Origin of the sequence: Burkholderia sp. 567, from assembly GCF_040545115.1 — a bacterium.
Taxonomy (GTDB): Bacteria; Pseudomonadota; Gammaproteobacteria; order Burkholderiales; family Burkholderiaceae; genus Burkholderia; species Burkholderia ambifaria.
Genome location: NZ_JBEPLG010000007.1, coordinates 56,085 through 168,387 on the forward strand (window position 1 = coordinate 56,085; position 112,303 = coordinate 168,387).

Annotated in this window: 103 protein-coding genes (2 of these 103 only partly in view); 53 read left to right on the forward strand and 50 right to left on the reverse strand. The window is 69.0% G+C overall.

Annotation, left to right across the window (positions count from 1 at the left end; genetic code table 11):
* Positions 1-304 carry the 3' end of a 5-(carboxyamino)imidazole ribonucleotide synthase gene (locus ABIC50_RS20605; RefSeq protein WP_354166571.1) on the forward strand. It extends 893 nt beyond the left edge of the window, so 304 of the gene's 1,197 nt are visible here — the last part of the coding sequence; its start codon lies beyond the left edge, outside the window; the stop codon is at positions 302-304.
* Between the two features lie 11 nt (positions 305-315).
* Complete coding sequence (locus ABIC50_RS20610; protein ID WP_175703029.1) at positions 316-1,344, forward strand: L-threonylcarbamoyladenylate synthase; 1,029 nt, start codon at positions 316-318, stop codon at positions 1,342-1,344.
* A gap of 89 nt (positions 1,345-1,433) precedes the next feature.
* Here ABIC50_RS20610 and ABIC50_RS20615 read toward each other — a convergent pair whose 3' ends face one another.
* From ABIC50_RS20615 to dacB, 3 genes are all read right to left on the reverse strand, one after another.
* Positions 1,434-2,570 carry an SGNH/GDSL hydrolase family protein gene (locus ABIC50_RS20615; RefSeq protein WP_354166573.1) on the reverse strand — a complete coding sequence of 379 codons (1,137 nt, stop codon included), beginning with the start codon at positions 2,568-2,570 and terminating at the stop codon, positions 1,434-1,436.
* Positions 2,571-2,665: 95 nt separating this feature from the next.
* Complete coding sequence (locus tag ABIC50_RS20620) at positions 2,666-3,580, reverse strand: sterol desaturase family protein (protein ID WP_175733628.1); 915 nt, start codon at positions 3,578-3,580, stop codon at positions 2,666-2,668.
* Positions 3,581-3,826: 246 nt separating this feature from the next.
* A complete protein-coding gene (gene dacB, locus ABIC50_RS20625) occupies positions 3,827-5,371 on the reverse strand; it encodes a D-alanyl-D-alanine carboxypeptidase/D-alanyl-D-alanine endopeptidase (protein ID WP_354166575.1) in 1,545 nt (514 codons plus the stop codon).
* A gap of 181 nt (positions 5,372-5,552) precedes the next feature.
* Here dacB and ABIC50_RS20630 point away from each other — a divergent pair, with 181 nt between their 5' ends.
* From ABIC50_RS20630 to ABIC50_RS20655, 6 genes are all read left to right on the forward strand, one after another.
* Entirely contained in the window at positions 5,553-6,215 is a 663-nt protein-coding gene (locus ABIC50_RS20630) for a response regulator (RefSeq protein ID WP_011657807.1), read from the forward strand.
* A gap of 3 nt (positions 6,216-6,218) precedes the next feature.
* A complete protein-coding gene (locus ABIC50_RS20635; RefSeq protein WP_138847224.1) occupies positions 6,219-7,556 on the forward strand; it encodes an ATP-binding protein in 1,338 nt (445 codons plus the stop codon).
* Positions 7,557-7,700: 144 nt separating this feature from the next.
* On the forward strand, positions 7,701-9,185 hold the full coding sequence (locus tag ABIC50_RS20640) for a DegQ family serine endoprotease (protein WP_011657805.1): 1,485 nt from the start codon (positions 7,701-7,703) through the stop codon (positions 9,183-9,185).
* Positions 9,186-9,279: 94 nt separating this feature from the next.
* Positions 9,280-9,726, forward strand: coding sequence for a carboxypeptidase-like regulatory domain-containing protein (locus ABIC50_RS20645; protein ID WP_175660347.1), 447 nt, complete (start codon positions 9,280-9,282; stop codon positions 9,724-9,726).
* Positions 9,727-9,862: 136 nt separating this feature from the next.
* Positions 9,863-10,222 carry a DUF427 domain-containing protein gene (locus tag ABIC50_RS20650; RefSeq protein WP_354166578.1) on the forward strand — a complete coding sequence of 120 codons (360 nt, stop codon included), beginning with the start codon at positions 9,863-9,865 and terminating at the stop codon, positions 10,220-10,222.
* A gap of 29 nt (positions 10,223-10,251) precedes the next feature.
* Positions 10,252-10,959 carry an SRPBCC family protein gene (locus ABIC50_RS20655; RefSeq protein WP_175736577.1) on the forward strand — a complete coding sequence of 236 codons (708 nt, stop codon included), beginning with the start codon at positions 10,252-10,254 and terminating at the stop codon, positions 10,957-10,959.
* 56 nt (positions 10,960-11,015) lie between these two features.
* On the opposite strand, the gene ABIC50_RS20660 is transcribed toward ABIC50_RS20655, so the two are convergent.
* The gene (locus ABIC50_RS20660) at positions 11,016-12,017 is read right to left on the reverse strand and encodes a helix-turn-helix domain-containing protein (protein WP_175714714.1); all 1,002 of its coding nucleotides are present in this window, start codon (positions 12,015-12,017) and stop codon (positions 11,016-11,018) included.
* 152 nt (positions 12,018-12,169) lie between these two features.
* On the opposite strand from ABIC50_RS20660, the gene ABIC50_RS20665 reads away from it, so the two are divergent.
* Positions 12,170-12,823, forward strand: coding sequence for a cysteine hydrolase family protein (locus ABIC50_RS20665; RefSeq protein WP_354166580.1), 654 nt, complete (start codon positions 12,170-12,172; stop codon positions 12,821-12,823).
* 124 nt (positions 12,824-12,947) lie between these two features.
* Here ABIC50_RS20665 and ABIC50_RS20670 read toward each other — a convergent pair whose 3' ends face one another.
* Positions 12,948-13,589, reverse strand: a complete 642-nt coding sequence (locus tag ABIC50_RS20670; RefSeq protein WP_175656364.1) for a TetR family transcriptional regulator — start codon at positions 13,587-13,589, stop codon at positions 12,948-12,950.
* Positions 13,590-13,986: 397 nt separating this feature from the next.
* Here ABIC50_RS20670 and ABIC50_RS20675 point away from each other — a divergent pair, with 397 nt between their 5' ends.
* Genes ABIC50_RS20675 through ABIC50_RS20685 form a run of 3 tightly spaced genes read left to right on the forward strand, consistent with a single transcriptional unit; the run spans position 13,987 to position 20,045 of the window.
* A complete protein-coding gene (locus tag ABIC50_RS20675; protein ID WP_175728256.1) occupies positions 13,987-15,306 on the forward strand; it encodes an efflux RND transporter periplasmic adaptor subunit in 1,320 nt (439 codons plus the stop codon).
* Between the two features lie 15 nt (positions 15,307-15,321).
* Entirely contained in the window at positions 15,322-18,522 is a 3,201-nt protein-coding gene (bpeB, locus tag ABIC50_RS20680; RefSeq protein ID WP_175728257.1) for an efflux RND transporter permease BpeB, read from the forward strand.
* Complete coding sequence (locus tag ABIC50_RS20685; protein WP_354166582.1) at positions 18,522-20,045, forward strand: efflux transporter outer membrane subunit; 1,524 nt, start codon at positions 18,522-18,524, stop codon at positions 20,043-20,045. The genes bpeB and ABIC50_RS20685 overlap by 1 nt, the downstream gene beginning before the upstream one ends.
* A 229-nt stretch (positions 20,046-20,274) precedes the next feature.
* Here ABIC50_RS20685 and ABIC50_RS20690 read toward each other — a convergent pair whose 3' ends face one another.
* On the reverse strand, positions 20,275-21,651 hold the full coding sequence (locus ABIC50_RS20690) for a nucleobase:cation symporter-2 family protein (RefSeq protein ID WP_175660341.1): 1,377 nt from the start codon (positions 21,649-21,651) through the stop codon (positions 20,275-20,277).
* Between the two features lie 449 nt (positions 21,652-22,100).
* On the opposite strand from ABIC50_RS20690, the gene ABIC50_RS20695 reads away from it, so the two are divergent.
* Positions 22,101-23,582, forward strand: coding sequence for a xylulokinase (locus ABIC50_RS20695; protein WP_354166585.1), 1,482 nt, complete (start codon positions 22,101-22,103; stop codon positions 23,580-23,582).
* A 90-nt stretch (positions 23,583-23,672) separates the two neighbouring features.
* On the opposite strand, the gene ABIC50_RS20700 is transcribed toward ABIC50_RS20695, so the two are convergent.
* On the reverse strand, positions 23,673-23,825 hold the full coding sequence (locus ABIC50_RS20700) for a hypothetical protein (RefSeq protein WP_175728259.1): 153 nt from the start codon (positions 23,823-23,825) through the stop codon (positions 23,673-23,675).
* Between ABIC50_RS20700 and fghA the strand changes: the two genes are divergently transcribed.
* The gene (gene fghA, locus ABIC50_RS20705; RefSeq protein ID WP_011657794.1) at positions 23,824-24,672 is read left to right on the forward strand and encodes an S-formylglutathione hydrolase; all 849 of its coding nucleotides are present in this window, start codon (positions 23,824-23,826) and stop codon (positions 24,670-24,672) included. The two genes, ABIC50_RS20700 and fghA, sit on opposite strands and share 2 nt — an antisense overlap.
* A gap of 100 nt (positions 24,673-24,772) precedes the next feature.
* Here fghA and ABIC50_RS20710 read toward each other — a convergent pair whose 3' ends face one another.
* From ABIC50_RS20710 to ABIC50_RS20725, 4 genes are read right to left on the reverse strand one after another with little or no spacing between them, the layout of a single operon-like run.
* Positions 24,773-25,555 carry a metal ABC transporter permease gene (locus ABIC50_RS20710; RefSeq protein ID WP_354166587.1) on the reverse strand — a complete coding sequence of 261 codons (783 nt, stop codon included), beginning with the start codon at positions 25,553-25,555 and terminating at the stop codon, positions 24,773-24,775.
* Positions 25,548-26,438 (reverse strand): ABC transporter ATP-binding protein, encoded by an 891-nt coding sequence (locus ABIC50_RS20715; protein WP_354166589.1) that lies wholly within the window; start codon positions 26,436-26,438, stop codon positions 25,548-25,550. Before ABIC50_RS20715 ends, ABIC50_RS20710 begins: the two co-directional genes overlap by 8 nt.
* Before the next feature lie 13 nt (positions 26,439-26,451).
* Entirely contained in the window at positions 26,452-27,366 is a 915-nt protein-coding gene (locus tag ABIC50_RS20720; protein ID WP_354166591.1) for a metal ABC transporter solute-binding protein, Zn/Mn family, read from the reverse strand.
* Between the two features lie 51 nt (positions 27,367-27,417).
* Positions 27,418-27,879 carry a Fur family transcriptional regulator gene (locus ABIC50_RS20725; RefSeq protein ID WP_011657790.1) on the reverse strand — a complete coding sequence of 154 codons (462 nt, stop codon included), beginning with the start codon at positions 27,877-27,879 and terminating at the stop codon, positions 27,418-27,420.
* Between the two features lie 329 nt (positions 27,880-28,208).
* Between ABIC50_RS20725 and ABIC50_RS20730 the strand changes: the two genes are divergently transcribed.
* From ABIC50_RS20730 to ABIC50_RS20765, 8 genes are all read left to right on the forward strand, one after another.
* Complete coding sequence (locus ABIC50_RS20730; RefSeq protein WP_175656372.1) at positions 28,209-28,985, forward strand: L-iditol 2-dehydrogenase; 777 nt, start codon at positions 28,209-28,211, stop codon at positions 28,983-28,985.
* Between the two features lie 72 nt (positions 28,986-29,057).
* Complete coding sequence (locus ABIC50_RS20735) at positions 29,058-30,014, forward strand: sugar kinase (RefSeq protein WP_041491391.1); 957 nt, start codon at positions 29,058-29,060, stop codon at positions 30,012-30,014.
* Positions 30,002-31,360, forward strand: a complete 1,359-nt coding sequence (locus ABIC50_RS20740; RefSeq protein ID WP_354166594.1) for a D-tagatose-bisphosphate aldolase, class II, non-catalytic subunit — start codon at positions 30,002-30,004, stop codon at positions 31,358-31,360. The genes ABIC50_RS20735 and ABIC50_RS20740 overlap by 13 nt, the downstream gene beginning before the upstream one ends.
* 111 nt (positions 31,361-31,471) lie before the next feature.
* Positions 31,472-32,797, forward strand: coding sequence for an ABC transporter substrate-binding protein (locus ABIC50_RS20745; RefSeq protein WP_166726421.1), 1,326 nt, complete (start codon positions 31,472-31,474; stop codon positions 32,795-32,797).
* 102 nt (positions 32,798-32,899) lie between these two features.
* Positions 32,900-33,847 (forward strand): carbohydrate ABC transporter permease, encoded by a 948-nt coding sequence (locus ABIC50_RS20750; RefSeq protein WP_006759345.1) that lies wholly within the window; start codon positions 32,900-32,902, stop codon positions 33,845-33,847.
* Positions 33,844-34,695: a carbohydrate ABC transporter permease gene (locus ABIC50_RS20755; RefSeq protein ID WP_011657785.1), complete on the forward strand. Its 852-nt coding sequence runs from the start codon at positions 33,844-33,846 to the stop codon at positions 34,693-34,695. Before ABIC50_RS20750 ends, ABIC50_RS20755 begins: the two co-directional genes overlap by 4 nt.
* A complete protein-coding gene (locus ABIC50_RS20760) occupies positions 34,692-35,420 on the forward strand; it encodes an HAD family hydrolase (RefSeq protein ID WP_175736600.1) in 729 nt (242 codons plus the stop codon). Before ABIC50_RS20755 ends, ABIC50_RS20760 begins: the two co-directional genes overlap by 4 nt.
* Positions 35,421-35,494: 74 nt before the next feature.
* The gene (locus tag ABIC50_RS20765; RefSeq protein ID WP_175669946.1) at positions 35,495-36,604 is read left to right on the forward strand and encodes an ABC transporter ATP-binding protein; all 1,110 of its coding nucleotides are present in this window, start codon (positions 35,495-35,497) and stop codon (positions 36,602-36,604) included.
* 13 nt (positions 36,605-36,617) lie between these two features.
* Here ABIC50_RS20765 and ABIC50_RS20770 read toward each other — a convergent pair whose 3' ends face one another.
* Positions 36,618-37,502, reverse strand: a complete 885-nt coding sequence (locus ABIC50_RS20770) for a LysR family transcriptional regulator (protein WP_175660331.1) — start codon at positions 37,500-37,502, stop codon at positions 36,618-36,620.
* A 113-nt stretch (positions 37,503-37,615) separates the two neighbouring features.
* Between ABIC50_RS20770 and ABIC50_RS20775 the strand changes: the two genes are divergently transcribed.
* Both ABIC50_RS20775 and ABIC50_RS20780 read left to right on the forward strand, forming a co-directional pair.
* On the forward strand, positions 37,616-38,812 hold the full coding sequence (locus ABIC50_RS20775; RefSeq protein ID WP_354166596.1) for a serine hydrolase domain-containing protein: 1,197 nt from the start codon (positions 37,616-37,618) through the stop codon (positions 38,810-38,812).
* A complete protein-coding gene (locus ABIC50_RS20780) occupies positions 38,809-40,035 on the forward strand; it encodes an MFS transporter (RefSeq protein ID WP_354166598.1) in 1,227 nt (408 codons plus the stop codon). Before ABIC50_RS20775 ends, ABIC50_RS20780 begins: the two co-directional genes overlap by 4 nt.
* A gap of 13 nt (positions 40,036-40,048) precedes the next feature.
* Here ABIC50_RS20780 and ABIC50_RS20785 read toward each other — a convergent pair whose 3' ends face one another.
* The 4 genes from ABIC50_RS20785 to ABIC50_RS20800 all read right to left on the reverse strand — a co-directional run bounded on the left by ABIC50_RS20785 (position 40,049) and on the right by ABIC50_RS20800 (position 45,215).
* On the reverse strand, positions 40,049-41,005 hold the full coding sequence (locus tag ABIC50_RS20785; protein WP_269015981.1) for a sugar-binding transcriptional regulator: 957 nt from the start codon (positions 41,003-41,005) through the stop codon (positions 40,049-40,051).
* Positions 41,006-41,116: 111 nt separating this feature from the next.
* Positions 41,117-42,598: a xylulokinase gene (gene xylB / locus ABIC50_RS20790; protein ID WP_354166601.1), complete on the reverse strand. Its 1,482-nt coding sequence runs from the start codon at positions 42,596-42,598 to the stop codon at positions 41,117-41,119.
* A 135-nt stretch (positions 42,599-42,733) separates the two neighbouring features.
* Entirely contained in the window at positions 42,734-44,128 is a 1,395-nt protein-coding gene (dalD, locus tag ABIC50_RS20795) for a D-arabinitol 4-dehydrogenase (RefSeq protein WP_354166603.1), read from the reverse strand.
* Between the two features lie 175 nt (positions 44,129-44,303).
* Entirely contained in the window at positions 44,304-45,215 is a 912-nt protein-coding gene (locus tag ABIC50_RS20800; RefSeq protein ID WP_126228404.1) for a LysR family transcriptional regulator, read from the reverse strand.
* 99 nt (positions 45,216-45,314) lie between these two features.
* Between ABIC50_RS20800 and mdlC the strand changes: the two genes are divergently transcribed.
* The 4 genes from mdlC to ABIC50_RS20820 all read left to right on the forward strand — a co-directional run bounded on the left by mdlC (position 45,315) and on the right by ABIC50_RS20820 (position 51,018).
* Positions 45,315-46,922: a benzoylformate decarboxylase gene (gene mdlC / locus ABIC50_RS20805; protein ID WP_354166605.1), complete on the forward strand. Its 1,608-nt coding sequence runs from the start codon at positions 45,315-45,317 to the stop codon at positions 46,920-46,922.
* Between the two features lie 29 nt (positions 46,923-46,951).
* Positions 46,952-48,403 carry an aldehyde dehydrogenase gene (locus tag ABIC50_RS20810; RefSeq protein WP_354166607.1) on the forward strand — a complete coding sequence of 484 codons (1,452 nt, stop codon included), beginning with the start codon at positions 46,952-46,954 and terminating at the stop codon, positions 48,401-48,403.
* Between the two features lie 13 nt (positions 48,404-48,416).
* A complete protein-coding gene (locus ABIC50_RS20815) occupies positions 48,417-49,361 on the forward strand; it encodes a ketopantoate reductase family protein (protein WP_354166609.1) in 945 nt (314 codons plus the stop codon).
* A gap of 259 nt (positions 49,362-49,620) precedes the next feature.
* Entirely contained in the window at positions 49,621-51,018 is a 1,398-nt protein-coding gene (locus ABIC50_RS20820) for an MFS transporter (RefSeq protein ID WP_354166612.1), read from the forward strand.
* 21 nt (positions 51,019-51,039) lie between these two features.
* On the opposite strand, the gene kynA is transcribed toward ABIC50_RS20820, so the two are convergent.
* The 3 genes from kynA to kynB form a co-directional block, all read right to left on the reverse strand.
* Positions 51,040-51,966 (reverse strand): tryptophan 2,3-dioxygenase, encoded by a 927-nt coding sequence (gene kynA, locus ABIC50_RS20825; protein WP_034177043.1) that lies wholly within the window; start codon positions 51,964-51,966, stop codon positions 51,040-51,042.
* 80 nt (positions 51,967-52,046) lie between these two features.
* On the reverse strand, positions 52,047-53,300 hold the full coding sequence (gene kynU, locus ABIC50_RS20830; RefSeq protein WP_471686018.1) for a kynureninase: 1,254 nt from the start codon (positions 53,298-53,300) through the stop codon (positions 52,047-52,049).
* 25 nt (positions 53,301-53,325) lie between these two features.
* Positions 53,326-53,967 (reverse strand): arylformamidase, encoded by a 642-nt coding sequence (gene kynB, locus ABIC50_RS20835; protein WP_354166614.1) that lies wholly within the window; start codon positions 53,965-53,967, stop codon positions 53,326-53,328.
* A 130-nt stretch (positions 53,968-54,097) separates the two neighbouring features.
* On the opposite strand from kynB, the gene ABIC50_RS20840 reads away from it, so the two are divergent.
* Positions 54,098-54,598 (forward strand): Lrp/AsnC family transcriptional regulator, encoded by a 501-nt coding sequence (locus ABIC50_RS20840; protein ID WP_006477992.1) that lies wholly within the window; start codon positions 54,098-54,100, stop codon positions 54,596-54,598.
* Here the strand turns inward: ABIC50_RS20840 and ABIC50_RS20845 are convergent.
* From ABIC50_RS20845 to ABIC50_RS20855, 3 genes are all read right to left on the reverse strand, one after another.
* Positions 54,585-55,094, reverse strand: coding sequence for a flavin reductase family protein (locus ABIC50_RS20845; protein ID WP_011657768.1), 510 nt, complete (start codon positions 55,092-55,094; stop codon positions 54,585-54,587). The genes ABIC50_RS20840 and ABIC50_RS20845 overlap by 14 nt on opposite strands.
* Positions 55,095-55,378: 284 nt before the next feature.
* Positions 55,379-56,044 (reverse strand): hypothetical protein, encoded by a 666-nt coding sequence (locus tag ABIC50_RS20850; RefSeq protein ID WP_175728275.1) that lies wholly within the window; start codon positions 56,042-56,044, stop codon positions 55,379-55,381.
* Positions 56,041-57,447: a selenium-binding protein SBP56-related protein gene (locus ABIC50_RS20855; RefSeq protein ID WP_012364564.1), complete on the reverse strand. Its 1,407-nt coding sequence runs from the start codon at positions 57,445-57,447 to the stop codon at positions 56,041-56,043. Before ABIC50_RS20855 ends, ABIC50_RS20850 begins: the two co-directional genes overlap by 4 nt.
* A 562-nt stretch (positions 57,448-58,009) precedes the next feature.
* Between ABIC50_RS20855 and msrA the strand changes: the two genes are divergently transcribed.
* Entirely contained in the window at positions 58,010-58,570 is a 561-nt protein-coding gene (gene msrA / locus ABIC50_RS20860; protein ID WP_011657764.1) for a peptide-methionine (S)-S-oxide reductase MsrA, read from the forward strand.
* A gap of 49 nt (positions 58,571-58,619) precedes the next feature.
* Here the strand turns inward: msrA and ABIC50_RS20865 are convergent, their stop codons facing one another.
* The 3 genes from ABIC50_RS20865 to pdxH all read right to left on the reverse strand — a co-directional run bounded on the left by ABIC50_RS20865 (position 58,620) and on the right by pdxH (position 61,958).
* Complete coding sequence (locus tag ABIC50_RS20865) at positions 58,620-59,942, reverse strand: DUF72 domain-containing protein (protein WP_354166616.1); 1,323 nt, start codon at positions 59,940-59,942, stop codon at positions 58,620-58,622.
* 23 nt (positions 59,943-59,965) lie between these two features.
* Entirely contained in the window at positions 59,966-61,186 is a 1,221-nt protein-coding gene (locus ABIC50_RS20870; protein ID WP_011657762.1) for a class I SAM-dependent methyltransferase, read from the reverse strand.
* Positions 61,187-61,313: 127 nt separating this feature from the next.
* Positions 61,314-61,958: a pyridoxamine 5'-phosphate oxidase gene (gene pdxH, locus ABIC50_RS20875; RefSeq protein WP_012364560.1), complete on the reverse strand. Its 645-nt coding sequence runs from the start codon at positions 61,956-61,958 to the stop codon at positions 61,314-61,316.
* Positions 61,959-62,085: 127 nt separating this feature from the next.
* Between pdxH and tcdA the strand changes: the two genes are divergently transcribed.
* On the forward strand, positions 62,086-62,943 hold the full coding sequence (tcdA, locus tag ABIC50_RS20880) for a tRNA cyclic N6-threonylcarbamoyladenosine(37) synthase TcdA (RefSeq protein ID WP_354166618.1): 858 nt from the start codon (positions 62,086-62,088) through the stop codon (positions 62,941-62,943).
* Positions 62,944-63,051: 108 nt separating this feature from the next.
* On the opposite strand, the gene trxA is transcribed toward tcdA, so the two are convergent.
* Together trxA and ABIC50_RS20890 are read right to left on the reverse strand one after the other, a co-directional pair.
* A complete protein-coding gene (gene trxA, locus ABIC50_RS20885; protein WP_006750955.1) occupies positions 63,052-63,900 on the reverse strand; it encodes a thioredoxin in 849 nt (282 codons plus the stop codon).
* A gap of 52 nt (positions 63,901-63,952) precedes the next feature.
* Complete coding sequence (locus ABIC50_RS20890) at positions 63,953-64,834, reverse strand: pirin family protein (RefSeq protein ID WP_354166621.1); 882 nt, start codon at positions 64,832-64,834, stop codon at positions 63,953-63,955.
* Between the two features lie 254 nt (positions 64,835-65,088).
* Here ABIC50_RS20890 and ABIC50_RS20895 point away from each other — a divergent pair, with 254 nt between their 5' ends.
* Positions 65,089-65,967, forward strand: coding sequence for an EamA family transporter (locus ABIC50_RS20895; protein WP_354166873.1), 879 nt, complete (start codon positions 65,089-65,091; stop codon positions 65,965-65,967).
* Positions 65,968-66,019: 52 nt separating this feature from the next.
* Here ABIC50_RS20895 and ABIC50_RS20900 read toward each other — a convergent pair whose 3' ends face one another.
* Together ABIC50_RS20900 and tsaE are read right to left on the reverse strand one after the other, a co-directional pair.
* Positions 66,020-67,549, reverse strand: coding sequence for an N-acetylmuramoyl-L-alanine amidase (locus ABIC50_RS20900; protein ID WP_041491257.1), 1,530 nt, complete (start codon positions 67,547-67,549; stop codon positions 66,020-66,022).
* The gene (gene tsaE, locus ABIC50_RS20905; protein ID WP_041491256.1) at positions 67,531-68,082 is read right to left on the reverse strand and encodes a tRNA (adenosine(37)-N6)-threonylcarbamoyltransferase complex ATPase subunit type 1 TsaE; all 552 of its coding nucleotides are present in this window, start codon (positions 68,080-68,082) and stop codon (positions 67,531-67,533) included. Before tsaE ends, ABIC50_RS20900 begins: the two co-directional genes overlap by 19 nt.
* A 17-nt stretch (positions 68,083-68,099) precedes the next feature.
* Between tsaE and queG the strand changes: the two genes are divergently transcribed.
* The 3 genes from queG (at position 68,100) to xerD (ending at position 70,834) form a co-directional block, all read left to right on the forward strand.
* Positions 68,100-69,335 carry a tRNA epoxyqueuosine(34) reductase QueG gene (queG, locus tag ABIC50_RS20910; protein WP_354166623.1) on the forward strand — a complete coding sequence of 412 codons (1,236 nt, stop codon included), beginning with the start codon at positions 68,100-68,102 and terminating at the stop codon, positions 69,333-69,335.
* 63 nt (positions 69,336-69,398) lie between these two features.
* Entirely contained in the window at positions 69,399-69,869 is a 471-nt protein-coding gene (locus ABIC50_RS20915; protein ID WP_126228390.1) for a methylated-DNA--[protein]-cysteine S-methyltransferase, read from the forward strand.
* The gene (xerD, locus tag ABIC50_RS20920; RefSeq protein WP_354166625.1) at positions 69,866-70,834 is read left to right on the forward strand and encodes a site-specific tyrosine recombinase XerD; all 969 of its coding nucleotides are present in this window, start codon (positions 69,866-69,868) and stop codon (positions 70,832-70,834) included. Before ABIC50_RS20915 ends, xerD begins: the two co-directional genes overlap by 4 nt.
* Positions 70,835-70,889: 55 nt before the next feature.
* Here the strand turns inward: xerD and ABIC50_RS20925 are convergent, their stop codons facing one another.
* Positions 70,890-72,452 carry a class I adenylate-forming enzyme family protein gene (locus ABIC50_RS20925; protein WP_354166628.1) on the reverse strand — a complete coding sequence of 521 codons (1,563 nt, stop codon included), beginning with the start codon at positions 72,450-72,452 and terminating at the stop codon, positions 70,890-70,892.
* A 264-nt stretch (positions 72,453-72,716) separates the two neighbouring features.
* Between ABIC50_RS20925 and ABIC50_RS20930 the strand changes: the two genes are divergently transcribed.
* Together ABIC50_RS20930 and plsY are read left to right on the forward strand one after the other, a co-directional pair.
* Complete coding sequence (locus ABIC50_RS20930) at positions 72,717-73,208, forward strand: aminoacyl-tRNA deacylase (RefSeq protein WP_342612858.1); 492 nt, start codon at positions 72,717-72,719, stop codon at positions 73,206-73,208.
* Between the two features lie 164 nt (positions 73,209-73,372).
* Positions 73,373-74,011 carry a glycerol-3-phosphate 1-O-acyltransferase PlsY gene (gene plsY / locus ABIC50_RS20935; RefSeq protein WP_175723344.1) on the forward strand — a complete coding sequence of 213 codons (639 nt, stop codon included), beginning with the start codon at positions 73,373-73,375 and terminating at the stop codon, positions 74,009-74,011.
* 76 nt (positions 74,012-74,087) lie between these two features.
* Here the strand turns inward: plsY and ABIC50_RS20940 are convergent, their stop codons facing one another.
* On the reverse strand, positions 74,088-74,573 hold the full coding sequence (locus ABIC50_RS20940; RefSeq protein WP_012364548.1) for a YajQ family cyclic di-GMP-binding protein: 486 nt from the start codon (positions 74,571-74,573) through the stop codon (positions 74,088-74,090).
* Positions 74,574-74,708: 135 nt separating this feature from the next.
* Here ABIC50_RS20940 and murB point away from each other — a divergent pair, with 135 nt between their 5' ends.
* The gene (murB, locus tag ABIC50_RS20945; RefSeq protein WP_354166630.1) at positions 74,709-75,758 is read left to right on the forward strand and encodes a UDP-N-acetylmuramate dehydrogenase; all 1,050 of its coding nucleotides are present in this window, start codon (positions 74,709-74,711) and stop codon (positions 75,756-75,758) included.
* A 120-nt stretch (positions 75,759-75,878) separates the two neighbouring features.
* On the opposite strand, the gene argF is transcribed toward murB, so the two are convergent.
* Positions 75,879-76,808 carry an ornithine carbamoyltransferase gene (gene argF, locus ABIC50_RS20950; protein WP_041491254.1) on the reverse strand — a complete coding sequence of 310 codons (930 nt, stop codon included), beginning with the start codon at positions 76,806-76,808 and terminating at the stop codon, positions 75,879-75,881.
* Between the two features lie 411 nt (positions 76,809-77,219).
* Here argF and ABIC50_RS20955 point away from each other — a divergent pair, with 411 nt between their 5' ends.
* Positions 77,220-77,540, forward strand: coding sequence for a DUF3579 domain-containing protein (locus ABIC50_RS20955; protein ID WP_006762342.1), 321 nt, complete (start codon positions 77,220-77,222; stop codon positions 77,538-77,540).
* Positions 77,541-77,684: 144 nt separating this feature from the next.
* Here the strand turns inward: ABIC50_RS20955 and rpsT are convergent, their stop codons facing one another.
* Entirely contained in the window at positions 77,685-77,957 is a 273-nt protein-coding gene (rpsT, locus tag ABIC50_RS20960; protein WP_006482211.1) for a 30S ribosomal protein S20, read from the reverse strand.
* Between the two features lie 259 nt (positions 77,958-78,216).
* Here rpsT and murJ point away from each other — a divergent pair, with 259 nt between their 5' ends.
* Positions 78,217-79,812, forward strand: coding sequence for a murein biosynthesis integral membrane protein MurJ (murJ, locus tag ABIC50_RS20965; protein ID WP_471686049.1), 1,596 nt, complete (start codon positions 78,217-78,219; stop codon positions 79,810-79,812).
* 8 nt (positions 79,813-79,820) lie between these two features.
* A complete protein-coding gene (locus tag ABIC50_RS20970; protein WP_105832521.1) occupies positions 79,821-80,663 on the forward strand; it encodes a SirB1 family protein in 843 nt (280 codons plus the stop codon).
* 82 nt (positions 80,664-80,745) lie between these two features.
* Here the strand turns inward: ABIC50_RS20970 and ABIC50_RS20975 are convergent, their stop codons facing one another.
* The 5 genes from ABIC50_RS20975 to lpxK all read right to left on the reverse strand — a co-directional run bounded on the left by ABIC50_RS20975 (position 80,746) and on the right by lpxK (position 84,679).
* The gene (locus ABIC50_RS20975) at positions 80,746-81,504 is read right to left on the reverse strand and encodes an SDR family NAD(P)-dependent oxidoreductase (RefSeq protein WP_354166632.1); all 759 of its coding nucleotides are present in this window, start codon (positions 81,502-81,504) and stop codon (positions 80,746-80,748) included.
* A gap of 179 nt (positions 81,505-81,683) precedes the next feature.
* On the reverse strand, positions 81,684-82,346 hold the full coding sequence (gene adk / locus ABIC50_RS20980) for an adenylate kinase (protein WP_354166635.1): 663 nt from the start codon (positions 82,344-82,346) through the stop codon (positions 81,684-81,686).
* Between the two features lie 207 nt (positions 82,347-82,553).
* A complete protein-coding gene (gene kdsB, locus ABIC50_RS20985; protein WP_175678033.1) occupies positions 82,554-83,345 on the reverse strand; it encodes a 3-deoxy-manno-octulosonate cytidylyltransferase in 792 nt (263 codons plus the stop codon).
* Positions 83,346-83,466: 121 nt separating this feature from the next.
* Positions 83,467-83,670, reverse strand: coding sequence for a Trm112 family protein (locus ABIC50_RS20990; protein ID WP_006750935.1), 204 nt, complete (start codon positions 83,668-83,670; stop codon positions 83,467-83,469).
* Positions 83,651-84,679 carry a tetraacyldisaccharide 4'-kinase gene (gene lpxK, locus ABIC50_RS20995; protein WP_126228381.1) on the reverse strand — a complete coding sequence of 343 codons (1,029 nt, stop codon included), beginning with the start codon at positions 84,677-84,679 and terminating at the stop codon, positions 83,651-83,653. Before lpxK ends, ABIC50_RS20990 begins: the two co-directional genes overlap by 20 nt.
* A 450-nt stretch (positions 84,680-85,129) precedes the next feature.
* Here lpxK and xseA point away from each other — a divergent pair, with 450 nt between their 5' ends.
* Positions 85,130-86,512, forward strand: a complete 1,383-nt coding sequence (gene xseA, locus ABIC50_RS21000; RefSeq protein ID WP_105832510.1) for an exodeoxyribonuclease VII large subunit — start codon at positions 85,130-85,132, stop codon at positions 86,510-86,512.
* A gap of 242 nt (positions 86,513-86,754) precedes the next feature.
* Positions 86,755-87,333 carry a superoxide dismutase [Fe] gene (gene sodB / locus ABIC50_RS21005; protein ID WP_006750932.1) on the forward strand — a complete coding sequence of 193 codons (579 nt, stop codon included), beginning with the start codon at positions 86,755-86,757 and terminating at the stop codon, positions 87,331-87,333.
* Between the two features lie 110 nt (positions 87,334-87,443).
* Here the strand turns inward: sodB and chrA are convergent, their stop codons facing one another.
* Together chrA and ABIC50_RS21015 are read right to left on the reverse strand one after the other, a co-directional pair.
* Positions 87,444-88,655: a chromate efflux transporter gene (chrA, locus tag ABIC50_RS21010; RefSeq protein ID WP_354166637.1), complete on the reverse strand. Its 1,212-nt coding sequence runs from the start codon at positions 88,653-88,655 to the stop codon at positions 87,444-87,446.
* Positions 88,656-88,772: 117 nt separating this feature from the next.
* Complete coding sequence (locus ABIC50_RS21015; protein WP_354166638.1) at positions 88,773-89,480, reverse strand: Crp/Fnr family transcriptional regulator; 708 nt, start codon at positions 89,478-89,480, stop codon at positions 88,773-88,775.
* Positions 89,481-89,561: 81 nt separating this feature from the next.
* Here ABIC50_RS21015 and ABIC50_RS21020 point away from each other — a divergent pair, with 81 nt between their 5' ends.
* From ABIC50_RS21020 to ABIC50_RS21030, 3 genes are all read left to right on the forward strand, one after another.
* Positions 89,562-90,086, forward strand: coding sequence for an Mpo1 family 2-hydroxy fatty acid dioxygenase (locus tag ABIC50_RS21020; RefSeq protein ID WP_354166640.1), 525 nt, complete (start codon positions 89,562-89,564; stop codon positions 90,084-90,086).
* Positions 90,079-91,134: a 2-dehydropantoate 2-reductase gene (locus tag ABIC50_RS21025; RefSeq protein ID WP_354166643.1), complete on the forward strand. Its 1,056-nt coding sequence runs from the start codon at positions 90,079-90,081 to the stop codon at positions 91,132-91,134. The genes ABIC50_RS21020 and ABIC50_RS21025 overlap by 8 nt, the downstream gene beginning before the upstream one ends.
* Positions 91,135-91,226: 92 nt before the next feature.
* On the forward strand, positions 91,227-91,841 hold the full coding sequence (locus ABIC50_RS21030; RefSeq protein ID WP_354166645.1) for a class I SAM-dependent methyltransferase: 615 nt from the start codon (positions 91,227-91,229) through the stop codon (positions 91,839-91,841).
* A 15-nt stretch (positions 91,842-91,856) separates the two neighbouring features.
* On the opposite strand, the gene ABIC50_RS21035 is transcribed toward ABIC50_RS21030, so the two are convergent.
* Positions 91,857-93,131, reverse strand: a complete 1,275-nt coding sequence (locus tag ABIC50_RS21035; protein ID WP_012364534.1) for an EAL domain-containing protein — start codon at positions 93,129-93,131, stop codon at positions 91,857-91,859.
* Positions 93,132-93,320: 189 nt separating this feature from the next.
* Complete coding sequence (mdtD, locus tag ABIC50_RS21040) at positions 93,321-94,757, reverse strand: multidrug transporter subunit MdtD (RefSeq protein WP_354166647.1); 1,437 nt, start codon at positions 94,755-94,757, stop codon at positions 93,321-93,323.
* A gap of 281 nt (positions 94,758-95,038) precedes the next feature.
* Between mdtD and ABIC50_RS21045 the strand changes: the two genes are divergently transcribed.
* Positions 95,039-95,362, forward strand: a complete 324-nt coding sequence (locus ABIC50_RS21045; RefSeq protein ID WP_354166649.1) for a DUF2917 domain-containing protein — start codon at positions 95,039-95,041, stop codon at positions 95,360-95,362.
* Here the strand turns inward: ABIC50_RS21045 and ABIC50_RS21050 are convergent.
* On the reverse strand, positions 95,335-96,567 hold the full coding sequence (locus ABIC50_RS21050; RefSeq protein ID WP_354166651.1) for a citrate/2-methylcitrate synthase: 1,233 nt from the start codon (positions 96,565-96,567) through the stop codon (positions 95,335-95,337). The two genes, ABIC50_RS21045 and ABIC50_RS21050, sit on opposite strands and share 28 nt — an antisense overlap.
* A gap of 140 nt (positions 96,568-96,707) precedes the next feature.
* Between ABIC50_RS21050 and ABIC50_RS21055 the strand changes: the two genes are divergently transcribed.
* The gene (locus ABIC50_RS21055; protein ID WP_354166653.1) at positions 96,708-98,099 is read left to right on the forward strand and encodes a CoA transferase; all 1,392 of its coding nucleotides are present in this window, start codon (positions 96,708-96,710) and stop codon (positions 98,097-98,099) included.
* A gap of 21 nt (positions 98,100-98,120) precedes the next feature.
* On the opposite strand, the gene ABIC50_RS21060 is transcribed toward ABIC50_RS21055, so the two are convergent.
* A complete protein-coding gene (locus tag ABIC50_RS21060; protein ID WP_034177022.1) occupies positions 98,121-98,867 on the reverse strand; it encodes a GntR family transcriptional regulator in 747 nt (248 codons plus the stop codon).
* A gap of 166 nt (positions 98,868-99,033) precedes the next feature.
* Here ABIC50_RS21060 and ABIC50_RS21065 point away from each other — a divergent pair, with 166 nt between their 5' ends.
* The gene (locus ABIC50_RS21065; protein WP_354166656.1) at positions 99,034-99,879 is read left to right on the forward strand and encodes an aldo/keto reductase; all 846 of its coding nucleotides are present in this window, start codon (positions 99,034-99,036) and stop codon (positions 99,877-99,879) included.
* 34 nt (positions 99,880-99,913) lie between these two features.
* The gene (locus ABIC50_RS21070) at positions 99,914-101,221 is read left to right on the forward strand and encodes a hypothetical protein (protein WP_354166658.1); all 1,308 of its coding nucleotides are present in this window, start codon (positions 99,914-99,916) and stop codon (positions 101,219-101,221) included.
* A 631-nt stretch (positions 101,222-101,852) separates the two neighbouring features.
* On the opposite strand, the gene ABIC50_RS21075 is transcribed toward ABIC50_RS21070, so the two are convergent.
* The 5 genes from ABIC50_RS21075 to ABIC50_RS21095 all read right to left on the reverse strand — a co-directional run bounded on the left by ABIC50_RS21075 (position 101,853) and on the right by ABIC50_RS21095 (position 107,103).
* Entirely contained in the window at positions 101,853-102,863 is a 1,011-nt protein-coding gene (locus tag ABIC50_RS21075) for a HoxN/HupN/NixA family nickel/cobalt transporter (RefSeq protein WP_244100550.1), read from the reverse strand.
* Between the two features lie 173 nt (positions 102,864-103,036).
* Positions 103,037-105,148 (reverse strand): elongation factor G, encoded by a 2,112-nt coding sequence (fusA, locus tag ABIC50_RS21080; protein ID WP_011657726.1) that lies wholly within the window; start codon positions 105,146-105,148, stop codon positions 103,037-103,039.
* A 215-nt stretch (positions 105,149-105,363) separates the two neighbouring features.
* Entirely contained in the window at positions 105,364-105,864 is a 501-nt protein-coding gene (locus tag ABIC50_RS21085) for a DUF192 domain-containing protein (RefSeq protein WP_354166660.1), read from the reverse strand.
* Positions 105,865-106,023: 159 nt separating this feature from the next.
* Positions 106,024-106,236 (reverse strand): hypothetical protein, encoded by a 213-nt coding sequence (locus ABIC50_RS21090; protein ID WP_082089614.1) that lies wholly within the window; start codon positions 106,234-106,236, stop codon positions 106,024-106,026.
* Positions 106,237-106,524: 288 nt separating this feature from the next.
* Positions 106,525-107,103, reverse strand: a complete 579-nt coding sequence (locus tag ABIC50_RS21095) for a pseudouridine synthase (RefSeq protein WP_354166662.1) — start codon at positions 107,101-107,103, stop codon at positions 106,525-106,527.
* Between the two features lie 275 nt (positions 107,104-107,378).
* Here ABIC50_RS21095 and icd point away from each other — a divergent pair, with 275 nt between their 5' ends.
* Positions 107,379-108,635, forward strand: coding sequence for an NADP-dependent isocitrate dehydrogenase (icd, locus tag ABIC50_RS21100; RefSeq protein WP_006754594.1), 1,257 nt, complete (start codon positions 107,379-107,381; stop codon positions 108,633-108,635).
* 281 nt (positions 108,636-108,916) lie between these two features.
* Positions 108,917-111,145 carry an NADP-dependent isocitrate dehydrogenase gene (locus ABIC50_RS21105; protein ID WP_354166665.1) on the forward strand — a complete coding sequence of 743 codons (2,229 nt, stop codon included), beginning with the start codon at positions 108,917-108,919 and terminating at the stop codon, positions 111,143-111,145.
* Positions 111,146-111,262: 117 nt separating this feature from the next.
* On the opposite strand, the gene ABIC50_RS21110 is transcribed toward ABIC50_RS21105, so the two are convergent.
* A complete protein-coding gene (locus ABIC50_RS21110; protein ID WP_011657722.1) occupies positions 111,263-111,487 on the reverse strand; it encodes a hypothetical protein in 225 nt (74 codons plus the stop codon).
* Positions 111,488-112,156: 669 nt separating this feature from the next.
* Here ABIC50_RS21110 and ABIC50_RS21115 point away from each other — a divergent pair.
* Positions 112,157-112,303 carry the start of a multicopper oxidase family protein gene (locus ABIC50_RS21115; RefSeq protein WP_354166667.1) on the forward strand. Its footprint extends 1,452 nt past the window's final position, so 147 of the gene's 1,599 nt are visible here — the first part of the coding sequence; its start codon is at positions 112,157-112,159; its stop codon lies beyond the right edge, outside the window.

Consider the following 112,303-nt stretch of genomic DNA (forward strand, 5'->3'; position numbering starts at 1 on the left):
GTTCGAGCAGCAGGTGCGCGCGATGACGCGCATGCCGCTCGGCAACCCGCGCCAGCATTCGCCGGCCGCGATGCTGAACATCCTCGGCGACGTGTGGTTCCCCAATGGTGCGGCGGCCGGGGCCGTCACGCCGCCGTGGGACACGGTCGCCGCGATGCCGGCCGCGCACCTGCACCTGTACGGCAAGGAAGAAGCGCGCGTCGGCCGCAAGATGGGCCACGTGAACTTCACGGCCGAGACGCGCGACGACGCCGTCGCCGCCGCCACCGCGTGTGCGCAGCTGCTGCGCGTGCCGCTCGACTGAGGCGCCAGCCGATGTCCATCGATCTCCCGAACTCCGTGACGCGCGCGCAGATCGACGCGGCCGCCGCGCTGCTCGACGCGGGGCAGCTCGTCGCGTTCCCGACCGAAACCGTGTACGGGCTCGGCGGCGACGCGGCGAATCCCGAAGCCGTCGCCCGCATCTACGCGGCGAAAGGGCGCCCGGCGAACCATCCGGTGATCGTGCATCTGCCGCCCGGCGGCGATCCGGGCTACTGGGCCGACGACCTGCCGGCCGATGCGCAGGCGCTGATCGATGCATTCTGGCCGGGCCCGCTCACGCTGATCCTGAAGCGCCATGCGCGCATTCCGGACGCCGTGAGCGGCGGGCAGGATTCGGTCGGCCTGCGCTGCCCGTCGCATCCGGTCGCGCAGGCGCTGCTGGCCGCGTTCAGCGCGCGGCGCGGCGGCCACGGCGGCGTCGCCGCGCCGTCCGCGAACCGCTTCGGCCATGTGAGCCCGACGACCGCTCAGCATGTGCGCGACGAATTCGGCGACACCGTGCACGTGCTCGACGGCGGCGCATCCGAAGTCGGCATCGAATCGACGATTCTCGACCTGTCGCGCGGTTTCCCGGCGCTGCTGCGTCCGGGCCACGTGACGCCGCGGCAGATCGCCGACGTGCTCGGCCGCGCGCCGCGCCTGCCCGACGGCGGCGACGCGACCGCGCCGCGCGCGTCCGGCACGCTGAAGGCGCATTACGCGCCGCGCACGCCGCTCGCGCTCATGCCGTTCGACGCGCTCGAGCCGCTGCTCGCGGCCGCGCAGACCGACGGCGAACGCGTCGCGCTCGTCGCACGCGCGTCGCGCGCGGGACGCTGGGCGCAGGCCGACGGCGTGCATTTCGTCGCGGCGCCGGAAGATCCGCAGGCGTATGCGCGCGACCTGTACGGGATGCTGCGCGCGCTCGATCGCGCGCAGGTCGCACGCATCCTCGTCGAGAAGCTGCCCGAGACCGTCGAGTGGATCGCGGTCAACGATCGTCTCGGTCGCGCGGCCGCGGCATTCGAAGCGCGCGACTGACGCGGCGTCGCGCATCCGATCCGGAATAAAAAACGCCCGACCGGCGAAAAACCGGTCGGGCGTTTGCGTTTCAGCGCGTGGCGGGCGGCTTACTTGCCGACGCCCGATGCCGCGATCTGCTTCTCGACGAATTGCGAGAACAGCAGGTGCAGGCGCGTCGTCGGGTGGACCGTGTCGGCGAACATGTAGGTCTGGTCCGCGTTCGCGACCGTGTAGGTCTGCGGCGAGCAGAACAGCGACGAGCCGAATGCGGTCGCGTTCGCGACGCCGTACTGGGTCGCCGCAGCGACCATCGCCTTCAGGTTGCAGCCGGTGTCGGTGTTCGACACCGCGAAGCCGTTCGCCTGGTAGTTGGCCGCGACGCCGTCCTGCCACGTGAACGTGTCGAGCAGCGCGTACTTGGTCTTGTCGACCTTCAGTGCGGCCAGCGTGCCGGCGAGCGTCTGGTTGAACAGCCCCGACAGTTGCGTGAACACGGCCTGCGTGCCGCCTTGCAGCGCGAGCGGCGTGCCGCCGATGTCCGGCACGTTCGACACGAATACGTGCGTCGCGCCTGCCGCGACGATCTGCTGGACGAGGCCGCCGAGCTGCTGCGCGGCCAGGCCGATCGCCTGCGCCGCCGCAAGCTGGGCGGCCGGCGTGTTGCCTTGCGCCTGCGCGACCTGCGCCTGGTAGAAGATGTCGTTCGCGCCGCCGTTGACCAGCACGATCTGCCCTGAGTTGAAGCTGCCGTGCTGCGTCAGGTACTGCTTGACCTGATCGGCGATCGGCGTCGTCGTGGCCTGCGCGTAGTCCGCGTTCGGCACGCTGGCGTCCGCATGGCCGATGCCCGGCTGCAGCGTCACGCGCGAGCCGCCCTGTGCATAGCCGAGGCCGCCGGTCGCCTGCAGCGGGATGCCGAAGCCGCCCTGGTTCGCGGGCTGCAGCGTGTCGCCGTAGTACTGCGCGACGTTCTGCGTCCACACCTGGCCGGGGTTGGTCGTGAAGCGGCCGCCGCCGAAGCCGAGCTTGATCTGCGAGTAGGTGCCGGCATCCGACAGGCTGTCGCCGAACGACACGATCTGCATCTTCACGCCGGACGGCGGCGTGATCGACGCGCTGTTGTTGTTGTCGTCACCGCCGCCGCACGCGGCGAGCAGCGCGAGCGCGGCGCCCGCGATCGCGACCTGCGCGGTGCGCAGCAGGCGTTGACGATGGCGGGAAGGTGCGTGTTGTTGTGATTGCATCGTTCTATCTCCTCGTAGATATGGCCTGATGTGTTTCTCATCTGCCGCGTGCCTGCCCGGTTCCGGGCTGCGCGGCGGCCGTTGGCTGAAACGGTTTATTGGTCACGCGCAGCCGCAAGCGGCACGGCGCGCGGATCCTGGTTCGCGGCCTCTGCAATCTGCGCATGATAAGCGCTCGCCCATTCGGGCGGGCCGAAAATCGCGCGCAGCTTGTTGCGCCAGCCGTCGATGCGCAACGCGTCGGCCGCCATCGACACCCACTCGTGGAACGTCGCGACGAGCGGGTTGTTCGAGCCGAGCGGCTCGACGATTCCATAGCGCGGCGGATCGTCGGGCGACTCCTCGACGTAGCTGCCGAACAGGCGATCCCAGATCACGAGCACACCTGCGTAATTGCGGTCGATGTAACGCGGGTTGCGTGCATGGTGCGCGCGATGGATCGACGGCGTGTTGAACACGTATTCGAGCCAGCCGAGCTTGCCGATCGCCTGCGTGTGCACGAAGAACTGGAACGCGAGGTTGATCAGCACGACGCCGACGATCTGCTGCGGCGGAAAGCCGACGAACGCGAGCGGCAGCCAGAACGCCCACATGCCCGCGACGGGATACATCAGGCTCTGCCGGAACGCGGTCGAGAAATTCATTCGCTCGGACGAGTGGTGCACGACGTGCGCGGCCCACAGCCAGCGCACGCGATGGCTCGCGCGATGGAACACGTAGTAGAGGAAGTCCTGGCCGATGAACAGCACCGCGAACGACAGCCAGCCGTCGTGCCACGTGAACAGCCGGAAATGTGCGTAGCAGTACGCATAAACGGGGATCACGAACAGCCACGCGAGCTTGTCGGTGCCCTGGTGCATCAGCGCGAGCGCCGCGTTGCACAGCGTGTCGCGCCACGCATAGACATGCTCGTGCGCACGCGTGCGGGCGAGGTGCCAGGCCTCCCACGCGATGCAGAGCAGGAAGACGGGCGCCAGCGCGAGCAGAAGCAATTCGACGTCGAATCGCATGGACGTGTCTCCTCCTTTCCCCTGCAAGCCGTGAGGCCGGGCCTTTGGCCCGTTCTAGATATCAGTCAGGCCAACAGCCTACGCAATCGCCACGCGCTAGGCGAGGGGGCAGCGTAGAGGGTTCCCTCTGAGGACAGGGTTTCTACGGAAAACCATGTGCAACGGGGCCGCGCGGTGCGGCCCCGTTTTGTGGCGCGATGCGCCGGCGGTGCGTGGGTGCGCCGCGTCGCGGCGCGCGCCGTGCCGTCAGTGCGCGCCCGCGTAGATCCATTCGAGCAGCGTGTCGTGCGCGGCGCGCGCGGCTTCCGCGTGATCGTCGTTGATGAAACTGACGACGACGTAGCTCTGGCCATCCGCGCCCGCGACGTAGCCCGCGATCGCGCGCACGTCGCGCAGCGTGCCCGTCTTGATGTGCGCATTGCCGAGCACGCCGGCGTTGGTCAGGCGGTTCTTCATCGTGCCGTCGATGCCGGCGACCGGCAGCGAATCGACGAACGCCTGCGCGACCGGGCTCGCGTTCGCGGCCTGCAGCAGCGCGGCGAGCGACAGCGCGCTCACGTGCTCGTCGCGCGACAGGCCCGAGCCGTTCTCGAGCGCGAGGTCGGGCATCGCGATCCCGCTCTTGCGCAGGAATGCCTGAATCGCGCGGCTCGACTGCTCGGGCGTCGCGGGCGGCTTGCCGGCGACCGCGCCGATCGTCAGGAACAGGTTGCGCGCCATCACGTTGTTGCTGAACTTGTTGATGTCGTAGACGATGCTGCCGAGCACCGGGCTGTGATGGACGGCGAGCGGGCGCGCGGTGGTGGGCACCTTGCCTTCGCTGACCGGGCCCGCGATCGTGCCGCCGTCCTGCTGCCACAGCGCGAGGAAGCCGCGCGCGAAGAACGTCGTGTGATCGAGGATCGCCAGATTGGTCGTGCGCGCGCCGCAGCGCAGCGGATAGTCGCCGGCGAACGACGCGGTCATGATCCCGCCGCCGGCCGTCAGCGTCGGACGCGCGGCCGCGGCAGCCGCGCCGCACGATCCGCTGCCTTCGTACAGCTGGTTGTCGATCGACAGATTGGCGAGCGGCGGCAGCACATCGACGGCAATCTTGCCGTCGTCGCCCGGCGTCACCGTAAACGACACGGCCTTGAACGCGTACAGCAGCGGATCGGGGCCGACGTTGTACGGTGCGCTCACGTCGTCGTCGAACGACGGCAGGTCGCGCGTCGACGCGGCGAAATAGCTCTTGTCGAGCACGAGGCCGCCGGCCACGCGCTTGACGCCCGCCTTGCGCAGCTTGTCGACGAGGTCGATCAGCTCCTCGGGCACGAGCTTCGGATCGCCGGTGCCCTTGATGTACAGGTTGCCTTGCAGCGTGCCGTCCGGATCGACCGGGCCGTCCGCATACGCGGTGGTGCGCCAGCGGAAGTCGGGGCCGAGGATCGACAGGCCCGAGAAGGTCGTGACGAGCTTCATCGTCGACGCCGGCAGCATCGGCCGGTTCGCGTTCCATTCGATCAGCGGCTCAGGATCGCCGACGCGCTCGACGACGACGCTCATCGCCGATGCCGGCACCTTCGCGCGCTGCAGCGCGACCAGCACGGACGCCGGCAGGCCGGCCGCGCGCGCGGCGGGCGACACGACGGCGGTCTTGCGCGCTTCCTTGTGAAGCTTCTTGCGGGCCTGCGCGGGAGGTGCGAACGCAAGGGCCGTGCAGGTGGCGACGACGGCGGCCGTACGCAGGCAGACGCGGGCGCAGACGCGGGCGCGGGGGGCGAACCGGGCGGAGAGATCGGAAATCGGCATGGGCGAATACGGGAAATGCAGGGGTTCGGGCAGGGCGCGCGGCGCGCCGGAGCGCACATTGTAGAGACAAGTGCGCACACGCTCCTTGCAATCCGCCTTTCTGTTGCATTGCAGGCGGCGCACGCGATTCGCGGCGCTACAATGGTCGCCATGTTGACTCGCCCCATGGGTTCCGGTTCCGATGCGGATTCTCCTCGTTGAAGACGATCGAATGATTGCCGAAGGCGTACGCAAGGCCTTGCGCGCCGACGGCTTCGCGGTCGACTGGGTGCAGGACGGCGACGCCGCGCTCACGGCGCTCGGCGGCGAGGCGTACGACCTGCTGCTGCTCGATCTCGGCCTGCCGAAGCGCGACGGCATCGACGTGCTGCGCACGCTGCGCGCGCGCGGGCTGTCGCTGCCGGTGCTGATCGTCACCGCGCGCGATGCGGTCGCCGATCGCGTGAAGGGGCTCGACGCGGGCGCCGACGACTACCTCGTCAAGCCGTTCGACCTCGACGAACTGGGCGCGCGGATGCGCGCGCTGATCCGCCGCCAGGCCGGGCGCAGCGAGTCGCTGATCCGCCACGGCGCGCTGACGCTCGATCCCGCGTCGCACCAGGTGACGCTCGACGGCGCGCCCGTCGCGCTGTCCGCGCGCGAGTTCGCGCTGCTCCAGGCGCTGCTGGCGCGGCCCGGCGCGGTGCTGTCGAAGAGCCAGCTCGAGGAGAAGATGTACGGCTGGGGCGAGGAGATCGGCAGCAACACGGTCGAGGTCTACATCCACGCGCTGCGCAAGAAGCTCGGTTCGGACCTGATCCGCAACGTGCGCGGGCTCGGCTACATGGTCGTCAAGGAAAGCTGACGCGTGAGGTCGATTCGTCATCAATTGCTGATCTGGCTGCTCGCGATCGTCGTCGCGGGCGTGGGCCTCGCGGGCTGGCTGATCTACCGGCAGGCGCTCGCCGAAGCGAACGAGCTGTTCGACTACCAGCTGCAGGAAATCGCCGCGGCGCTGCCGTCCGAGCCGTTCTCGCAGGTGTTCGGCTCGCGCACCAACGGCGACGAAGGCATCGTGATCCAGATCTGGAATCGCAACGGCGTGCTGATGTACTTCTCGCATCCGCGCGCGCCGATCGCGCCGCGCGCGGAACTCGGCTTCTCGACCGAGCGCACCGATCGCGGCGAATGGCGCGTGTACGGCGCGATCGTCGGCGACAACGTCGTGCAGCTCGCGCAGCCGCTGTCGGTGCGCAACCGGCTCGCCGCGAACGTCGCGCTGCGCACGCTGTGGCCGCTGATCGTGCTGCTGCCGTTCCTCGGCGCGGCGGTCTGGATGATCGTCGGGCGCGGGCTCGCGCCGCTCGCCCGCGTGACGCGCGCGGTCGAGGCGCGCCGGCCGGAAGCGCTCGATCCCTTGCACGATGCGGGCCTGCCGCTCGAGGTGCAGCCGCTCGTGCGCGCGCTGAACGGGCTGCTCGCGCGGCTGTCGGCGGCGCTCGACACGCAGAAGGCCTTCGTCGCCGATGCCGCGCACGAACTGCGCACGCCGCTCGCGGCCGTGCAGATCCAGGCGCAGCTCGTCGCCCGCGCGAAGGACGATACCTCGCGTCGCGAGGCGATTGCGGATCTCCAGGACGGCGTGTCGCGCGCCACGCGTCTCACCGAGCAACTGCTCGCGCTCGCGCGTGCCGAACCGGACGGCGCGACGATGCGCGAGCCGGTCGATCTGCAGGCGCTGCTCGTCGAATGCGTGGCCGCGCATGCGCCGCTCGCGCAGCGGCATCACATCGATCTCGGCTTCGAGGAGAGTTCCGCGGCGACCGTCGTCGCGGACGTCGGCGCGCTGCGCGTGATGTTCGGCAACCTGCTCGACAACGCGGTCAAGTACACGCCCGACGGCGGCCGCATCGACGTGTCGCTGACGCGCGACGCGGCCGGCCGTGCGTGCGTGCAGATCGGCGACAGCGGGCCCGGCATCCCGGCCGACGAGCGCGAGCGCGTGTTCGACCGCTTCTACCGCGACAGCTCCGCGCGGGCGCGCGCCGACGTGTCGGGCAGCGGGCTCGGGCTCGCGATCGTCAAGCGCGTGGCGGCGCAGCAGGGCGCGACGGTGTCGCTCGGCGACGCGGCCGCGGGCGGCCTGCTCGTGAGCGTCGTGTTCGGCGACGCCGAGATGCCGGCGCAGGCTTCCGAATCCGCATGATGCACGGCGCCGCGCAGGCGCCGGGCCGTGGGCGGCGCCGGCCCGTGGTCGGTGTAAACCGGGTCTAGGCCTCGCTCGAGGTCGATTAAGCCTCCTTTAAGTCAGGGTCGTTACGCTGCGTCCTAACAAAGAGGAGGTCCTACGATGAACACTCGATTCCTTGCGCGCGGCGCCGTCGCGGTCGCCGTGGCGGCTGCCCTGTCCGCCGGCTATGTCGCGGGCACCCGCCACGCCGATCCGCAGATCATCACGCCTGCGCAGGCCGCTGCGCTGATGCCGGCCGAGGCCGCGGCGAAGACAGGCATTCCCGATTTCTCCGGGCTCGTCGAAACCTACGGCCCGGCGGTCGTCAACATCAGCGCGAAGCACGTCGTGAAGCAGGTGTCGCGACGCGTGCAGCAGCCGCAACTGCCGATGGATCCGAGCGATCCGTTCTACCAGTTCTTCAAGCACTTCTACGGCCAGGTGCCGGGCATGGGCGGCGACGCGCAGCCGGACGACCAGCCGAGCGCGAGCCTCGGTTCGGGCTTCATCGTCAGCGCCGACGGGTACATCCTCACGAACGCGCACGTGATCGACGGCGCGAACGTCGTCACGGTCAAGCTGACCGACAAGCGCGAGTACAAGGCGAAGGTCGTCGGCTCCGACAAGCAGTCCGACGTCGCGGTGCTGAAGATCGACGCGAGCGGCCTGCCGACCGTGAAGATCGGCGACCCGGGCCAGAGCAAGGTCGGCCAGTGGGTCGTCGCGATCGGCTCGCCGTACGGCTTCGACAACACGGTCACGTCCGGCATCATCAGCGCGAAATCGCGCGCGCTGCCCGACGAGAACTACACGCCGTTCATCCAGACCGACGTGCCGGTGAACCCCGGCAACTCGGGCGGCCCGCTGTTCAACCTGCAGGGCGAGGTGATCGGCATCAACTCGATGATCTACTCGCAGACGGGCGGCTTCCAGGGCCTGTCGTTCGCGATCCCGATCAACGAGGCGATCAAGGTCAAGGACGAGCTCGTGAAGACGGGCCACGTGAGCCGCGGCCGCCTCGGCGTCGCCGTGCAGGGGCTGAACCAGACGCTCGCGAGCTCGTTCGGACTGCAGAAGCCGGACGGCGCGCTCGTCAGCTCGGTCGACCCGAACGGCCCGGCCGCGAAGGCCGGCCTGCAGCCGGGCGACGTGATCCTGGGGGTGAACGGTTCGCCGGTGGCCGACTCCACGTCGCTGCCCGCGCAGATCGCGAACCTGAAGCCGGGCTCGAAGGCCGACCTGCAGGTGTGGCGCGACAAGTCGAAGAAGACGATCAGCGTGACGCTCGGCGCGATGACCGACGCGAAGCTGGCGTCGAACGACGGCGGCCCGGTCGAGCAAGGGCGCCTCGGCGTCGCGGTGCGGCCGCTCACGCCGCAGGAGCGCAGCGCCACCAACCTGTCGCACGGGCTGATCGTGCAGCAGGCAGGCGGGCCGGCCGCGACCGCGGGCATCCAGCCCGGCGACGTGATTCTCGCGGTCAACGGCCGCCCGGTCACGAGCGCCGAGCAATTGCGCGAGGCGGTCAAGGGAGCGGGCAACAGTCTTGCTCTCCTGATTCAGCGCGATAATGCACAGATCTTCGTGCCGGTCGACCTGAGCTGACCGGCGGCCGTTGCGGGCCGGCTTCGCCGGCCCTCGCGGGCGCTGCCGGCGTTCGGCCCCGTGGTGCTGTGTTCCGACCCGAAAGGAGAGAGCCATGCAATATCTACGCAACGTGTCCCGAATTGCCGCCGCCGCGGCACTGGCCGCCGGCCTCGTCGGCGCCGCGCCCGGCGCCTACGCGCAATCGGAGGCCTCGGACGGCTTGCCCGCAGCGAGCCAGCAGGGCGATGTCAGCTACGTATCGGGCGGCATCGGCAAGGATCAATCGACGGCATTCGAGCGAAGCGAAGCGGCGTGGCCGCTGGCGCTGCGCTTCACCGGCCAGGGCGGCGAATTCCTGGCCGACGTCCATGTGCGGATCGTCGATGCCAAGGGCACCGAAGTGCTGAAGACGGACGCACGCGGGCCGTACATGCTCGTGAAAGTGCCGCCGGGCCGCTACACCGTTCACGCGTCGTACCAGGGCAGCGACGAATCGCGCGCGGTCACGGTCGGGGCGAAGGGCGGCGCGAAGGCCGCGTTCCGGTGGAATACGCAATAGCGGATTGCGCGGGCCCGGTCCGGTCGCGCAATCGGGTGCAGTTTCGCCCATAATGAGAGCCACGGCCCCTGTGCCGTGGCTTTTTCGTTTCCTGCACCCGGCTTGCCCGCCGGGGCCGCCGCCCGGAGAAGAAACGATGTCCGATGCCGCCGACCCTCGCCTAGAAATCGTGCCGAACCGCCATCGCGTGCGCGTGATCCATCGCGGGATCACGTACGCCGACTCGCAGGGCGCACTGACCGTGCGCGAAACGGGCCTGCCGGACATCCATTACCTGCCGCGCGGCGACGTCAACATGCACCGGCTCGTGAAGTCGAACGTCACGACGGCGTGTCCGCTGCGGGGCCAGGCCGTGTATTTCCACCTGCAGACCGAAGACGGCGTGATCGAGAACGCCGCGTGGAGTTACGAGGAACCGGGGGAGGCCGCGTCCGCGCTCGCGCACTACGTCGCCTTCGATGTCGCACGGGTCGACAATCTCATCGAGACGTCCTGAGACGGCGTGGGTTCATCGGGGGAGGCATCATGGAACTGACCGACACGTTACGCGTACCGCTCGCGCCGGCTGTCGTGCGGGAGGCGCTCGAGGATCTCGCGTTGCTGCGGGCGAGCTTCGATCATTGCGAATCGTTCGTGAAGCTCGCGCACGGCGAGTTCGCGCTGACGATCACGGTCCCGCTCGGCCCGCTGCGTGCGCGCTACGACGTGCGTGCGCATTCGGCGAGCGAACAGGGCGACGCGGAAGGGCAGCCGCGCCGCGTGCTGAACTTCAAGGCGCGGGCCGACGGCCTCGGCGCGCTGCGCGGGCAGGTCGAGCTCGTGCTGCTGCCGGACGACGACGAGGCCGCGACGCGCATCGAATACGTGGTGTGGGCGACGGCGAGCGGGCCGCTCGCCGAGCTGCCGGCGCGGCAGATCGAGAATGCGCTGCACGAGTGGACCGACGATTTCTTCCGCGAATTCTGCGCGGTCGTGCAGGCGAAGCACGGCCTCGTGCCGAACCGCGCGCGCTCGAGCCCGGCGCGTCGCCAGCATGTGTTCCTGCGGCCCGCGTCGCTGATGGCCGCGGCGAAGCGTCCGCTGCCGTCGCAGCTCGGCGGCGCGCTGAGCGGCCGCGCGGCGAGCGCCGTTCATCATCGCGAATCCGGCCCGCTGCCCGTCTGGGCGTGGGCGGCGATCATCGTGTTCGTCGCGTTGCTGCTGTATGCGGCGCGCTGGATCAACGGCGCGTGAGCGGCCGCGTCCGCTAGCAAGTTGCCCGGCCGAGCGCCGGCGGCGCGGCGCCCACGCTAGCGCCGCGCGTCGGGCCCGGCGCCGCGAAATTCCCTCCGATAGGCCGACGGCGACGTGCCGAGCGCGCCCGCGAAATGCTGGCGCAGCGACACGCTCGACCCATAGCCGGCAGCCTGCGCGATCGCGTCGATCGATTGTCCGGTGGTTTCCAGCAGATGCTGCGCACGCGTGAGCCGCTCGGCCTGCAGCCACGCGGTGACGGTCATGCCCGTCGCCTGGCGGAAGTGGCGCGTGAACGTGCGCCGGCTCATCAGCACGCGTTCGGCGAGCGAATCCACACTGTGCGCGACGTCGAGATGCGCGCGCACCCAGTCGAGCAGGCCGGCGAGCCGCGCGTCGCGCGGATGCGCGGCGACCGGCTGCGGCACGTACTGCGCCTGCCCGCCCTGGCGGTGCGGCGGGATCACGAGACGGCGCGCGATCTGGTTCGCGGCGTCCGAGCCGAAGCGCCGCCGCACCACGTGCAGGCAGCAGTCGAGCCCCGCGGCCGTGCCGGCCGACGTCATCAGGTTGCCGTCGTCGACGTACAGCACGTCGGGGTCGAGCTTCACACGCGGAAAGCGCTGCGCGAAGTCGTCGGCCCACGCCCAGTGCGTCGTGGCCGGGCGCCCGTCGAGCAGCCCGGCCGCGGCGAGCACGTACGCGCCGAGGCACAGGCCGACGACCTGCGCGCCGCGCGCGGCCGCCGCGCGTACCGCGGCGACCAGCACGTCCGGCGGCGCTTCGGCCGGATCGCGCCACGCCGGCACGATGACGATGTCCGCGTCGTCGAGTGCGTCGAGCCCGTGCGGCGCGGTGATCGTGAAGCCGCCCGTCGTCGACAGCGGGCCGCGCTCGGCCGAGCACACGCGGAACTCGAACGCGGGCGCCGCGGCCGCATCGCGCTCCTTGCCGAACACGACGGACGGCACCGACAGGTGGAACGGGCTGATGCCGTCGTACGCGATCACGGCGACGACGGTCGGGGCGGGGGCAACGGACGACGCAGCGGCGCGCATGACGGGCTCCGGAATGGCGATGGCCCGATTCTATCGAAGAATGGCTATCGGGCCACTGTCGGCAAGCGCGATGCGATCCGACAATGCATCGCATCGCGCTGCTGTCCGCCCCGTTCCGGAGCGGGGCGGCGCGGCCAAACCCGGAGCCTGCCATGTCGAACGCCGTATCGCCTTCCGCTTCCCGCCGTGCCCTGATCGTGATCGATGTCCAGAACGAATACGTGACGGGCAACCTGCCGATCGAGTATCCGCCCATCGACACATCGCTCGCGAACATCGGTCGCGCGATCGACGCCGCGCATGCGGCCGGCGTGCCCGTGATCGTCGTCCAGCACGTCGCGCCGGCAGGGGCGCCGATCTTCGCGCCCGGCACGGACGGCGTCGCGCTGCATCCGGTCGTCGCCGACCGCCCGCATGCGCACCTGATCGTGAAGGCGCAGGCCAGCGCGTTCGCCGGCACCGATCTCGCCGCGTGGCTCGACGCGCACGGCATCGACACGCTGGCGGTCGCCGGCTACATGACGCACAACTGCAACGCGGCGACGGTCTATCACGCGGCGCACGCGGGGCTCGCCGTCGAGTACCTGACGGACGCAACCGGCGCGTTGCCGTACGAGAACGAAGCGGGCGCGGCGAGCGCCGAGGAGATTCACCGCGCGTACACGGTGGTGTTCCAGTCGAATTTCGCGGCCGTGATGTCGACCGATGCATGGATCGCGGGGCTCGGCGGCGCGGCGATGCCGACGCGCGATTCGGTGGCCGCGTCGAACCGGCGGGCCCGCGCGCAACGCGCGAAGGCGGCCTGACCAGAGCGGGGGGAAAGTAGAGGAATCGCTCGGGCGGCGCGGCGCTGACTACCGCGCGCCTGGCCGGATCGCCCGGCCGCTGACGATGAAACGGTGCACGTCGCGCCGTCGGCTGGGGCGCCCGTCAGTCGCCCGTCTTCAGCATCGCCGGGCTGTAGCGCAGCATGTCGAAGCAGCCGTCGACGAGTTTTTCCGCATGCTGCTCGGCGTCGATTTCGTCGGGCAGCATCAGCATGTCGCGCACGAAACCGCTGACGAGCGTGTGCAGCATCAGCGTCGCGCGCCACGTGTCGAGCCGCTCGGGCAGCAGCTTGAGCCCAACGGCGACCGCGAGATCGGCATCGATCGCGTGCAGCGCCTCGCTCATCCCCGCGCGGTTGCGCTGCAGCAGCGGCTCCATGTCCGCGACGTATTCGCACTTCATGAACAGGATGCTGAACACGCGTCGCAACTGCGAGTCGCGCTGCACGCCGAGCAGGCACCAGATCAGAATCTTGCGAATCGTGTCGAGCGGATTGCCGCCGGGTGCGTCGTGCGGCATGCGCTTGAGCTCGTCGATCGGCAGGAACACGCGGTCGAACATCGCGTCGAACAGCTCGCTCTTGTTCGCGAAATGCCAGTAGATCGCGCCGCGCGTCACGCCGGCGTGCTGCGCGATGTCCGCGAGCGACGTGTGCGACACGCCCTTCTCGAAGAACACGTGCTCGGCGGCATCGAGAATGCGGTTGCGCGTCTCGAGCGCCTCCTCCTTGGTACGTCTGACCATGTGCAGGCCTGAATGGAACGATCGTAGGTGAATATAGGGTCTGCAACCCTCGTCGCCGTCTCCGGGAGCCGCTATGCTCTCGATTGGAAATAATTCGTAAGATTAGGCGGGTCGCGACGGGCGATCGGGCTTTTTACATACATTCGTGAATGTATATACAATACCACCCTACGATCGAATGACCCAAGTGGCAATCAGTTAATATCCCACTCTGCTGATTCCCGCCAAAGCACCATCCGCAGTTCGCGGCATCTCGTCGGCATGGAGGTCTCGTGCCGACTTGCTGTATCCAGCAGTCCCGTAATTCAGGTGTTCGATCTGCGCCGCGAGGCGCATCCGTGTTGCGCTCCCGCGGGGCGCTGCACTCATTCCATTGGTTACAAACAGAGGTCGCTCCATGCGCGTCGAACGGGTTCCATACCGCTTGATCACTGTCGCGGCAGCCGCGGTTTTCCTGGCTGCCTGCGGAAAAAAAGAATCGGCACCGCCGCCGCAAACGCCGGAAGTCGGTGTCGTCACCGTCCAGCCGCAAGCCGTGCCGGTCTTCACCGAACTGCCGGGCCGCACCAGCGCCTTCCTCGTCGCGCAAGTGCGCGCACGGGTCGACGGCATCGTGCTGCGCCGTGAATTCACCGAAGGCGGCGACGTCAAGGCCGGCCAGCGCCTCTACAAGATCGACCCGGCACCGTACATCGCTCAACTGAACAGCGCGAAGGCGACGCTCGCGAAGGCGCAGGCGAACCTCGTCACGCAGAACGCGCTCGTCGCGCGCTACAAGGTGCTGGTGGCCGCGAACGCGGTCAGCAAGCAGGAATACGACAACGCGGTGGCCACGCAAGGCCAGGCCGCGGCGGACGTCGCGGCCGGCAAGGCAGCGGTCGATACCGCGCAGATCAACCTCGGCTATACGGACGTCGTGTCGCCGATCACCGGCCGCGTCGGCATTTCGCAAGTCACGCCGGGCGCTTACGTGCAGGCGAGCCAGGCGACGCTGATGTCGACGGTGCAGCAGCTCGATCCGGTCTATGTCGACCTGACGCAGTCGAGCCTCGAGGGGCTGAAGCTGCGCCAGGACGTGCAGAGCGGCCGCCTGAAGACGAGCGGCCCGGGCGCGGCGAAGGTGTCGCTGATCCTGGAAGACGGCAAGACCTATTCCGATGCCGGCAAGCTGCAGTTCTCCGACGTGACGGTCGACCAGACGACGGGCTCGGTGACGATCCGCGCGGTGTTCCCGAACCCGGGCCGCGTGCTGCTGCCGGGGATGTTCGTGCGCGCACGGATCGAGGAAGGCGTGAACGAGAACGCGTTCCTGGTGCCGCAGATCGGCGTCACGCATGACGCGAAGGGCCAGCCGGTCGCATTGGTGGTGAACGCGGGCAACAAGGTCGAGCCGCGTCCGCTGAAGACGACCGGCATGCAAGGTCAGAACTGGATCGTCGAAGGCGGCCTGCAAGCGGGCGACCGCGTGATCGTGCAGGGCGTCGAGAAGGTTCGTCCGGGCGCGACGGTGAAGTCGGTCGCCGCGCAGTTGCCGGCCGCCGACGCCGCATCGGGTGCAGCCGCATCCGCCGCGCCGGCCGCTGCCGCTGCTGCCTCGGGCGCCGCTGCGTCGGGTGCTGGTGCGTCGGGCGCTGCCGCTTCGGGTACCGCCGCGTCGGGTGCCGCCGCCTCGGGCGCAGCGCCGGCGAGCGCCGCCGCCGCTTCGAGCGCGAAATAACAGGGAGCCTGTTTCATGGCAAAGTTTTTTATCGATCGCCCGATCTTCGCGTGGGTGATCGCCATCATCCTGATGCTGGCCGGGGTCGCGGCGATCTTCACGCTGCCGATCTCGCAGTATCCGACGATCGCGCCGCCATCGATCCAGATCACCGCGAACTACCCGGGCGCTTCCGCGAAGACCGTGGAAGACACGGTGACGCAGGTGATCGAGCAGCAGATGAGCGGTCTCGACAACTTCCTGTACATGTCGTCGACGAGTGACGACTCGGGCAACGCGACGATCACGCTGACCTTCGCGCCGGGCACCAACGCCGACATCGCGCAGGTCCAGGTGCAGAACAAGCTGTCGCTCGCGACGCCGGTTCTGCCGCAGGTCGTGCAGCAGCTCGGTCTGTCGGTGACGAAGTCGAGCAGCAGCTTCCTGCTGGTGCTCGCCTTCAACTCCGAAGACGGCAGCATGAACAAGTACGACCTCGCGAACTTCGTGGCGTCGCACGTGAAGGATCCGATCAGCCGGTTGAACGGCGTCGGTACCGTCACGCTGTTCGGCTCGCAGTATGCGATGCGGATCTGGCTCGACCCGACCCGCCTGACGAACTACGGCCTCACGCCGGTCGACGTGTCGAGCGCGATCGCCGCGCAGAACGTGCAGATCGCGGGCGGCCAGATCGGCGGCACGCCGGCCAAGCCGGGCACCGTGCTGCAGGCGACGATCACCGAATCGACGCTGCTGCAGACGCCCGAGCAGTTCGGCAACATCCTGCTGAAGGTCAACCAGGACGGCTCGCAGGTTCGCCTGAAGGACGTCTCGAAGATCGAGCTCGGCGGCGAAAACTACAACTTCGACACGAAGTACAACGGTCAGCCGACCGCGGCACTCGGTATCCAGCTCGCGACCAACGCGAACGCGCTCGCAACCGCGAAGGCCGTGCGCGCGAAGATCGACGAGCTCGCACCGTTCTTCCCGCACGGCCTCGTCGTGAAGTATCCGTACGACACGACGCCGTTCGTGAAGCTGTCGATCGAGGAAGTGGTCAAGACGCTGCTCGAAGGCATCGTGCTCGTGTTCCTCGTGATGTATCTGTTCCTGCAGAACCTGCGGGCGACGATCATCCCGACGATCGCGGTGCCGGTGGTGCTGCTCGGCACGTTCGCGATCATGTCGATGGTGGGCTTCTCGATCAACACGCTGTCGATGTTCGGCCTCGTGCTGGCAATCGGCCTGCTGGTGGACGATGCGATCGTGGTGGTGGAGAACGTCGAGCGCGTGATGGCGGAAGAGGGGCTGTCGCCGAAGGAGGCGACCCGCAAGGCGATGGGCCAGATCACCGGCGCACTCGTCGGCGTGGCGCTCGTGCTGTCCGCGGTGTTCGTGCCGGTCGCGTTCTCCGGCGGTTCGGTCGGCGCGATCTATCGTCAGTTCTCGCTGACGATCGTGTCGGCGATGGTGCTGTCGGTGCTGGTCGCGTTGATTCTGACGCCCGCACTGTGCGCGACGATCCTCAAGCCGATCCCGCAGGGCCATCACGAAGAGAAGAAGGGCTTCTTCGGCTGGTTCAACCGCACGTTCAACAACAGCCGCGAGAAGTACCACGTCGGCGTGCACCACGTGATCAAGCGCTCGGGTCGCTGGCTCATCATCTATCTGGTCGTGATCGTCGCGGTCGGGCTGCTGTTCGTGCGCCTGCCGAAGTCGTTCCTGCCCGATGAAGACCAGGGCCTGATGTTCGTGATCGTGCAGACGCCGTCGGGTTCGACGCAGGAAACGACCGCGCGCACGCTCGCGAACATTTCCGACTACCTGCTGAAGGACGAGAAGGAAATCGTCGAATCGGCGTTCACGGTCAACGGCTTCAGCTTCGCCGGCCGCGGCCAGAACTCCGGTCTGGTGTTCGTGCGACTGAAGGACTACTCGCAGCGTCAGCACGCGAATCAGAAGGTCCAGGCGCTGATCGGCCGGATGTTCGGCCGCTACGCGGGCTACAAGGACGCGATGGTGATCCCGTTCAACCCGCCGTCGATTCCGGAACTCGGCACGGCCGCCGGCTTCGACTTCGAGCTGACGGACAACGCCGGTCTCGGCCACAACGCGCTGATGGCCGCGCGTAACCAGCTGCTCGGGATGGCCGCGAAGGATCCGACGCTGCAGGGCGTGCGTCCGAACGGGCTGAACGATACGCCGCAGTACAAGGTCGACATCGATCGCGAGAAGGCGAACGCGCTCGGCGTCACGGCGGACGCGATCGACCAGACGTTCTCGATCGCGTGGGCGTCGAAGTACGTGAACAACTTCCTCGACACCGACGGGCGGATCAAGAAGGTGTACGTGCAGTCCGACGCGCCGTTCCGGATGACGCCGGAAGACCTGAACGTCTGGTACGTGCGCAACGGGTCGGGCGGGATGGTGCCGTTCGGTGCATTCGCGACCGGTCACTGGACGTACGGTTCGCCGAAGCTCGAGCGCTACAACGGCGTGTCGGCGATGGAAATCCAGGGTCAGGCCGCACCGGGCAAGTCGACCGGTCAGGCGATGACCGCGATGGAAGGGCTCGCGAAGAAGCTGCCGGTCGGTATCGGCTATTCGTGGACCGGCCTGTCGTTCCAGGAAATCCAGTCCGGCTCGCAGGCGCCGGTGCTGTACGCGATCTCGATCCTGGTCGTGTTCCTGTGTCTCGCGGCGCTGTATGAAAGCTGGTCGATCCCGTTCTCGGTGATCATGGTGGTGCCGCTCGGCGTCGTGGGCGCACTGCTTGCGGCGACGATGCGCGGCCTCGAGAACGACGTGTTCTTCCAGGTCGGCCTGTTGACCACGGTGGGCTTGTCCGCGAAGAACGCGATTCTGATCGTCGAGTTCGCGCGCGAACTGCAGATGACGGAGAAGATGGGGCCGATCGAGGCCGCGCTGGAAGCGGCGCGCCTGCGGCTGCGTCCGATCCTGATGACGTCGCTCGCGTTCATTCTCGGTGTGATGCCGCTCGCGATCAGTAACGGCGCGGGTTCGGCGAGCCAGCACGCGATCGGTACCGGCGTGATCGGCGGGATGATCACGGCGACGTTCCTCGCGATCTTCATGATCCCGATGTTCTTCGTGAAGATTCGCGCGATCTTCAGCGGCGAGAAGGAAGACGTCGACGAGGCGCTGCGCCTGGCTCAGGAGCATTCGCACCACGAAGAGAAGCCGGGCAACGGCGACGAAGGCAACAAGGGACAGTGATGATGCAAAAACACGCTTTGACTGCAATCGCGGTCGCGCTCCTTGCCACGGGCTGCACGATGGCGCCGCATTACAAGCGGCCCGACGCCCCCGTCGCGCAGGCGTACCCGGCCGACGGCGTCTATGCGACGCAGCCGGGTGCTGCCGGCGCGCGCAGCGCGAACGGCCAGGCGGCGACCGCCATCGGCTGGCGCGAATTCTTCGTCGATCCGCGCCTGCAGCGGCTGATCGAGATCGCGCTGAAGAACAACCGCGACCTGCGCGTCGCGGTGCTGAACATCGAGGCGGCGCGCGCGCAGTACCAGATCACGCGCGCCGGCCTGTTCCCGACGCTCGACGGCACGGGCACCGGCACTATCCAGCGCGTGCCGCAGGGCCTTTCGCAGACCGGTGCGCCGTACATCTCGCGCGCCTACAACGTCGGCCTGTCCGCGTCGTGGGAGCTCGACCTGTTCGGCCGCGTGCAGAGCCTGAAGGACCAGGCGCTCGCGCAGTACCTGTCGACGTCGTATGCACGGCAGGCCACCGAGATCTCGCTGGTGTCGCAGGTCGCGGATCAGTACCTGACGCTGCTGTCGACCGACGACCTGCTGAAGGTCACGGAAAACACGCTGAAGACCGCGCAGGCGTCGTACGACCTGACCAAGCTGCAGTTCGACAACGGCACGGGCTCCGAGCTCGAGCTGCGTCAGGCGCAGACGGTGGTCGAGCAGGCGCTGTCGAACCAGCAGGCGCAGGCGCGCGCGCGTGCGCAGGCATTGAATGCGCTGGTGCTGCTGATCGGCGAGCCGCTGCCGGACGATCTGCCCGCGGGCATGCTGCTCGACGCGCAGAACCTGCTGACGGACGTGCCGGCCGGCCTGCCGTCGGACCTGCTGACGCGTCGCCCCGACGTGATGCAGGCCGAGCAGACGCTGCTGGCCGCGAACGCGAACATCGGCGCGGCACGCGCGGCGTTCTTCCCGCGCATCTCGCTGACGGGCGCGTTCGGCACCGGGAGCCCCACGCTCGGCGGGCTGTTCAAGGCCGGCACGGCGGCGTGGTCGTTCGCGCCGCAGATCACGATGCCGATCTTCGAAGGTGGACAGAACATCGCGAACCTGAACCTCGCGAACGTGCAGAAGCGCATCGAGATTGCCAACTACGAGAAGGCGATCCAGTCGGCGTTCCGCGAAGTGTCGGACGGGCTGGCGGCACGCGGCACGTACGACCAGCAGATCGCCGCGCTCCAGCGCAACGAGCACGCGCAGCAGCGTCGTTTCGATCTGTCGGACCTGCGCTACAAGAACGGGGTCGACAGCTACCTGTCGGTGCTGACCGCGCAAACCGATCTGTACACCGCGCAGCAGACGCTGATCAACGCGCGTCTGGCCCGCTGGACGAACCTGGTCGACCTGTACCGCGCACTGGGCGGTGGGTGGATCCAGCAAGCCGGCGAGACGCCGCGCGCGCCGGACCAGACGGTCGACTACGACAAGGCGGCCGCACCGGCGCCTGCGTCGGCGGCGGCGACGAACGGGTAAGCACGACGGCGGGAAGGGGCGGGCGACCGCTCCGGTTCGCTGAAGTCGCGGTCCCCGGGATGCGACAACGCCACGGACGAAAGTCCGTGGCGTTTCTTTTTGGGCGGCCGGTTTGTCGCGACTGCGCATCGCCACCCCCGCTGCGGTCCTCCGCCGCAAAGCAAAACGCCACGGCTTGCCGTGGCGTTTTTCGTTTGCCGTGTCGCGCCGTGCGTCCGGCGCGGACCGATCAGTGATGCACGTCGGCCGGGCGCCCGTCGAAGTCATGTCCCGCGCGACGGATCTCGCACTTCGCATCCTTCTCGCCCTTCACGCCGTTGAACACGATGTTCAGGATCACGGCGGAGGCCGAAGCGAGCAGGATGCCGCTATGCAGGATCGGTGCGAGCGCGGGCGGCAGCTTCGAGAAGAAGTGCGGCGACACGACCGGCACGAGGCCCATGCCGACGCTCACCGCGACGATGAACAGGTTGTGCGTGTTGTTCACGAAGTCGACTTTCGACAGCACCTTGATGCCGTTGGCCGCCACCATCCCGAACATCACGATGCCCGCGCCGCCGAGCACGAACGGCGGCACCGACGCGACGACCTGCGCCATCTTCGGGAACAGGCCGAGCAGCACCAGGATCACGCCGCCCGTCGCGCAGACGTACCGGCTCTTCACGCCCGTCACGCCGATCAGGCCGACGTTCTGCGAGAACGACGTGTGCGGGAACGAGTTGAAGATGCCGCCGATCAGCGTGCCGAGGCCATCGACGCGCAGGCCGCGCACGAGGCGGTCCTGGTTGACCGGGCGATCGACCATGTCGCCGACCGCGAGGAACATGCCGGTCGATTCGATGAAGGTGACGAACATCACCGTGACCATCGTCGCGATCGACAGCGGGTCGAAATGCGGCATGCCGAAGTGGAACGGCATCACGAAGCCGACCCAAGGTGCGAGCGCCACGCCGTCGGTATTCACGCGGCCGACCGCAAACGCGATCACGAAGCCGGCGACGATGCCGAGCAGCACCGAGATGTTCGCGAGGAAGCCGCGGCCGAACTTGTTGATCAGCAGGATCAGCGTGAGCACGAGCAGCGACAGGCCGAGGTAGACGGGGCTGCCGTATTCAGGGTTGCCGACGCCGCCGGCGGCCCAGTTGATCCCGACTTCCATCAGCGACAGCCCGATCACCGCGATCACGGTGCCGACCACGACCGGCGGGAAGAACCGCAGCAGCTTGCCGATCGTCGGCGCGAGCACGATGCCGATGATGCCGGCCGCGATGGTCGAGCCGAAGATGTCGAGAATGCCGAGGCCGGGGTTGGTGCCGATCGCGATCATCGGGCCGACCGCGGCGAATGTGCAGCCCATGATGACGGGCAGGCGGATCCCGAAGATCCACAGGCCGAGCGTCTGGATCAGCGTGGCGATGCCGCACGAAAACAGATCGGCGCTGATCAGGAACGCGATCTGGTCTTTCGGCAGCTTCAGCGCGCCGCCGACGATAAGCGGCACGGCGACGGCGCCGGCGTACATGACGAGGACGTGCTGCAGACCAAGCGTTACAAGCTTGCCGGTCGGCAGCACCTCATCGCACGGATGGACCGTGTTCGATTGCATCTGTCTCACTCCATGATCTTGTTTTCGGGGTGGTACGAAGTTATGCGGAATGCACCATCGCAACAAGAGCACTGGGTTCTATTCCGCTCTTTGCAGGTTCGATATGCCGGTTCGGCATGCAACAGGGGGAAGATCATCGGGAAACACCGCTGGAGTGAGGTTCCCCGGTTTTATAGCCCTTCAAAATAGTGCGGGCCCCCATGTCAAATATCGTCGGCTTTATGGTGTGTATCGGCGCGCCGGCATAGTGGCAAAAACGACCCGCGAAAAATCGCGCCGGGTTAACCCGCGAGCGGCTGTTTTCACGCGCAAGATGCAGCCTCGTGAAGCCCGCTGCGCGCGGTCGCGTTTTCGCATTCCCGCAGCGGCAAAAGCGTCGCGCAAATCAGGGCCGCGCGTCGCGATCCCGCTATCATCGACATCCGTTTACTCGACTACGCCACCCAGCCATGCGCCTGCTCGGAATCGACCTCGGTACCGGCTCCGTCAAACTCGTCACGCTCGATGCCAACGGCATCGAGCGCGCGGTTGCGAGCGAACCCTATGCATTGTCTTCGCCGCAGCCCGGCTGGGCCGAAATCGCGCCCGACGTGTGGTGGCAGGCGCTCGTGCGCGCCGCGGCGCGGCTGCCGGCCGCCGAGCGCGAGCAGGTCGCCGCGATCGGCTTCTCCGGCCAGATGCATGGCGTCGTGCTGATCGACGCGGCCGGGCAGGCGGTGCGGCCCGCGTTGTTGTGGCCCGACACGCGCGCGGTGCGTGAAGCGGACGCGGCCGACTGGCCGGGCGCCGGTGTGCCCGTCGCCGGATTGCCCGTCGCCGGTTTGCCCGTCGCACCGAATCCCGTCGCGCCCGGCATGGCGGGCCCGCTGTTGCGCTGGCTGGCCGCACACGAACCGCAGGCGCTGCGGGCCGCGCGCCGGGCCGTGCAGCCGAAGGACTGGCTGCGCATCGCACTGGGCGGCGACGTCGCGGCCGATCCGAGCGATGCATGCGCGACCGCGCTCGCGACGCCGGACGGCGCTTGGGATACGGCGCTGATCGATTCGCTGGGCCTGTCGGCCGACCGCTTCGCACCGGTGCAGCCGTCGAGCGCGCGCTGCGGCGTGCTCGCCGAGACGGCCGCGGCGGCGCTCGGGCTGCCGGCCGGCGTGCCGCTGGCGACCGGGGCGGCCGATACCGCGTGCGCGGCGCTCGGCAGCGGGCTCGTCGCGGCCGGCGACGCGCTGCTGACCACCGGCAGCGGCGGTCAGATCGTCGTGCTCGCCGACCGCTTGCCGCCCGCGCGGCGCGGGCTGCATCGCTATCGCACGGCGGCCGGCGGCGGCTATTACACGATGGCCGCGATGCAGAACGTCGGCATTGCGCTCGAAGCGGTGCGCGGCTGGCTCGGCTATGACGGCTGGCCGGCGGCGTACGACGACGCGTTCGCGCAGCCGCCGTCCGAGCGGCTGTGCTTCCTGCCGTACCTGACGGGCGAGCGCTCGCCGTGGATGAATCCCGATGCGCGCGGCGGCTGGCTCGGACTCGGGCTCGGTGACACGCGCGGCGCGATGATGCGCGCCGCCTTCGAAGGCGTCGCGTTCGCGTTGCGCGCGGGGCTCGATGCGATCCGCGACGCGAACCCGGCCGATCCGGTGACGACGCTGCGCCTGGCCGGCGGCGGCTCGGTCGATCCGCGTTGGCGCCAGTTGCTCGCGGATGCGCTCGGCGCCTCGCTCGACGCGGTCGATTGCCCGAACGCCGCGACGCGGGGCGCCGCGCTGCTCGCGGGCGTCGCGATCGGGCACTGGCGCGAAGACGCGCTGCGCACGCTGGCGCCGGCTGCGTCGCCAGTCGCCGCGCCGCGCGACGATCGCGCGCTGGCCGCCCGCCATGCGCGTTTCGTCGATCTGTATGCGCGAACGGATGCGTGGTTCACGACCGGCGTTTAAACTCGGGCACTTGTCCTGTTGCGACGGCGGTGACGTATCGCGGCAAGCCGGCGACTGTTTCGCGCACGCGACGGGCGGCGGGATCGGGGATCATGCCGGGCACGGCTTCGCCGTGTCGCGCGGCACGGCTTGACCCATCACGCACGCGCTGTCGCCCGCGAAGCTCGACGACGGCTTCGACTCGATGAAGACGGGCGAATCGATTCGCCCGATCGTGCTGTATTGAACGGAAGGGAACCCCATGCTCGAACTCGTTTCTTCGCATGCTTGCCACGGTGGCGAGCAACGCTTCTATCGCCACGATTCGAAGGCCATCGGCCTGCCGATGAAGTTCTCGGTGTACCTGCCGCCGCAGGCGGCGCACGGCCGCGTGCCGGCGCTGTTCTACCTCGCGGGGCTCACGTGCACCGAGGAGACGTTCGCGATCAAGGGCGGCGCGCAGCAGTATGCGGCGCAGCACGGCCTCGCGCTGGTGATGCCCGATACGAGCCCGCGCGGGGCGGACGTGCCGGGCGAGTCCGATGCGTGGGATTTCGGCGTCGGCGCGGGCTTCTATGTCGACGCGACGCAAGCGCCGTGGTCGACGCATTACCGGATGGAGTCGTACGTGACGGGCGAACTGCGCGAACTCGTCGCGGCCGAGCTGCCGATCGACGGTGCGCGGCTCGGGATCTTCGGCCACTCGATGGGCGGGCACGGCGCGCTGACGCTCGCGCTGCGCCATCCCGACCTGTACCGCTCGGTGTCGGCGTTCGCGCCGATCGCCGCGCCGACGCGCTGCCCGTGGGGCGAGAAGGCATTCTCGGGCTACCTCGGCGCCGACCGCGACGCGTGGAAGCAGCATGACGCGAGCGAACTCGTCGCGCGTGCGGATGCGCCGAAGTTCGCGGACGGCATCCTCGTCGACCAGGGCCTCGCCGATCAGTTTCTCGCGAACCAGCTGAACCCCGACGTGTTCGAAGCCGCGTGCGCGAAGGCCGGCCAGCCGCTGACGCTGCGCCGACACGCGGGCTACGACCACGGCTACTACTTCATCTCGACGTTCATCGCCGATCACATCGCGCATCATGCGCGCGTGCTGGCGCGATGAACCGCGTACGAAAGCTGTAATCGCCGCGCGCGGCGCGCTCGCGTGAAGCATGAAAAAACGCCGGCTGCGCCGGCGTTTTTTCATTTGTGTCACTCGACGCTCAATGACGCCGCAACAGGCTCGCGCCGTAAACGAGCGCGGACAGCGCGGTAATCCAGAAGCTCGTCGGCCAGTCGGTGTGATACGCGAGTGTGATCCCGAGCCACGCTTCGAACAGCGCGAACAACGCGGCGAGCAGCACGCCGGTCGACAGCCGCGTCGACACATTCTGCGCAGCCGCGGCCGGCCCGACCAGCAGCGTGAACACCAGCAGCACGCCGACGATCTGCGTCGCCGCGGCCACCGCGAGCGCGCATACCGCGAGGAACAGCATCGACACCGTGCGCAGCGACACGCCCTTGGCTTCGGCCAGCTCGGGCTGCAGCGACGCAAACAGCAGCGGCCGCGCGATCAGTGCGAGCGCGACGAGGCTCACCGCGCCGATGCCGGCCAGCACCGCGAGCGTGTCGGGGCTGACCGCGAGCACGTTGCCGAACAGCAGCGCGGTGACCTGCGTCGCGAACGACGTGTAGAAGTGCAGGAACAGCAGCCCGAAGCCGAGCGCCCCCGACAGCACCACGCCGATCGCGACGTCGCGGCCCGCGAGCCGTTCGCCGAGCGCGCCCATCCCGATGCCGGCCGCGAGCGTGAAGCCGACCATCCCCCACATCGGCGAGATGCCGAGCAGCACCGCGCCGGTCGCGCCGGTGAAGCCGACGTGCGACAGCGCGTGGCCGGCGAAGGTTTGTCCGCGCAGCACCAGGAAGTAGCCGACGATGCCCGCGAGCACAGCGACGATCCCCGACGCGGCGAACGCGTTGATCATGAAGTCGTATTCAAACATCGTGCGAATGCCCGGGATGAGCGTGTCCGTGGTGGTGATGGCCGTGGCCGCCGCCACCGCCGTGCGAGTGGCCGTCGTCGTCCTCGTGTTCGTGATCGTGCTTCTCGACTTCGACGTCGCCCGACATCACGAAGATCTTGCCGTTCACGCGCATCACGTCGATCGGCGAACCGTAGAGTCGCGACAGCACCGGCTTGGTGATCACCTCGTCGACGGTGCCGAGCGCCGCGACGCCGTTGCCGAGATACAGCACGCGATCGAGCGCGTTCAGCAGCGGATTCAGTTCGTGCGCGGAAAACAGCACGGTGATGCCGAGCTCGCGCTGCACGTTGCGCACGAGCTCGACGACGCCGCGCTGATGGTTCGGGTCGAGGCTGATCAGCGGCTCGTCGAGCAGCAGCAGCTTCGGGCTGCCGAGCAGGCACTGCGCGAGCAGCAGCCGCTGGCGCTCGCCGCCCGACAGTTCCGACAGCGGTCGGCGCGCGAGCGCCGCGCCGCCGACGAGCTCGAGCACGCGCTCGACGTCGCGCCGCGTCGCCGCGTTCGGGTGCGGCAGCCCCCAGCGATGGCCGTCGGCGGCCATCGCGACGAAGTCGTAGCCGCGCATCCGGCGATTCGCGAGGCCGCTCCTGATCTGCGGCATGTAGCCGATCGACGCGTTGCCGCGCACGACCGGCACGCCGCCGACCGACAGCGTGCCGCCGGAGACGGGCACGAGACCGAGCACCGCGCGCATCAGCGTCGTCTTGCCCGCGCCGTTCGGCCCGAGCACGCCGACGAATTCGCCGGGTTCGATCGAGAAGCTGACGTCGCGCAGGATCGTGCGGCCGGCCAGTTCGAGCGTGACGCGATCGAGTGCGAGTGCGTGGGGAGTAGGGCTCATGTCGTTGCGTCGATCATTTCTTGCTGGCGGAAAGCGCGGCCGCAAGCGCGTCCAGCTGGCCGGCCATCCATTGCTGGAAGGTCTTGCCGGCCGGCTGCGTCTCGGTGACGCTCACGCTCGGCACGCCGCCGTCGCGCGCGACCTTCAGCAGGCGCTTGGTCATCGGCGCTTCGGCCTGGCTGTTGTAGATCAGCACGCGCACCTGCTTCTTGCGCAGGTCGTTCTCGAACGCGGCGACGTCCTGCGCGCTGGCTTCGGTGTCGTTCATCGTCGCGAGCTGGAAGCGCTGGTTGCGCATGTCGAGGCCGATCGCGTCGGACATGTAGCCGAACACGGGCTCCGTGGCCGTCACCGGCGCGCCCTTGTACTGCGCGCGCAGCGCGGCGACCTTGTCGTCGACCGGTTTCAGCGACGCGACGAACTTCTGCAGGTTCGCGTCGTAGTCGGCCTTGTTCGCCGGATCGGCACGGCCGAGCTCGGCCGCGATCGCGCGCGCGGCGGCCGGCATGGTCGCCGGGTCGTACCAGACGTGCGGATTGTCGCCGGCCTTCTTGCCGACGAGATCCGCGACGACGATCGTCGCGCGCTTCGCCTGCTTCGACGCGCCGAGCAGCTTGCTCATCCACGGATCGTAGTTCGCGCCGTTGTAGATCACGACCTGCGCATGCTGCAGCGCGCGCGCGGTCTTCGGGCTCGCTTCGAACAGGTGCGGATCCTGGTCGGGATTGCTGAGGATGCTGGTCACCGCGACATGGCGGCCGCCGATCTGCGATGCGACGTCGCCATAGAAATTCTCGGCGGCGACGACGTTGACGGTCGCGGCCTGCGCGAAGGCGGGCGCCACAAGCGACAGCGCGGCAGCCGAGGCGGCCAGCAGGCGAACCAGCGGCAGCGCGCGTCGTGGCGCGCGCTTCAGGGCAATGGACATGGAACTCCTCGTTGGAAGGGGGGGCGGCGCCGAGCGCCGCGCGGGGCGGCGTCAGCGGTGCGCGGGCTTGCCCTTGCAGTGCCCGCACAGGCCGTTCAGCTCGACGACCTGGTGATGGACTTCGAACCCGTGCGCGGGCGCGCTCGCGGACAGCTGCTTCGCGAGGTCGCTGCCCGGGATCTCGACGGTCTCGCCGCACGAATCGCAGATCAGGAACTGGCCTTCGTGCGGCACGCCGATCTCGCAGCACGCGAAGAACGCGTTCTTCGATTCGATCCGGTGGATGAAGCCGTGCTCGACGAGGAAATCCAGCGCGCGATAGACGGTCGTGGGCGGCACGCGGCCGCGCTGCGGCTCGAGCTCGGCGAGCAGGTCGTACGCGCCGATCGGCCGCTGCGCGGCCAGCACGCGTTCGTAGACCTGGCGGCGCAGCGGCGTCCACGCGAGCCCGTGCTCGGCGGCGAATGCGTCGGCCCGGGACAGCCGGGCGTCGATGGGCGATGAGGTGGCCATGGCGTGAAGCAGGCATGAAAAACGAAGTATGGCGATGATATAACGTATCTTCCTCCCGTGCAGCCCGAATTCCGTCCCGCGCATCCGCTCCGTCCCCTTCATCACTGTTTCAGCCGCGCCGCACCCGGTGCGCCGCGCCTTGCCGGACGCGGGTAACAAGCCGGTGCGGCGGTGCGCCTTGCCGCAGCGCATCATCGAAAGCCGCCGCGTCGCCTTGACAGCGCGAATCCCGTATCCGATCATTCGATCACTAACAGAGCAATTGATCGGTCGGCGAGCGTTCGCTCACCTCGTGACCTTCGAGCAGCAGAACGAACCGGAGACAACCAGTGAGACTGGAACAGAAGGTCGCGATCCTGACGGGCGCGGCAAGCGGCATCGGCGAGGCGGTCGCGCAACGCTATCTGGACGAAGGCGCGCGCTGCGTGCTGGTCGATGTGAAGCCGGCGAGCGGCTCGCTCGCACGATTGATCGAGGCGAGCCCCGGCCGCGCGGTGGCCGTCACCGCGGACGTCACGCGCCGCGACGACATCGAGCGGATCGTCGCCACCGCGGTCGAGCGCTTCGGCGGCGTCGACATCCTGTTCAACAACGCGGCGCTGTTCGACATGCGCCCGCTCCTCGACGAATCCTGGGACGTGTTCGACCGGCTGTTCTCGGTCAACGTGAAAGGGCTGTTCTTCCTGATGCAGGCCGTGGCGCAGCGGATGGTCGAGCAGGGCCGCGGCGGCAAGATCGTCAACATGTCGTCGCAGGCGGGGCGTCGCGGCGAGGCGCTCGTTTCGCACTACTGCGCGACCAAGGCCGCGGTGATCAGCTACACGCAGTCGGCCGCGCTCGCGCTCGCGCCGCACCGGATCAACGTGAACGGCATCGCGCCGGGCGTGGTCGACACGCCGATGTGGGAGCAGGTCGATGCGCTGTTCGCGCGCTACGAGCATCGTCCGCCCGGCGAGAAGAAGCGGCTCGTCGGCGAGGCCGTGCCGCTCGGCCGGATGGGCGTGCCGGGCGACCTGACGGGCGCCGCGCTGTTCCTCGCGTCGGCCGACGCCGACTACATCACCGCCCAGACGCTGAACGTCGACGGCGGCAACTGGATGAGCTGACGTGGCGATGCTCGCACGCGCAACTCCGGCAGGGTCGCTAAACGCGGCCGCCGCCGCACGAGGGCCCGCATGATGGCGGAGATCGTGGTCGCCGGCGAACTGCTGGCCGAATTCGTCGCCGCCGAGCGCGGCCAGGGTTTCGACACGCCGGGCCTGTTCGCGGGCCCGTTTCCGAGCGGCGCGCCGGCGATCTTCGCCGACCAGGCCGCGCGGCTCGGTGCGCGCGTCGCGTATGCGGGCTGCGTCGGCCGCGATGCGTTCGGCGACGCGATCGTCGCGCGGCTCGAGCGCGACGGCGTCGACGTCGCGCGCATCCGCCGCGTCGCCCGCCCGACCGGCACCGCGTTCGTCGCGTATCGCGACGACGGCTCGCGCAGCTTCGTCTTCAGCCTGTCCACCAGCGCGGCCGCGTGCGTCGACGCATCCGACGTCGACACCGCGATATTCGACGGCTGCCGCTACTTCCACGTGATGGGCTCGTCGCTGACGAGCGAATCGGCGATCGCGGCGGTGCAGCGCGGCGTGATCGAAGCGGCGCGCGTCGGCGCGAAGGTGTCGTTCGACCCGAACGTTCGGCCGGAGATGCTGAGCTTCCGGCCGATGCGCGCGGCACTCGACGCGATGCTCGCCGCGTGTCACCTGTTCCTGCCGAGCGAGGCCGACCTGCCGTTCTTCTGCGGGCCGCAGCCGGCCGAGCGTGCGATCGCCGGGCTGCTCGCGACGCATCCGCTGCTCGAGCGCGTCGTGCTCAAGCGCGGCGCGGCCGGCAGCACCGCATTCGATCGTGCGAGCCGCATCGACGCGCCGGCCTGGCCGGTCGACGAACTCGATCCGACCGGCGCCGGCGACTGCTTCGGCGGCACGCTGGTCGCGAGCCTCGTCGCGGGCCTGCCGATCGACGTCGCGCTGCGCCGCGCGAATGCGGCCGGTGCGATCGCCGTCACGCGGCGCGGTCCGATGGAGGGCAACAGCAGCGCGGCCGAGATCGATGGCTTCCTGACCGAACGAGGTGTCGCATGTCCGGCCTGACCTCCACCGCCGAACGCCCGCGCCACGCGCACGCCGACGCCGTGCTGCGGATGATCTTCGACGCGAATCGCGCGGATGCGCAGCGCGGCATCTATTCGATCTGCAGCGCGCACCGGCTCGTGCTGGAGGCCGCGTGCGAAGCCGCGCGCGCGGACGGCTCGCTGCTCCTGATCGAGGCGACCTGCAACCAGGTGAATCATCTCGGCGGCTACACGGGCATGACACCCGCCGATTTCCGGCGCGACGTCGATGCGATCGCGCAGCGCTGCGGGCTCGCGCCATCGGCGCTCGTGCTCGGCGGCGATCACCTCGGCCCGAACCCGTGGCGGCACCGCCGCGCGGCCGACGCGATGCGCGAAGCGACTGCGATGGTCGCCGCGTATGTCGAAGCCGGGTTCGAGAAGATCCACCTCGATGCGAGCATGGCGTGCGCGGACGATCCGCCGCGACTCGACGACCGGACGATCGCCGCGCGCGCGGCCGAGCTGTGCCGCGCGGCCGAAGACGCAGCGGCGCGCGCCGGCGTCGCGCCCGTCTACGTGATCGGCACCGAAGTGCCGACGCCGGGCGGCGAAGTGGCCGGCGATGCGGATGGCGATGGCGATGCGATCGCGCGAATCGCGGTCACGCGCAGCGACAGCATCGCCGCGACACTCGATGCGCACCGCGGCGCATTCGTGGCGGCCGGGCTCGACGATGCGTGGAACCGCGTGGTCGCGATCGTCGCGCAGCCGGGCGTCGACTTCGACGATCGCCACGTGCTCGACTACGACAGCGCGAAAGCCGCGTCGCTCGGCGCGAGCATCCTGCGCACGCCGCGCCTCGTGTTCGAAGCGCATTCGACCGACTACCAGACCGAAGACGCGCTCGCCGCGCTCGTTCGCGACCACTTCGCGGTGCTGAAGGTCGGCCCCGCGCTGACCTTCGCGCTGCGCGAGGCGCTGTTCGCGCTCACCTTCATCGAGGACGCGCTGATCGGCGACGTCGCGCAGCGCTCGCGCCTGCGCGACGTGGTCGACGCCGCGATGCGCGCGCAGCCCGAGCACTGGGCGCCGTACTACCGCGGCGACGAAACCGAGCAGCGACTCGCGCGCCAGTTCAGCTACAGCGACCGGATCCGCTACTACTGGCTGCAGCCGGCCGTCGCGGCGGCGGTCGAGCAGCTGTTCGACAACCTCGCGCGGCAGCCGGTGCCGGAGACGCTCGTCGCGCAGTGGCTGCCGGACGTGTATGCGGCGTGCCGCGCGGGCGGCCTCGCGAAGGAACCGCGCGCGTGGGTGCGCCACCGGATCCGCGAGGTGATCGCGCACTATGCGCGCGCTTGCGGCATGCAGCGGCCGGCGTGACGGGCGAGAAGGGAACGCAGCAACGCGACACACGCAATACGTAATCAGTAATACGCACGCAACACAATACGCAACACCGACGACAGTTCGAACAATCACAGGAGACATGCCATGCAACGAAAGATGCTCGATGCCGCCGCACGCTGCTTCGCCGGAGCCGCGCTCGCGACGGCCGCGTGCGCGGCGTCCGCCGGCACGCTGACGATCGCGACGCTGAACAACCCGGACATGATCGAGTTGAAGAAGCTGTCGCCGGCGTTCGAGAAGGCGAACCCCGACATCAAGCTGAACTGGGTGATCCTCGAGGAGAACGTGCTGCGCCAGCGCGCGACCACCGACATCACGACCGGCAGCGGCCAGTTCGACGTGATGGCGATCGGCACCTACGAGACGCCGCAGTGGGGCAAGCGCGGCTGGCTCGCGCCGATGACGGGGCTGCCCGCCGACTACGACCTGAACGATATCGTGAAGACCGCGCGCGACAGCCTGTCGTACAACGGCCAGCTGTATGCGCTGCCGTTCTACGTCGAGAGCTCGATGACGTTCTACCGCAAGGACCTGTTCGCGGCGAAGGGGCTCAAGATGCCCGACCAGCCGACCTACGACCAGATCGCCGAGTTCGCGGACAAGCTCACCGACAAGGCGAAGGGCACCTACGGGATCTGCCTGCGCGGCAAGGCCGGGTGGGGCGAGAACATGGCGTACGTGTCGACGGTCGTGAACACGTTCGGCGGGCGCTGGTTCGACGAGAACTGGAACGCGCAACTGACGTCGCCGGAATGGAAGAAGGCGATCGGCTTCTACGTGAACCTGCTGAAGAAGGACGGGCCGCCGGGAGCCAGCTCGAACGGCTTCAACGAGAACCTGACGCTGACCGCATCGGGCAAGTGCGCGATGTGGATCGACGCGACGGTCGCGGCCGGGATGCTCTATAACAAACAGCAGTCGCAGGTCGCCGACAAGATCGGTTTCGCCGCCGCGCCTGTGGCCGCCACGCCGAAGGGCTCGCACTGGCTGTGGGCGTGGGCGCTGGCCGTGCCGAAGACGTCGAAGCAGCAGGACGCCGCGCGCAAGTTCATCGCGTGGGCGACGTCCAGGCAGTACATCGAGATGGCCGGCAAGGACGAAGGCTGGGCGTCGGTGCCGCCGGGCACCCGCACGTCGACCTACCAGCGTCCCGAGTACAAGGCCGCCGCGCCGTTCTCGGATTTCGTGCTGAAGGCGATCGAGACGGCCGATCCGAACGATCCGTCGCTGAAGAAGGTGCCGTACACGGGCGTGCAGTACGTCGGGATTCCTGAATTCCAGTCGTTCGGCACGGTGGTCGGCCAGGCGATCGCGGGGGCGGTTGCCGGCCAGACGACGGTCGACCAGGCGCTCGCCGCCGGGCAGGCCGCCGCCGACCGCGCGGTCCGGCAGGCCGGCTACAAGAAGTAACGCGGCCCGCACCGTGCGCGCCGCCGCGCACGGTGCACGTGGCCGAAGCAATAACGCGGGCCGGCCGTTCGCGCCCGCGCCTCAACCGGAGGGACTCCGATCATGCGTCATTTGCGTCTTCCCCTGAGCCACGCGCCGTCGGTCGGCGATGCGTCGTCGCCGCCCGGCGCGCCGCGCCGCGCGCGCGGCGGCCCGAGCTGGCTCGTGTCGCCGTCCGTCGCCGTGCTGCTGCTGTGGATGTCGATTCCGCTCGCGATGACGATCTGGTATTCGTTCTCGCGCTACAACCTGCTGAACCCGGACGTGAAAGGCTTCGCCGGGCTCGACAACTACCGCTTCCTCGCGACCGATCCGTCGTTCCTGCCCGCAATCTGGCACACGCTCGTGCTGATCGGCGCGGTGCTCGCGATCACGGTGGTCGGCGGCGTGCTGATGGCCGTGCTGTTCGACCGCAAGTTCTACGGGCAGGGCATCGCGCGGCTGCTCGCGATCGCGCCGTTCTTCGTGATGCCGACGGTCGCCGCGCTGATCTGGAAGAACATGATCCTGCATCCGGTGTACGGGCTCGTCGCGAACGCGATGCGCGCGCTCGGGATGACGCCGGTCGACTGGTTCGCCGATTACCCGCTCACCGCCGTGATCATGATCGTCGCGTGGCAGTGGCTACCGTTCGCGTTCCTGATCCTGTTCACCGCGATCCAGTCGCTCGACCAGGAGCAGAAGGAAGCCGCCCGCATCGACGGCGCGGGCCCGATCGCGATGTTCTTCTACATCACGCTGCCGCACCTGAAGCGCGCGATCGCCGTGGTCGTGATGATGGAGACGATCTTCCTGCTGTCGATCTTCGCGGAGATCTACACGACGACGGGCGGCGGCCCAGGCAATGCGACGACCAACCTGTCGTACCTGATCTACGCGCTCGGCCTGCAGCAGTTCGACGTCGGCCTCGCGTCCGCGGGCGGGATCATCGCCGTCGTGGTCGCGAACGTCGTGTCGTTCTTCCTGGTGCGGATGCTCGCGCGCAACCTGAAAGGGGAGTACGAGAAATGAGCGACCTGACTCTGGAAGGCCGGCGCGCGCCGGCCGCATTCGACCTCGTGCGGCGCGCGCTGCCCGGCGCGCTGGCGTGGCTGATCGCGCTGCTGCTGTTCTTCCCGATCTTCTGGATGGCGATCACCGCGTTCAAGACCGAGCAGCAGGCCTACGCGTCGACGCTGTTCTTCGTGCCGACGTTCGACAGCTTCCGCGAGGTGTTCGCGCGCAGCAACTACTTCGGCTTCGCATGGAACTCGGTGCTGATCTCGGCGGGCGTCACGGCGATCTCGCTGCTGCTCGCGGTGCCGGCGGCCTACGCGATGGCGTTCTTCCCGAACCGCCGCACGCAGAAGGTGCTGCTGTGGATGCTGTCGACCAAGATGATGCCGTCGGTCGGCGTGCTCGTGCCGATCTACCTGCTGTGGAAGAACGCGGGGCTGCTCGATACCGTGTCGGGCCTCGTGATCGTGTACACGCTGATCAACCTGCCGATCGCGGTATGGATGACCTTCACGTACTTCAACGAGATTCCGAAGGACATTCTCGAAGCGGGGCGCATCGACGGCGCGTCGACGTGGCAGGAGATCGTCTACCTGCTGATGCCGATGGCGCTGCCGGGCCTCGCGTCCACCGCGCTGCTGCTCGTGATCCTGTCGTGGAACGAGGCGTTCTGGAGCATCAACCTGTCGAGCTCGAACGCCGCGCCGCTCACCGTGTTCATCGCGTCGTACTCGAGCCCCGAGGGCTTGTTCTGGGCGAAGCTGTCCGCGGCGTCCCTGCTCGCGGTCGCGCCGATCCTGATCGTCGGCTGGCTGTCGCAGAAGCAGCTCGTGCGCGGGCTCACGTTCGGGGCGGTCAAATGACGGCGGCCGGCGAAGGTGCGGCCGGCAAAGGCGTGGTCGGCCACGGGTTGAACGTGCTGATCTGCGATTGCGACGGCGTGCTGATCGACAGCGAGGCCGTCGCCGCCGACGTGATCGTGCGCGAGCTCGACGCGCGCTGGCCGGGCGTCGATGCGCGGCCGGCCGTGATGCCGCTGCTGGGGCTGCGCATCGAGCGCGTGCTGGCGGGCGCGAGCGAGGCCGTCGGGCGCACGCTGTCGGCCGACGACGTCGACGCGATCCGCCGCGCGGTCGAGGCGGCGGCCGTCAACGCGCCGGTGGTCGACGGGATCGAGGCGGCGCTCGCGGAGATCAGCCTGACGACAGCGTGCGCGAGCAACAGCTACCGCGCGTATGTCGAGACGGCGCTCGCGCGCACCGGCCTCGCGCGCTTCTTCGGCGACCGGCTGTTCTGCGCGGACGCCGTCGCACGGCCGAAGCCCGCACCCGACGTGTATCTCGCGGCCGCGCGCGCGCTCGGCGCGGTGCCCGCGCAATGCCTCGTCGTCGAGGACAGCGTGACGGGCATCACCGCGGCCGCCGCGGCCGGCATGACCGTGCTCGGCTTCGTCGGCGGCGGGCATGCGTCGGCCGCGCAGATCGACGCGCTGCGCGGGATCGGCGCGCGTCACGTATTCGACGACATGCACGAGCTGCCCGGCTACGTCGCGCGCTGGCAGGCGACGGGCGCGGTGCTGCCGGGTTAGCGCAACAGACCCTCACCACGAACGATTGCGCGCCGCGTCGAACGCGGCGCATCACGAACGAACGGAGACAGACCATGGCAAGCGTGCTCCTGCGCAACATCGCGAAGCGCTACGACGACACCGAAGTGCTGCGCAACGTGAACCTCGACATCGCCGACGGCGAATTCGTCGTGTTCGTCGGCCCGAGCGGGTGCGGCAAATCCACGCTGATGCGGATGATCGCCGGGCTCGAGGACATCTCGAGCGGCGAGCTGCTGATCGACGGCGCGAAGGTCAACGACGTGCCGAGCGCGAAGCGCGGCATCGCGATGGTGTTCCAGTCGTATGCGCTGTATCCGCACATGACGCTGTACGACAACATGGCGTTCGGCCTGAAGCTCGCCGGCGCGAAGAAGCCCGAGATCGACCAGGCGGTGAAGCAGGCCGCGAAGATCCTGCACATCGATCACCTGCTGGAGCGCAAGCCGAAGCAACTGTCGGGCGGCCAGCGGCAGCGCGTCGCGATCGGCCGCGCGATCACGCGCAAGCCGAAGGTGTTCCTGTTCGACGAGCCGTTGTCGAACCTCGATGCGGCGCTGCGCGTGAAGATGCGGCTGGAATTCGCGCGGCTGCACGACGAGCTGAAGACGACGATGATCTACGTGACGCACGACCAGGTCGAGGCGATGACGCTCGCCGACAAGATCGTCGTGCTGTCCGGCGGCGCGGTGCAGCAGGTCGGCACGCCCAACACGCTGTATCACGCGCCGGCGAACCAGTTCGTCGCGGGTTTCATCGGCTCGCCGAAGATGAACTTCCTGAAGGGCACGGCCGAGTCGGCCGATGCGACCGGCGTGCTGGTGCGCTTCGACAGCGGCGAGACGCAGCGCGTGGCGGTCGATGCGGCGGGGCTGCAGCCTGGCGCGGCCGTGACCGTCGGCGTGCGGCCCGAGCATTTACTGGTGGGCGCGGCGGGCACCGGTGTCGCCGCGCGGACGATGGCCGTCGAATCGCTCGGCGATGCCGCGTATCTGTATGCGGAGTCGGCGGTCGCGCCGGACGGGTTGATCGCGCGGATTCCGCCGCTCGACACGTACCGCACCGGCGAGGCGCTGCACGTGCATGCGCAGCCCGAGCATTGCCACCTGTTCGACGAGCAGGGTCAGGCGTTCCGGCGGCTGAGCGCGCACGCGAAGGCGGCGTAACGGCTTGCGCCGGTTACAGGCGCAGGTGCTCGGCCATGTGGTCGACGAATGCACGCAGCTTCGGCGTCGGATGGCGGCCTGATGGCCACAGCACGTAGAACGGCGTGCGGCTCACGATGTGTTCGGCGAGTACCGCACGCAGCGTGCCGTCGTCGAGCGCGTCGCGCACGAAGAATTCGGGCAGGCACGCGATGCCGAGCCCGCGCCGCGCGAAGCACAGACGCGTCTCCGCGCTGTTACTGACCATCGAGACCGGCACCGCCGGTGGCGTGCCCGAGCGCGACGCGCGCAGCGGCCAGATCTCGAGCTTGCCGCTGCTCGGGAAGCGGTAGTGCAGGCAGCGGTGCCGTGCGAGATCGGTCGGCGTGCGCGGCGTGCCGTGCCGTTCGAGATAGTCGGGCGACGCGACGAGGTGCTGGCGAAAATGGCCGAGCAGCCGCGACGACAGCCGCGAATCCGTCGGCTGGCCGGTGCGTAGCACCGCGTCGAAGCCTTCTTCGACGACGTCGACCAGGCGGTCGCTGAAATCGATGTCGAGTTCGATCTCCGGATACGCTGCCATGAAATCGGCGAGCAGCGGCAGCAGCAGCGTGCCGATCGTCGGCAGGCTCACGCGCAGGCGCCCGCGCGGCGCTTCGGCGCTGTGCGTCAGTTCCTGCTCGGCCGCGTCGATCTCGGCGATCACGCGCCGGCATCGCTCCAGGAAACGCGTGCCTTCCGCGGTCAGCGTGATGCTGCGCGTGCTGCGGTGAAACAGCCGCACGTTCAGCCGGGCCTCGAGCCGCGCGATGCGCTTGCCGATCGCGGACGCCGACAGCCCGAGCGCGCGGCCGGCCGCGACGAAACTGCGCGTTTCCGCGACCTGGACGAACACGACGAAGCCGCCAAGATTTTCCATGCAGGTTCCCGATTGCGGACATCGATGTCCGGAGTGTCCGGAACTCTAACCCGGTTTTTCTTCTTGCGCCGGCTCCCTACGATGGGCGTTCCTTCACTGTTCGAGGTCACGCCATGTCATCCCTGCCTGTCACCGCCCACCGCGCAGAACCGGACGCCGCGCTGCCCGAGCGCCTCGACGCGGTGCTCGATCGCACGCTGGCCGACGCGCGCGTGGTCGGCGCGGTCGTGCTGGTCGCCCGCGACGGCGAACTGCGCTATGCGCGCGCGGCCGGCCTCGCCGATCGCGAGGCCGGCACGCCGATGCGGGAGGACACGCTGTTCCGGCTCGCGTCGGTGTCGAAGCCAATCGTGACGGCCGCCGCGATGCGGCTGGTCGCGGCGGGACGCATCGAACTCGACGAGCCGATCGCGCACTGGTTGCCCGCGTTCCGGCCGACGCTGCGTGACGGCACGTCCACCGACATCACGTTGCGTCATCTGCTGTCGCATACGGCCGGGCTCGGCTACCGCTTCCTCGAAGCCGACGCCGACGGCCCGTATGCGCGTGCCGGCGTGTCCGACGGGATGGATCGCGCGGACCTGTCGCTCGCGGAGAACGTGCGGCGCATCGCCGGCGTGCCGCTGCGGTTCGCGCCCGGCACGTCGTGGGACTACTCGCTTGCGATCGACGTGGTCGGCGCGCTGATCGAGGCGGTCGACGGCCGGCCGCTCGGCGAGGCCGTGGCCGCACTCGTCACGACGCCGCTCGGGATGACGGACACCGCGTTCTTCTCGCACGACGCCGCACGCTTCGCGACGCCGTACGTCAGTACGCCGGTCGCGCCGCGCCGGATGGCCGACGACGATCTCGCGCCGGTGTACGACGGCACGGTCGGCATCCGCTTCGCACCGGCGCGCGCGTTCGACGCGGCCGCGTGGCCGTCGGGCGGCGCGGGGATGGTCGGCACCGCACGCGACTGCATGACGCTGCTCGATACGTTGCGCACCGGCCGCGACGGCTGGCTCGAACGCCGCTGGATCGACGAGATGTCCCGCGTGCAGCCGGGGGCGAACGACTTGCCGGACGCGCCGGGATTCGGCTTCGGACTCGGCTTTTCGGTGCTGCGCGATCCGGCGGCCGCGCAGTCGCCGGAGTCGGTCGGCACGTGGCGCTGGGGCGGTGCGTACGGGCATGCGTGGTTCGTCGACCGCGCGGCCGGGCTGACGGTCGTCGCGCTGACCAATACGTTGTACGAAGGGATGCACGGGCGTGTCGTCACCGACGTGCGCGATGCGGTGTACGGCGTCGACGACCGGGGCGCGGCATGAGTGAGTGCGTATCCGTCTCCGACCGGGTTGCGGACCGCGCGTCCGACCCGTCCGCGCCGGTGCGCGAACGCCTGCCGGTCGCGAACCTGCTGGCGCTCGCCACCGCCGGTTTCATCACGATCCTCACCGAGGCGCTGCCGGCCGGCCTGCTGCCGTTGATGAGCGTCGACCTGCGCGTGACCGAGGCGCTGATCGGCCAGCTCGTGACCGTCTATGCACTCGGCTCGATCGTCGCAGCGATTCCACTCGTCGCCGCGACGCGCGCGATGCGCCGGCGCCGGCTGCTGCTCGCGGCGCTGGCCGGGTTCGTCGTGTCGAATGCGTTGACGGCCGCGTCGCCGTACTACGCGCTCACGCTCGCCGCGCGCTTCGTCGCGGGCATGTCGGCCGGGCTGCTGTGGGCGCTGCTGGCCGGCTATGCGAGCCGGATGGTCGACGCATCGCTGCGCGGCCGGGCGATCGCGGTCGCGATGCTCGGCGCGCCGGTCGCGATGTCGATCGGCATTCCGGCCGGCACCGCGCTCGGCGCGATGTTCGGCTGGCGTATTGCGTTCGCGGGCATCACGGTTGCGGCGCTCGCGCTGATCGGCTGGATCCGGCTGCGCGTGCCCGACTATCCCGGGCAGCCGGCCGGCGCGCGCGAGCCCGTGCTCGGCGTATTCGCGCTGCCCGGCGTGCGGCCGGTGCTGGTCGTGATGTTCGCGTACGTGCTCGCGCACAACATGCTGTACACCTACGTCGCGCCGTTCCTCGCGGGCGTGCGGATGGGCGCGCAGGTCGATGCGGTGCTGTTCGTGTTCGGCGTCGCGTCGCTGGTCGGCATCGCGTTGACGGGCGCATGGATCGGCGCCGCGCAGCGGCGGCTGACGCTCGCGAGCATCGCGCTGTTCGCGCTTGCGGCGGCGATGCTCGGCGCCGGGTCCGGGATGGCGATCGTCTATGCAGGCGTCGCGCTGTGGGGGCTCGCGTTCGGCGGCGCGCCGACGCTGTTCCAGACGGCCACCGCGAACGCGGCGGGCGATGCGGCCGATGTCGCGCAGTCGATGCTCGTGACGGTGTGGAACCTCGCGATCGCGGGCGGCGGCATCGTGGGCGGGATGCTGCTCGGCGCGACGGGCGCGGGGGTGATTCCGTGGGTGCTCGTCGCGCTGCTGGCGGCGGCGTGGCTCGGCGCGTGGCGCGCGCGCCGGCACGCGTTTCCGGCGCCGCGCGCGGCCGCGTGAGCGTTCGGCGCCGTCAGGCCGCCTTCGCGTCGAGTGCCGCGCGCGCGCAGGTCTCGTCGGTGACGAGCCCCGACAGCCAGCCGCCGCGCAGCGCGGCGATCACCGCGTCGCGCTTCTTCGGGCCGCCCGCGAACGCGATCGTCGGACGTTTCGGCGGCGCGTCGAGCGCGACGCTCGTCACGCGCGCGCTCGTCGACACGTCGACCAGCCTGCCCCGCGCATCGATCGGCACGCCGAGCAGCTCGGCCACCGCGCCGAGCGCGGTCATCTCGTCGCGTTCCTGTTCGGTGATGAAGCCGTCCTCGTAGAGCGGGCAGTGCGGGCCGATGTTGCCGATCCCGACGAACGCGACGTCGGCCTGCGCCGACAGCGCATCGACGATCCGGTACAGACGGTGATTGCACCATTGCGCGCGCTCGGCGTCGCTGTCGGCGAACAGCGGCGCGGGCAGCAGGAAGTGCTTGCTGCCCGTCTTCTCGGAGATGTACTGCGCGACGTCGTAGCGGTTCGACGAGCCGTCGGCCGCGATCGCGCCGACCATCGACACGAGCCGGTGCTGCGGCCGCTCGATCTGCGCGATCTGCGCGACCGCCGCCTTCAGCGTGCGGCCGCTGCTGACCGCGATCACCATCGGCCGCGTTTCGTTCAGGTAGCGCTCCATCACCTGGGCGCCCGCGACCGCGAGCTTGCGGTCGATCGCTTCGGGCGCGTCGGCATCGACCGGCACGACTTCGCACATCGCGAGCCCGTAGCGTTTCGACAGTTGCGCGCCGAGGTCGAGACAGTCGGCGAGCTGGTGATCGACGCGCACGCGGATCAGGTTCTTCTCGACCGCGAACGCGACGAGGCGCTGCGCGACCGGGCGCGACACCTGCAGCTTCTCGGCGATTTCATTCTGCGTGTCGCCCGCGACGTAGTAGAGCCACGCGGCACGCGTGGCGAGATCGAGTTTTTCTGAGGACTTGGACACGATAGCGGTTCGGTTCGGATCTGGGGGCCGCCCCCGCGGGCCGGCCGTCAGGGGCGCCGACGGCATCCACTGTAACGCATGCCGGGGCGCGGCCGACGGCCGCTGCGGCGCTTACGCGAGCCGCGCGCGCGACGGTTCGTAAAGCGGGCGCACGTGGCGATACAGCGCGCGGAACGCGTCGAGGCGCTCGCGCAGCAGCGCATGGCGCGCGGCGTCGGGCGTGTATTCGGCGCGCATCGGCGGCTTGGTCAGCACCACCTGCGGATCGCCGCCGACGGCGAGCCAGCCCAGCCGCGCCGCGCCGAGCGCCGCACCGGTTTCGCCGCCGCCGTGCTGGCGCGTGTGCACGTTCAGCGCATCGGCGATCAGCTGCGCCCAGAACGCGCTGCGCGCGCCGCCGCCGATCAGCGACAGCCGGTCGGTTTCGACGCCGGCCGTGTGCAGCGCGTCGAGGCCGTCCGCGAGGCCGAGCGTCACGCCTTCGAGCACCGCGTAGCCGAGATGCGCGCGTTCGGTCGCGTGCGTCATCCCGAAGAACACGCCCTGCGCATACGGATCGTTGTGCGGCGTGCGTTCGCCGGACAGGTAGGGCAGGAACAGCGGCGCGGTGGCGAGCGCGTCCGCGTCGAGCGCCTCGATTTCGGCGAGCAGCGCCGGCTCGTCGGTGCCCGTCAGCTTGCAGACCCAGCGCAGGCAGCTCGCGGCCGACAGCACGACGCTCATCAGCTGCCAGCGATCGGGAATCGCGTGACAGAACGCATGCACGGCCGATGCGGGATTCGGCATGAAGCGGTCGCCGACCACGCTCAGCACGCCCGACGTGCCGAGCGACACGAAGCCGTCGCCCGCGTGGATCGCGCCGATACCGAGCGCGCTCGTCGCGTTGTCGCCGCCGCCGCCCGCCACCACGACAGCCTCCGACAGCCCGAGCTCGCGCGCGACGTCCGCACGCAGCGTGCCGGACGGCGCGTTGCCTTCGACGATGCGCGGCATCTGCTCGCGCGTCATGTCGCACGCGGCGAGCAGCGCGTCGGACCAGTCGCGGCGCGCGACGTCGAGCCACAGCGTGCCGGCCGCGTCGGACGGATCGGACACCTTCGCGCCCGTGAGCCGGAAGCGCAGGTAGTCCTTCGGCATCAGCACGCACGCGGTCGCGGCGAACACGTCGGGTTCGTGCTTCGCGACCCACAGCAGTTTCGGCGCGGTGAAGCCGGGCATCGCGAGGTTGCCGGCCAGCGCGTGCAGATCGGGTGCGCGTTCGGTGAGCAGCGCGCATTCGTCGGCGCTGCGCATGTCGTTCCACAGGATCGCGGGGCGCAGCACGCGATCGTCGCGGCCGAGCAGCACCGCGCCGTGCATCTGGCCCGACAGGCCGATCCCGCGCACCTGCGCGAACGCCTGGGGGTGCCGTTCGCGCAGCGCCGCGAGCGCGGCGAGCGTGCCTTGCCACCAGTCGTCCGGATGCTGTTCAGCCCAGCGCGGGTGCGGCCGCGACACGCCGAACGGCGTGCCCGCGGTGCCGACCACGGTGCCGTCCGGGGCCAGCAGCAGCACCTTCACTTCCGAGGTGCCGAGGTCGATGCCGAGATACATGAGCGATCCGTTCCGTCAGTGAGGAGCCGCTACTTTAGCCGCACGCACGCGCGCATGCCAACGCAGGTTCGCCCGGATGCGCGGCAGCGTGCGAGCGCCGGCCGCCGGGAGAGGGCCGGAGGGCCGCGCCGCGCCTCAGCGCTGCGCGAGCCACCCGTCGACGCGCGCGAGCCCGGCGCGCAGCGCGTCGTACAGCGCGGCGTTGCCGGCGAGCGAGCCCCACAGCGCGCGGCTTGCGCACAGCGCGACGACCGGGTCGTCGGCTTCGACGATCGCCCGCGCGGTGCCGTCATCCATTACGCCGTCCTGGTACGCATACGGCAGCAGCCCGCGCGCCCAGCGTTCGAGAAAACGCAGGAACAGCGCCGGCAGCACCGCGGTGGCGACCGGCGCCGCGCCGCGCGCGAACGATTCGACGAGCGTCGGCGCGATGAAGCCGGGAATCTTCGAGAAGCCGTCGGCCGCGACGCGCTGGTTCGTGTCGAGCACGTACGGGTTGCCGAAGCGTTCGAGCACGACGTCGCGATAGCGTTCGAGGTCGAGCGGGCTCGGGCTGAGGCACGGGATCACGTCCTGCGTCACGTAGTCGTGCGCGAAGCGGCGGATCGCCGCGTCGTGCGTGCCCTCGTGGATGTACGTGTGGCCCGCGAGCGTGCCGGCCCACGCGATGCAGCTGTGCGTCGCATTGAGGATGCGGATCTTCGCTTCCTCGTACGGATGCACGTCGTCGACCAGTTCCGCGCCGGCCAGCTCCCAGCGCGGCCGGCCGGCCGCGAAGCGGTCCTCGATCACCCACTGGATGAACGATTCGCCCATCACCGGGCACGCGTCGTCGACGCCGGTGGCCGCGCGCACGCGTTCGCGCACGTCGTCGGTCGGGCGCGGCGTGATGCGGTCGACCATCGCGCTCGGCGTCGCGACGTTCGCATCGAACCACGCGAGCAGGCCGGCCTCGCCGCGCCGTTCGAGGAATTCGCGCATGCCCGCGCGAAAGCGCGCGCCGTTGTTGCGCAGGTTGTCGCAGCTCTGCAGCGTGAGCGGGCCCGCGCCGCGCGCCACGCGTTCGGCGAGCAGCGCCGCGAGCGCGCCGTACAGCGTCGTGCGCGCGCCCTGCAGGTCGGCCGCGAGATCGGCGTTCGCGATATCGAGCCGGTTGTGTTCGTCGAGGTAGTAGCCGCCTTCGGTGACGGTGAACGACACGATGCGGCATGCCGGGTCGGCGCCGGCGTCGATCAGCGCGGCGAGGTCGATCGACCACGGCAGCACGCGCGAGATCGCGCGGATCGTCTCGTACGCGCGCTCGCCTTGCGGCGTGACGGTCTCGAGCGTGTATGCGCCGTGCTGCGCGGCGAGCGCGTCCATCGTCGCGCGCATGTCGTCGCGGATGTTGCCGACGGTCAGCGACCAGCGCTCGCCGGCCGGCACGGCCGCATTCACGCGATGCAGATACCACGCCTGATGCGCGCGGTGAAACGAGCCTGCGCCGATGTGCAGCAGCACGGGCGTGCGGGCGGAGGGCGATTCGGTCATCCGGTGTCTCCTGTCGCGATCGGATCCCGGCCGGCCTGGCGGCAGCACCCGCGATCCGCGTCGTCGAATACGATCATTTGCTCGTCATGTGAGCGAATGATCGTATTCGGGCGAGCGAAAGTCAAGGCGGCGACGCGGCATTTCGATGGTGCGCTGCGGGGCGGCGGACGGGCAGTCAGCGTGCGTCGCGCGTCAGCGCGACGAGTTCGTCGAGCAGCTTGCCGGCCGGCCCCGGCAGGATCCCGTGGCGCCGGCGAAACGCGGTGAGCGTGCGCACCGCGACCACTTCGCGCACCGGCAGCGTATCGATCGTGCCGGCGCGCTGTTCGGCGCCGTACATCGGTTCGGCCATCCAGCTCAGGAAGCCCGCGTGCGCGACGAGACTCTTCAGCGTCGTGACCGAGCGCGTCTCGACCGCGATGTCGGGTAGCGCGAGCCCGTGCGCGTCGAAGGTCGCGCGCATGTGGTCGAACGGCGCGGTGCCGCGCGGCGGACTCGCCCAGCGCGCGTGCAGCGTGTCGGCGAGTGTGGGCGCGCGTCCGAGTGCGCGCAGCGGATGGTGCGGCGCCGCAACGATATGGCTGCGATCCTCCCAGCGGCACTCCGGAATCGCGACGATCTCGTCGGTGTCGGGCCCGTGCGCGGACAGCGCGAGATCGATCTCGTGCTTGTTCAGGCCATCCGCGAGCCGGTCCCACACGCCTTCGAGAATCTCGACGCGCAGGTTCGGCCAGCGGTCGAGCACGCGGCCGACCGCGACCGGCAGCACGAGGCTCGCGATGCTGCCCACCGTGCCGACCTTGATCGTGCCCTTCGCGAACCCGCGCATCGCATCGAGCTCCTCGCGTGCGTGCTCGGCCTCGTGCTGCAGCAGCGTCGCGTGCGGCAGCAGTGCCTCGCCGAACGCGGTCAGCTGCACGCCTTTCGAGTGGCGCTCGAACAGCGGCGCGCCGACCTGGTCCTCGAGCCGCTTCAGGATCCGGCTCAGCGCCGGCTGGGTCACATGCAGCGCGTCGGCCGCGCGGCCGAGGCTGCCGCACGTGACGATGGTCGTGAATGCACGCAATTGCCGGAGATCGAAAGTCATGCCGAATCGTAATGGCTTTTCTCAGAAAATACAGTATCCGAGAATGACTCGCGCTTCGATACTGTGGAAACCGCCAAGCCACCGAGGAGACGCCCGAGCATGTCCGGCACCCCGTCCCAATCCGCCGCCCCGATCACCGTCCGCGACGCGGTCATCGACCTGTTTCGCCAGTTCGGCATCGATCGCGTGTTCGGCAACCCCGGCTCGACCGAGCTGCCGATGTTCCGCGATTTCCCCGCCGACTTCCGCTACGTGCTCGGCCTGCAGGAGGCCGTGGTGGTCGGGATGGCGGACGGTCATGCGCAGGCCACCGGCAATGCGGCGGTGGTCAACCTGCATTCGGCGGCCGGCGTCGGCAACGCGATGGGCAACCTGTTCACCGCGTTCCGGAACCGCACGCCGCTGATCGTCACCGCCGGCCAGCAGGCCCGCGCGATCCTGCCGTTCGATCCGTTCCTCGGCGCGACCCAGGCCGCCGAGATGCCGAAGCCGTACGTGAAGTGGAGCATCGAGCCCGCGCGTGCGCAGGACGTGCCGGCCGCGATCGCGCGCGCGTACCGGATCGCGATGCAGGAGCCGCGCGGGCCGGTGTTCGTGTCGATCCCGGTGGACGACTGGGACCAGCCGGCCGAGCTGCTGCCGCGCCGCGACGTGAGCAGCGTCGTGCGGCCCGATCCCGACGCGCTCGCGCGGCTCGGCGACGCGCTCGATGCCGCGCGGCGTCCCGCGCTCGTGGTCGGCGCGGCCGTCGATCGGGCCGGTGCGTGGGACGACGTGGTGCGGCTGGCCGAGCGGCACCGCGCAAGCGTGTACGCCGCGCCGATGTCGGGGCGCTGCAGCTTCCCCGAGGACCATCCGCTGTTCGCCGGCTTCCTGCCCGCGATCCGCGAGAAGATCGTCGCGCGGCTCGACGGGCACGACCTCGTGTTCGCGTTCGGCGCGCCCGCGTTCACCTATCACGTCGAAGGTTTCGGCCCGCATGTGCCGCCGGGCGCCGCGCTTGTGCAACTCGTCGACGATCCGGGCATCGCCGCGTGGACGCCGTCGGGCGATGCGGTCGTCGGCAACCTGCGGCTCGCGGCGCGCGACCTGCTGGCCCGGCCGGCGCCGCCCGAGCGGCCGATGCCCGCGCCGCGGCCGCCGCGCCCGCGCGCCGAAGCGCCGGCCGCCGGCGAGCGGATGTCGGTGGCGTTCGCGCTGCAGACGCTCGCCGAGTTGCGCGACGCGCACGACATCGTCGTCGAGGAAGCGCCGAGCGCGCGGCCGGTGATGCAGACGCACCTGCCGTTCACGCGCAGCGGCACCTTCTACACGATGGACAGCGGCGGGCTCGGCTACGGGATGCCGGCCGCGGTCGGCGTCGCGCTCGCGCGGCCGGGGCGGCGCGTGATCGCGCTGATCGGCGACGGGTCGAGCCTCTATTCGATCCAGGCGTTGTGGAGCGCCGCGCAGCAGAAGCTGCCGATCACGTTCGTGATCCTGAACAATCGCCGCTACGCGGCGCTGCAGGAATTCGCGTCCGTGTTCGGTTTCGGTCCCGACGATCCGGTGCAGGGCACCGATCTGCCCGACCTGGATTTCGTCGCGCTCGCGCAAGGGATGGGATGCCGCGGCATCCGCGTCACCGATGCCGCACGCCTGCGCGACACGCTGACGGATGCGCTGCGGGCCGGTACGCCCGTCGTCGTCGACGTCGAGGTTGCCTGACGCGCAGCGCGCGTCGTTCCGGAGAATTCATGCAAACCGTATCGATGCTGATCGGCGGCCAACGCCGCCATTCGTCCAGCGGCGCGACCTTCGTGCGCCACAACCCGCTCGACGGCGAAGTCGCGTCGGCCGCGCCGGCGTGCACGGTCGACGATGCACGCGCGGCGGCCGACGCGGCCGCGCGCGCGTTTCCCGATTGGGCGGCGCTCGGCCCCGGCGCGCGGCGTGCGCTGCTGCTGAAGGCGGCCGCCGCGCTCGAAGCGAAGCACGAGCAGTTCGTCGCCGCGATGGCGGCCGAAACCGGCGCGTCGGCGTTGTGGGCCGGCTTCAACGTGAAGCTTGCCGCGAGCGGGCTCGTCGAGGCCGCGTCGCTGACCACGCAGATCGGCGGCGAGCTGATCCCGTCCGACGTGCCCGGTTCGCTCGCGATGGGCGTGCGGCAGCCGGCCGGCGTCGTGCTCGGCATCGCGCCGTGGAACGCGCCGGTGATCCTCGCGACGCGCGCGCTCGCGCTGCCGCTCGCGTGCGGCAACACGATCGTGCTCAAGGGCTCCGAATTGTGCCCGGTCACGCACGGGCTGGTGGTCGAGGCGCTGCAGGAGGCCGGGCTGCCGGCGGGTGTCGTGAACTTCGTGACGAACGCGCCGGAGGACGCGGGCGCGGTGGTCGACGCACTGATCGCGCATCCGGCCGTGCGCCGCGTGAATTTCACCGGATCGACACGCGTCGGGCGGATCATCGCCGAAGCGTGCGCGCGTCATCTGAAACCGTCGGTGCTCGAGCTCGGCGGCAAGGCGCCGTTCGTCGTACTCGACGATGCGGATCTCGACGCGGCGGTCGCGGCGGCCGCGTTCGGCGCGTTCGCGAATTCCGGGCAGATCTGCATGTCGACCGAGCGGATCATCGTCGACGCATCGATCGCCGACGCGTTCGTCGCGAAGCTCGCCGCCCGGGCCGCGTCGCTGCCGCTCGGCGACCCGCGCCACGGGCCCGTCGTGCTCGGCTCGCTGATCGACATGAAGGCCGTCGAGCGCTGCAACACGCTGATCGACGATGCGCTCGCGCACGGCGCGACGCTGCTGTGCGGCGGCCGGTCCGACACCACGCTGTTCCCGGCGACGCTGCTCGATCGCGTGACGCCCGCGATGCGGATCTACGCGGAGGAGTCGTTCGGGCCGGTGAAGGGCATCGTGCGGGTCGACGGCGAGGCGGCCGCGATCGACTGCGCAAACGACAACGCGTTCGGGCTGTCGTCGGCCGTGTTCAGCCGCGACGTCGCGCGCGCGATGCGCGTCGCGGCGCGCATCGAGTCGGGCATTTGCCACGTGAACGGCCCGACCGTGCACGACGAGGCGCAGATGCCGTTCGGCGGCGTGAAGGACAGCGGCTTCGGGCATTTCGGCGGCAAGGCCGGCATCGCCGCGTTCACGGACCTGCGCTGGATCACCGTGCAGACCACGCCGCGCCACTATCCGTTCTGAGAGGCGATCGACGATGAGGATTGCGATTCTGGGTGCCGGCGCGATGGGTTCGCTGTTCGGCGCGCGGCTGGCCGAGCACGGCGAAGCCGTGACGCTGATCGACGTGAACGACGCGCATCTCGATGCGATCCGCCGCGACGGGCTGCGCATCGACGACGATCGCGGCGAACGCCGCATCCGCACGCTGCAGGCCGTGCGGCCGGAAGCGGCGAATGCAGCGGCAGGCGCCGCGCCCGATGCCCCGTTCGACTTGCTGATCGTGTTCACGAAATCGCTGCACACATGCGCGGCACTCGAAGGCGTGCACGCATTGCTGACACCGCGGACATCCGTGCTGACGCTGCAGAACGGTCTCGGCAACGTCGAGACGCTGAACGCGTTCGTGCCGCTCGAGCGCATTCTGGTCGGCGTCACGACGTGGCCGGCCGACTTCGCGGGCGCCGGACACGTGCGCTCGCACGGTGCCGGCACGATCCGCATGATGACGGCGGACGGCGCGTCGCGCCCGTTCGCGGCGGCCGTGGCCGACACGCTGTCGCGCGCCGGGCTCGCGTGTTCGCTCGATCCGGACGTCTGGGCCGCGATCTGGGAGAAGGTCGCGTTCAATGCGGCGCTCAACACGCTGTGCGCGGCGACGGGCTGCACGGTCGACCAGCTCGGCCGCGATCCCGAAGGGCCGCGGCTCGCGCTCGCAATCGCCGCGGAGACGGCGGCCGTCGCGCGCGCGAAAGGCGTCGCCGTGGATGGCGAGCGGATCGCGCGCAATGTCGAGCATGCGATTGGCGAGCATCGCGGCCATCGGCCGTCGATGCTGCAGGACGTGCTCGCGGGCCGCCGCACGGAGATCGGCGCGATCAACGGTCAGGTCGTCGCGGCCGCGCGCGAGACGGGCGTCGCGGTGCCGCACGTCGAGACGCTGCTCGCGCTGGTCCGGTTGATCGACGCGCAGCTCGACTGAGCATCGGGCCGGCGGCCGGCTGGCGCCGCACGACGATACGCGCGCGCCGCGTGACGCGATGCCGCCGGACCGGCGCAGATTGAACAGGATGCCGGCGCCGATGCATCGACATCGACCGGCCGCGCAGCACGAGATCCGGGGCACGCGCAGCCGCGTCAGCCCGGGCAACAGGAGACGCCATGAAATTCATCGAATACCGTTGTGTTGCCGCGCGCCGTTCGCGCATCTTGCCGCCGCTGCGCGGCAGCCGGGAGGCCGCATGAGCACGCACGACGGAGTGCAGCCGCCGGCCGTCGACATCGGCGCGACGCTCGACGACGGGCCGTTCACGACGATGCAGCGTTGCGTGGTGCTGCTCGCCGCGCTCGCGATCGTGCTCGACGGCTTCGACGGCCAGTTGATCGGCTTCGCGATTCCGGTGCTGATCCGCGAATGGGGGATCACGCGCGGCGCATTCGCGCCGGCGGTGGCCGCCGGGCTGATCGGCATGGGCATCGGCAGCGCGTGCGCGGGGATCGTCGCGGATCGTTTCGGCCGCCGCCAGGCCGTGATCGGCAGCGTGTTCCTGTTCGGCGTCGCGACCTGCGCGATCGGCTTCGCGCCGGATGTCGCGACGATCGCGCTGCTGCGCTTCTGCGCGGGGCTCGGGATCGGCGGCGCGCTGCCGACCGCCACGACGATGACGGCCGAATACACGCCCGCGCGGCGCCGCACGATGATGGTGACGGCGACGATCGTCTGCGTGCCGCTCGGCGGCATGCTGGCCGGACTGTTCGCGCACGAGGTGCTGCCGCGCTATGGCTGGCGCGGACTGTTCTTCGCCGGCGGCGCGCTGCCGCTCGTGCTCGGTTTCGTGCTGATGCGCGCGCTGCCCGAATCGCCGCGCTATCTGGCGCGCCGCCCCGCGCGCTGGCCGGAACTCGGCGCGCTGCTCGCGCGCATGCAGCGGCCGGTCGCGCCGGGCACCGCGTTCACCGATCTGCGCGATGCGCGCGCACCCGGCGCGCGCGGCGGGTTCGGCGCCTTGTTCGCCGACAACCAGGCGCGCGACACGATCGCGCTGTGGTGCGCATTCTTCATGTGCCTGCTCGCCGTGTATGCGGCATTCAGCTGGCTGCCGACGATGCTGGCCGCGAGCGGGCTGAGCGTGTCGGTCGCGGGCTCGGGGTTGACCGCGTACAACCTCGGCGGCGTGATCGGCGCGCTGCTGTGCGCATGGGCGATCACGCATGCCGGTTCACGCTGGCCGCTCGCGCTGTGCAGCATCGGCGGCGTGGCGAGTGCGATATGGCTGATGGGTATCGATGCGGGACGCCACACGGGCTGGCTGATCGTCGGGCTCGGCCTGCACGGTTTGTTCGTCAACGCGGTGCAGTCGACGATGTATGCGCTCTGCGCGTACATCTATCCGACGGCGGTGCGTGCGACCGGCACCGCGAGCGCGCTCGCATTCGGCCGGCTCGGCGCGATCCTCAGCGCGTTCGCGGGCGCGATCGTGATCAGCGCGGGCGGCGCGACGGCGTACCTGACGATGCTGGCCATCGCGATGGGCGTGGTGTGCGTCGCACTGCTCGCGATGCGGCGTCACATTCCGCGGTTCGCGCGCGAACGGGCGTTGCCGCGCGACGGGGAGGAGCTGGCCCGCACGTCGTCGTGACGCGCGGGCGCATGCCGTGCGTTACAGCGTGGTGCGCACGTGCCAGAGCTCGGGGAACAGCACGACGTCGAGCATCTTGCGCAGATACGGCGCGCCGCTCGTGCCGCCGGTGCCCTGCTTGAAGCCGATGATGCGCTCGACGGTCGTCACGTGGCGGAAACGCCACTGGCGGAACGCATCCTCGAGATCGACGAGTTCCTCGGCCATCTCGTACAGCTCCCAGTGCTGCTGCGGGTGACGGTAGACCTCGAGCCACGCGGCCTCGACCGTTTCGTCGTGACGCATCGGCTGCGTCCAGTCGCGCTCGAGCCGCTCGGGCGCGATCGGGAAACCGCGCCGCGCGAGCAGGCGCACGACCTCGTCGTAGAACGACGGCGCCTCGAGCGTCGCGCGCACCTGTTCGAGGATGTCGGGCCGGTGCGCGTGCGGCTGCAGCATCTGCACGTTCTTGTTGCCGAGCAGGAATTCGAGCTGCCGGTACTGGTACGACTGGAAGCCCGACGACTGGCCGAGATACGGCCGCATCGCCGAATACTCGGACGGCGTCATCGTCGACAGCACGTTCCACGCCTGCACGAGCTGCTCGAGGATCCGCGACACGCGCGCGAGCATCTTGAACGCGGGCGGCAGCGCGTCGCCGCGCACCGCGTCGAGCGCGCCGCGCAGCTCGAACAGCGCGAGCTTCATCCACAGCTCGCTCGTCTGATGCTGGATGATGAACAGCATCTCGTTGTGATCGGGCGACAGCGGATGCTGCGCGTCGAGGATCGAATTCAGCGACAGATAGTCGCCGTAGCTCATCGACTTCGAGAAATCGAGCTGCGCGTCGTGCCAGCCGGCTTCGCCTGCCGCGTCGCCCGGCACGTGCGGCGCTTCATGAGCGGGTTGGGCCGCGCGTGCGCCCGAGAACGGGCAGCCCGCCGGCGCATTGTCGCCGGGTGGCTGCATATGACCAGAATTCACGACTCTCTCCAGATTTGAATGACGGGGGGCGCGGCGCGCGGCCTGCGCGCGCCGGTCGACGCCGATCAGGTCACCGCGCCGCGCTCGGCGAACTCGGGTGCCTTCCACGCATCGGTGGCCAGGATGTCGCGCAGCGTCTCGACGGCATCCCACACGTCGACGAAGCGCGTATAGAGCGGCGTGAAGCCGAAGCGCAGCACGTACGGCTCGCGGTAGTCGCCGATCACGCCGCGCGCGATCAGCGCCTGCATCACCTCGTAGCCGTGCGGATGCTCGAAGCTCGCCTGCGAGCCGCGCTGGTGATGCGCGCGCGGCGTGACGAGCTTCAGCGACAGGCCCGCGCAGCGCGCTTCGACGAGTGCGATGAACGCATCGGTGAGCGCGAGCGACTTGCGGCGGATCGCGTGCATGTCGGTCTGCAGGAACACGTCGAGCCCGCATTCGACCATCGACATCGACACGATCGGCTGCGTGCCGCACAGGAAGCGCGCGATGCCCGGATCGGGCGCGAAGCCCGGCTGCATCGCGAACGGTGCGCGGTGGCCCCACCAGCCCGACAGCGGCTGTGAGAAATGCGCGTGATGGCGCTGCGGCACCCACACGAACGCCGGCGAACCGGGGCCGCCGTTCAGGTACTTGTACGTGCAGCCGACCGCGCCATCCGCATGCGCGCCGTTCAGGTCGACCGGCACCGCGCCGGCCGAGTGCGCGAGATCCCACAGCATCAGCGCGCCCGCGTCGTGCACGAGCTGAGTGACGGCCGGCATGTCGTGCATGTAGCCGGTGCGGTAGTTCACGTGCGTGATCATCGCGACGGCCGTGTCCGCACCGAGCGCGTCGGGCAGGTCTGCCGGATCGTCGATCAGGCGCAGCTCGTAGCCGCCGCCGAGCTGCTCGATCAGCCCTTGCGCGATGTACAGGTCGGTCGGGAAGTTCGAGCGCTCCGACACGATCACACGGCGCTCCGGCGCGCGCGCGGCCTGGTGACGCAGCATCGCCGACAGCAGCTTGAACAGGTTGATCGAGATGGTGTCGGTCACGACGGTCTCGCCCGGTGCGCCGCCGATCAGCGTCGCGAGCTTGTCGCCGAGGCGGCGCGGCAGCGCGAACCACCCGGCGGTGTTCCAGCTGCGGATCAGGCCTTCGCCCCATTCGGCGCCGATCACCTGTTGCGCGCGGGTGGCCGATGCGCGCGGCTGTGCGCCGAGCGAGTTGCCGTCGAGATAGATCACGCCGTCGGGCAGCGCGAACTGGTCGCGCAGCGCGGCGAGCGGGTCGTCGCGGTCGAGGGCGAGCGCGTCTTCACGGGTCTTGATCATGATGTCGGGTCAGTGGGTCGGGTAATCAGGAGGAATGGCCGGGCAGCGCGCGCAGCACCGCACGCACGGGGCTTGCGTCGAGCGTCGTGAACTTCAGCGGCAGCGCGATCAGCTCGTAGTCGCCGGGCGGCACGTCGTCGAGCACGATCCCTTCGAGGATCGCCATCCGGTGTGCACGCACGCGATGATGCGCATCCATGGTCTTGGATTCCTGCGGGTCGAGCGACGGCGTGTCGATGCCGATCAGCTTCACGCCGCACGCGGCGAGCAGGTCGACGGTCTCGGGCGCGACCGCGCAGAAGCCGCTGTCCCATTGCTCGACGCTGGCGCGTGCATAGGTGCGCAGCAGCACGCGCGGCGGCACGCCGTCGAGCGCGGCCTCGATGTCGGCCGGGCGCACGACCGGCGCCGCGCCGATGCAGTGGATCACGCGGCACGGGCCGAGATAGGTATCGAGCGGCACCGCGCCGATCGGCGCGCCGTCGGCGTCATAGTGGAGCGGCGCGTCGCAGTGCGCGCCTGTATGCGGCGACAGCGTCAGGCGCGCGACGTTGACCGGCGAGCCGGCCTCCATCCGCCACACGCGTTCGACGGAAACGGGCGTATCGCCCGGCCACACGGGGGTGGCGGGGCTGACAGGCGGCGAGATGTCCCAGAGTGTGTCCATGGCATGACGAATCGGTGAATCGATCCTTCGAATGATAGGTGGACGCTCGCAGAAAGTGCTTGCGAAATAAACATGGACAATCCGCCGAATTGGCAGATAATTCGAATGAGAGGGAAAAGGGGGACCAAAAATGCATGCGATCACGCTCGATGCCACCGACTGCAGGATTCTGGCGGTACTGCAGGAGGAAGGCAGAATCAGCAATCTCGACCTGGCCGAACGCATCTCGCTTTCGCCGTCGGCTTGCTTACGCCGGATGCGCCTGCTCGAGGAGCAGGGCGTCATCGAACACTATCGCGCGTGCTTGAGCCGCGAGAAGCTCGGCTTCGAGCTCGAGGCGTTCGTGCAGGTGTCGATGCGCAACGAAGAGAATCAATGGCACGAGCGCTTCGCGGAAGCGCTGCGCGAATGGCCGGAGGTGGTCGGCGCGTTCGTCGTGACGGGCGAGAGCCACTATCTGCTGCGCGTGCTCGCGCACAACCTCAAGCACTATTCGGATTTCGTGCTGAACCGGCTCTACAAGGCGCCGGGCGTGATGGACATCCGTTCGAACATCGTGCTGCAGACGCTGAAGGACGAAGCGGGCGCGCCGGTCGGACTGGCGCGCACCGGGGCGATCAAAGCGGTGTGAGGCCGTGGAAGCCGCCGCCGTGGAACACGAGCGGCGGCGCCGCATCCGATACCGCGCGCACGCCGCAGCGTTCCACTTCGCCGACGAAGATCACGTGGTCGCCTTCATCGTAGCGGCTGCGGTTGTGGCATTCGAACCACGCGAGCGCACCGTCGAGCACCGGCATGCCCGAGTTGCCGGCCACGTGCGCGATCCCTTCGAAGCGGTCGCCCTTGTAGGTCGAGAAGCGCTTGCACAGGTCGATCTGCGATGCCGCGAGCACGTTCACCACGTAATGGCTGTTGCTGCGGAACACCGGCGTCGACGCCGATTTGTGCGCGAGGCTCCACAGCACGAGCGGCGGATCGAGCGACACCGAGTTGAACGAGCTTGCGGTGATGCCGATCAACTGCCCGGACGGCGCCTGCGTCGTGATGACGGTGACGCCCGTCGCGAACTGGCCGAGCGCCTGGCGGAATGCGGCCGAATCGAAGTCCGGCGGGTTGGCATGGTTCATCGGGCGGCCATCCGGAACGAAACGGACGGGCGCGGCGCGCGGCGGATGCAACGGGCGCGGCGGACGAAAGGCGACAAGGCCGGGGTGATCGGTTGGGAAGGGGTGCGCATGGTCGGATTTTAGCGGAATCGCGACCGCCGGGCCCGTGCGCACGGCGCATTGCGGCGTGAGCGTGAGGTGAACGTGAGGTAGCGAACACTGTCGCACGGTGCCGCGATCGACAGGGAACGGCCGTTCTGTCGCGTTTTACCGCGCGTGATCTGCGGCCGCGCCGTGCGGCGGTGCTAGCGCGCCGCCGCCAGCCCGAGCGACAGCGCGCCCGTCAGGATCAGGCTCGACGCCCACACCGCGTCGAGGTTGAACCAGCTCCGCGCGACGAACTTCAGCCCGAGATAGCGGTACACGAGCCACGCGAGCACGCCGCCCGCGCCGATCATCGCGGCTGCGTGCACGGCTGCGACCACGAGGGCCATCCCGAGATGCGCATCGACGAGCGTGGCCGCCGCGCGATGGCCGGCATCCCGGTCGAGCCCGCAGAGCCCGAGATAGATCGGCACCAGCATCAGTCCCGCGCCGTGCGCGAGCGCGATCGCGAACGACCACAACCCGAGCCGCGCGGGTGCGATCCGCGCAAGCGCGCGCGGATGGCGCCGCCGGATCAGCAGCACCGCGCCGAAGCCGATCACGAGCGCGCTCGCGCCGATCCGGATCGCCGACTGCCACGCGAGCAACGCGGCGAGCAGCCCGAACGGCAGCATCACCATGAAGACAGCCAGCGCATGGCCGAGCGCGAGATAGCCGAGCGCCGCGAGCAGCGCGCCGCCGCGGCGCGTCATCAGCGCGTTCGACACCGCGAGCGGCCAGCCCATCGCCGGATTGAGTCCGTGATAGACGCCGCTCGCGAGCACGGCCGCCCACAGCGCGAGCGGCGCGGAGAGGCTGGCGTTCAACGCTTGACCGACGGATAGCAGAACGAGTCCGTCGAGCAGTCGCCGCCCTCGAGCCGGATCTGGTGCGCGCGATAGCCGTCGGGGAACTCGACCCAGTAGTCGTCGGCGAGCGTCAGCCCGCCCTCCGGCCCCACATGCGCGAGCACCTGCGCGGCCGGCACGCCGTCCGGATAGAACTGGTCGTCCCACGTCGAGTAGAGCGAGTTGGTCCAGTACACGCGCCGGCCGTCGCGGCTGATCTCGACCATCTGCGGGCCGCCCGCGAACGCGCGGCCGTTCGTGTGCGGCGCGCGGCGCACGATGCCGCCGATGCGCACCGAGCCCGCGAGCACCGGGTGATGCGGATCCGACACGTCGTACTGGCGCATTTCGCCCGTGCCCCAGCACGACACGTACAGGAAGCGGTCGTCGAGCGACAGGTCGATGTCGGTCACGAGCGGCGGCACCGCGCCGAACCCCTGCAGCAGCGGCGGCAGCTCGTCGGCCGCGGCCGGCTCGGGCGGGATCGTCGCGGTCTTCTTCACATGGAACTGGCCGTCCTCGCGCCACCAGGTCCAGATCGACCCTTCCAGGTTGGTCGTATCGACCACGACGCCGACGAACCCGTATTCGCGCACCGGATCGTGCGCGGGCCGCACCTCCAGCGCCATCTGGTGCTGGGCGCCGAGATCGATCGTCTGCACGTTGCGCCGCGCGCGCAGGTCCCAGAAATGCAGCCGGTGCCCGTAGCGGTTCGCGAGCAGGTCTTCCGGCACGATGCCGTTCTCGAACTGCGGCGGCAGCGCCCATTCGCTCGACACCATGTAGTCGCGCGGCAGGTTCCACCAGAAGTCGTAATGCTTGTCCTGCGGGCCGCGGTCGATTTCCCAGCGGCCGAGCACGTCGAAGGTCTCGCAGTCCATGATGAAGATGCCGGGCGCGCCGTCGGTGCCGTCCTTGCCCGCGCCGCCGAGCGTGCTCACGTAGATGCCTTCGGGGCCGCAGTGGACCGTATGCGGTCGCGAATAGCCGGTCTTCGCGAAGATCTCGTCGGGTTCGATGATCTTGTGGATGCGTGCCTGCGTCGGGTGCGGCTTCGTGTCGATCACGTAGATCCGCGACGAGCGCAGGCCGGGGATGATCAGGAAGCGGCGCTCGAGAAACGCGTGGCCGGTCAGCGGCGACAGCGACGACGAACACGCATTCCAGCCGAAGTGGTGAAACTCGTCGCCGGTGTTCGGCATCGTCACCGTGTGCACGATCTTGCCGTAGGTCGAGGAACCGGGCTTCACGTCGATCACGGCGAGCGCGTCGGGTCTGGAAAAATCGGGGCTCAGCAACAATGTATAGGCGAACTCTTCCGCCGGCGCCTGCATCGCGAGTTCCGGCGAAGCGTGAAATGTCGGGTCAGGCCGCATGCTCATCGTAGTGCCTCTCTCGGTTGTATCGGATCACGGGCGCACGGCCGTTCGTTGCGGACGTGCGGGTCGAACAGTTGCGTGATGCGCATGCACCGGCGGCCGCACGCGTGGCAGGACGCACGGTGCGGTGCATCAGATCGGGACAGCGGGGAAACGCGGTGCACCGGCTCGCCGCGCAGGCGGCGCGACGGGCGCATGGCGGCGCAATGGTGCGATGGAAGTGCCGGCGCGCGGGGCACCGGTGGCAGGAACTGCAATCCGGACGACTTCTGTCGGGGCGTGCATAGCGATGTTCCGGCGGATGATGTTGGCATCGGGGCGGGCATGCATCGGACGCTGCGTGCAGCCGGGACGGTGTGCCGTCGCGGGCAAGCGTGCCTAAGTGTAGTCGAGAAACGCACCGCCGGTGGTGCGTGATACGCGCGCGTTTCTGCCTGATTCGCGCGCGAGTGAGATACTTGAACGCGTGCCGCTTCGCGCCGGGCAACCGGGCAGCGGCGATACGGACCGGCGGCGCCGGCGCGCGCTTGCGTGCGGTTGCCGTCATCAACGAGGTGATGATTTCATGGTGAACGAGATGCTTGAAACCGCGACCGTGGGTGGTGGGTGCTTCTGGTGCACGGAGGCCGTGTTTCTCGATGTCGACGGCGTGACGGCCGTCCAGTCGGGCTATGCGGGCGGCCATATGCGCAATCCCGGCTATCGCGACGTGTGCGAAGGCGATACCGGTCACGCGGAGGTCGTGAACGTGACGTTCGATCCGGCACGCATCGGTTATCGCGAGATCCTCGAGATCTTCTTCGCGACGCACGATCCGACCCAGCTGAACCGGCAGGGTAACGACGTCGGCACGCAGTACCGTTCGGTCGTGTTCACGCATTCGGACGAGCAGCGCGACATCGCGCTGGACGTGATCCGCGAACTGGAGCGCGAGCAGGTGTTCGGGCAGCCGATCGTCACGCAGGTCGTGCCGCTCGACGACAACTACTGGCCGGCTGAGGACTATCACCAGAACTATTACGCGCGCAATCCGGGGCAGGGCTACTGCTCGGTCGTGATCGGGCCGAAGCTCGCGAAATTCCGCCAGAAGTTCTCGCACCGGCTGAAGTCGCTGCGCGGCGCGTAATCGGCCGGCAAGCGCGCAGGCGGCGCCGCCAGACGGCCGCCGCCGAACCCTACGCCGCCTCGCTGCGCCACTGCGCGCACGCGGCGGCGATCTCGCGCGCGAGCGCGACGCACGACAGCGGCGCGGAGCCTTCCGCCTTGTTGTTGATCGTGATGATCACCGGCTGTCCGGCCAGCGCGTAGCGCGCGGCCAGCTCGGCGAGCGCCGCGCGCGTGGCCGGATCCTCGTCGACGAGCTTGTCGAACGGCTCGTACTTCGCCTTGGCCTGTTCGTACTTGAATCCGCCGTGCAGGCTCCAGCGCACGATCAGCGGGCCCGGCGCGTCGCCGTCGAGCAGCGCGAGCGCGGCCGCCTGGCGCAGCGGGTCGGGCATCCGCGCATGCAGGCCGACGCAGTAGCGCACGCCGAGCGCCGCGAGCGCGCGGATGAAGCGCGGCGTGAGCAGGCACGCGTCGCGGATCTCGATCGCGTAGCGCGTGCCGTCGGCGTCCGGCGGCAGCGGCGGTAGCGCCGCGAAGAACGCCGACAGCCGGTCGATCAGCGCGGCCGGTTCGACGAGCAGTTGATCGGGCATCGGCGAAAACTGGAACACCAGCACGCCGGCCTTTTTGCCGAGCCCTTCGATGCACGGCTCCACGAATTCCCGGGTGGCGAGCTGCGCGTCGAGAAAGGTCGGGTTCGGGCCGGACGGCTCGCCGCGCCGGCCGCGCACGACCGCGTCGGTGACGGATGCCGGCGCCTTCACGACGAAGCGGAAGTCGTCCGGTACCTGTTGTGCGTAGCGCAGGTAGTCGGCCACCGACAGCGGGCCGTAGAACGAGCGGTCGAGGCTCACGCTCTTCAGCAGCGGATGCGCGCCGTACGCTTCGAGGCCCTCGCGCGACAGCTTCGTCTGCGCGAAATCGCCGTCGTAGACGATGCCGTCCCAGCCGGGGAAATACCACGACGACGTGCCGAGCCGCACATTCGGCGGCAACGCGGCCGCCACGTCGGCGACTTCCGCGGAAACCGGTGCGGGCGGCACGCCGCGCTGGCGCCGGCCCTTCTTCGGCGGCGTGGCTGGCGGCAACGGGTCGTCCCACAGCAGGCCTGAGGCGGGAGGCGGTTCCGGTTCCTGATCGGAGGAAGGGCGGGGCGACGCACGGCCCGCGCGCGCAGGCGACTTTGCCGGTGGCGCGGCATCGTGCTCGCCAGGCGTCACGCGTTCGCCGGCACCGGGCGGGTGGTCATCGTCGAAGGGCGCAGCCGCCGCGCGTGCGTCGTCGGGCGGCGCGCCGAACAGGTCGAACTGCCCGTCGGCGTGCGACCCGTCCGCTTCGTCGCGCTGCTGTCGTTGCGGCGGCGTGTTGCGCCGCGTCCTGCCGTCACCCATGCGTGCCCAGCGTGAAGTGCCGCCTAGCGCGGCAGCGTGTGTTCGTACATATAGCGCCGCGACCACGGCAGCGTTTTCGCGCTGCGTCCGGCCTTGCGGCACACGATCTGGAAGATCGACACGTCGTCGTGCTCGAATGCATACGCGCAACCGGCGAGGTACACGCGCCAGATGCGGAATTTTTCGTCGTCGACGAGCGCGCGCGCTTGTTCCGCCTTCGTCTCGAAATTCTCGGTCCAGATCTCGAGCGTGCGCGCATAGTGCCGCCGCAGGCTTTCGACGTCAACCGCTTCGAGCCCGCCGCGCTGCGCCGCTTCGAGCGCGAGGCTGATGTGCGGCAGCTCGCCGTCCGGGAATACGTAGCGGTCGATGAATTCGCCGCCGCCGAGCGCGGTCTCGCCGCTTTCGGCGTCGGTCGACGTGATCCCGTGGTTCATCGCGATGCCGTCGTCGGTCAGCAGGTCATGCACGCGCGAGAAATAGAGCGGCAGATTCTTGCGGCCGACGTGCTCGAACATCCCGACGCTCGTGATGCGGTCGAACTGCCCGTCGATCTCGCGGTAGTCCTGCAGGCGGATCTCGATCTTGTCCTCGAGCCCGGCGGCCTTCACGCGCGCGGTCGCCAGATCGAACTGGTTCTGCGACAGCGTCACGCCCAGACAGGTCGCGCCGAATTTCTGCGCGGCGCGCAGCACGAGCGCGCCCCAGCCGCAGCCGATGTCGAGCAGCCGCTGGCCGGGCTCGAGCTGGATCTTGGTCAGGATATGGTCGATCTTCTTGATCTGCGCGGTGGCGAGATCCTCGTCGCCGTTCTCGAAGTACGCGCACGAGTACACCATGTTCTCGTCGAGCCACAGCTGGTAGAACTCGTTCGAGACGTCGTAGTGATACTGGATCGCCTTCCTGTCGCTGTTCTTCGTATGATTGAAGTAGCGCTTCACGCGCGCGAGCTTGCTGGCGCTGGTGACCGTGCTGCGCGCGAGCGAGTAGCTGATGTTGATGATGTCCGACAGCCTGCCCTCGATGTCGATCTTGCCCTTCACGTACGCCTCGCCGAGATTGTCGAGGCTCGGTTCGAGCAGCAGCGGCAACGCGGACGCGCTGTTGACCTTCAGCGTGACCTGCGGCGCGCTGAAGGTGCCGAAATCGAGTTGATCGCCGTTCCACAGCACGAGGCGCGCCGGTATGTTCGCCTTCGCCCGTACTTCGTCCGCCCACTGTGCCAGCTTCTTTTCCCAGAACATTTGGATTCTCCGTTTGTTCGTTGAATCGAATACAGCCAAGTATCTTGACCGGCGCCCGCTCCCCGCGAGGCGGGCGCCCTCATGCAACACGAGATACGACCGGCAGGCACCGGCGCCGCTGCCTTGCTTACGGCGACAGGCGCGAGATGGTCCAGCCCGGCGCCGCCGCGGCGTCGCGCGTGTAGAGCAGGCGATCGTGCAGCCGCGACGGGCGGCCCTGCCAGAATTCGATCGCGTCGGGCACGACGCGATAGCCGCCCCACTGCGGCGGGCGCGGCGGATTCTCGCCGTAGCGTTCGGCCACGGCCTTCTCGCGCGCTTCGAGCGTCGCACGGCTGTCGATCACGGCGCTCTGCTCGGACGCCCACGCACCGATGCGCGAGCCGAGCGGGCGCGATGCGAAATAGCGGTCGCTTTCGTCGGTGCTGGTTTTCTCGATCCGGCCTTCGATGCGCACCTGGCGCTCGAGCTCGATCCAGTAGAACAGCAGCGCCGCGTACGGATGGGCGGCGAGATCGCGGCCCTTGCGGCTTTCGTAATTGGTAAAGAAGACAAACCCGCGTTCGTCGACACCCTTGATGAGCACGATTCGGGCCGACGGCCGGCCGTTCTCGCCGACGGTGGCGAGCGTCATCGTGTTCGGCTCGGGAAGCTTGGCGGCGAGCGCCTCCTTGAACCAGCGATCGAACTGGGCGAAAGGGTCGGGGGCGACGTCGGCTTCATCGAGCGAAGCACGCGAATAGTTGATGCGAAGATCGGCGAGAGTTGTCATGTTATGCAAACGCTTCAATCCGGGGCCAGTATAGCGAACGCGCGAGAATCGTGCGTGCACAGTGGCGCGTGTAGGCGGCGAGTTCAGGCAAAATAGAGGGCTGTACGCTTACGTTTTCCTTTCTGCCATGTCCGCCCCCGACACTGCCCCGCCCAGTTCTTCTGATCTTACCCCGAGCCCGATAATCCAGCTTGACGTGGATCGCGAACGCCGTTTCGGCGGCATCGCGCGGTTGTACGGCGCCCCCGCGCTCGCCGCGTTCGAGCGCGCGCACGTCGCCGTGATCGGCATCGGCGGCGTCGGTTCGTGGACGGCCGAGGCGCTCGCACGCAGCGCGATCGGCACGCTGACGCTGATCGATCTCGACAACGTTGCGGAAAGCAACACGAACCGGCAGATCCACGCGCTCGACGGCAATTATGGCAAGCCGAAGGTCGATGCGATGGCCGAGCGGATCGCGCTGATCGATCCCGCGTGCCGCGTGAACCGGATCGAGGATTTCGTCGAACCCGACAACTTCGACGCGCTGCTCGGCGGCGGCTTCGACTACGTGATCGATGCGATCGACAGCGTGCGGACGAAGGTCGCGCTGATCGCGTGGTGCGTCGCGAAAGGGCAGCCGCTCGTCACGGTCGGCGGCGCGGGCGGGCAGCTCGACCCGACGCGCATCCGGATCGACGATCTCGCGCTGACGATCCAGGATCCGCTGCTGTCGAAGGTGCGCGCGCAGTTGCGCAAGCAGCACGGCTTTCCGCGCGGGCCGAAGGCGCGCTTCAAGGTCAGCGCCGTGTATTCGGACGAGCCGCTGATCTATCCGGAAGCAGCGGCTTGCGACATCGAGGATGGCGCGGAGCCGTCCACGGCCGCGCATGTCGCGGGGCTCAACTGTGCGGGATTCGGTTCGAGCGTGTGCGTGACCGCGAGCTTCGGTTTCGCGGCCGCCGCTCATGCGCTGCGGGCGCTCGCGGCGCGGGCCGCGGGCTGATCGGGAAATCGATCGACGCGCAGCAGCATGCTGTGATGCCGCGGCGCGGCAGATCCGCCGCGCGCGATGGCGCGGCAGCCGGGCCATTGCAGCCCGGCCGCCCGTTCGTCAGTTGAGCGCCATGCTCAGCTTGCGCCGCCACGCGGCGACGAGCTCGGGGCTGTCGCCCGCCATCTCGAACACCGACAGCATCGTGCGGCGGCCGAGGTCGTCGCCATACGCGCGGTCGCGCAACACGATTTCCAGCAACTGCTCGAGCGCGCCTTCGTACGCGCGTCGCGCGATCAGGCTCTGCGCAAGGTCGAAGCGTGCGTCGAGATCGGCGGGGTTCGCCGCGATACGCGCTTCGAGCGCGTCGGTCGGCGGCAGGTCGGCGGTCGCGTCGAGCGCATCGAAACGGGTCTTGATCGCCTGGTAGCGCGGATCGGCGCCCTGCACGGTCTGCGGCGACAGGCGCTCGGCCTCGGTGCGCGCGGCATCGACCTGGTTGTTCGCGAGCAGCAGTTCGATCAGGTCGAGCCGTGCATCGTCGAAACCGGGGTTCAGCGCGAGCGCCGCCTCGAGGTGGGTGAGCGCATCGTCGTAGCGTGACTCGGCGATCGCGTATTGCGCGGCGCGGCGTTCGGCTTCCTCGGGCGCCGGCAGCAGCCGGTCGAGGAACGCGCGCAACTGGCCTTCCGGCAGTACGCCGATGAACTGGTCGACCGGGCGCCCGTCGGCGAACGCGATCACGTGCGGGATGCTGCGCGTCTGGAAGTGCGCGGCGAGCTCCTGGTTCTCGTCGACGTTCACCTTCACGAGCTTCCAGCGGCCCTGGTAGTCGGCTTCGAGCTTTTCGAGCAGCGGACCGAGCGTCTTGCAGGGGCCGCACCACGGCGCCCAGAAGTCGACCAGCACGGGGGCGTCGAGCGACGCCTCGATGACGTCTTTCTCGAAAGTGGCAAGCGTGGTGTCCATGTCGTTCTCTTCCAGTCGAATGTCGTCAGGATGGGGGCGGCGCGTGCCTTTTTCAACGCGGCTTCGCTGCGGGCAGCGGAATCCACTCGGTTTCGCCGGGCACCTTGCCCATTTCCTGGTTCGTCCACGCTGCTTTCGCGCGCTCGATCGCGTCGCGGCTGCTGGCGACGAAATTCCATTCGATGAAGCGCTCGCCGTCGATCTTGTCGCCGCCCAGCAACATCGCGCGCGCGCCGTTGCCGCTCGCGAGCGTGACGGTCGCGCCCGGCGTGAGCACGGCCATCTGCTCGGCCGGCACCGGCGTGCCGTCGATCGTCAGGTCGCCGTCGACCACGTAGACCGCGCGCTCCTCGTGCGACGCGTCGAGTTCGAGGCGGCTGCCGGCCGCGAATTCGGCGGCGACGTACAGCGTGCGCGAGAACGTCGTGACGGGCGAGCGCAGGCCGAACGCGTCGCCGGCGATCACCGTCAGCGTCACGCCGTTTTCGTGGTGAGTGGGCAGCGTGTCGGCCGCATGGTGCTCGAACGACGGCTCGGTGGTTTCGTGGGCGAGGGGCAGCGCGACCCAGGTCTGGATCCCGTGCACCGTATGGCCGCTCGCGCGCTGCGCATCGGGCGTGCGCTCCGAGTGGACGATGCCGCGGCCGGCCGTCATCCAGTTCACGTCGCCCGGCACGATCTCCTGCCGCGAGCCGAGGCTGTCGCGGTGCAGGATCGCGCCGTCGAACAGGTAGGTGACGGTGGCGAGCCCGATATGGGGGTGCGGGCGCACGTCGAGCCCGGTGCCGGCCGGCAGCGCCGCCGGCCCCATGTGATCGAAGAAGATGAACGGGCCGACGAGGCGTGCGGCGAGTGCGGGCAGCGTGCGGCGCACCTGCAGGTTGCCGATGTCGCGAATGTGCGGCTTCAGCAAGGCTTTGATCGGTTCGGTCATGACAGGCCTCGTGGCGAACGGCGGGGATGCCGGTCATTGTACTGGCGGCGTGGCCCCGACGCGCGCACCGGGCGTGGCGCTGCGCCGGCCGCCGGTGCCGGCGGCAGTGGGCACGCGCGATGCGGCTTGCCAGGCGATGCGCGGCCACGCCGGCGGCCGATTCCCTGCGCGCGGCGCGGGTATCGGGCCGGGCGGCGAAACCCGGTAGACTGAGCCGCTTCGGAACCACCATTCAAAACGAGGAGACGCCGATGATGGCCCCGAAGGACTTGCTGCTCGCGCTGGTCGTGATCCTGGCGTGGGGCGTGAACTTCGTCGTGATCAAGGTCGGGTTGCACGGCATGCCGCCGATGCTGCTCGGCGCGCTGCGCTTCACGCTCGCGGCCGTGCCCGCGGTGTTCTTCGTCCGCCGGCCGCAGATTCCGTGGCGCATGCTGATCCTGTACGGCGCGACGATCCAGCTCGGCCAGTTCGTGTTCCTGTTCACCGGCATGTACGTCGGCATGCCGGCCGGTCTCGCGTCGCTCGTGCTGCAGTCGCAGGCGTTCTTCACGCTCGTGTTCGCGATGCTGTTCCTCGGCGAGCGGCTGCGCATGGAGAACCTGATCGGGCTCGCGATCGCCGCGGCCGGGCTCGCCGTGATCGCCGCGCAGGGCGGCCGCGCGATGACGCTCGCCGGCTTCCTGCTGACCATCTGCTCGGCCGCGATGTGGGCAATCGGCAATATCGTCACGAAGAAGGTCGGCCGGGCGAACCTCGTGTCGCTCGTCGTGTGGGCGAGCCTCGTGCCGCCCGTGCCGTTCTTCCTGCTGTCGCTGTGGTTCGAGGGGCCGCGGCGGATCGGGGCCGCGCTGGCCGGGCTGGACGGCGCGTCGATCTTCGCGGTCGTCTATCTCGCGTTCGTCGCGACGCTGCTCGGCTACGGCTTGTGGAGCCGCCTGATGTCGCGCTATCCGGCCGCGCAGGTCGCGCAGTTCTCGCTGCTGGTGCCGATCGTCGGGCTCGCGTCGTCGGCGCTGCTGCTCGACGAACACCTGACGCGCGCGCAGCTGGCGGGCGCCGCGCTCGTGATGGGCGGGCTCGCGGTGAACGTATTCGGCGGGAAGCTGGTGCGCCGCTTCGCGGCGTCGTGACGGGCCGGCACGCAGCGCGTGCCGGCGGTGGGGAAGACGAGGCGGCCGTGCGTCAGGCCATCCGGTTCTTCGCGAGCGGTGGGTTCGCGGCGAAGTAACGCTTGATGCCGCGGAAGATCGCGTCGGCCATCTGGTCGCGATAGCTTTCGTCGTTCAGCCGGCTCTCTTCCTCCGGGTTGCTGATGAACGCGGTCTCGACGAGGATCGACGGAATGTCGGGCGCCTTCAGCACCGCGAATCCGGCCTGCTCGACCGAACCCTTGTGCAGCTTGTTGATGCCGCCGACTTCCTTCAGCACGTAGCCGCCGTAGCGCAGCGAATCGCGGATCTGCGCGGTCGTCGACATGTCGAACAGCGCGCGGCTCACGGCCGCGTCCTGCGTCTTGATGTTGATGCCGCCGATCAGGTCCGACGAGTTTTCCTTGTTCGCCATCCAGCGTGCCGCGGCGCTCGTCGCGCCGTGATCGGACAGCGCGAACACCGACGAGCCGCGCGCGGACGGCGTCGTGAACGCATCCGCGTGGATCGACACGAACAGGTCGGCGCCGACGCGGCGCGCCTTCTGCACGCGCACGTTCAGCGGCACGAAGAAGTCGGCGTCGCGCGTCATCATCGCGCGCATGTTCGGCGCGCCGTCGATCTTCGCGCGCAGCTTCTTCGCGATGTCGAGCGCGATGTGCTTCTCGTACGTGCCGCCGCCGCCGATCGCGCCCGGATCCTCGCCGCCGTGGCCGGGATCGATCGCGACCGTCAGCAGGCGCATGGTGCCGCCCTTGCCGGATTTCGGCGCGGTGAACTTGTAGGTGTCGCCGTCGTCGTCGCTGTCGTCGCGGCGCGCGATGACGGGCGGCGGCTTGACGGCCGGCTTCGCGGGCGTGGAAGGCGTCGCGGCGGCCGGCGGCGTGCGCGGCGTGGCCGGCGTGTTCTGCGCGAAGCGCTGGAAGAACGCGTCGGTGTTGTCGCCCGCGGCGGGCGCCGACGGCGCGGCCGGGCCCGCGAGCGAGGTCGGCGGCTGCATCTGCTGCGCGCGCGCGGTGTCGTTGAGCGCCTGTTCCTTGCGTTCCGTCTGCGCGATCAGGTCGGACAGCGGATCGGGCGCGACGGCTGGATACAGGTCGAACACGAGCCGGTACTTGTAGGTGCCGACCGGCGGCAGCGTGAACACCTGCGGCTTCACCGAGCCTTTCAGGTCGAACACCATCCGCACGACGTGCGGCTGGTACTGGCCGACGCGCACCGACTGGATCTGCGGATCGTTCGGCGCGATCTTCGATACGAGGTCGCGCAGGGCCTGATCGAGATCGAGCCCGCTCAGGTCGACGACGAGCCGGTCGGGGCCCTGCAACAGCTGTTGGCTATTCTGCAGCGGCTGGTCCGATTCGATCGTGACGCGCGTGTAATCGCGCGCGGGCCACACGCGCACGCCGAGCACCGACGACGCGTGCGCGAGCCGCGGTGCGGCGAGCCCGAGCACCAGCGTCGACGCGCCCGCGCGCAGGATCTGGCGGCGGCGCCAGTTGTGCGTCGCGGTGGCCGCCGATTCGATCGAGCGGAACGGTTTGATCAACATCTTTCGAGACATGCCTTTCCTGAAGCGCTGAACGCCCTGACGGTGAGGGCGCGACCGTCGCCGTCCACGTCGAGCGAGAAAACCAGATCGGGCACGCCGAGCAGGGTGCCTGCCTGTTGCGGCCATTCGACGAGGCAGATCGCGCTGGAATTGAAATATTCGCGAAAGCCCGCGTCGGACCATTCGGCCGGATCGTTGAATCGATACAGATCGAAGTGATAGACCTCAAGTTCCCCATCGTCGCGTGCGAATGCATACGGTTCGACGAGCGTATAGGTCGGGCTGCGCACGCGTCCCGGGTGGCCGAGGCCGCGCAGGATCGCGCGCACGAGGGTTGTCTTGCCCGCGCCGAGGTCGCCGATCAGCTGGATCTGCAGCCCGTCGAACGCGTGCGCGCGGGCGAGTTCGCCGCGCGCCGCGTCGAGCGCGTGCGCGAAGCGGGTGCCGAAGGCCTCAGTCGCCGCTTCGTCGGCGAGTGCGATCACGCGCTCCGCGAGCGGGGCGGGCAGCGTGTCTGCATGAGGCGTATGGGACGTGGCTGGCATTCTCGTAAAATAGTGCGATGAACCGATTACCGGAACTCGCCGCATCCGACAAGCCTTCGACTCGTACCGAAGGCGCGGCGCCGTGCGCGCTCGATGATGCGACGTTGACTGCGCTCGCCACTCGCATCAAGGCGTGGGGGCGCGAATTGGGTTTCGGGGCGATAGGCATCAGCGATACCGATCTCTCGGATGCCGAAGCAGGCCTCGCCGCCTGGCTGGAAGCCGGGTACCACGGCGAAATGGATTATATGGCGAAACACGGGACGAAACGCGCGCGGCCGGCCGAACTTGTGGCCGGTACGCGACGCGTGATCTCCGCGCGGCTCGCCTATCTGCCGGCCCAGACGCTCGCGCCCGATGCGCCCGATGCATCCTCCGGCGCACTCGTGCCGCACGACTGGCGCGCCCGCGAGCGCGCGCGCCTGGACGATCCGCAGGCGGCCGTCGTGTCGATCTACGCACGCGGGCGCGACTATCACAAGGTGCTGCGCAACCGGCTGCAGACGCTCGCGGAGCGCATCGAGCGCGAGATCGGCGCGTTCGGCTACCGCGTGTTCACCGATTCGGCGCCGGTGCTCGAGGTCGAGCTCGCGCAGAAGGCCGGGGTCGGCTGGCGCGGCAAGCACACGCTGTTGCTGCAGCGCGACGCGGGTTCGCTGTTCTTCCTCGGCGAAATCTACGTCGACATTCCGCTGCCGATCGACGCGCAAACGGCGCCCGACGTCGCGCCCGAGACGCCCGGCGCGCACTGCGGCAGCTGCACGCGCTGCATCGATGCATGTCCGACCGGCGCGATCGTCGAGCCGTATCGCGTCGACGCGCGCCGCTGCATCTCGTATCTGACGATCGAACTGAAAGGCAGCATTCCGGAGCCGCTGAGGCCGATGATCGGCAACCGCGTGTACGGCTGCGACGACTGCCAGCTCGTGTGTCCGTGGAACAAGTTCGCGCAGGCCGCGCCCGTCGCCGATTTCGACGTGCGGCACGGGCTCGACCGCGCGACGCTCGTCGAGCTGTTCGGCTGGGATGCCGACACGTTCGATACGCGGATGCAGGGCAGCGCGATCCGGCGCATCGGCCATGAAAGCTGGCTGCGCAATCTCGCGGTCGGGCTCGGCAACGCATTGCGCGCGCCGGCCGACCGGCTCGCGCCCGAAGCGCGCGACGCGATCATCGCCGCGTTGCGCGCGCGCGCCGACGATCCGTCGCCGATCGTGCGCGAGCATGTCGAATGGGCGCTGCGTGCCGCATGAACGCGGCGTAAAGTAGCGTCGGCGCGCGGCGGCGGCGCGCGTTTCACCGGTGAGGAGAAGCTCATGTTCAACGCAGTCATCGACGCACCGTTCGGCAAGGTCGGCATCCGCACCGACGCCGCGGTGGTGCGCGAGATCGTCTATCTGCCCGAGTCGGTCAAGTCGGTCGAGCCGGACTCGCCGCTCGCGCGGCGCGCGGTCGAACAGATCGAACGCTATTTCGAGCGCGCATCGGCGCGCTTCGACCTGCCGCTCGCCGACGTCGGCAGCGCATTCCAGCATCGCGTATGGAACGTGATCAGCGACATCGCGCCGGGCACGGTGCTGACCTACGGCCAGGTCGCGAAGCGGATCGGCAGCGCGCCGCGCGCGGTCGGCCAGGCGTGCGGCGCGAACTATTTTCCGCTCGTGATTCCGTGCCATCGCGTGGTCGCGGCGGGCGGCCTCGGCGGCTTCGCGAACCACGACGACAATGGCTATTACCAGAAAGTAAAGCGCTGGCTGCTGGCGCACGAGGGCGTGCCGTACCGATGAGTGAACCGTTGCTTTCCCCCGACTCCGCGTCCGACACCGATACCCCTAGCGACGCGGCCGCCGCATCGCCCGCGCTGCTCGCGAGCCGCGCGTCGATCGACGTGTTCTGCGATGCGCTGTGGCTCGAACACGGGCTCGCGCGCAATACGCTCGATGCGTACCGGCGCGATCTGGTGCTGTTTTCGCAATGGCTGGCCGCGACCCACGACGTGCCGCTCGACTCGGCCGACGAAGCGATGTTGATCGGCTACATCGCCGCGCGCAGCGACGGCAAGGCGACGTCGTCGAACCGGCGCTTGTCGGTGTTCCGTCGCTATTACGGCTGGGCCGTGCGCGAGCGCCACGCGAGCGCGGACCCGACGCTGCGGATCACGTCGGCGAAGCAGGCCGTGCGGTTTCCGTCGACGCTGTCCGAGGCACAGGTCGAGGCGCTGCTCGGTGCACCCGACATCGGCACGCCGCTCGGCCTGCGCGATCGCACGATGCTCGAGCTGATGTACGCGAGCGGGCTGCGCGTGAGCGAGCTCGTCACGCTGAAGACCGTCGAGGTCGGGCTCAACGAGGGCGTCGTGCGCGTGATGGGCAAGGGCTCGAAGGAACGGCTCGTGCCGTTCGGCGAAGTCGCGCACGGCTGGATCGAGCGCTACCTGCGCGACGCGCGGCCGGCGCTGCTCGGCGCACGCGCGGCCGACGCGCTGTTCGTGACCGCGCGCGGCGACGGGATGACGCGCCAGCAGTTCTGGAACATCATCAAGCGCCACGCGCAGCAGGCCGATGTGCGCGCGCACCTGTCGCCGCATACGCTGCGGCACGCGTTCGCGACGCACCTGCTGAACCACGGCGCCGACCTGCGCGTCGTGCAGCTGCTGCTCGGCCACAGCGATATCTCGACCACGCAGATCTACACGCACGTCGCGCGCGAGCGGCTCAAGACGCTGCACGCGACGCACCATCCGCGCGGCTAGCGCGGTGCGTGCGCCGGCCGGTGCGCGGCATGCGGCCGGCGCCGCGCGTCAAGCGTCACGCGAGTTCGCGCAGCTTGTGCTTCAGCACCTTGCCCGTCGACGCGGCCGGCAGCGCATCGAGCACGCGAATCCGCGCAGGGCGCTTGTAAGGCGCGAGCCGTTGCGCGCACCACGCGTTGAGCGCGGCCTCGGTCGCGCTCGCGCCGGGCACCAGCTCGACGAACGCGAGCACTTCCTCGTTGCCCTCGACCGCGCGGCCCACGACGGCCGCCTGCACGACGTCCGGGTGCGCGTTCAGCACCTGTTCGACCTCGACCGGATACACGTTGAAGCCCGAGCGGATGATCAATTCCTTGCTGCGGCCCGCGATCGTCACCGAGCCGTCCGCTTCCTGGCGCGCGAGATCGCCGGTGCCGAGCCAGCCGTCGGGCGACACGGCCGCGCGCGTCGCATCCGCGTCGCGGTAGTAGCCGAGCATCACGTTCGGCCCGCGCACGCGGATTTCGCCCACTTCGCCCTGCGGCACGTCGGTGCCGTCCGGTGCGACGATCCGCATCTCCACGCCCGGGATCGGCACGCCGACCGAGCAGTCGGTACGCGGTGCGTCGAGCGGCGTCTGCGTGATCGTCGGGCTGCTCTCGGTCATCCCGTAGCCGTTGTGCAGCGGCACGCCGTACACGCGCTCGACGCGCGCCTTCAGGTCGGCGTCGAGCGGCGAGCCACCCGAATACGCGAAGCGCAGCCGCGGCGCGCGCCACGCGTGCGCGTGCGTGTGCAGATGCTCGAGCAGCTTCGCGTGCATCGCGGGCACGCCCTGGAAGATCGTCACGCCTTCGTCGGCGAGCGCGACGCGCACGGCCTCCGGCGAGAAGCGCGGCGCGAGCCGCAGCGTCGCGCCCGCGTACAGGCTGCCGAGGCAGACCGACGCGAGCCCGTACACGTGCGATACGGGCAGCACCGTATAGACGACGTCGTCGGGCGACACGCGGCGCAGCGTGCTCGACATCGCGGCGATGAACAGCAGGTTGCGATGCGACAGCATCACGCCTTTCGGCGTGCCCGTCGTGCCGGTCGTATAGATCAGCGCCGCGCATTGGGCGGCGCCGTCGGCCGCCACCGGTTCGCTGGGCGCGCTCGGGTCGACGCGGTGCGACCACGCGCCGATGTCGACCGGCAGCGCGTCGGCAGGCGTCGCGTCGTGGCGCGTCGCGTGTGCGCGCGCGTCGGGCGACGCTTCCGTGGCGAACGCGATCAGCTTCGGGCGCGCGTGCGCGGCGATCGCATCGAGCTCGCTGGCCGACAGCCGCGCGTTCGACACGAGCGCCCATGCGTCGACGCGGGCGACCGCGAACAGCAGCACGATCTGCGCGACGCTGTTTTCCGCGACGATCATCACGCGATCGCCGCCGCGCACGCCCAGGCGCGCGAGCCGCGCGGCAGCCGCCTCGACGGCGTGCGACAGCTCACCGTACGACAGGCGGCGCGCGTCCTCGATCAGCGCCGGATGCGCGGGCGCATGCGCGGCCCAGCGGGCAGGCACGTCGGCGATGCGGGCCGGCAACGCAGCGAGCAGTGCCGCGACGTCGGGCGGCGCGGATGAGCGGGCAGGCGAGGACATGGCGTCTCCAGAAGAAGGGCCGGGCGATGGCGCGGCAAGTTTTGCGAACGATCGTGCCATGACGGCGGGCGCGCCACAATCGGCCATTCGGGCAATGGCACTTCGCGAAGTCCGCAATGATGATGGAGGGGCGCGCCCGTCCGGGACTGCCCGTCGGGGACCAAAGGGCCGCGAGTATACCGCCGGCGCGCGGCAACCCGCCGCGAACCGGCCAAGGGGGCGATGGCGCGCGCCCCGCCGGTCGTTCGCCATTAAAATGCCGCGATGAGCAAATCCAGACACGTGTCCGAGACACCCGCGACCCAGCTGCTGCGCCGCCACGGCGTCGCATTCGGCGAGCATCCGTACGATTACGTCGAGCACGGTGGCACCGGCGAGTCGGCGCGCCAGCTCGGCGTCGACGAACACAGCGTCGTGAAGACGCTCGTGATGGAGGACGAGCATGCAAAGCCGCTGATCGTGCTGATGCACGGCGACCGCACGGTATCAACCAAGAACCTCGCGCGGCAGATCGGCGTGAAGCGCGTCGAGCCATGCAAGCCCGACGTCGCGAACCGCCATTCCGGCTACCTGGTCGGCGGCACGTCGCCGTTCGGCACGCGCAAGCCGATGCCCGTGTACGTCGAGTCGACCATCCTCGAATTGCCGACGATCTACCTGAACGGCGGCCGCCGCGGTTATCTCGTCAGCCTCGCGCCGGCGGTGCTCACGACGCTGCTCGGCGCGACGCCCGTGCAGTGCGCGAGCGTCGACTGAGGGTTTCACCTTCGTGGCAGGCCGTGCGCGTTCGGTAGAATGGGCGCCGTTTCGGCCGGTCGGCCCGCACGGCCGGCCGCCACGGCCTGCCAGCGGTTCGCCGCGACGGCGCCTGCCGCGCCCGGCCGCCCCTTCACCGATACGTTGAAAGAAGAGTTCTCCGCATGCAGATCCTGCTCGCCGCACTTGTTGCCTACCTGATCGGTTCGGTGTCGTTCGCCGTCGTCGTCAGCGCCGCGATGGGCCTGGCCGATCCCCGTTCGTACGGGTCGAAGAATCCCGGCGCGACCAACGTGCTGCGCAGCGGCAACAAGAAGGCCGCGATCCTGACGCTCGTCGGCGACGCGTTCAAGGGCTGGCTCGCCGTCTGGCTCGCGCGGCACTTCGGGTTGCCCGACGTCGCCGTGGCGTGGGTCGCGATCGCCGTGTTCCTTGGCCACCTGTATCCGGTGTTCTTCCGCTTCCAGGGCGGCAAGGGCGTCGCCACCGCGGCCGGCGTGCTGCTCGCGGTGCACCCGGTGCTCGGGCTCGCGACCGCGCTGACCTGGCTGATCGTCGCGTTCTTCTTCCGCTATTCGTCGCTCGCGGCGCTGGTGGCGGCCGTGTTCGCGCCGCTGTTCGACGTGTTCCTGTTCGGCACGAGCCACAACCCGGTCGCGTGGGCCGTGCTCGCGATGAGCGTGCTGCTCGTGTGGCGTCACCGCGGCAACATCTCGAAGCTGCTGGCAGGGCAGGAAAGCCGGATCGGCGACAAGAAGAAGGCGGCGGCCGACGGCGGCGCGCAGGACGGCGGGAAGCTCTGAGGAAGGGGTTGCTGCTGTCGCCGCCCGCCGGGGCATCGGGGCCCGGCGGCGCGGCGTGACCGGTCGACGGCGTCGATCAGTCGCGGAAGTTGTTGAAGTCGAGCGGGGTGTCGGTCACGTCCTTGCGCAGCATCGCGATCACGCTCTGCAGATCGTCGCGCTTCGTGCCGGTCACGCGCACCGCGTCGCCCTGGATGCTCGCCTGCACCTTGATCTTGCTGTCTTTCACGAGCCTGACGATTTTCTTCGCGAGGTCGCCCGTCACGCCCTTCTTCACGGTGACGATCTGCTTGACCTTGTCGCCGCCGATCTTCTCGACCTTGCCGTAGTCGAGGAAGCGCACGTCGACGTTGCGCTTCGCGAGCTTGTTGATCAGCACGTCCTTGACCTGGCCGAGCTTGAAATCGTCGTCGGCGAACAGCGTCAGCTCGCGCTCCTTCTGCTCGACACGTGCGTCGGAGCCCTTGAAGTCGAAGCGCGTCGAAATTTCCTTGTTCGACTGCTCGATGGCGTTCTTCACTTCGATCATGTTCGCTTCGGAAACGACGTCGAACGATGGCATGGCATTCTCCCTTGAGATGCAGGCGCCCGGCTTGCGCGCGGGCACTCGCTATAATTGCGGACTGTTTGCCATTTTACCGATGCCCCTGCGTTTGCCCAAGGCCGGCCTTATGCCGCCCGGCGGACGTGACCGCGAATGCCGATGCCACCTGACGATTCCGCCCTGTCGCTGCTCCCCGACCATCCGCTCGCCGCGCACAACACGTTCGGCATCGGCGCGACCGCGCGCTTTGCCGCCCGCGTCACGCATGCGGCGCAATTCGCGGCGCTGCATCGCGATCCGCGCGTCGCGCACCTGCCGCAACTCGTGCTCGGCGGCGGCAGCAACGTCGTGTTCACGCGCGATTTCGACGGCATCGTGCTGCTCGACGAGATCGCCGGGCGCCGCGTCGTGCGCGAGGACGACGACGCGTGGTGCGTCGAGGCCGGCGGCGGCGAGACTTGGCACGCATTCGTCGCGTGGACGCTCGAGCACGGCATGCCGGGCCTCGAGAATCTGGCGCTGATTCCGGGCACCGTCGGCGCCGCGCCGATCCAGAACATCGGCGCGTACGGCCTCGAGATGAAGACGTACTTCGACTCGCTGGTCGCCGTCGAACTCGCGACGGGGCGCAGCGAGCGCTTCGATGCCGCGCGCTGCGCGTTCGGCTATCGCGACAGCTTCTTCAAGCGGGAAGGGCGCGGCCGCTTCGCGATCGTCGCGGTGACGTTCAGGCTGCCCAAGCGCTGGACGCCGCGGCTCGGCTACGCGGATGTCACGCGCGAGCTCGACGCGCGCGGCATCGCGCCCGACGCGGCGACGCCGCGCGACGTGTTCGACGCGGTCGTCGCGATTCGCCGCGCGAAGCTGCCCGATCCGCTCGAGCTCGGCAACGCGGGCAGTTTCTTCAAGAATCCGGTGATCGACGCCGCACGGTTCGATGCGCTGCGCGCGCGCGTGCCGGACGTCGTGTCGTATCCGCAGCCGGGCGGGCAGGTGAAACTCGCGGCCGGCTGGCTGATCGACCGCTGCGGCTGGAAGGGGCGCACGCTCGGCGCGGCGGCCGTGCACGACCGTCAGGCGCTCGTGCTGGTCAATCGCGGCGGTGCGACGGGCGCCGACGTGCTCGCACTGGCGCGCGCGATCCAGGACGACGTGCACAAGCAGTTCGGCGTCGAGCTGGAACCCGAGCCGGTGTGCGTGTAACGCGGGCGTTCGACCCGCACCTTTCATGCGCTTTCGCCCGCGCAAACGAAAAAGCGCCGATCATCGATCGGCGCTTTTCTTTGCATGCCGCCGGATTCTGGCGGCGCGCGAGTGCTGCGTTCAGTGCTTCAGGCGGCCGAGCAGCAGGAACTCCATCAGCGCCTTCTGCACGTGCAGGCGGTTTTCCGCCTCGTCCCACACGACGCTCTGCGGGCCGTCGATCACGCCGGCCGTCACTTCCTCGCCGCGGTGCGCGGGCAGGCAGTGCATGAAGAGCGCGTCCGCGTTCGCGTGGCCCATCATTTCCTCGTCGACGCACCAGTCGGCAAACGCCTGCATGCGCGCTTCGTTCTCGGCCTCGAAGCCCATGCTCGTCCACACGTCGGTCGTCACGAGATCGGCGCCCTTGCATGCTTCGTTCGGATCGTCGAACACTTCGTAGAACGGCGCGCTGTCCGGCGACACGAGCTTCATGTCGAGCGCATAGCCCGGCGGCGTCGACAGGCGCAGCTTGAAGCCGAGGATCTGCGCGGCTTCGATCCACGTGTACAGCATGTTGTTCGCATCGCCCACCCACGCGACCGTCTTGCCGGCGATCGGGCCGCGGTGCTCGTAGTACGTGAAGATGTCGGCGAGCACCTGGCACGGGTGGTAATCGTTGGTCAGGCCGTTGATCACCGGCACGCGGGAGTTCTGCGCGAAGCGCGTGATCACGTCCTGCTCGAACGTGCGGATCATGATGATGTCGACCATTCGCGAGATGACCTGCGCGGAATCCTCGACGGGCTCGCCGCGGCCGAGCTGCGTGTCGCGCGTGCTCATGAACACCGCATGGCCGCCCAGCTGGAAGATGCCGGCTTCGAACGACAGCCGCGTGCGCGTCGAGCTCTTCTCGAAGATCATCGCGAGCGTGCGGTCGTGCAGCGGGTGATAGGTCTCGTAGTTCTTGAACTTGCGCTTCAGGATACCCGTGCGTTCGAGCACGTACTCGTAGTCTTCCAGCGAGAAATCCTTGAACTGCAGGTAGTGACGAATGGTTTTGGCGGTCATGAAACGAAATACGGCGGGTAGGAGCCGGCTGCGGAGCCGGACGCCGCAGCCGTCGGGTGTGGATAACTGCAAAGCAGCATAAAGGATTTTCTGTGCTTTGACGAGCCGCGCCACAAACCGGGGCGGCATCGTCGCGCACGCTGGAGCACGCCGGGAGAGGGGTGGCGAGACGACGCGCGATGGCGCGCTGCGGTATAATCCAAAAGTTTTCTCCAGCCCGGCAGGCAAGGCTTTTCGCGCTCTGCCGGACACAAGCCATGCGCTGCACACATCCGGTGCGGCGCGCCGGCGGCACGCATCGACGGCCTGTTTTCGGGATATCGAAGCGCGTGTGTCGTCCACTCCAGCTTTGTGTTCGCGTATCCAGGCGCCGTCGCCTGGACATCGCCGGGCCGTCACTTGGGTAACCACATGGCTGAAACCCCTCCGACCGAATTCTTCATCCAGGGCATCACGAAAGACGGGAAAAAGTTTCGCCCGAGCGACTGGTCGGAGCGTCTGGCCGGCGTGATGGCCTGCTTCGGGCCCGGCGCGAGCGGCCCGAACGCGCGCCTGAAATATTCGCTGTACGTGCGCCCGACGATGCTCGGCGACCTGAAATGCGTGATCCTCGATTCCCGGCTGCGCGACATCGAGCCGATGGCATTCGATTTCGTGCTGAATTTCGCGAAGGACAACAACCTCGTCGTCACCGAGGCGTGCGAGCTGCCGGACTACAACGAGAAGAAGTGAGATCGACGGGCGGGCGCGCATGGCGCGCGCGCGTCTGGTGGTCGTCCGGCGCGATGCGCGGACGACACGCAAAAAAGCCCGCCTAGGCGGGCTTTTTTGCGATCGCAGGAAACAGGAACGCCCGCCGAAGCGGGCGCACCAAATTTACGCTGCTGCCTGCAGGCCCTTGACGGCCGCGGCGAGGCGGCTCTTGCTGCGAGCGGCCTTGTTCTTGTGAACGATCTTCTTGTCGGCGATCGTGTCGATCGTCTTCACGGCAGCCTTGAACAGCTCGGCGGCCTTTGCCTGGTCGCCGGCTTCAACAGCCTTGCGAACCGACTTGATCGCGGTACGGAATTTCGAGCGCAGCGCCGAGTTGTGCGAATTTGCCTTCGCGGCTTGGCGGGCGCGCTTGCGTGCTTGTGCGGAGTTAGCCATGACGGTTCCTTATCCTGTCCTGTTTCCAGAGCTTGGAGCCTGACGGCCAAGCGCTGCTTTTCGATCCGTCCCCTGAGAACGATTGCCCAGGGGCGCATAAAAAACGGTGAGTTTAACCGAGGCCGAGACATGAAAACGACAGCTGCCGTGCATGTAACAGGCTCAGAAACCGGCAATTATAGCAACAAAATCAAGCGCGTGGCAAGTTCAACGTGACGCCCGCCGGGCGGGGCCGCCGGCGACGCAGGTCCTTTTCGGCATCCGTCCGTGCCGGGACACGCAACGTCCGTATAATAAGCGCCCCATGAATCTATTCCGAGCCCTGCTGACGGTCAGCGGCTTCACGCTGCTGTCGCGCGTGACCGGACTGGCCCGCGAGACGCTGATCGCCCGTGCGTTCGGCGCCAGTCAATACACCGACGCGTTCTACGTCGCCTTCCGTATTCCGAACCTGCTGCGCCGCCTGTCTGCCGAAGGCGCGTTCTCGCAGGCGTTCGTGCCGATCCTGGCCGAGTTCAAGAACCAGCAGGGGCACGATGCGACCAAGGCGCTCGTCGACGCGATGTCGACCGTCCTCGCGTGGGCGCTCGCCGTGCTGTCGGTCGTCGGGATCGCCGGCGCGTCGTGGGTCGTGTTCGCGGTTGCGTCCGGCCTGCGTACCGACGGACAGGCCTTCCCGCTCGCGGTCACGATGACGCAGATCATGTTCCCGTACATCGTGTTCATCTCGCTGACCACGCTCGCGTCCGGCGTGCTCAACACCTACAAGAGCTTCTCGCTGCCCGCGTTCGCGCCGGTGCTGCTCAACGTCGCGTTCATCGCGGCGGCCGTGTTCGTCGCGCCGCATCTGAAGGTGCCGGTGTACGCGCTCGCGTGGGCCGTCATCGTGGGCGGCGTGCTGCAGTTCCTCGTGCAACTGCCGGGGCTGAAGAAGATCGACATGGTGCCGCTGATCGGCATCAACCCGCTGCGCGCGCTGCGCCACCCGGGCGTGAAGCGCGTGCTCGCGAAGATGGTGCCCGCGACGTTCGCGGTGTCGGTCGCGCAGCTGTCGCTGATCATCAACACCAACATCGCGTCGCGGCTCGGGCAGGGCGCGGTGTCGTGGATCAACTACGCCGACCGCCTGATGGAGTTCCCGACGGCGCTGCTCGGCGTCGCGCTCGGCACGATCCTGCTGCCGAGCCTGTCGAAGGCGCACGTCGACGCCGATGCGAACGAGTATTCGTCGCTGCTCGACTGGGGGCTGCGCGTCACGTTCCTGCTCGCGGCGCCGAGCGCGCTCGCGCTGTTCTTCTTCGCGACGCCGCTCACCGCGACGCTGTTCAACTACGGCAAGTTCGACGCGCATACCGTCACGATGGTCGCCCGCGCGCTCGCGACCTACGGGATCGGCCTCGTCGGCATCATCCTGATCAAGATCCTCGCGCCGGGCTTCTATGCGAAGCAGGACATCAAGACGCCGGTGAAGATCGCGGTCGGCGTGCTGATCGTCACGCAGTTGTCGAACTACGTGTTCGTGCCGCTGATTGGTCATGCGGGCCTCACGCTGAGCATCGGCGTCGGCGCGTGCCTGAACTCGCTGCTGCTGTTCCTCGGGCTGCGCAAGCGCGGCATCTATCAGCCGTCGCCGGGCTGGCCGCGCTTCTTCGTGCAGCTCATCGGCGCGGCGCTCGTGCTCGCGGGCCTGATGCATTGGTGCGCGATCAGCTTCGACTGGACCGGCATGCGCGCGCAGCCGCTCGATCGCATTGCGTTAATGGCCGCGTGCCTCGTGCTGTTCGCTGCACTATATTTCGGTATGTTGTGGGTAATGGGCTTCAAATACGCTTACTTCAGAAGGCGCGCCAAGTGACGACCGCAATGACCCGCGTCCTCGACTACTTCAGCACGCTCGTGGCGGACGACGACAGCCTGCCCGTCACGGAGACCGCGCTGTCGCTCGCACAGGACGCCTATCCCGACCTCGACCTGCAGGGCACGCTGGCCGAACTCGACATGCTGGCCGCGCGGCTGCGCCGCCGGCTCGCCGACGATGCGAGCCTGAAGGAGCGCGTCGCGGCGCTCAACGAATTCTTCTTTCGCGAACTTGGCTTCGCGTGCAATCACAACGATTACTACGACCCCGATAACAGCCACCTGAACGCGGTGCTCAAGCGGCGGCGCGGGATTCCGATCTCGCTGTCGGTGCTGTACCTCGAGCTCGCCGAGCAGATCGGCGTGCCGGCGCGCGGCGTGTCATTCCCCGGCCATTTCCTGCTGCGCGTGACGCTGCCGGACGGCGACCTGATCATCGATCCGACCAACGGCCATTCGCTGTCCGAAGCCGAGATGGTCGAAATGCTCGAACCTTACGTCGCGCGGGCGGCGGGCGCGGTCGACAGCGCGTTGCGCGCATTGCTGCAGCCGGCCACGAGCCGCGAGATCATCGCGCGGATGCTGCGCAACCTGAAGACGATCTATCTGCAGACGGAACGCTGGCAGCGGCTGCTCGCGGTGCAGCAGCGGCTCGTGATCCTGCTGCCGGAGCACCTCGACGAGGTGCGCGACCGCGGCTTCGCGTATGCACGGCTCGACTACCTGCGCCCCGCGCTCGAGGACCTCGAGCAGTATCTCGGCGAGCGGCCCGATGCGGACGACGCAACCGTCGTCGAATCGCAGGTGACGGAATTGCGGCAGCGGATGCAGCGCGACGACGAGGACTGAGTCGCTGGCGCGGCCCGGCGTCGGGAGCCTTGAACAACAAAACGCCCGCATTGCGGGCGTTTTTGTTTGCAGTTGTTTGCATTTACTTCGGCTGCATCCGGATCGCGCCGTCGAGGCGGATCACTTCGCCGTTGAGCATCGGGTTCTCGACGATCTGGCGCACCAGCATCGCGTATTCGTCCGGTTTGCCGAGCCGCGGCGGGAACGGAACCATCGCGCCGAGCGCGTCCTGCACGTCCTTCGGCATGCCGAGCAGCATCGGCGTCTCGAACAGCCCCGGCGCGATCGTCATCACGCGGATGCCCTGGCGCGCGAGGTCGCGCGCGATCGGCAGCGTCATGCCCGCGACGCCGGCCTTCGACGCCGCGTACGCGGCCTGGCCGATCTGGCCGTCGTAGGCGGCGACCGACGCGGTGCTGACGATCACGCCGCGCTCGCCGCCGTCGTTCGGCGTGGTCGCGGCCATCGCGGCGGCCGCGAGCCGGATCATGTTGAAGGTGCCGACCAGGTTCACGTTGATCGTCTTCGCGAACACGTCGAGTGGATGCGCGCCGTCCTTGCCGACGGTTTTCGCGGCAGGCGCGATGCCCGCGCAGTTCACGAGGCCGCGCAGCGTGCCCGTGCGCGTCGCGGCGTCGACGGCCGCCTGCGCATCGGCCTCGCTCGACACGTCGCAGCGCACGAATATGCCGCCCAGTTCGTGCGCGAGCGCCGTGCCGCCCGCTTCATTGAGGTCGGCGAGCACGACCTTGCCGCCGGCCTGCGCGAGCATGCGCGCCGTGCCGGCGCCGAGGCCCGATGCGCCGCCCGTGATCAGAAAGACGTTGCCGCGAATCTCCATCACTGTCTCCTTGGTTGGGTCCGATGCCGGTCGGCACCTGCGTCCGGTCGATTGTACGGGGCGCCGCCGGGCGCAGGAGCGACCGGCACGCTCGTGCGAATCCAGGTCAGCCGAAGCGGATCAAGCAGACGAAAAAAAACCGCCCGGAAAGGGCGGCTTGCGGGTGCGCGACGCGGTGCTTACTTCAGTGCGTCAAACGCGCGCTCGCGGATTTCATCGACGGTGCCGAGACCCGAGATCTTGCGATACTGCGGGGCCTTCAGGCCGTTTTCCTCGCCGCGCTGCGCCCAGTCGCCGTAGTACGTGATCAGCGGCTTGGTCTGCGCTTCGTACACTTCGAGACGCTTCTTGACGGTTTCTTCCTTGTCGTCGTCGCGCTGGATCAGCGGTTCGCCCGTCACGTCGTCCTTGCCCTCGACCTTCGGCGGGTTGAACTTCACGTGGTACGTGCGGCCCGATGCCGGGTGCGTGCGGCGGCCGCTCATGCGCTCGACGATTTCCGAGAACGGAACGTCGATTTCGAGCACGTAGTCGATCGCGACGCCGGCGTCCTTCATCGCGTCAGCCTGCGCGATCGTGCGCGGGAAGCCGTCGAACAGGTAGCCGTTCGCGCAGTCGGCGTCCTTCAGGCGCTCCTTCACGAGGCCGATGATCAGCGCGTCCGGCACGAGCTTGCCGGCGTCCATGTAGGCCTTCGCCTCGACGCCGAGCGGCGAGCCGGCCTTGACGGCCGCGCGCAGCATGTCGCCCGTCGAGATTTGCGGGATGCCGAACTTTTCCTTGATGAAGTTTGCCTGGGTGCCCTTTCCCGCGCCGGGCGCGCCCAACAGGATCAAACGCATGGTGATATCTCCAGAATGTAGATTCGTATGGCGAGACGCGAAAGTGTCGGCGACAGCGTGCGCGGCGCTTGCCTGGCGCGCGGCGGACCGGTCTGACGCGGCGCGTCGGCTAAAAGCGACGCGCGGCTGCCGGGACAGGCCGTGGCGGGTCAAGCGAGAACGCGCGGGTCGCGGACGGCTCGCACAATCGCCCGATTATGCCACGGGTTATTTTGAACCCGGACGAAAAAGGGCCTGCACGCGTGCGAGATCGGCCGGCGTGTCGATGCCGGCTTCGGGCGCGTGCTCGGTAATCAGCACGGCGATGCGCTCGCCGTGCCACATCGCGCGAAGCTGTTCGAGCTGCTCCGCCTGCTCGACCGGCGCCTGCGCGAGCGACGGATACGTGCGCAGAAAGCGCGCGCGATACGCGTAGAGGCCGATGTGGCGATGGACCGGAAAGGCCGGTGCAGGCATGGCCGCGACGTCGGGCCAGTGCGGCTGATACGCGTCGCGGCTCCACGGAATCGGCGCGCGCGAGAAGTACATCGCGACGTTGCGCGCGTCGAGCGCGACCTTCACGACGTTCGGGTTGAACACGTCGGCCGCGTCGTGGATCGGGTGCGCGGCGGTCGCGATCGCGCAGTCCGGATGCGCGGCGAGGTGCGACGCTACGTCGCGCACGAGCACCGGGTCGATCAGCGGTTCGTCGCCCTGCACGTTGACGACGACGGTGTCGTCGCTCCATCCGAACGTCGCGGCGACTTCCGCGAGCCGGTCGGTGCCGGACGGATGGTCGGCGCGCGTCAGCACCGCTTCGAAACCGTGATCGCGTGCCGCGTCGAGCACGCTCTGCGCGTCGGACGCGACGAGCACCTGCTGCGCACCCGCTTCGCGCGCGCGCTCGGCGACGCGCACGACCATCGGCTTGCCGCCGAGATCGGCGAGCGGCTTGTTCGGCAGGCGCGTCGATGCGAGCCGGGCAGGAATGACGGCGATGAAGGGCTGCGGATGAGTCATCGGGGCTGGGCGGTGAGAAGGGCTGGGGCGGGCGACGCGTCGAAAGCAGGCCGCCCGGCAGGGTTCGGCATGCGGCCGCGGCGAACCGCGGCGGCCGTGTGCCGGTGCAGCGGTGCGGCGTTCAGCTGCCGGCCGGGCCGGCGGGGTCGACCGGCGTGCCTTCGACGGTCTGGCGTGCTTCGTCGACGAGCATCACGGGGATGCCGTCGCGGATCGGGTAGGCGAGCTTGTCCGCGTTGCAGATCAGCTCCTGCGCGGCGCGGTCATAGTGGAGCGGGCCTTTGCAGATAGGGCACACAAGGATTTCAAGCAGGCGAGCGTCCACGGAGTTTCTCCACAACGAGGGCAATGAGGCGAGGATCGAGCGCGGCTTCGACGGGGACGACCCACAGCCGAGCGTCGCGCCAGGAAGCGCCCAATTTTACTGCATCCTTCTCGGTGATCAGGATGGCGTCGACTGCGTCGTCGACGAACGGATTGTCGGCGAACGCGTAATGGTCGGGCAGCGCGCGCGTCGCCGGCGCGAGGCCGGCCGCGCGCAGCGTCGCGAAGAAGCGTTCCGGCGCGCCGATGCCGGCCGCGGCGAGCACGCGCTCGTGCGCGAACTGCGACAGCGGGCGGCGCAGCGCCGGCTGGTCGAGGTGCCACGCGGCGCCCGGCGTCAGCGCCAGCGCGTAGGTGTCGGGCCACGGCGGCAGCGCGCCGCTGTACGGATCGTTGACGAGCGTCGCGTCGCGGTGGCGCGACAGCGGTTCGCGCAGCGGGCCGGCCGGCAGCAGGAAGCCGTTGCCGCCGAGCCGGTGGTCGAACACGACGAGCTCGACCGTGCGCGCGAGGCGGTAGTGCTGCAGGCCGTCGTCGCTGACGATCACGTCGACGTCCGGATGCGCGGCGCGCAGCGCCTGGGCGGCCGCGACGCGGTCGGGACACACCCACACGGGCGCATCGGTGCGGCGGGCGATCAGCAGCGGTTCGTCGCCGGCGGCGCTCGCGCGCGACGCGGGCGTGACCGCGGTGGGTGTCTTCACGTTCGCGCCGTAGCCGCGCGACACGACGCCCGGCGTGAATCCGGCCGCGCGCAGCGCATCGACGAGCGCGATCACGGTCGGCGTCTTGCCGGTGCCGCCGACGGTCACGTTGCCGACCACGACGACGGGCACGCCGACGTCGACCGGTTGCTTCCAGCCCTGTGCGTAGGCGGTACGGCGCAGCGCCGCGCACAGGCCGAACACGCACGCGAACGGCGTGAGCGCCCACGCGAGCGCGCCGCGTCGCTGCCATTCGCGCGTAAGGCGCGCTTCGAGCCGCGCGAGCGGGCCGCCGGGCGCGCTCATCGGGCCGGGCGCGGCGTGTCGTGCGCCGCGGCGTGGGACGGATTCGTCAAGACGGATTCTCCGTTGCGCGGCGCATGCCGCAAGGTCTTCGGAAGGCGGCACTCTAGCGCGCCGCACGCGGGCGCGGCAAGCGCGGCCAGGCGACGCACCCGACGGGGTCGGATCGTCGCGCGCTGTGGATAACTCTGTGAAGAACTCCCCGCCTGTTCGCGCCAAACGCCCGCCGGGCGGACATCGAATCGGTCGAGAATGGATTCGTAAGGTTTAAAAATATATAAAAATCAACATGTTGCGGGCAATTGTCTGGATTTTTGTGCGGTTTTCAAGTGTTTTTGGCGGACGATTGCCAGCATGTGGACACATTTCGCGCATCGCGGCGCGCACGGTCCGCGCTGGACGTCGGGCGCGTGTCGGACTATCGTGTCGCCGCCAGCATTCATTCGACCGCCCATGCTTTCCGACTCTCCTTTTTCCGTTCCCGGCGCCACCCGCGGCGGCGACGAAGTGATTCCCGTTTCGGCGCTCAATCGCGCGATTTCGACGATGCTCGAGCGCTCGTTTCCGCTCCTGTGGATTTCGGGCGAAGTGTCGAATTTCACGCGCGCCGCGAGCGGTCACTGGTATTTCTCGATCAAGGACGGGCAGGCGCAGATGCGCTGCGTGATGTTTCGCGGTCGCGCGCAGTATGCGGAATTCACGCCGCGCGAGGGCGACCGGATCGAGGTGCGCGCGGTCGTCACGATGTACGAGCCGCGCGGCGAAGTGCAGCTCAATGTCGAGGCCGTGCGGCGCACCGGGCAAGGGCGGCTGTACGAGGCGTTCCTGCGGCTCAAGGCGCAGCTCGAGGCCGAAGGCCTGTTCGCGCCCGAGCGCAAGCGGCCGCTGCCGGCGCACCCGCGCGGGATCGGCATCGTCACGTCGCTGCAGGCCGCCGCGCTGCGCGACGTGCTGACCACGCTCGCGCGCCGCGCGCCGCACATCCCGGTGATCGTCTATCCGGCGCCCGTGCAGGGCGCGGGCTCGGCCGAGAAGCTCGTCGCGGCCGTGCAGGCCGCGAACGCGCGGCGCGAGGTCGACGTGCTGCTGGTCTGTCGCGGCGGCGGGTCGATCGAGGATCTGTGGTCGTTCAACGATGAAGCGCTCGCGCGCGCGATCGCCGCGAGCGAACTGCCGGTCGTCAGCGGCGTCGGCCACGAAACCGATTTCACGATCGCGGACTTCGCGGCCGACCTGCGTGCGCCGACGCCGACCGGCGCCGCCGAGCTCGCGAGTCCGCAGCGCGCGTTGCTGTTGCGCGAGGTCGCCGACCGCCAGCGCGCGCTCGCGCGCTGCCTGGAACGCGGGCTTGAGCAGCGTGCGCAGCAGCTCGACTGGCTCGCACGCCGGCTCGTCAGCCCGGCCGAACGGCTGCGCCGGCAGCGCACCCACGTCGAGCAACTGGCGGTGCGGCTCGCGTCGGCGGCGTCGCGGCCGGTGCGCGACGCGCGTGCGCGTTTCGCGCTCGCGCAGCTGCGCTGGCAGCGCGCGCGGCCCGATCCGACACAGGCGCGCCATGCGCTCGCGGGGCTGTCGCAGCGTCTCACCGTGGCGTTGCAGCGCCGTCACGAGCGCGACACCGCGCGGGTATCGGCCTGCGCGGCGCGGCTCGAGGTGCTGAGCCCGCAGCGCACGCTCGAGCGCGGCTACGCGGCGCTGATCGACGCGCAGACCGGCCGTGCGGTGCGTGCGCCGAGCGCGCTGAAGCCGCAGCGTCGCCTGACCGTGCATCTCGCCGAAGGCTCGGCCGACGTGTCGCTGGCCGACGTGCAGCCGCGGCTGACCGATTCGATCTGACGAGGACGGCGTAAGGGAAGCGAAGCTCGCGCGCCCGGCGTACCGGATCTCCCGGTCGCGCCGCGCGCGGGAACGGATGCTGCGCATCGTCGTCTCGTCCTGCCGGATGAAGCGCCAACGCCGATTTTCGGCATACCGCGGATAAATGCCCGTGAGTTTGCGGGGATATTCGGACTCGCCTACAATCGGACGCTCGGCAGCATCCAATACAGCCCCCCTACATACTCAACGAAGGAATCGCCATGGCTCATACGCTCCCGCCGCTCCCGTACGCTGAAGACGCACTCGCGCCGACCATCTCGAAAGAGACGATCGAGTACCACTACGGCAAGCATCACCAGGCTTATGTGACGAACCTGAACAATCTGATCCCCGGCACGGAATTCGAAAACCTGCCGCTGGAAGAGATCGTGAAGAAGTCGTCGGGCGGCATCTTCAACAACGCCGCGCAAATCTGGAACCACACGTTCTTCTGGAACAGCCTGTCGCCGAACGGCGGCGGCGCACCGTCGGGCGCGCTGGGCGACGCGATCAACGCGAAGTGGGGTTCGTACGACGCGTTCAAGGAAGCGTTCTCGAAGGCAGCGGTCGGCACGTTCGGTTCGGGCTGGGCATGGCTCGTGAAGAAGGCCGACGGTTCGCTCGACATCGTGTCGACGAGCAACGCCGCAACGCCGCTGACGACGGCCGACAAGGCGCTGCTGACGATCGACGTGTGGGAACACGCGTACTACATCGACTACCGCAACGCACGTCCGAAGTTCGTCGAAGCGTTCTGGAACATCGTGAACTGGGACTTCGCAGCGAAGAACTTCGCGTAAGTCCACGCGTCCTGCGCGCCTATGCGGCGCGCGGCACCGCAAAAAAAGCCCTCGTGACGAGGGCTTTTTGATTTTCGTCGGACGTGAATCGACACTCGACATTCGCCGGATCAGGCAATCACCCCCGCCAACCATCCGAGCGCCGCGCTTGCGATCACGACCGCCCACGGCGGCACGCGCCAGAACACCAGCGCGACGAACGCGACGAGTGCGGCCGCGAAATCGCCAGGCGACACGATCGTGTCGGTCCATACCGGGTGATAGAGCGCGGCGAGCAGCAGCCCGACGACGGCCGCGTTCACGCCCGCGAGCGCGGCCTGCATGCGGGTGCTGCGGCGCAGGCGTTCCCAGAACGGCGCGGTGCCGGCCACGAGCAGGAACGACGGCGCGAAGATCGACACGAGCGCGATCGTCCCGCCGAGCCAGCCGTTCGGCGCGTCGCGCAGCGAAGCACCGAGGAAGGCCGCGAATGTGAAGAGCGGCCCCGGCACGGCCTGCGCGACACCGTAGCCGGCCAGGAACGCCGAATCGCCGACCCAGCCCGGCGCGACGACGGCGGCCTGCAGCAGCGGCAGCACCACGTGGCCGCCGCCGAACACCAGCGCACCGGTACGGAAGAACGCGTCGACGACGGCGAGCGTGTTCGAATGGAACGCGCGGGCCGCGAACGGCAACACGACGATCAGCGCGGCTAACAGCGCGAGCCACAGCACGCCCGCGCGGTGCGACACATGCAGCGGCAACGGCTCGTGCGCCCCGCGCTCGGGCTGCGGCAACAGCACGAGACCGGCGATACCCGCCGCGACGATCACGGCAACCTGCAGCCACGCGGTCGGCACGAGCAGCGCGATGGAGGCCGCGATCGCCATCAGCGTGACGCGGCGCGCATCCGGGCACAGCGTGCGCGCCATGCCCCACACCGCCTGCGCGATCACCGCGACCGACACGATGCGCAGCCCGTGCAGCGCGCCGGCGGCGACCGGCATGCCCGTCGCATGCACGCCGAGCGCGAATAGCATCATCAGCAGCGCCGACGGCAACGTGAAGCCGAGCCACGCGGCGAACATCCCCGCATAGCCGGCGCGCGACAGTCCGATCGCCATCCCGACCTGGCTGCTCGCCGGCCCCGGCAGGAACTGGCACAGCCCGACGAGATCCGCATACGCACGCTCGGTCAGCCAGCCGCGCCGCGTGACGAACGTATCGCGGAAGTAGCCGAGATGCGCGACGGGGCCGCCGAACGACGTGAGGCCGAGCCGCAGGAACGCGACGAACACGGGCCAGGCGTGGCGGGACGGGGCGGTGACGGTCGACGTGTTCAAGCGCGGATCGGGGGAGGAGGGAACGAGCCGCCACGATAGCGCAATGCCATGACGGCGGGAATGCGATGTTGCGGCGCTTGCTGCGGTTGTTGCGGTTGTTGCGCTTGCGCGGCGGTGTCAGTCCGTGCTGCCGGGCAATCCGCTCGCGCGGCGCAGCGCGTCGACGTCGACGAGTTCGATCTCGCCGACGTGCAGCCGCACGACGCCCTCGGCCTGCAGCGCCTTCAGCAACTGGTTGGTGGTCTGCCGCGTCAGCGACAGCATCGCCGCAAGCTTTTCCTGCGACAGCCGGATATGCGTGCGGCCGGCGCTGATCCCGCCGTAGCCTTCGGCGATCATCAGCAGCCGCACGGCGAGCCGCTGCGCGGCCGGCATCACGCTCATCGATTCGACTCTCAGGAGGCTCAGCCGAAGCTTTTGCGCCATCAAGAGCGCGAACTGCCGCCAGTACTGGGGCGTCGTGTCGAGAATCGCGAGCAGCGCGGCCTGCGGGACGTGCAGCAGCAGCGTGTCTTCGAGCGCGATCGCATCGTGGGTGCGCGGCTGGCCGTCGAACAGCGCGATCTCGCCGAACCACATGACGGGTTCGGCGACCATCAGCAGCGCTTCCTTGCCCTGCGGATCCACCGCGCCTATGGTGAGGGAACCGGCCAGCACCGCATACAGCCCGCATGGCGGGTCGCCGCGGCGGAACAGCGCGTGGCCGGCCGGCAGGCGCCGCAGCGCGGCGCGGGCGAGCAGGTCGGCGCGCAACGCCGGCGGCAGCGCGGCGAACCACGGGTGCGCTTCGATCTGCGGCAGGTAAGGGGCGAGCGACGAGGGCATGGGCACGCGATGTCGGGTAGCTGACAGAGGTTCTCGGGCGTGACGCGCATCATAGCGCTCAATGATCGTTCAGGAGACACCATGAAGACGCTCGAGGACCACCTTTCCCAGTATGCGGCCTACCATCGCGACGCGCGCAACATCGCGACGCACCTGGTCGGTATTCCGATGATCGTGTTCGCGATCGCGGTGCTGCTGTCGCGGCCGGCGCTCGGCACGCTGGCAGGCGTCGCGCTGTCGCCCGCGCTGTTGCTCGCCGTGGTGTCCGTGGTGTTCTACCTGCGCCTCGACCTGCGCTTCGGCGTGGTGATGGCCGCGCTGTTCGCGCTCGGCCTGTGGGCCGCGCAGACGCTCGCGTTGCTGCCCACCACGCAGTGGCTTGCGATCGGCATCGGCGTGTTCGTGGTCGGCTGGATCGTGCAGTTCGTCGGGCACTGGTTCGAGGGGCGCAAGCCCGCGTTCGTCGACGATCTGGTCGGCCTGATCGTGGGGCCGCTGTTCGTCGTCGCCGAAGTCGCGTTCTTCGCGGGCCTGCGCGGCGACGTGCGCCGCGAAGTCGAGCGGCGCGCCGGGCCAGTCCACGGCGGCGCGCATTCGCATGTCTGACACGTCGGCCGCGCCCGTCTGCGTGTTCGGCGCGGGCGCGGTCGGCTGCTATCTCGGCGGCCGGCTCGCGGCGGCCGGTACGCCGGTGGCGCTCGTCGGCCGCGCCCGCATCGGCGACGCGATTCGGGCGAACGGACTGACCTTGACCGACTCGCGCGGCTATCGCGCGACGCTGGAGCCGGCCCGGGTCGCGTTCTCGACCGAGCCGGCCGCCGCGGCCGCCGCGCGGCTCGTGCTCGTCACGGTGAAGTCGGCCGCGACGCATGATGCCGCGGCGCAGCTCGCCGGCGTGCTGCGGCCCGGCACGGTCGTCGTCAGTTTCCAGAATGGCCTCTCCAACGCCGACGTGTTGCGCGATGCGCTGCCGCAGGCGACGGTGCTGGCCGGCATGGTGCCGTTCAACGTGATCGAGCGCGGGCCCGGCGCGTTTCACCAGGGGTCGACCGGCGCGCTCGCGGCCGATGCGTCGCCCGCGCTGCGGCCGTTCACCGGCGCGTTCGCGCGTGCCGGGCTGCCGCTCGCGCTGCACCGCGACATGCGCGCCGTGCAATGGGCGAAGCTGCTGCTGAACCTGAACAACGCGGTCAATGCGCTCGCGAACCTGCCGCTGCGCGACGAACTTTCGCAACGTGCATACCGGCGCTGCGTCGCGCTGGCGCAGCGCGAAGCGCTGCACGTGTTGTGCCGCGCCGCGATCCGGCCCGCGCGCCTCACGCCGTTGCCGGCCGCATGGATTCCCGCGGTGCTGGAGTTGCCCGATCCCGCGTTTCGCGCGCTGGGCGGCCGGATGCTCGCGATCGATCCGCTCGCGCGTTCGTCGATGTCCGACGATCTCGCCGCACGTCGGGCGACCGAAGTCGAATGGATCAACGGCGAGATCGTCCGGCTGGCCGCGCGCTTCGGCGCGCCGGCGCCGGTCAATGCGCGGCTGTGCGCACTCGTTCACGACGCGGAAACGGCGCCATCGCGGCCGGCTTGGCGCGGCGACGCGCTGTGGGCCGAACTGACGGCCGACGCGACCCGCGCGGGCGGCATGCGAGCGGCGTAGCGCCACGCGCGGCGCGCCATACCACGCGCGATGCGCAGCGGCTAAGATGCGGGATGCGTCGCCCGATCAGACGCGTACGCGGAGCAATCGCCATGGTGGATCGCCCGACTGTCGATGCCTACGAAGCCCATGCCGCGCAATACGCGCAGGACTGGCTCGACGAGGCCGCCCCCGACGACATGTATGCGCTGCTCGAGCAGGTTTTCTTGCCGGGGCCGACGGCCCATGTCGGCTGCGGCGCGGGGCGTGACACCGCGTGGCTCGCTTCGCAAGGATTCGACGTGCGCGGCTACGACGCGAGCGTCGCGCTCCTCGCCGAGGCGCGCTTGCGTTACCCGTCGCTGACGTTCGAATTGGCCGCGCTGCCGGCGCTCGCCGGCGTGCCGTCCGGCGCGTTCCGGAACGTACTGTGCGAAACGGTCGTGATGCACCTCGAACAGACCGATGCGGCCGCGGCGGCCGCACGGCTCGCCACATTGCTGATGCCCGGCGGCACGGTGTACCTGAGCTGGCGGGTGGCCGGCCACGGTGCGTTGCGCGACGAGCGCGGCCGCTTGTACACGCCGCTCGATTCGGCGCGCATGCGTGCGGCGCTCGGCGCCGGCATGCAGGTGATCGACGAGCATGAAGTCGTCAGCGCGTCGTCCGGCAAGCGCGTGCATCGGCTGATCGCGCGCCGGGCTGGCGATGTCAACGGCGCCGCATGAGCGCGGCGCGCATCTTCATTCGCGATTGAGCGCCGCTTCCCAGTTGATGTCCACGCACAGCACCTGCATGCCGGTCGCGACCGGCGCGGCGATCGATGCGGTCACGCACAGGTGCGCCTCGTTGATCGACAGGTACGGCGGCGTCAGATGCACGCGGCCCGGCGCGCGCATCGCATGGCTGAAGTACGGGCGGCGCTCCCAGCTCGCGCCTTCCGAATGCAGCAGCGGGCGGAAGCGTTTCGCCCGCTGCGAGACGCTGCCGCGCGCGAGCACGTTGTCGCCGATCTGGCGGCCCGATGCATCGAGCAGGAAGCAGCGCGCGGTTTCCGGCAAGCCGAGCACGGCGCCGGCGGCGTCGATCAGCGGCTCGCCCGCGGCGAGCTTCTGGCTCGCTTCCTCCAGCGCGGCGACGTACGGCGCGAGGCGTTCGGCCTGCGTGCGCTCGCGTTGCGCGACGCGCAGCCGCAACGCGGCTGACAGCGTGTCCATGCAGCCGGCGGCGGCCTGCGGCTGGACCGGATCGACGCTCGGCCCCGCGAAGTACTGCCCTTGCACGAAATCGACGTCGCATTCGAGCGCGATCAGCGCGTCGCGCTCGGTCGCGAGGCCGCCCATCAGCACGAGCTGGCCGGATTCGTGCAGCAGCGACACGAGCCCGGGCAGCACGCGTTCGAGATGCGAGTGCTCGCTCGCCTGCGCGAGGATGCCGCGATCGAGCGTGACGATGTCGGGATGCAGGTGCCACACGCGGTCGATGTTCGAATGCTTCGCGCCGAAGCCGCCGAGCGCGATCAGGAAGCCGGCCTTGCGCAACCCGTCGACGATCGCCGCATAGCGCGGCGTCTCGCCGCCCGCCTGTTCGGGCACCTCGAGCACCACGCGATGCGGCGGCAGGCCGAGCGCCTTCAGGTTCGCGAGCAGCGCGTCGCCGTAGACGGTGTCCATCAGCGCGGCCGGATGCAGGCTCAGGAAGAGCCATTCGTCGTGACTGTCGAACGCGTGGAAGTTGCCGAGATGCAGCGATTCGGCGAGCCGGCCGAGCTCGAGCAGGTCGCCGCGCCGCGCCGCCTGCGTGAATACTTCGTGCGACGCGACCTGGCGGCTTTCCTCGTCGTGCGCGCGCAGCGACGCGTGATAACCGATCGCGCGGCGGTGCGACACCGAGAAAACCGGCTGGAACACGCTGAACACGGTGTACGCGCCGTACAGCACGGTGCGCCGCTTTCCGTCGTCGCCGGCGACGGGGCGGGGCGGCTGGAAGCCGGGGGGATCGATGTCGATCATGCTCATGATGTCGGCCGAAGGGAGACTGCCAGTTTACCTACAGAATAGGCGAGCAAGAAGCATGCACGGCATCGTGCCCCGTGCGGCGGGCCGCCGCGGGCGCCGGCTGCCGCGCCGTGCAGCATGGTCGCACCGACATGGTGCGCGCCGCGCCGTCGTGGCGATCGCGGCGATCTCGACGGCGTGCGCCGGGCGTCACGCGCGTTCGGACGGGTCGGTCTTCTGCGCGCGGCCGCGGATTTCGGGGGCGAGCTGCGCGAAGATCCACGCCGACGCGGCCGTGATGATCCCGACGCAGATGAAGGTTGCATAGAACGCGGGCAGCGTATTGCTCGGCGTCACCGTGCGCAGCATTCCGGTGAAGGTCGCGAGCAGCGCACCGGCAACGGTGACGCCGAGGCTCATCGACAGCATCTGCACGAGCGAGAACAGGCTGTTGCCGCTGCTTGCGCCGCCGGTGCCGAGATCCTTCAGCGTCAGCGTGTTCATCGCGGTGAACTGCATCGAGTTGAAGCCGCCGAACAGCGCGAGGTGCACGACCTTCACCCAGACGGGCACCGTGTCGCGCATCAGCGCGAAGCTCGCCATCATCACGCCGACCATGATCGTGTTCACGAGCAGCACCTTGCGGTAGCCGTGCCGCGTGATCAGCTGCGTGATAATCCGCTTCGAGAACATCCCCGCCGCCGCGACCGGCAGCATCATCAGCCCGGCCTCGAACGCCGAATAGCCGAGGCTCACCTGCAGCAGCAGCGGGATCAGGTACGGCATCGCGCCGCTGCCGATCCGCGCGAACAGATTGCCGAGCAGGCCGACGCTGAACGTATGGATCTTGAACAGCTCGAGCGAGAAGATCGGCTGCGGCGCGCGCACCGCGTACAGTCCGTACGCGACGAAGCATGCGAGGCTCAGGATCAGCAGCACGAGCACGGCCGCGTGCTGCATGCCGAGATCGGCGAGCCCGTCGAGCGACAGCGAGATCGCGACCATCCCGATCGTCAGCAGCAGATAGCCCTTCAGGTCGAAGCGGCCGACGGCCGGATTGCGCGAGTCGGGCATCGAGTAGAAGGTCGCGATGCAGCCGGCGACGCCGACCGGCACGTTGATCAGGAAGATCCAGTGCCACGACGCGATCTTCACGAGCCAGCCGCCGAGCGTCGGCCCGATCAGCGGACCGATCAGCCCGGGAATCGCGACGAACGACAGCGCGCTCAGGTAGCGTTCGGCCGGGAACGTGCGCAGCACGGCGAGCCGCCCGACCGGCAGCAGCATCGCGCCGCCCACCCCCTGCACGACGCGGAATACGACGAGCTGCTGCAGCGTATGCGCGTTCGCGCACAGCAGCGAGCCTAGCGAGAACACCAGGATCGCGCTGAAGAACACGCGCCGCGTGCCGAACGTGTCCGCGAGCCAGCCGGAAACCGGAATCATCACCGCCATCGTCAGCGAGTACGCGATCACGACCGACTGCATCCGGAGCGGCGATTCGCCGAGACTCACGGCCATCGACGGCAGCGCCGTGTTGACGATCGTCGCATCGAGCGTCTGCATGAAGAAGCCCGTCGCGACGAGCCACAGCATCACGGTGAGGTTCTTTTCGCCGGGAGCGGCGGCGGGCGGGGGTTGGAACATGGGGGCGGACCGGGGGCGCGGGACAGCCGCCATTGTAGGCAAAGCCGCCGGAACACGCAGAATGGGGGGCCCCGCCAGCCGTCAGGACATGAAACCGGGCGTACCGGCATCGGGCGACCGGCAGCGGGCGTACCGGCATCGGGCGTACCGGCACCGGGCGGACGCCCGTCCGCCGGCGGACCGGTACAGTTCAGCCGAAAGTGTCTGCAGGCGTATCTGTCCGCGTGTCGTCGCCGTCCGGAATACTGGTGTCATCGAACCCACGCGACCCGGAGGCCGCCATGCGCGAACTGCGACTCTACGAGATGGACGGCAACGAGCCGGCCGCGCGGTGGCGGATCGTCGATCGCACCACGCTGCAGGTCGCGGACGGCGACCTGTGGGTGACGGTCGAGGGCCGGCCCGACGATCATTGGCTGCGCGCCGGCGAGTCGCTCTCGCTGCTGCCCGGCATGCGCGTGTGGATCAGCGCGGCGGCGGGCGGTGCGGTGTTCGCGTTCGGCCCGCAGGCGGCGCCGGCCGTGCACGCGACGCCGATCGCGTGGCGACGGTTTGCCGCATGGCGCGCCGGCCGCGCTCAGGCCGTCGCATCGCTGCCGACGTAGCGCGCGCGAGGCCGGATCAGCTTGCCATCCGCATACTGTTCGAGCGCATGCGCGATCCAGCCCGCGGTGCGGCCGGCCGCGAACAGCGTGAACGCGGCGCCGTCGGGCAGCGCAAGCGTGCGCTCCAGCACCGCGAGCGCGAAATCGATCGACGGGCGCAGGCCGGTCGCCGCTTCCACACGCGCGGCGAGCGCGCGAGCCATCTGGAGCGGTGCCCGGTCGGGGAGCGTCGCGTGCAGTGCGTCGAGCAGCGCACGGGCACGCGGATCGCCGTCGGGATAGAGCGGGTGCGCGAAGCCGGACAGCACCGTGCGGGCGCCGTCCGCGCGTTCGTCGTGCGCGACGCGCAGCGCGAGATAGCGGTCGAGGTCGGCGGCATGCGCCGCTTCATCGAGCAGGGCGCCCGCACGGAACGTCTCGCCGCCGTGGCGCGGGCCCGACAGCGCGGCGAGCCCGCCCGCGATCGCGCCGAACAGGTGGGTGCCGGTCGATGCGATGCAGCGCACCGCAAACGTCGACGGGTTCAGCTCGTGGTCGGCGCACAGCACGAGCGCGCGGCGCAGCAGGTCGACTTCGTCGCGTCGCCGGATCTGCCACGCGGCGGCGAGCTGCCGATGCACGGGCGCGTCGTTCGGCGTACTGCCGGCCAGCGCGGCCGCCGTCACGCGCAGCAGCAGCCTGGCCGCGTCGAACTGCGCGTCGCGCCCCTGCGCCCACAGGCGCGGCAGCGACGCGGCCGCGGCGGGGAGCAGCACCAGCGTGCGCTCGAGCGGCGCCAGATGCGCCCAGCGGCGCGCCCAGTCGTCCCACTGCGCGGCGTCGAAACCGGTCGACGCCGGCGATGCGGTGGCGAGCCGTGCGGGCGGACAATCCCACAACCGTGCGGCCGCTTCCTCGAGCGTCGCGTCGTTCGCCAGCGCGATCGCATCGGCGCCGCGGTAGTGCAGGCGGCCGTCGGCGATCTGCGTGATCCGCGATTCGAGCACGGGCACGCCCCAGTCGAGCGAGCGTTCGGCGACGCCGCCCGCGCGTTTGGCATCGGCGCGGCGGCGCGCGAGCAGACGCACCTCGTCCGCGTCGTAGCGGCGGCGCTTGCTCGCGCCATCGGGCAGCGAACGCAGCAGCCCGCGGCTCACATACGCATAAAGGGTGCTCATGCTGACACCGAGGATGCCGGCGGCTTCCGGCGCGCTGAGGGACGTCATGCGGATCGCTCCTGTCGGGGGCGCATGAAACGCGGCCCGGCTACAACTATTCGTTATGCATTGATTCGGGCAATCAAGATTGATCGCACCCGTCGCGAATTCTAGACTCGATTGAGTCTCCTCAACGGCCCGCTTTCACCATGACACCCGAACTCGCATTGACCCGATTGTGGCAACTCGCGCACGGCGCGCCTGACGCGCTGGCCCGCGCGGCCGTGACGGGGCAGGACCCGACGCTGCCGTCGACGTTCCACGTCGGCACGCTGGCCGCGGCGACCATCGCGGCAGCCGGGCTCGCTGCGGCCGACTGTCACCGGCTGCGCACGGGTGTCGCGCAGCGCGTCGACGTGTCGATGCGCGACGCGCTCGTCGCGTTCCGCAGTGAACGCTACCTGCGCGTGGACGATGGGCCGCCGCCGGAGCTGCGTCATCCGGTGACGGGCTTCTACGACACGCGCGACGGACGCTGGATCCAGCTGCACGCGAACTTTCCGCATCACCTGCACGGAATTCTCGACGTGCTCGGCTGCGGCCCACGGCGCGACGACGTTGCCGCGGCGATCCGCACATGGGACGGCGCGGCGCTCGATACCGCGCTGGCCGAGGCCGGCCTCTGCGCGGCATTGATCAGAACCCCTGACGAATGGGCTGCGCACGACCAGGCGCGCGCGCTCGCGTCGCTGCCGCTGTTCGAGATCGAGCGGATCGGCGATGCGCCCGTCGAGGCGATCGGACACGGCGAGCCCGACCAGCCGCTCGCGGGCGTGCGCGTGCTCGATCTCACGCGCATCATCGCAGGGCCGGTCGCGGGCCGCACGCTCGCGTCGCACGGCGCGCAAACGCTGCTCGTCAACGGCCCGCACCTGCCGAACATCGCGTCGCTCGTGATCGACAACGGGCGCGGCAAGCGCTCGACGTGGATCGACCTGCGCGAGCCGGCGGGCGTCGCCGCGCTGCGCGATCTCGCACGCGACGCCGACGTATTCCTGCAGGCCTATCGCCCGGGCGCGCTCGCGGCGCGCGGGTTCTCGCCGCAGGCGCTCGCGGAACTGCGGCCCGGCATCGTGTGCGTGTCGGTGTCCGCTTACGGACACGCGGGGCCGTGGTCGATGCGGCGCGGCTTCGACAGCCTCGTGCAGTCGGCGAGCGGCATCGCATGGAGCGAGCAGCACGCCGCGCACGCGGACGGCCCGCGCCATCTGCCGTGCCAGGCGCTCGATCATGCGACGGGTTATCTGGCGGCGTTCGGCGCGATGATCGCGCTCGCGCGCCGGGCGACGGAAGGGGGAAGCTGGCACGTGCGGTTGTCGCTCGCGCAGACGGGGCGCTGGCTGCAATCGTTCGGCGTGGTGCCGGACGGTCTGCACGCACCGGAGTTCACGCCTGACGACGTGCGCGACCGGATCGACCGGAGCGCGTCGCCGTTCGGCACGATCGATGCGGTGCGTCCGGCCGAACGCCTGTCGGCGACGCCGCCGCGCTTCGCTCGGCCGCCCGTCCCGCTCGGCACCGACGACGCGCGCTGGCTGTGAGCGCCGGCGGCGCCATGCCCGTTACTTGCGCAGCTCGACGACGAAGTCGTAGTAGTCGTTGCGGCAGTAGGTATCGGTGAGCTCGATCGCGCGCTGGTCGGCCGTATAGCCGATCCGCGTGATCAGCAGCAGCGCGTCGTGCGGCGCGATGCCCATCTGTTGCGCGATCTCGTCGGTCGCGTTGACTGCGCGGAAATGCTGCAGCGCGCGCACGATCGGCGTGCCGCGCGCCTCGAGATAGCTGTACAGCGAACCGCCGATCGCCTGCGGATCGGGAATCAGCGTGGCGGGGAATGTCGAGTTCTCGACGGCCATCACGATGCCGTCGGCGAGGCGCAGGCGCTTCAGCCGTGTAACGGATGCGGCCGGCGACAGCCCGAGCTGAATCACTTCGTCGCGGTTCGCCGGCTGGATTTCGCGCTCGAGCCATTGCGAGCTCGGCTTGAAGCCGCGGCGCTCGAGCATCTCGCTGAAGCTCGACAGCCGCGACAGCGGATCCTCGTAACGCGGCTGGATGAAGTTGCCGGCGCCTTGCGTGCGGCGGATCAGGCCCTGCTCGACGAGCAGCGCGATCGCCTTGCGCGCGGTGATGCGCGACACGCCGAGCGCTTCGGACAGCACACGCTCGGACGGTAGCGCCTCGCCGGCCGCCCAGCGATTGTCGTGGATCGCGTCGCCGAGCTTGCGGGCGAGCTGCAGATAGAGCGGCGTGTCGTTGTCGGGGTCGGGGCGCAGGTCCTGCCAGCGGTCGTCCGTGGGTGACTTCATGGAATGGGTATCGATCAGGTTGCCGGCCATTCTAAGTCATCATGCGGCGCCGTTATAGCCGGTTTTTGCCGTGTAATACGTGAAGGCCGCACCGATTGACTACACTGATGCGTCGTATTCGATGCTTCGGCCGCGGTGCGCGGCCACGAACCGCAGCGAGGAACGCATGACAGACACGATCGCCACGGTCGTCCTGCCGGACGGCGAGACGATTCCGAAGCTCGGCCTGGGCACTTGGGAAATGGGCGAGCGCCCCGCGCGCCGCGCGGACGAGATCGCCGCATTGCGCGAGGGTATCGCGCTCGGGATGACGCTGGTCGACACCGCCGAAATGTATGGCGACGGCGCGACCGAGGAACTCGTCGGCGACGCGCTGGCCGGCCTGCGCGACGACGTGTTCCTCGTCAGCAAGGTGTACCCGCATCATGCGAGCCGGCGCGGCGTCGTCGCCGCGTGCGAGGCGAGCCTCGAGCGTTTGCGTACCGATCGTCTCGACCTGTACCTGCTGCACTGGCGCGGTTCGGTGCCGCTCGAGGAGACGGTGGAGGGGTTCGAGGCGTTGCGGCGCGCGGGCAAGATCCGGCACTGGGGCGTCAGCAACTTCGATACGGCCGACATGGCCGAGCTCGTCGACGACGCGGGCGGCGGCGCGTGCGCGACCAACCAGATCCTCTACAACATCGCGCGGCGCGGTCCGGAATTCGACCTGCTGCCGTGGCTCGCCGACCACCGGATACCCGCGATGGCCTACAGCCCGGTCGATCACGGGCGGCTGCCGAAGCGCTCGCCGCTCGACGAGATCGCGCGGCAGCGGGGCGTGTCGGTGACGCGTGTCGCGCTTGCGTGGGTGCTCGCGCAACCGGGTTTGTTCGCGATTCCGAAGGCGTCGCGGATCGAGCACGTGCGCGACAATCGTGCGGCGCTCGACCTCGTGTTGAGCGATGACGAGCGCGCGCAGATCGACGGTTATTTCCGTCCGCCGCGCAGCAAGCGCGCGCTCGAAATGCTCTGACGGCACTGCTCAGGCGATGCGCCGGTCAGTGGCCATGGCCGCCGGCCGATCCACCGCCGCTGCCGCCGCCGCCGCCGCCACTGCCGTTGCCGTTGCCGACACCGTTGGCGCCGCCGCTGCCGGCGCCACCATTGCCGTTGCCATTACCGTTGCCACCGCCATTGCCGTGGCCACCGATTCCGTGACCGCCGGTGCTGCCGCCGCCGTTACCTTGGCCACCGCTGCCGCCGGCGCCGCCGCTGCCGCCGCTGCCACCGCTACCGCCGCTGCCGCCGCCGCCGCCGCTGCCGCTGCCGCCGCCGCTGCCGCCGCCGTTGCCGTGACCGCCGCTGCCGCCGCCGCCGCCGCCGCCGCCACCGCCACCGCCACCGCCACCGCCACCGCCACCGTTGCCGTGACCGCCGCCGCCGCCGCCGCCATTGCCGCCACCGTGACCGCCACCGCTGCCGCCGCCATTGCCGCCACCGTGACCGCCACCGCTGCCGCCGCCGTTGCCGCCGCCGTGACCGCCACCGTTGCCGCCGCCGTTGCCGCCGCCGTTGCCGCCGCCGTTGCCGCCGCCGTTGCCGCCACCGCTGCCGCCACCGCTGCCGCCGCCGTGACCGCCACCGCTGCCGCCGCCGCCGCCGCCGCCATTGCCGCCACCGCTGCCGCCGCCGTGACCGCCACCGTTGCCGCCGCCGTTGCCGCCGCCGTTGCCGCCACCGTTGCCGCCACCGTTGCCGCCACCGCTGCCGCCGCCGTGACCGCCGCCGTTGCCGCCACCGTTGCCGCCACCGTTGCCGCCACCGCTGCCGCCACCGCTGCCGCCGCCGTTGCCGCCGCCGTGACCGCCACCGCTGCCGCCGCCGTGACCGCCGCCGTTGCCGCCACCGTTACCTACGCCATTTCCACCACCATTGCCGCCACCGTCGCCATGACCACCACCGCCGTGACCACCATGACCACCCGAAGTGCCGCCACCCGAAGTGCCGCCACCCGAGGTACCGCCGCCCGAAGTGCCGCCACCCGAGGTACCGCCACCCGAAGTGCCGCCACCCGAGGTACCGCCACCCGAGGTACCGCCACCCGAGGTGCCGCCACCCGAGGTACCGCCACCCGAGGTACCGCCACCCGAAGTGCCGCCACCCGAAGTGCCGCCACCCGAAGTACCGCCACCCGAAGTGCCGCCACCCGAAGTACCGCCACCAGAAGTGCCGCCGCCAGAAGTGCCACTACCAGAAGTACCACCACCCGAAGCGCCGTTACCCGAAGTGCCGCCACCAGAAGACCCATCACCCTTACCTCCGTTGCCGGACGCAGTCCCGCCACTGCCCGTGCCATTCATACCGCCGGATGTTGATCCCGCGGAGCCACTGACCCCCGCGGGCCCGACCGCGCCGCTCCCGCCGCTTCCGCCATTACCCGGACTGCCACCGCCAGTGGTATTGCCGGCCCCGCTGCCTGCCGCGCCGCGGCCGGCATAGACGTGTACCGCGCATGCAGCCGGATTGGCGGCGCAGGACGCCGCGTCCTCGACCAGCATCATCACGGGGTCCGCGCCCGCAATCGCGTCGGGCGCGGCGCCGGGCGTCGCGTCCTGCGCACTGGCGTACGAACAGCAGCAAGCAAACGCGGCTGCGGCCAGCAGGGTGGTGTGAAAGCGCCGGCCCGCCGTGCGGGACAATTGTTTCGTTCTGCTCATCATTGATCTCCCCGATGGGCGCGATGCCTCGTCACGCGCGACCGTCAACGTGTGATGCAGGGGACCAGCAACGATGCAATGTCGTATCGGCGGCCGATGCGTGTCGCGCTTGCGCCCGAGGGCAGTCGCGAACACGGATCGGCACGCGGGCCCGCCGTGCGAATCCCTATCTGCGAGATTCGTGCCACCGGCCGGCTATGCCCGTGGCGCAAGGCGTGCACTTGCCGCCCGACAGCGCGTGAAACGCTGTCGGGCGCATTTTGTTTCTGGAATGAAACGTCTGACCAGATCAGCGCGCCGTTGGATCGGCAGCGCGCGGCCAGCGATGGCAGAGGATCGACGCGATCCAGCCGACGAGGAACAGCGCGACGATGCCATAGCCGATCGCGCCGAAGTGTTCGCCGAGCGTATCGAGCGCATCGCGTGCGGGGCCCGTCAGCGACAGTTTGTCGGCGAGCAGGCCGGCGGCCTCGATCCCGCCGACGGCCAGCGCGACGACCGCCGACAGCAGCGTGATGCTCGCGTTATAGAGCAGCTTGCGCTGCGGGTCGTCCATCGCCCAACCGTACGCGTGAATCATCAGCACATTGTCGGTCGAGTCGATCAGCGTCATGCCCGCCGCGAACAGCGCGGGAAACAGCATGACCGTATAAAGCGGCAGCGCGTGGCTTGCCTGCGCGGCCGCGATCGCGAGCAGCGCGATTTCGGTTGCAGTATCGAAACCGAGGCCGAACAGCACGCCGACCGGATACATGTGCCAGCTTTTCGACACGAACCGGAACAGCGGGCGCAGCAGCCGCGACACGAGGCCGCCCGCCCGATGCGTGTGCGCGCCGCCATGGGCATGGTCCGGCGCGCCGCGATAGCGCCGCCACACGCCGCGCAGGATCACCAGGTTCATGCATGCGAGCACGAGCAGGAACGTCGCGGACACCGCCGTGCCGATCGTGCCGCCAATCTCGCGGAATGCGTCGAAACGGTCGCGCAGCGCGAACGCGGTCAGCGCGATGCCGAGCGTCGCGGCAATCACGATCGTCGAGTGGCCGAGCGAGAAGAACAGGCCGACGGTCACCGGACGCTGGCCGTCCTGCATCAGCTTGCGCGTCGCGACGTCGATCGCGGCGATGTGATCGGCGTCGACCGCGTGACGCAGCCCGAGCCCGTACGCGATCGCCGCGGTGCCGAGCAGCAGCGGATGGTCGCGCAGCACCGCGAGCGCCCACAGCCAGACGGCGATGTTGGCGACGATCAGGCCCGCATACAGCGTCAGCAGGCGGCGCAGGGCAGGGGTGGGCGGCATGGGGAAGGTTCCATCGGACGAATCGCGATCCATTGTGGCATGTGCAAAAAATGCCTGGCGTGCCGATCGAAAACGTCGGCGGCCGCGCGCATCGGCGCGCTCGACGGACGAAAAAAAGCCCGTCCGGAACCGGACGGGCCTTCGGCTTGCCGTCGGGCGCACGCGCCCGGCGCTTACTTCACTTTCGCGTTGATCACGCCTTCCGATACGTTGGCCGGCGTTTCAGCGTACTGCTTGAACTCCATCGTGTACGTCGCACGGCCTTGCGTGGCCGAGCGCAGCGACGTCGAATAGCCGAACATCTCGGCAAGCGGCACTTCGGCGCGCACGAGCTTGCCGCCGCCGCCCGCGATGTCCTCCATCCCCTGCACGATGCCGCGCCGGCTCGACAGGTCGCCCATCACGTTGCCCATGAAATCCTCGGGCGTCTCGACCTCGACAGCCATCATCGGCTCGAGCAGCACGGGCTTCGCACGGCGCATCGCTTCCTTGAACGCCATCGAGCCGGCCATCCGGAACGCGTTTTCGTTCGAGTCGACGTCGTGGTACGAGCCGAACGTCAAGTGCACCTTCACGTCGACGACCGGGTAGCCGGCGAGCACGCCGCTCTTCAGCGTTTCGGTGATGCCCTTGTCGACGGCCGGGATGAACTCGCGCGGAATCACGCCGCCCTTGATCTCGTCGAGGAACTCGTAGCCCTTGCCGGGGTTCGGCTCGAGCGTGATCACCGCATGCCCGTACTGGCCGCGCCCGCCCGACTGCTTGACGAACTTGCCTTCGACGTCGGACGCCGTCGTGCGCACCGTTTCGCGATACGCGACCTGCGGCTTGCCGACCGTGGCCTCGACGCCGAACTCGCGCTTCATCCGGTCGACCAGGATTTCGAGGTGCAGCTCGCCCATCCCCGAGATGATCGTCTGGCCGGATTCCTCGTCGGTCTGCACGCGGAACGACGGATCCTCCTGCGCGAGACGGTTCAGCGCCAGGCCCATCTTCTCCTGGTCGGCCTTCGTCTTCGGCTCGACGGCCTGCGAGATCACCGGCTCCGGGAATTCCATCTTCTCGAGGATGATCGGCTTGGTCGGATCGCACAGCGTGTCGCCCGTCGTCGCTTCCTTCAGGCCGACCGCCGCCGCGATGTCGCCCGCGCGCACTTCCTTGATTTCCTTGCGCTCGTTCGCGTGCATCTGCAGGATCCGGCCGAGCCGCTCCTTCTTGTCCTTCGTCGCGTTCAGCACCGTGTCGCCCGAATTGACGACGCCCGAATACACGCGGAAGAAGATCAGCTGGCCGACGAACGGGTCGGTCATGATCTTGAACGCGAGCGACGAGAACGGCTCGTCGTCGCTCGGGTGGCGTTCCGCCGGTTTTTCCGGATCGGCGAAGTCGTGGCCGAGGATGGCCGGCACGTCGACCGGCGACGGCAGGTAATCGATCACCGCGTCGAGCATCGCCTGCACACCCTTGTTCTTGAACGCGCTGCCGCACAGCATCGGCACGATCTCGTTCGCGATCGTGCGCTGGCGCAGCGCGGCCTTGATCTCGTCCTCGGTCAGCGACTCATGGTCGTGCAGGTACTTCTCGAGCAGTTCCTCGCTGGCTTCCGCGGCAGCCTCGACCATCTTCCCGCGCCATTCGTGCGCGAGCTCGACGAGGTTCGCCGGGATCTCCTCGTAGGAAAACTTCACGCCCTGGCTTTCGTCGTCCCAGACGATCGCCTTCATCTTGACGAGATCGACGACGCCCTGGAAATGTTCTTCCGCGCCGATCGGAATCTGGATCGGCACCGCGACGCCCTTCAGGCGCTCGCCGATCTGGCGCTGCACGCGGAAGAAGTCCGCGCCGACGCGGTCCATCTTGTTGACGAACGCGATGCGCGGCACCTTGTACTTGTTCGCCTGGCGCCACACGGTTTCGGACTGCGGCTGCACGCCACCGACCGAGTCGTACACCATGCACGCGCCGTCGAGCACGCGCATCGAGCGTTCGACCTCGATGGTGAAGTCGACGTGCCCTGGGGTGTCGATGATGTTGATCCGGTGTTCCGGATAGTTGCCGGCCATGCCCTTCCAGAAGGCCGTGGTCGCGGCCGACGTGATCGTGATGCCGCGTTCCTGCTCCTGCTCCATCCAGTCCATCGTGGCCGCGCCATCGTGCACTTCGCCGATCTTGTGGCTCACGCCGGTGTAAAACAGGATGCGCTCGGTCGTCGTGGTCTTGCCGGCATCGATGTGAGCGCTGATCCCGATGTTGCGATAGCGCTCGATGGGGGTTTTGCGGGGCACGTGAACCTCCTGGTGGTTCGGATCGTAAGCGGGCCGGCTGGGCCGGTCCGGATTGGAACAAGCGAGATTTAAAGGATAGCGCTTGTCCGTGGCTTTTGCAGATGCGGCCAGCGTCGGCCGAATCAAGGCGGGCGCCGCCGGCGCGCGAAAAAAAAGCCGGCGCGCAACGGGCGGCCGGCTTCGGTCGATGCGCGGCGGGGCCGCGGCATTCGCCGTTACTGGGGCTTGGGCAGCCCGTCGAGCTTCATGCCCGGCTTGATGCCCTTCGCGGCGAACCAGCCCTTGCTCATTTCGAGCGCATAGACGCCGTTGTTGCGCGGGCAGTGATTGTCGGTCGTCTCGGCCCGCATCTCGTCGATGTCGGTGATCGTGCCGTCCGCGCGGATGAACGCGATCGACAGCGGAATCAGCGTGTTCTTCATCCAGAAGCAGTGCACGGCGTTCTCGTTGAACACGAACAGCATGCCTTCGTTCGGCCCGAGCTGCGACCGGTACATCAGCCCCTGTTCGCGGTCGGCGTCGTTCGCGGCGACGGCCGCGTCGATCACGTACATGCCGGCGCGCAGCTTCACGTGCGGGAACTCGCTCGGCTGCTTGGCGCCGGGCGGCATCTGCGCGTGGGCGGTGTGCACGCCGAGTGCGAGGACGGCGAGCGCGGCGGGGAACACGGCGGCGCGCGCAAGGCGGCCGAGCGACGAGCGCGGGGAGAATCGCACAGCAAGGCTCCTATCGGGAAAACGAGACCCGCATGGTACGCGAAGCGCGCGGGCGGGCACAAAAAGAAAAAGGCAGATCGCCTCGCGGTGATCTGCCTTTCAACGCCGTAAGAACGGCAAGACTGCGTGTTCTTGACTGCGTTATTACAACCAGCTTGCTTAGTTCGAAGCAGCTGCCGGCGCTTCGGCTTCGCTAGCTGCCTTCTTCGCTGCGTGGTGCTTCTTCTTTGCGTGGTGCTTCTTGGCCGTGTGCTTTGCCGGTGCCGAAGCAGCTGCCGGAGCAGCAGCCGAAGCAGCTTCCGGAGCCGAAGCTTGTGCGAAAGCAGCCGTTGCGAAGAGACCAGCGACCAGAGCGGCGATCAGTTTGTTCATGTTGTGTTCCTCAGCTTTAGTTAATTAACCAAATGACCCGGCATAGGAGTCATGTCGTCTAACGGTGCCATCCACCTTTCGGTTGACAGACGCTTCGAGAAATTTCTCATTGCGCTGCGGGCGCCGAATCGTATTCGAAGAAAACGTCGCTTTCGTGACGCAAACACGGAAATACCGGTTCGGCTGCCAATGCCGGATAGCTCAGGATGGCATCTGCGTGGTTTAACGCGCGATCTTCGCCGGCGGTTGACGAAAAAGATGACGAAAAAATCGAAAGTTGCCGCGCACTCACGCGTCGCGGGCAAAACCGTCCCACGGGGCGCGCGGCGGCAGCGCGATTGTTTCGCCCGGCGCAATGCCGAGCGCGAATATGTCCAGTGCGCCGATGCCCACGCGCACGAGACGCAACGTCGGGAAGCCGATCGCGGCCGTCATCCGGCGCACCTGCCGATTCTTGCCTTCGGTGATCGCCAGTTCGATCCACGTGGTCGGGATCGTGGCGCGGTAGCGGATCGGCGGGTTGCGCGGCCACAGCGCGTCGGGCGGCTCGATGAATTCGGCGCGGCACGGGCGCGTCACGTAGTCGCCGAGATCGACGCCGCGCGCGAGCGCCTTCAGGTCGGCCGGGCCCGGCGCGCCGTCGACCTGCGCCCAGTAGCGCTTGACGAGCTTGTGGCGCGGCTCCGCGATGCGCGCCTGCAGCGCGCCGTCGTCGGTGAGCAGCAGCAGGCCCTCGCTGTCCGCGTCGAGCCGGCCGGCCGGGTAGACGCCGGGCGTTTTTACCCAGTCGCCGAGCGACGGCCGCGTCTCGTGCGCGGAAAACTGGCAAATCGTGCCGAACGGCTTGTTGAGGGCGATCAGGGTCATGGCGGGGCGCCCGCGCGGCGGGCCGCGGGAAGGCGGGCCGGCGGTCTATGGCAAATGGCGGAATCTTAATGCATAATACGGAACGGCAAGTCATCTGTCTTATATAAGACATAAGGGAAGACTTGATACGCAGCGTCGCGCTTCGTGCCGCCGGCCCCGATTGGGGCGCTAGAATAGCGGCTCGCTGTTGCCGTCACGAAGGTGGCAAGGCCCACCTCGCCACGCGCGCAGTTTCGACCAGCATCACCTGCTCAGCCACGTCACTGGAGTCGATCATGCCGTATCAGCACATCAAGGTTCCGGAGGGCGGTGACAAGATCACCGTCAACAAGGACTACTCGCTCAACGTTTCCGATCAGCCGATCATTCCCTATATCGAAGGCGACGGTACGGGCTTCGATATCACGCCGGTCATGATCAAGGTCGTCGACGCGGCGGTGGCCCATGCCTACAAGGGCAAGCGCAAGATCCACTGGATGGAGATCTTCGCGGGCGAGAAGGCGACGAAGGTGTACGGTCCGGACGTGTGGCTGCCGGACGAAACGCTGCAGGTGCTGAAGGAATACGTGGTGTCGATCAAGGGGCCGCTCACGACCCCGGTCGGCGGCGGCATCCGTTCGCTGAACGTCGCGCTGCGCCAGGAACTCGACCTGTACGTGTGCCTGCGCCCGGTCCAGTATTTCAAGGGCGTGCCCTCGCCGGTGCGCGAGCCGCAAAAGATCGACATGGTGATCTTCCGCGAGAACTCGGAAGACATCTACGCGGGCATCGAATGGGCCGCGGGCTCCGAGCAGGCGAAGAAGGTGATCAAGTTCCTGCAGGACGAGATGGGCGTGAAGAAGATCCGCTTCCCGGAAACCTCGGGGATCGGCGTCAAGCCCGTGTCGACCGAAGGCACCGAGCGTCTCGTGCGCAAGGCGATCCAGTATGCGATCGACAACGATCGCAAGTCGGTCACGCTGGTGCATAAGGGCAACATCATGAAGTTCACGGAAGGCCTGTTCCGTGACGCCGGCTACGCGCTCGCGCAGAAGGAATTCGGCGGCGAGCTGATCGACGGCGGCCCGTGGATGCGCGTGAAGAACCCGAAGACGGGCAACGAGATCGTCATCAAGGATTCGATCGCCGATGCATTCCTGCAGCAGATCCTGCTGCGTCCGGCCGAATACGACGTGATCGCGACGCTGAACCTGAACGGCGACTACATCTCCGACGCACTGGCCGCGCAGGTCGGCGGCATCGGGATCGCGCCGGGCGCGAACCTGTCGGATTCGGTCGCGATGTTCGAGGCCACGCACGGCACGGCGCCGAAGTACGCGGGCAAGGATTACGTGAACCCCGGTTCGGAGATCCTGTCGGCGGAAATGATGCTGCGCCACCTCGGCTGGACGGAAGCGGCCGACACGATCATCGCCGCGATGGAAAAGTCGATCCTGCAGAAGCGCGTCACGTACGACTTCGCGCGCCTGATGGAAGGCGCGACGCAGGTGTCGTGCTCCGGCTTCGGCGAAGTGCTGATCGAGAACATGTAAGACCCCTTCCGGGTTGGGCCGGCGGATCGCCGGCCGCCCCGGCGCCTACTGCCGGCGCCGGGGCGTTTCATGGATGGCAGGTTTGTTGGCAGGGCGGTCCGGCGTGCGGGCCGCGGCGCCGCACCGCGGCCCGCATGCCCTGCAAGGTAGAACATGACGGCCCTCGCAACACCACCGCCCGGCTGAGCCGGCGCGCCCCTTTCGCGACCCACCCGGTCGCTCCCCGCCGGTTACCACCGGCGTTCTCAGTCCAACATTCACGTAGCAACGCTTTGACCACCATGTCCACTTCGCCCAAGATCATCTACACCCTCACCGACGAAGCGCCCGCGCTCGCGACCTATTCGCTGCTGCCGATCGTCAAGGCCTTCACGCGCTCGTCCGGCGTCGCCGTCGAAACGCGCGACATCTCGCTCGCCGGCCGCATCATCGCGGCATTCGCCGACGTCCTGCCGCCGGAGCAGAAGGGTTCCGACGATCTGGCCGAACTGGGCCAGCTCACGTTGAAGCCGGAAGCGAACATCATCAAGCTGCCGAACATCAGCGCATCGGTGCCGCAGCTCAAGGCCGCGATCGCCGAACTGCAGGCGCAGGGCTACCCGCTGCCGGCGTATCCGGAAGATCCGACGACCGACGAAGAAAAGGCGGTCAAGGCCCGCTACGACAAGATCAAGGGCAGCGCGGTGAACCCGGTGCTGCGCGAGGGCAACTCGGATCGCCGCGCGCCGCTGTCGGTGAAGAACTACGCCCGCAAGCACCCGCACAAGATGGGCGCATGGAAGGCCACGTCGAAGGCGCACGTCGCGCACATGAGCGAAGGCGACTTCTACGGCAGCGAAAAGTCGGCGCTGATCGCCGCGGCCGGCAGCGTGAAGATCGAACTCACGACGACCGACGGCGTGAAGAAGGTGCTGAAGGAAAAGACGGCGGTGAAGGCCGATGAAATCATCGACGCATCGGTGATGAGCCGCAACGCGCTGCGCAGCTTCATCGAAGCGCAGATCGCCGACGCGAAGGCGCAGGACGTGCTGTTCTCGGTGCACCTGAAGGCGACCATGATGAAGGTCTCGGACCCGATCCTGTTCGGTCACTTCGTGTCGGTGTTCTACAGCGACGCGCTCACCAAGCACGCGGACGTGCTCGCGAAACTCGGCTTCAACCCGAACAACGGGATCGGCGACCTGTACGCGCGCCTGAAGGATCTGCCGGCCGACACGCGCGAAGCGATCGAAGCCGACGTCAAGGCTGAATACGCGGTGCGCCCGCGTCTCGCGATGGTCAACTCGGACAAGGGCATCACGAACCTGCACGTGCCGAGCGACGTGATCGTCGACGCATCGATGCCGGCGATGATCCGCGACTCGGGCGGCATGTGGGGCCCGGACGGCGAACTGTCCGACGCGAAGGCCGTGATTCCGGACCGCTGCTACGCGGGCGTCTACCAGGCCGTGATCGAAGATTGCAAGCAGCACGGCGCATTCGACCCGGTCACGATGGGCAGCGTGCCGAACGTCGGCCTGATGGCGCAGGCGGCCGAGGAATACGGTTCGCACGACAAGACGTTCCTGATCCCGGCCGATGGCGTCGTGCGCGTCACGGACGAAGCCGGCAACGTGCTGCTCGAGCATGCGGTCGAGTCGGGCGACATCTGGCGCATGTGCCAGACGAAGGACGCACCGGTGCAGGACTGGGTGAAGCTCGCGGTGAACCGTGCCCGCGCGACCGGCGCGCCGGCCGTGTTCTGGCTCGACCCGGCCCGTGCGCACGACGCGCAGATCATCGCGAAGGTCGAACGCTACCTGAAGGATCACGACACGAACGGCCTCGACATCCGCATCATGACGCCGGTCGACGCGACGCGTTTCTCGCTCGAGCGCATCCGCGCGGGCAAGGACACGATCTCGGTCACGGGCAACGTGCTGCGCGACTACTTGACCGACCTGTTCCCGATCATGGAACTCGGCACCAGCGCGAAGATGCTGTCGATCGTGCCGCTGATGGCCGGCGGCGGGATGTTCGAAACGGGCGCGGGCGGCTCGGCACCGAAGCACGTGCAGCAGTTCGTCGAGGAAGGCTTCCTGCGCTGGGATTCGCTCGGCGAATTCCTCGCGCTGGCCGCGTCGCTCGAACACCTCGGCCACGCTTACCAGAACCCGAAGGCGCTCGTGCTCGCGAAGACGCTCGACCAGGCGACCGGCAAGTTCCTGGACGAGAACAAGTCGCCCGCACGCAAGGTCGGCGGCCTCGACAACCGCGGCAGCCATTTCTACCTGTGCCTGTACTGGGCGCAGGCGCTGGCCGAGCAGACCGACGATGCCGCGCTGAAGGCGCAGTTCGAAGGCGTCGCGAAGTCGCTGGCCGACAGCGAAGCGCGCATCCTGGAAGAACTGTCGGCCGCGCAGGGCACCGCGCAGGCGATCGGCGGCTACTACCGTCCGAACGTCGAGCTGACGAGCCAGGCGATGCGCCCGAGCGCAACGCTGAACGCCATCGTCGACGCGGTCGCCTGACGCCGGGCGCGCCCACGCGCGCGTGACGGCAACGGCGGCGGGCTTCACGGCTCGCCGCTTCGCCGACAATAAAAACGCCCCGGTCGCCCGGGGCGTTTTTCGTTGCAGGCGTGCCATTCAGACGTGCACGATTTCCCATTCGCTGATTTCGGGCGGCACTTCGAGCGTGGCCGTATCGAGTTCGGTCGGTTGCTCGCAGTCGCCGCGGGAGATGTGGTCGGCGGCGACTTCCGGGCACGAGAACGCGCCGAGCAGAGCGTTGCCGAACGTCGCTTCCCAGCCGCCGTTACCCGGCAGGATGTAGAACGACCCGAGCGCTGAACCAAAGCGAAATCCCTTCATTTCCGTTCTCCCTTTCTGATTACAAGCGATTCTGTTGTGCCGCTCGCCGGTTGGGTTTCGTATCGACCGTGGTGGCGAAGCGTCGGTGCATGGAACCCAGTCTACGTCCGTGGCCGCGACCGATGGTGCGCGTAGAACGCTTTCTCGAAACAAAAATTCCTTTTTAAAAACAGCTATTTATTTTGTCCGTTTTGTATTGCGGAACGATTTTTGGCATCGCGAAACAGCGAATTTGTGCCGTGCACCACGAATTTTTATAACGCAGGGACTTGTTCCACATCGTGAAAAAACGAGGGGGTCCGTGCATCGAAGGTGGACGGCGTAACGCTGGCGGGATGAGCTGCGCGCGATTGGGTGGGGCGAACGCGGGCAGCGCTTGCGGTCGACCGGGCAGCCGGCACGAATGCAGTGGGGGCGTTGCGGCGTCGACCGATGATCGAAAACACCGCGCGAAGGGCGCCCGGGCCGTCAGGCCCAACCGCGCACTGCGGCGTATCGCCGCTCGCGCTGTGCCGCGGTGCTTCGGCCGCGACCCGCGGTTATGATGACGCGGGCATCAGGTTTCGCGTCGCGCATGGGCGCTTGCGCACCGGCCGGCGCGGGTGTCGCGACGGCCGCACGACGCAGCACGACGCAGCACGACGCAGCACGAATAACGAGGAACGATTGATGATACGGAGAACCTTCCTGTCGCATGCCATCGGTGTGGCGGCCGCATCGCTGTTTGCGCGCACCGCGTGGGCGCAGCATGCCGCACACGCGGGCATGGCCGGCATGGATCAGATGGACGACATGCCCGGCATGTCAGGGATGGCG

Bases quoted from the DNA above. Each gene is read 5' to 3' on its own strand.
- kdsB (WP_175678033.1), bottom strand. From the start codon at position 83,345: ATGACTCATCCGCAGCCCTTCATCGCCGTCATTCCTGCCCGGCTCGCA.
- ABIC50_RS20740 (WP_354166594.1), top strand. From the start codon at position 30,002: ATGTCCGGCCTGACCTCCACCGCCGAACGCCCGCGCCACGCGCACGCC.
- ABIC50_RS20700 (WP_175728259.1), bottom strand. From the start codon at position 23,825: ATGGGGTTCCCTTCCGTTCAATACAGCACGATCGGGCGAATCGATTCG.
- xylB (WP_354166601.1), bottom strand. From the start codon at position 42,598: ATGTATCTCGGCATCGACCTCGGCACCTCGGAAGTGAAGGTGCTGCTG.
- ABIC50_RS20930 (WP_342612858.1), top strand. From the start codon at position 72,717: ATGAGCAAATCCAGACACGTGTCCGAGACACCCGCGACCCAGCTGCTG.
- ABIC50_RS20675 (WP_175728256.1), top strand. From the start codon at position 13,987: ATGCGCGTCGAACGGGTTCCATACCGCTTGATCACTGTCGCGGCAGCC.
- ABIC50_RS20760 (WP_175736600.1), top strand. From the start codon at position 34,692: ATGACGGCGGCCGGCGAAGGTGCGGCCGGCAAAGGCGTGGTCGGCCAC.
- ABIC50_RS20970 (WP_105832521.1), top strand. From the start codon at position 79,821: ATGACCCGCGTCCTCGACTACTTCAGCACGCTCGTGGCGGACGACGAC.
- ABIC50_RS21065 (WP_354166656.1), top strand. From the start codon at position 99,034: ATGACAGACACGATCGCCACGGTCGTCCTGCCGGACGGCGAGACGATT.
- ABIC50_RS20710 (WP_354166587.1), bottom strand. From the start codon at position 25,555: ATGTTTGAATACGACTTCATGATCAACGCGTTCGCCGCGTCGGGGATC.
- ABIC50_RS21035 (WP_012364534.1), bottom strand. From the start codon at position 93,131: ATGAGCATGATCGACATCGATCCCCCCGGCTTCCAGCCGCCCCGCCCC.
- ABIC50_RS20815 (WP_354166609.1), top strand. From the start codon at position 48,417: ATGAGGATTGCGATTCTGGGTGCCGGCGCGATGGGTTCGCTGTTCGGC.
- ABIC50_RS20715 (WP_354166589.1), bottom strand. From the start codon at position 26,438: ATGAGCCCTACTCCCCACGCACTCGCACTCGATCGCGTCACGCTCGAA.
- ABIC50_RS21105 (WP_354166665.1), top strand. From the start codon at position 108,917: ATGTCCACTTCGCCCAAGATCATCTACACCCTCACCGACGAAGCGCCC.
- tcdA (WP_354166618.1), top strand. From the start codon at position 62,086: ATGTCCGCCCCCGACACTGCCCCGCCCAGTTCTTCTGATCTTACCCCG.
- icd (WP_006754594.1), top strand. From the start codon at position 107,379: ATGCCGTATCAGCACATCAAGGTTCCGGAGGGCGGTGACAAGATCACC.
- ABIC50_RS20840 (WP_006477992.1), top strand. From the start codon at position 54,098: ATGCATGCGATCACGCTCGATGCCACCGACTGCAGGATTCTGGCGGTA.
- ABIC50_RS21015 (WP_354166638.1), bottom strand. From the start codon at position 89,480: ATGCCCTCGTCGCTCGCCCCTTACCTGCCGCAGATCGAAGCGCACCCG.
- ABIC50_RS20955 (WP_006762342.1), top strand. From the start codon at position 77,220: ATGGCTGAAACCCCTCCGACCGAATTCTTCATCCAGGGCATCACGAAA.
- ABIC50_RS20855 (WP_012364564.1), bottom strand. From the start codon at position 57,447: ATGAGCATGCGGCCTGACCCGACATTTCACGCTTCGCCGGAACTCGCG.
- ABIC50_RS20640 (WP_011657805.1), top strand. From the start codon at position 7,701: ATGAACACTCGATTCCTTGCGCGCGGCGCCGTCGCGGTCGCCGTGGCG.
- ABIC50_RS20820 (WP_354166612.1), top strand. From the start codon at position 49,621: ATGAGCACGCACGACGGAGTGCAGCCGCCGGCCGTCGACATCGGCGCG.
- ABIC50_RS20915 (WP_126228390.1), top strand. From the start codon at position 69,399: ATGTTCAACGCAGTCATCGACGCACCGTTCGGCAAGGTCGGCATCCGC.
- pdxH (WP_012364560.1), bottom strand. From the start codon at position 61,958: ATGACAACTCTCGCCGATCTTCGCATCAACTATTCGCGTGCTTCGCTC.
- ABIC50_RS21075 (WP_244100550.1), bottom strand. From the start codon at position 102,863: ATGCCGCCCACCCCTGCCCTGCGCCGCCTGCTGACGCTGTATGCGGGC.
- ABIC50_RS20650 (WP_354166578.1), top strand. From the start codon at position 9,863: ATGTCCGATGCCGCCGACCCTCGCCTAGAAATCGTGCCGAACCGCCAT.
- ABIC50_RS20770 (WP_175660331.1), bottom strand. From the start codon at position 37,502: ATGGAAAATCTTGGCGGCTTCGTCGTGTTCGTCCAGGTCGCGGAAACG.
- murB (WP_354166630.1), top strand. From the start codon at position 74,709: ATGCCGATGCCACCTGACGATTCCGCCCTGTCGCTGCTCCCCGACCAT.
- mdlC (WP_354166605.1), top strand. From the start codon at position 45,315: ATGTCCGGCACCCCGTCCCAATCCGCCGCCCCGATCACCGTCCGCGAC.
- ABIC50_RS21095 (WP_354166662.1), bottom strand. From the start codon at position 107,103: ATGACCCTGATCGCCCTCAACAAGCCGTTCGGCACGATTTGCCAGTTT.
- ABIC50_RS20890 (WP_354166621.1), bottom strand. From the start codon at position 64,834: ATGACCGAACCGATCAAAGCCTTGCTGAAGCCGCACATTCGCGACATC.
- ABIC50_RS21055 (WP_354166653.1), top strand. From the start codon at position 96,708: ATGACACCCGAACTCGCATTGACCCGATTGTGGCAACTCGCGCACGGC.
- ABIC50_RS20690 (WP_175660341.1), bottom strand. From the start codon at position 21,651: ATGCAATCGAACACGGTCCATCCGTGCGATGAGGTGCTGCCGACCGGC.
- ABIC50_RS20670 (WP_175656364.1), bottom strand. From the start codon at position 13,589: ATGGTCAGACGTACCAAGGAGGAGGCGCTCGAGACGCGCAACCGCATT.
- ABIC50_RS20810 (WP_354166607.1), top strand. From the start codon at position 46,952: ATGCAAACCGTATCGATGCTGATCGGCGGCCAACGCCGCCATTCGTCC.
- ABIC50_RS20900 (WP_041491257.1), bottom strand. From the start codon at position 67,549: ATGTCTCGAAAGATGTTGATCAAACCGTTCCGCTCGATCGAATCGGCG.
- kynB (WP_354166614.1), bottom strand. From the start codon at position 53,967: ATGGACACACTCTGGGACATCTCGCCGCCTGTCAGCCCCGCCACCCCC.
- ABIC50_RS20750 (WP_006759345.1), top strand. From the start codon at position 32,900: ATGCGTCATTTGCGTCTTCCCCTGAGCCACGCGCCGTCGGTCGGCGAT.
- ABIC50_RS21070 (WP_354166658.1), top strand. From the start codon at position 99,914: ATGGCCGCCGGCCGATCCACCGCCGCTGCCGCCGCCGCCGCCGCCACT.
- argF (WP_041491254.1), bottom strand. From the start codon at position 76,808: ATGACCGCCAAAACCATTCGTCACTACCTGCAGTTCAAGGATTTCTCG.
- trxA (WP_006750955.1), bottom strand. From the start codon at position 63,900: ATGGACACCACGCTTGCCACTTTCGAGAAAGACGTCATCGAGGCGTCG.
- rpsT (WP_006482211.1), bottom strand. From the start codon at position 77,957: ATGGCTAACTCCGCACAAGCACGCAAGCGCGCCCGCCAAGCCGCGAAG.
- ABIC50_RS20895 (WP_354166873.1), top strand. From the start codon at position 65,089: ATGGCCCCGAAGGACTTGCTGCTCGCGCTGGTCGTGATCCTGGCGTGG.
- bpeB (WP_175728257.1), top strand. From the start codon at position 15,322: ATGGCAAAGTTTTTTATCGATCGCCCGATCTTCGCGTGGGTGATCGCC.
- mdtD (WP_354166647.1), bottom strand. From the start codon at position 94,757: ATGTTCCAACCCCCGCCCGCCGCCGCTCCCGGCGAAAAGAACCTCACC.
- xseA (WP_105832510.1), top strand. From the start codon at position 85,130: ATGCTTTCCGACTCTCCTTTTTCCGTTCCCGGCGCCACCCGCGGCGGC.
- adk (WP_354166635.1), bottom strand. From the start codon at position 82,346: ATGCGTTTGATCCTGTTGGGCGCGCCCGGCGCGGGAAAGGGCACCCAG.
- ABIC50_RS21060 (WP_034177022.1), bottom strand. From the start codon at position 98,867: ATGAAGTCACCCACGGACGACCGCTGGCAGGACCTGCGCCCCGACCCC.
- ABIC50_RS20755 (WP_011657785.1), top strand. From the start codon at position 33,844: ATGAGCGACCTGACTCTGGAAGGCCGGCGCGCGCCGGCCGCATTCGAC.
- ABIC50_RS20615 (WP_354166573.1), bottom strand. From the start codon at position 2,570: ATGCAATCACAACAACACGCACCTTCCCGCCATCGTCAACGCCTGCTG.
- ABIC50_RS20865 (WP_354166616.1), bottom strand. From the start codon at position 59,942: ATGGGTGACGGCAGGACGCGGCGCAACACGCCGCCGCAACGACAGCAG.
- ABIC50_RS20940 (WP_012364548.1), bottom strand. From the start codon at position 74,573: ATGCCATCGTTCGACGTCGTTTCCGAAGCGAACATGATCGAAGTGAAG.
- ABIC50_RS20725 (WP_011657790.1), bottom strand. From the start codon at position 27,879: ATGGCCACCTCATCGCCCATCGACGCCCGGCTGTCCCGGGCCGACGCA.
- dacB (WP_354166575.1), bottom strand. From the start codon at position 5,371: ATGCCGATTTCCGATCTCTCCGCCCGGTTCGCCCCCCGCGCCCGCGTC.
- kynA (WP_034177043.1), bottom strand. From the start codon at position 51,966: ATGCAGCCACCCGGCGACAATGCGCCGGCGGGCTGCCCGTTCTCGGGC.
- ABIC50_RS21025 (WP_354166643.1), top strand. From the start codon at position 90,079: ATGTCTGACACGTCGGCCGCGCCCGTCTGCGTGTTCGGCGCGGGCGCG.
- ABIC50_RS20975 (WP_354166632.1), bottom strand. From the start codon at position 81,504: ATGGAGATTCGCGGCAACGTCTTTCTGATCACGGGCGGCGCATCGGGC.
- plsY (WP_175723344.1), top strand. From the start codon at position 73,373: ATGCAGATCCTGCTCGCCGCACTTGTTGCCTACCTGATCGGTTCGGTG.
- ABIC50_RS20720 (WP_354166591.1), bottom strand. From the start codon at position 27,366: ATGTCCATTGCCCTGAAGCGCGCGCCACGACGCGCGCTGCCGCTGGTT.
- ABIC50_RS20800 (WP_126228404.1), bottom strand. From the start codon at position 45,215: ATGACTTTCGATCTCCGGCAATTGCGTGCATTCACGACCATCGTCACG.
- ABIC50_RS20660 (WP_175714714.1), bottom strand. From the start codon at position 12,017: ATGCGCGCCGCTGCGTCGTCCGTTGCCCCCGCCCCGACCGTCGTCGCC.
- dalD (WP_354166603.1), bottom strand. From the start codon at position 44,128: ATGACCGAATCGCCCTCCGCCCGCACGCCCGTGCTGCTGCACATCGGC.
- fghA (WP_011657794.1), top strand. From the start codon at position 23,824: ATGCTCGAACTCGTTTCTTCGCATGCTTGCCACGGTGGCGAGCAACGC.
- ABIC50_RS21050 (WP_354166651.1), bottom strand. From the start codon at position 96,567: ATGACGTCCCTCAGCGCGCCGGAAGCCGCCGGCATCCTCGGTGTCAGC.
- tsaE (WP_041491256.1), bottom strand. From the start codon at position 68,082: ATGCCAGCCACGTCCCATACGCCTCATGCAGACACGCTGCCCGCCCCG.
- ABIC50_RS20610 (WP_175703029.1), top strand. From the start codon at position 316: ATGTCCATCGATCTCCCGAACTCCGTGACGCGCGCGCAGATCGACGCG.
- kynU (WP_471686018.1), bottom strand. From the start codon at position 53,300: ATGATCAAGACCCGTGAAGACGCGCTCGCCCTCGACCGCGACGACCCG.
- ABIC50_RS20745 (WP_166726421.1), top strand. From the start codon at position 31,472: ATGCAACGAAAGATGCTCGATGCCGCCGCACGCTGCTTCGCCGGAGCC.
- ABIC50_RS21110 (WP_011657722.1), bottom strand. From the start codon at position 111,487: ATGAAGGGATTTCGCTTTGGTTCAGCGCTCGGGTCGTTCTACATCCTG.
- msrA (WP_011657764.1), top strand. From the start codon at position 58,010: ATGGTGAACGAGATGCTTGAAACCGCGACCGTGGGTGGTGGGTGCTTC.
- ABIC50_RS20695 (WP_354166585.1), top strand. From the start codon at position 22,101: ATGCGCCTGCTCGGAATCGACCTCGGTACCGGCTCCGTCAAACTCGTC.
- ABIC50_RS21020 (WP_354166640.1), top strand. From the start codon at position 89,562: ATGAAGACGCTCGAGGACCACCTTTCCCAGTATGCGGCCTACCATCGC.
- ABIC50_RS21090 (WP_082089614.1), bottom strand. From the start codon at position 106,236: ATGAACAAACTGATCGCCGCTCTGGTCGCTGGTCTCTTCGCAACGGCT.
- ABIC50_RS20645 (WP_175660347.1), top strand. From the start codon at position 9,280: ATGCAATATCTACGCAACGTGTCCCGAATTGCCGCCGCCGCGGCACTG.
- ABIC50_RS20845 (WP_011657768.1), bottom strand. From the start codon at position 55,094: ATGAACCATGCCAACCCGCCGGACTTCGATTCGGCCGCATTCCGCCAG.
- lpxK (WP_126228381.1), bottom strand. From the start codon at position 84,679: ATGAGCGCGCCCGGCGGCCCGCTCGCGCGGCTCGAAGCGCGCCTTACG.
- ABIC50_RS20780 (WP_354166598.1), top strand. From the start codon at position 38,809: ATGAGTGAGTGCGTATCCGTCTCCGACCGGGTTGCGGACCGCGCGTCC.
- ABIC50_RS20765 (WP_175669946.1), top strand. From the start codon at position 35,495: ATGGCAAGCGTGCTCCTGCGCAACATCGCGAAGCGCTACGACGACACC.
- ABIC50_RS20735 (WP_041491391.1), top strand. From the start codon at position 29,058: ATGGCGGAGATCGTGGTCGCCGGCGAACTGCTGGCCGAATTCGTCGCC.
- ABIC50_RS20655 (WP_175736577.1), top strand. From the start codon at position 10,252: ATGGAACTGACCGACACGTTACGCGTACCGCTCGCGCCGGCTGTCGTG.
- ABIC50_RS20925 (WP_354166628.1), bottom strand. From the start codon at position 72,452: ATGTCCTCGCCTGCCCGCTCATCCGCGCCGCCCGACGTCGCGGCACTG.
- ABIC50_RS20870 (WP_011657762.1), bottom strand. From the start codon at position 61,186: ATGTTCTGGGAAAAGAAGCTGGCACAGTGGGCGGACGAAGTACGGGCG.
- ABIC50_RS20685 (WP_354166582.1), top strand. From the start codon at position 18,522: ATGATGCAAAAACACGCTTTGACTGCAATCGCGGTCGCGCTCCTTGCC.
- ABIC50_RS20630 (WP_011657807.1), top strand. From the start codon at position 5,553: ATGCGGATTCTCCTCGTTGAAGACGATCGAATGATTGCCGAAGGCGTA.
- ABIC50_RS21045 (WP_354166649.1), top strand. From the start codon at position 95,039: ATGCGCGAACTGCGACTCTACGAGATGGACGGCAACGAGCCGGCCGCG.
- ABIC50_RS20665 (WP_354166580.1), top strand. From the start codon at position 12,170: ATGTCGAACGCCGTATCGCCTTCCGCTTCCCGCCGTGCCCTGATCGTG.
- queG (WP_354166623.1), top strand. From the start codon at position 68,100: ATGAACCGATTACCGGAACTCGCCGCATCCGACAAGCCTTCGACTCGT.
- ABIC50_RS20775 (WP_354166596.1), top strand. From the start codon at position 37,616: ATGTCATCCCTGCCTGTCACCGCCCACCGCGCAGAACCGGACGCCGCG.
- sodB (WP_006750932.1), top strand. From the start codon at position 86,755: ATGGCTCATACGCTCCCGCCGCTCCCGTACGCTGAAGACGCACTCGCG.
- xerD (WP_354166625.1), top strand. From the start codon at position 69,866: ATGAGTGAACCGTTGCTTTCCCCCGACTCCGCGTCCGACACCGATACC.
- ABIC50_RS20620 (WP_175733628.1), bottom strand. From the start codon at position 3,580: ATGCGATTCGACGTCGAATTGCTTCTGCTCGCGCTGGCGCCCGTCTTC.
- ABIC50_RS21030 (WP_354166645.1), top strand. From the start codon at position 91,227: ATGGTGGATCGCCCGACTGTCGATGCCTACGAAGCCCATGCCGCGCAA.